We start from the raw sequence: 113,251 nt of genomic DNA, 5'->3' as shown, positions 1-113,251 counted from the left end.
AGCGGCAGCAGCGCAGGGCCGCGTCCGATGCCGCGTCCGCCGCGGCTGACGCGGCGCCCTCCGGCGATGCGGAGCCGTTGCCGCGTGACGCCGGTTCCCGCTTCGGCGCGTTCCACCGCGGGCGGCGGTCGGCCGGGAGCGACGTGCCCGGATCGCCCGCGGAGCCCGACCGTCCCACCGAGTCACGGCCGCCGTACGGCGAGTAGACCGAAGCCTCCCGCACGGCGCCCGGGATCTGGCGCCCCCTTCCCCCGCTCAAGATCGTGAGATTGGAGGCACGGGCCGGTGACCGGACACACCCGGCACATCTCGCCCCACCTACCATGCAGACCACTGACAACAGCCTGACCTGGCTCCTGCAGAGCCTTCTGAAGCGCACGCCCGGTACACGGCACGCTCTGGTGCTCTCCAGGGACGGCCTGAAGCTGTGCTGGAGCGAGCATCTGACGCTCGACCAGGCCGACCAGCTGTCGGCGATCTGTTCCGGCATCCAGGCCCTTGCCCAGGGCGCCTCCGTGGAGTTCGGCGACGGAACCGGCGGTGTCCGGCACTCCATGACCGAATTCCACGGCGGGCTGCTCTTCATCGTCGAGGCGGGCGAGGGAGCCCACCTGGCGGTCGTGGCGGACGAGAACGCCGACCCCGGAGTGGTGGGCCATCAGATGACCGAACTGGTCGAGCAGATCGGGGAGCACTTGCGCGCCGAGCCGCGCGATCAGGACCAGGGCAGCGGCTCCTCGTGACGCCGCGCAAACCTGTGGACATCGGTGACCCCGACCGGCTCTACACGGTCACCGGCGGCCGCAGCCGCGCCGACGACGATTCGTTCGACCTGGTCACGCTGGTGGTGAGCGAGTGCGAGCCGACTGCGGGGATGCAGTCGGAGCACGTACGCATCCTCGAAATGTGCCGGCATCCGACGGCCGTGGTGGAGATCGCCGCCGAGATGAAGCTGCCGATCACGGTGGTGCGGATTCTGCTCGGCGACCTGCTCGCGATGAGCCGGATCACCGCCCGCCATCCCCGCGCGACCGGCTCGGCCGCGTCGATCCCCGATTCCGACCTTCTCAAGGAGGTGCTCCATGGGCTCCGCAATCTCTGAGCTGCCTTCCCGTACGCCCCTGTCCGACACTGCCGAGACCGGCTTGAAGATCGTCGTCGTGGGCGGATTCGGGGTCGGCAAGACCACCCTTGTCCGGTCGGTCAGCGAGATTCGTCCGCTGAACACCGAAGAGGTGATGACGCAGGCCGGCGTCGGCGTCGACGAGACGGCCGACGTGGCCGCCAAGACCACCACGACGGTGGCGTTCGACTTCGGCCGGATCAGTCTCAACGAGCGCGTGGTGCTCTATCTGTTCGGCGCACCCGGCCAGGAACGCTTCTGGTTCCTGTGGGACCGGCTCTTCTCCGGCACGCTCGGCGCGGTCGTCCTGGTCGACACGCGGCGCATGGACGACTCCTGGTACGCCATCGACCGGCTCGAGCACCACAAGACGCCCTTCGTGGTGGCGGTCAACCGGTTCGACGACGACACGTCCGCGCACTCGCTCGATGAGATCCGGCAGGCGCTCGCGCTGCCCGGCCATGTGCCCCTGATCGACTGCGACGCCCGGGTGAGATCGTCGGGCAAGGACGTCCTGATCACCCTCGTGGACCACCTCTACGAACTGGCCCTGGCCCAGGAGATGACACAGTGACCGAGCAGACCGGATCCCCTTCCGAGCAGAGCGCCCCGCCTCCGGGGTGCCCCGCACGCGTGGACGGCGTACGCCTGGGCGGTCTGGAGTACCAGCAGACGCCCGCCCAGCTCTACCGCAGCCTGCGCAGTGAGCACGGTGCGGTCGCGCCGGTCCTCCTCGACGGGGACGTGCCGGCGTGGCTGGTCCTCGGCTACTCCGAAGTCAGCTATGTGACCGGCCACGACGAGCTGTTCGCCCGTGACTCGCGCCGCTGGAACCAGTGGGAGAACATTCCCGCCGACTGGCCGCTGATGCCCTTCGTCGGCTACCAGCCTTCGGTCCTGTTCACCGAGGGCGCGGAGCACCAGCGGCGGGCCGGGGTGATCACGGAGGCCCTCGAGGGGGTCGACCAGTTCGAACTCGCCAGGGACAGCGGCCGTATCGCCGACCGGCTGATCGCCGAGTTCGCGGGCAGCGGCCAGGCGGAGCTGATGAGCGCGTTCGCGCACGCGCTGCCCATGCGGGCCGCGGTGCAGATGTGCGGTATGCCGCACACGGGTGAGGATACGCAGCACCTCGTGGACGACCTGCGGATCTCGCTCGACGCGGCGGAGGGCGACGACCCGGTGGCGGCGTACACGCGCGTCGGGGAGCGCATCCAGCTCCTGGTCAAGGAGAAGCGGGAGAAGCCCGGAGCGGACGTCACCTCACGCATGTTGCAGCATCCGGCGGGCCTCACCGACGAGGAGATCGTCCAGGACCTGATCTCCATCATCGCCGCCGCCCAGCAGCCGACGGCCAACTGGATCTGCAACACCCTGCGGCTGATGCTGACCGACGAGCGGTTCGCGCTGAACGTCTCCGGCGGACGGCTGAGCGTGGGCGAGGCGCTCAACGAGGTGCTGTGGCTCGACACCCCGACGCAGAACTTCATCGGTCGCTGGGCGGTGCGCGACACCCAGCTCGGCGGGCGGCAGATCCGGGCGGGCGACTGTCTGGTGCTCGGCCTCGCCGCGGCCAACACCGACCCGCAGATCTGGCCCGAGTCGCACGTCGGCCCGGAGAACTCCGCGCATCTGTCGTTCAGTCACGGCGAGCACCGCTGCCCCTACCCCGCGCCCCTCCTTGCCGATGTCATCGCGAGGACCGCGGTCGAGACGCTCCTGGAGCGGCTGCCCGACCTCGTCCTCGCGGTGGAGCCGCAGGAGTTGACCTGGCGTCCGTCCATCTGGATGCGCGGTCTCTCGGCACTGCCGGTGGAGTTCACACCCGCGTCGCACTGACCCGACCGGGGCGCCGCCCTGGGGCGGCGCCCCGGTCGGGTCAGGCGGTGACGGGAGTGAATTCCACCGGCAAGGACCGCGGCCCCCGGGTGAACACCCCCTGCTCGACGGGCTCGAAGCCCTCCGCGAGCCGCGCGTCGGGCATCGCGTCGAGGAGCTGGCCGACGCCGATCTCCACTTCGGCCTTGGCGAGCAGCGCGCCCACGCAGAAGTGCCTGCCGAGCGCGAAGGAGAGATGGTCGGCGGCGGCGGAGAACGCGGTGGTCGTGGTCAGGTCGTCCCGGAAGATGTCGAAGCGGTCCGGCTCCGCGTAGCGCTGCTCGTCGCGGTTGGCCGAGCCGATCAGGCAGGTGACGGTGGCGCCGGCGGGGACGGTGCCACCGGTGAGCTCCACCTCGGTCGCCGTCTGCCGCATGATCATGTGGACGGGCGGCGTGCAGCGCAGGGTCTCGGCGAAGGCACGGGCGATCAGGCTGCGGTCCTGCCGGACGGCCTCGAGCTGCTCGGGATGCGTCAGAAGATTGGCGAAGATGCTGGCGATCGCCTTGTCGGTGGTCTCGCCGCCCGCCGCGAGCAGCAGGCTGCAGAAGGCCTTGATGTCCTCGTCACTCATGCGTACGCCGTCGACCTCGGCGGCGCACAGCGTGGACAGCAGGTCGTCTCCGAGGTGGTCGCGGCGCTCCTGGATGATCGGGATCATGTATTCGGCGAACTCCACCCGGGTCCGTTCACCGGCCGCGGCGATCTCGGCGTCGGCCTCGAGGTTGCCGAGGAAGGCTATGACGGTGGTGTACCAGCCGTGGAAACGCGCGTGCTCGGCCTTGTCCAGGCCGAGCATGTCGGCGATCACGTTGACGGGGAAGCGGGTGGCGTAGCCCCCGACCAGGTCCACGGCACCGGTGTGCCGGAAGGTGTCGATGAGCTCACGGGAGTTGCGCTCGATGACCGGCAGGAACTTCTCCTGGAGATCGCTGCCGCGGAAGGCGGGCGCGACGAGCGCGCGCCGCACGGCGTGCTCACGGCCGCTGAGCTGGAGAATCGTCTTGCCGTGTACGGGCTCGATCTGCCAGTCGTAGTTGTCGGTGGTGAACTGCGAGCTCTTGTCCTTGAATACGCGCTCCACGTCCTCGTACCGCGAGATGATCCAGCTCTGCGTCGCCTCGTGCCAGAAGAGCGGGGCGCTCTCCCGCATCACCTGGTAGGCCGGGTAGGGGTTCTCGGCGAACTCGGGCGAGAGGATGTCGGGGACGTGCTGCGCAGTGGACATATGGCTCCTTGGTCGGTCACAGGCAATGTGTCCCAGGCTATTGATCACCACCTGGCCCAACCAGCCCCTCCTGGTCGACGGTTGAGCGCTGCACTAACCTTGGCCGAAAATCGCCCGCTGTCTCGCCTGCTCCGTGCAGGCGAGACAGCGGGCGAGGCAGCGGGTGACGACGAGGCAGGGCCGCCTCAGCAGCTGAGCTTGTCGCCTGTGGGGACGCCGAGGATCTCGGTGAACTGGGTGTAGTTGTTGATCCGGCTCTGCACCTGCTCAGGGTTCTTCCCGTCGCATTCCAGGCTTCCGTTGATGCTGCGGATCGTCTCGCCGAACCCCGCGCTGTTGACCATGGCGTTGTGCGGCGTCATGGTCCCCGGGCCGTTCTGGGTGTTCCAGTACCAGAGGCCGGTCTTCCACGCCACGGCGGCATCGTTCTGCACGAGGTCCGGGTTGTTCAGGAGGTCGATCGACAGGGCGTCGCCCGCCGCCTTGTAGTTGAAGTTCCAGCTGAGCTGGATCGGGCCGCGGCCGTAGTACTTGTCGTTGCCCGCCGGGCAGCCGTAGGGCTGGGAACTGTCGCAGTAGTGCGGGTAGTTGGCCGTGTTCTGCTCGACCACATGGACCAGGCCGCCGGTCTCGTGGCTGACGTTCGCCAGGAAGGCCGCGGCCTCCTGCTTCTGCACGGTGTCGCTGCCCGTCTCACTGAACTCGGGGTAGGCGCTGAGTGCGTCGGTGAGGCCGCTGTAGGTGTAGAAGGAGTTCCGGTTCGGGAACATCTGGTTGAACTGGGCCTCGCTGACGATGAATTCAGCCGCGGCATCCGCCTTGTCCGCCTTCTCGGCGGAGGCGTTGGGCGCGAGGGTCAGGAGGGCGAGTGCGGCGGCGGACGCGGTCGCGGTCAGCGCGGCGAGGACACGAGGACGCATGGGATCACTCCTTCGGCGGGCCGACGCGTGCGCGTGCACGGCCGCCCGTCGCGTGGTGGGGGGAGGGTACGAGGAGTCGCCTCTTGGACGTGCAGGGGTGCAGAGGGGTGCAGGGGTACAGAGGGGTGCCGACGTGCAGGAGTAAGAGGCGCGCAGGAACGCGAGGAAGTGCGCGGAAGTGCTAGGAAGCGCGAGCGAGACGAAACGCGAAGAATGACGCGGCAGAATCCGTCGGCGTGCACACCGACGCACCGGAGCTGCAGCTATCCGGAATGACTCCTGCCGTTGGACTAGACCATACCGAGTGACGCGTCCGCGTCAATAGGCTTCGGGGTATCCGCCGCAGCGCCTCGGGGCATCCGCGGCGCTGGAGAGGATCCGTTCCGTCGGCGTCGGACCCGCGCGGCCTTACACTGAAGCCGTGTCGGGCAGGTCCCTGCTCCGCCCGGCCACCTGTCTGCGGCCCTCCACGGCCCATCCGGTTCTGTGCAACCGGCCGTGCGGCGCACAGGTAGCGTTCCTCGGCCGTCCTGGCCCTTCGGCCCGCACGCAGATATCCCCCTGCGGGGCCCGCTCGCCCATACGCGTATCACCGCGGATTCCGGTGTGCCGTCGCCCTTGCCTGCCAGGCCGGGCGTACGCGGTATGCCGCAAGCCGCCTTCGAGGGGACTGTTGTGAAGCTCAGCGCACTGCTCGACGGACACGACCACCACGTTCTGCACGGTGACCCGGAAGTCCCGGTCACCACGGGCATCTTCTTCGACGCCGGGCAAGTGACATCCGGATCGCTGTACGTCGCCGTACCCGGCCAAGAGGAGGGCGGGCCCGGCGGCATCGGGCGGGCACTGGAACGGGGGGCGGGGGCTGTCATCGTCGAGGACGGCGCGCCGCCGGCCACGGTATCCGCCGGGCAGGTGTGCGTGGTGCGGGTGGCCGACGCACGAGCGGCCGCCTCGCTCGCCGCCTCCCGGTACTACGGCGAGCCAGGACGCGCGATGGACATCGTGGCGGTCACGGGCACGAACGGCAAGACCTCCGTCTCGTACATGATCGAGTCCGCTCTCCGGCTGGCGGACGGCACGAAGGCGGGGGTGATCGGCACCTCGGGGAGCCGGATAGGCACGGAGCCGATCCCGATGCCGAGATCGGTCCTGAGCACCCCTGAGTCGCCGGACCTCCAGTACCTCCTCGGCCACATGCGCGACCGGGACACGAGCAGCGTGGTGCTCGAAGCCACGTCCATGGGCCTGTTGCAGCGCCGCCTCGACCATGTCCCTGTCGCCATCGGCGTGTTCACCAATCTCACCCAGGACCACCTGGACGACCACGGGACCATGGAGCACTACAAGGACGCCAAACTGCGCCTGTTCGGTGGGCTCTGCGACCGCGCGGTGGTCAACGCGGACGATCCCGTCAGCGCCGAGATCCTGGCCCTGATGCCGGGTGCGGTGACCACGTACGGCCTGGACGCACCCGCCGACTACCGGGCGAGCGACCTGGTCGTGGACGCGGCGGGCACCCGCTTCACGCTCCACCACGACGGCCGCAAGTATCCTGCCGCAATCCCGATACCGGGACGCTTCTCGGTGTCCAACGCCCTTGCCACCCTCGCGGCCTGCCATCTGCTCGGCCATGAACTCCCCGCGCTCGTCGAGGCCTTGGACCGGATGCCGCCGACTCCGGGCCGGCTCGAGCGCTTCACCACCGCGCGGGGTGTCGACGTGATCGTCGACTACGCGCACTCCCCCGACTCCCTGGAGAAGGTCCTCGCCACGATCCGCGGTTTCGCGGCAGCGGCGGTGATCACCGTGTTCGGCTGCGGTGGCGACCGTGACACCACCAAGCGCGCCCTGATGGGCGAGATCGCGGGACGCCACTCCGATCTGTGCGTCCTCACGTCGGACAACCCGCGCGGCGAGGACCCCGAGAGGATCCTGGACCAGACCGTTCCCGGTCTCGCCGCCACCGGAACGCCCTTCCACCGGGAGGCCGACCGCCGCGCTGCGATCTCGTACGCACTGTCCGCCGCACAGCCGGGCGACATCGTGCTGGTCGCCGGAAGGGGCAGCGAGCCCCACCAGATCATCGGCGAACTGCTCCTCCCCTTCGACGACATGACGGTGGTCCGCGAACTCGACCTCGACGCGCCGTAGGGGCCACTTCCGCGGGCGGCTGTGCGGGCCGGTGCGCGAGAGGGTGTGCGATGCATCCATCGCGTCGCCGCGGGCAGTGCGAATCGGACCGTAGACGCCGTGGGTCCCGCGGCGTCTACGGTCCCTCATGATGCTCGGGTACGTCACCCGGCGCGGCTGGTACGACCCCGAGGCGCTGCAAGTCTTCACCCGCAGGCAGCACGGCGGGCGCTACTGGTTCGCGCGCGGCTGGAACTGGCGGGGCATGTCGGCTTGGTGGACGGGCGCGCGCTCCGATCATCGGTCCCGGGACTGGTGCTCCCGCCCGTTCTCGAACTCCTGCTTGAGGTTCCGCAGCGTCTTGTCGATGTTGCGGACCTGGAAGGCGGCGAAGGTGTGACCGCCGGTGGCCACCCGGTCGAAGGTGTTGGCCACGAAGGTGGGCCAGGAACGCCGGTCGTCCGTCCAGGTCTCGGTCACCTCGGTCGCACCGTCGCTGTCCTCGAACCGGTACTCCCAGGTGGCGATCGGGGCCTTCATCCGGGGGCGCTTCAGCCCGATGGCGTGCACGCGGAAGGCGAAGCGGCGGCCCGGATCGGCCTCGGTCACCGTGCAGCGGGTGGTCCAGCGGAACGCGCCGCGCTTGTTGTGACCGTCGAAGACCAGGCCGACACGGGCCGGCGTTTCGCCGCCGGGGACGGTCGCCCCCAGGTTCTCGGGGCTCCAGCGTCCCATCAGGCCTGGCCTGCTGACCTGCTCGTAGACCGAAAGGGGTGACGCCTCGACCAGGATGCTCCGGGACACAGTGAACGTGCGGGTCATGACAACTCCGTTCCTCGACCCGCGACCTTACTCATGAGTAGCAAAAATGTCAGCCCTCCGCCCCGCCCGGCCGCTCGCAGGCTCCGCGGGCCTGTTCGAAGCGGGCAGCCAGCGGCGTACGTAGCCGCCGCCCGGGAGCTCGCCACCACCATGCGCCCCCGATTGTGCATCCAGCCCTCATGGCGGAGCTGCCGCATCGCGGCGTCCACGAAGGGGTAGCCGGTGCGCCCGGCACGCCAGGTGGCGGCCTCCTTCTCGTCCGAGCGCCACCGGTCACCGCGCGAGCGGTAGTCCTCGGCGGCCGCGGCCGGGCGGGGCCGCGAGGACCTGGTGGTGGAAGTCCCGCCAGGCCAGCTGCCGTACGAACGCCTCCGCCCCCGATGAGCCCTCGCGGGACGCCCTGTGGATGGCTTCGGCCGCCGACAGGGTGCCGAAGTGGAGGTGGGGCGAGAGACGCGATGTGGCTTCACGCGCGATGTCGTCGTGACCGTCCTCGTACCCCGCGACGCCGCCGGACAGCCAGGCCCGCATCCCGCGCCGCCCCGCGCTCTCGCCACCGGTGTCCACGCCCGGCGAGACGCCGGTGATCTCCGCACGCGGCAGCAGTGGTTCCGACGCCACGCCGGCGACCGGTACCGTGCGCGGAGCCGGCAGCACCTCTCGTACGCCCGCTGCCGTCCAGCGCCGGAAGTACGGGGTGAACACGGCGTAGTGGTCGCGCCCCGACGGGAGCAGCTCCCCCGGCGCGACGGCCGTGACGACGGCGTCATGGACGACGAGCTCGCATCCGGTACCGGACAGCGCGGCCCGCAACCGCTCCTCGCGCCGCAGCGCGTACCGGCTCACTCCCCCCGCGATGTGCAACCGTGCCGCCCCGGTCTCGGCCGCCACCCGGCAGGCCTGCTCGGTCACATCACCACTTCGGCCCGCCCGGCCCACGGGTAGTCACGCAGTTTGCCGGGCGAGCGGGCGAGACACCGCACCTGATGACCGGCGTCGAGCAGCTCGGGAACCAGCCGCCCCCGATGTACCCGGTGGGGCGCCTCCGCGTCGAGTGATGTGCCTCTCCGGGCTCCACCCTCTCCTTGTCGCGGCCCTTCGCGCACTTCAGGAACGCGGGTGTGCGGGCGCGGAGCTGGCGGCCGGAGCGGAGGCGTAGGCAGTAGTGGCCTGGCCGAGGAGGGCTATCGCTTCCTGTGACGGTGAGCCGGGCTCCGTGACGGCCAGGACCAGGTGCTGATCCTCCTCCGGCGGGAGGCGGAGGCTCTGCTGGGTCACGGTGAGCGTGCCGACCAAGGGGTGGCGCATCTCGTAGCTGGCGAAAGCGCACGGCTGCACCCGGTGGTCGGTCCACATGGCCGCGAACTCCGAGCTCTTGACCGTGAGTTCACCGATGAGCGAGGTCAGCAGCGTGTCGTCGGGGTAGCGTCCCGCGACCATCCGCAGATTCTCGACGACGGCCTCGGCCTTCGTCTGCCAGTCGGCGTACAGCTCGCGGGTGTGAGGGTCGAGGAAGAGCATCCTGGCCAGGTTGGGGCGCTCCGCCGCCCGCTCCGGACCGCTGGGGCTCGTATGCGCCGCGAACAGTGCGTGGCCGAGCCTGTTCCATGCGAGTACGTCGGTACGACGGCCGCTGACCAGTGCCGGAACACTCTCCAGGGTGCTCAGCAGATGGAGCGTGGAGACCCCCACCCGCTCGGGCTTCGGGCGGCGGACCGGGGTACGCCTCCTGCCCGCGTCGGCGAGGTCGTGCAGATGCCGGCGTTCCGCCTCGCCGAGGCAGAGCGCACGGGCGACGGCGTCCAGGATCTCCGGGGACGCCCCGACCGACTGGCCCTGCTCAAGCCGCGTGTAGTACGACGCGCTGACCCCGGCGAGCAGCGCGAGCTCCTCCCTGCGGAGCCCTGCCACGCGCCGCCGGTCGCCGTAGTCCTTCAGGCCGACGTCCGCGGGGCGAAGCCGGGAGCGTCGCGCGTACAGGAAGTCGCCGAGCGGGCCGCGTTCTCTCATGCCCTCAAGTCTGCATCGGCGCGTGCTCGGCAGCCTGCCCCTGTCCGGGATAGGCAGCAGCGGGGTAGGCATCGGCGGGTCTGGCTGACCTTCGCGGACACGGCGACGGTGGTGGTTGTCCGCAGCCAGCCTCCCGACCATGGAGCACCCGATGGACCAGATCGAACTCGGCGACGTCACCGTCACCCGTGTCATCGAGTACTACGGCCCTGCCGGCATGACGCCCGGCGCATTCCTCCCGACCGTCGAGGAAGACGCCTGGCGTGCCAACGCCGCCTGGCACGCCCCGGACTTCCTCGACTCGCGCACGAACATCGTCAATTCCGCGATCCAGAGCTGGGTCCTGCGCAGCGAAGGGAAGACCGTCATCGTCGACACGGGGGTCGGCAACCACAAGGAGCGCCCGTACTCCCCTGTGTGGAGCCACTTGCGCACCGACTTCCTGGCCGACCTGGCACGCGTCGGCGTCACCCCGGAGGACGTCGATGTGGTGATCAACACGCATCTGCACGTGGACCACGTCGGCTGGAACACCTACCTGGACGGCAGGGACTGGGTCCCCACCTTCCCGAACGCCACCTACTTGATACCCAAGGACGACTACGACTTCTGGAACCCGGAGAACGGCCACAAGCCCCTGCTCGGCCGCGGCAACCAGAACGTCTTCGAGGACAGCGTCGCCCCCGTCCACCGGGCGGGCCAGGTCCATCTGTGGGAGGGAGGCCACCGCATCGACGCCAACCTGCGCCTCGACCCCGCCCCCGGACACACCCCCGGATCCAGCGTCCTCACCCTCACCAGCGGCACCGACCGCGCGGTCTTCGTCGGCGACCTGCTGCACAGCCCCGTTCAGCTCGTCGATCCGGACCACAACAGCTGCTTCTGCGAGGACGCCGCGGGCGCCCGCGCCACCCGCCGACGGGTCCTCGGCTGGGCCGCCGACCACAACGCCCTTGTCGTTCCCGCACATCTGGGAGGCCACAGCGCCGCTGAGGTCGAGCGCGCGGGCGGCGCGTTCGCCATCAAGGGGTGGGCTCCTTTCACCCGGCATTCCCCTGCCACTCCGGCCGGGGACAGGTGACGGCGGCATGAGTACCGAGAACCGCACCAAGGCTCCCGAAGTGACCACCGCGCAGGGCGTGGTGGCCGGTGCCCGGCACGAGGGCGTCGCGGTCTTCCACCGCATCCCGTACGCCGAGCCCCCTATCCGCACCGGACGCTTCGCAGCACCTCGGCCGCACGCCCCGTGGAGCGGCGTCCGGGACGCGACGACGGCGGGGCCGACCGTGCCACAGGCCGAACGGAACCTGGGGGCGATCGACATGTCGCCCTACTTCGGGCCGGGTTGGGTCCGCGGGGACGACTACCTCACTCTCGACGTGTGGACCCCCGACCACGCCCTCACCCCCTCCCCCGTCCGCGAGGAAACCGCCCTGCCGGTCATGGTGTTCGTACACGGCGGAGGCTTCGTGGCGGGATCGACGAGGGCGAGCCTGTACGACGGCACCGCCTTCGCGCGCGACGGTGTCGTCCTGGTGACCCTCAACTACCGCCTCGGCATCGCGGGGTTCCTCGATCTCCCCGGATCTCCGCGCAACCGTGGACTCCTCGACGTACTCGCCGCCCTGCGCTGGGTACGGGAGAACATCGCCGCGTTCGGCGGCGACCCCGACCAGGTCACCCTCTTCGGCCAGTCCGCGGGCGCCACCCTCACAGGTGCCGTCATCGCCGCGCCGGAGAGCAGGGGTCTCGTCCGGCGCGCCATCGTCCAGAGCGGCAGCGGCCTCGGTGCCTTCTCGCCCGAACAGGCCGCGCGCGTGACGAAGGCGGCGGCAGCGGCACTGGGCATCGCGCCGCACGCCGAGGCTTTCGACGGCGTCCCCGACGCGCGTCTGGTGGAGGCCGCGTCCCGACTCGGAGGGATCGATCTGCACACCACAACCGCGTACGACCCACTGATCGGGCTCAGTCCTTTCAGCCTGGTCGCGGACCGACAGCCCGCCGACGCCATCGCCGCCGGGAGCGACATCGGCAACGACAGCGGCAGCGCCGCCGACATCGATCTCCTGATCGGCACCAACACCGAGGAGGGCAACCTCTACCTCGTCCCCTCCGGCGCGTACGCCGCCTCGACCATGGCGGACGTCAGGACCGCCGCGGAGCTCTCCCACCCCGAACCCGACCTGCTCATCGAGACCTACCGCACGGCACACCCCGGCGCCACGCCGGGCCGACTGCGCTCCGCCGTCATGGGCGACGCCCTGTTCGGCGCGGGGAGCTGGGCTCTGGCCGGGGCGCACGCCGACCGGTCATCCGGCACCACCTACAGCTACCTGTTCGACTGGCGCTCCCCCGCCCTCGACGGACAGCTCGGCGCCACGCACACGGTGGAACTCCCCTTCGTCTTCGGCCTCGGCCCCGCGCCGCTGCGCGGACCCGACGCGCTGCTCGGCCCCGGGAACCCACCCTCCAGTCTGGCACCCCGTATGCACGCCGCCTGGATCCGGTTCGCCCGCACCGGCGACCCCGGCTGGGCCCCGTACGACACCCGACGCAGGGCCACCATGGTCATCGGCAGCCGCTGGAGGGTTCGCGAAGATCCTCGTGGTGTCGTACGCAGAGCTTGGGAGCGGTGAGGTACGGCCTGCTCCGAGCGGGCTGACGAGGGCCTCGCCGGAACTCCGATCTCCCCTTGTGCCGACCTCGTACCGCATTGCTCACCCCTCCCACCGCAGTCGCGCACACCGCTCCCACTCAGCCCATCGTTCTCAGCCGGATGCTTCGAACTTTCGGACAACTCGTGCCACACACGTGGATCTACGTCCAAGCCCCCTCCCAAGCTGGGTCCGGCATGACGGGGGCTTCGATGCATGTCTTGTCATGGCTTTGCCATGACTGCAAGGCGATGTGAGGTGTGCGGTGTCCCGCGCTGTGCCCGTTTTTCGGTCGACACATTCATGAACCGGCCACCTAGGGGGAACACAGGTGAACACATCCGGCCGCAGAGCATTCCGCGTCGGTCTCACCGGCATCGCACTCGCCGTAGTGACACTCGGCCTGCCGATACAGGCGGCCAACGCGGGGGAATCCAAAGCTAGTTCAGCCGACAGCAGCACGGCCGCGTCCGCGGGGGCGGGCGCAACCGCGTCGTCCGGGTCGTCCCGGTCGTCCGGGAAGGACGCCTCGGCGTACTGGACGTCCGAGCGCATGGCGAAGGCCACCTCGGTTCCGCTCCCGAAGCTGAGCGCCGAGCAGTCCGCGCGCGTACAGGACGACGCCGCGAAGGCAGCCACCGAACAACTCGCCCCGCAGTCCGCGCCGCCCACCGCGCCGAAGACCCGGAGCGCGTCGAGTGCGCCGGGCGGCGACCTGTCCGCGATGTCACTCAACAAGGCCGAGCGCTGGGGCAAGGCAGGATCGGCGCCCGCGCTCACCACCGGACGCCTCTTCTTCGTCAACAACAACGGCGCTGACATGCAGTGCACCGCGAGCGTCATCACCGCCGACAACCACAACACCCTGTGGACCGCGGGGCATTGTGTTCACCCGGGCGGCGACGGCGCGGACGCGTACTACGACGTCAACCGGATGGCGTTCGCCCCGGACGACGACGGGGGCGCGGCGCCGCACGGCCTGTGGGAGGCCACCTACACCAACACGACCAAGGGCTGGCAGGACGACGAAGACTTCCAGAGTGACCTCGCCGCGGTGGAGGTCACCCCGCAGACGGCCAACGGAAACCTCCAGGACTTCACCGGCGCCCAGGGCTACCGCTTCGGCCACGGCCAGGACTTCAGCGATGTCACGTTCCTCGGCTACCCGGCCGCGGGCAACGGCCGTTCGTTCCCGGGCGACGAGCTGTACTACTGCCAGGGCGACACCGAGGACGCCAGCGTCTGGTTCTGGGACGAGCGGCTGCAGATGGTCTGCGACATGGGGCAGGGATCGAGCGGAGGCCCCTGGCTCGACGACATGAACAGCGGCGGCGGTGGCTACATCGTCGGCGCGATGTCCCACATCGACGACAACGACCCCAATGTGCCGGACGACCAGTGGGACGACGACCACGGCTGGTCGTCGAACCACGGCGACGGAGCGATCAACGTGTACAACGACGTGTCCAAGCACTGACCGCCGCTGACCAGCACTGACGCAGAACAGGGCACGGCGCCGTGGTTCATGGCGCCGTGCCTTCCACGTTCTCCGGTCGCTCCCGCCGGTTTCCTTCTACGGTTCCTGCGGATCGGGCATCTGCCCCGGGGACGCATGGCGCCTGCGCTCCTCCGTCCAGTACGTCGAGGCCGACCCCGGATCGTCGTCCTTCGTGGCTCCGCTCCCGGCGTCCTGCGGCCGGTCCGTCGATGCCGTCGGGGAGCCGTTCTTCGGTCCGGCCGGAGGCACGCCGTCCGTGTCGCCGCCCGAGACGGCGGACACGGTGACCACGGCAGCCACCGCCACCACCGCACAGGCGGCGGCCACCACAGCCGCCCACCTCTTCCACCTCGCCATACACCTCGCCCCCTCTGAGTCCCGTGCCTCCTGCGGTACCTCTGGGACGAGCGCGACGTCCGCGCGGTTCCGCTCACCGCCCGTCATCGGCCCCTGAAGCGGGATCAGTCGGCCGCGAGGACACGCAGCAGGCGGGACACCTCCGCCGCGACGGCGGCGCGTGCGGGACCGAGGTACTTGCGGGGGTCGGCGGTGTCGGGGTGGGCGTCGAGGTAGTCCCTGACGGCCCGGGTGAAGGTCTTGTTGAGGTGCGTGGACACGTTGACCTTGGTCATCCCGGCCGCGACCGCCTTGGTCAGATCCGCGTCTGAGACTCCGGAGGAGCCGTGCAGGACGAGCGGCACGCCGACGCCGGCCCGCAGGCGGGTGATGAGTTCGAAGTCGAGGACGGCGTCGCGGGTGAGCATCGCGTGTGAGCTGCCGACAGCGACCGCGAGAGCGTCCACGCCGGTCGCCGCGACGAACGCCGCGGCTTCGTCCGGGTCGGTGCGTACGCCAGGAGCGTGTGCGCCGTCCTTGCCGCCGACCTCGCCGAGTTCGGCCTCGACCCACACGTCCGTGCGGTGGCAGTGGTCCGTGATCTGCCGGGTGGCGGTCACGTTCTCGTCATAGGGCAGTCTGGCCGCGTCGAACATGACGGAGGTGAAGCCGAGCTCGACGGCTTCATGGACCAGGTCGGCCGATTCCGCGTGGTCGAGATGGACCGCCACCGGGACGCGGGCCGACCGGGCAAGTGCGAGGGACGCCAGCCCGATCGGTGCGAGTGCGCCGTGGTAGCGGGCGGTGTTCTCGCTGATCTGGAGGATGACGGGCAGTCCGGCGTTCTCGGCTCCGGCGACTATCGCCTCGGCGTGTTCGATCTGGACTACATTGAACGCCCCTACGCCCCCTCCGCCCCCCACGCCCGAAGCGCGGGAGTACGCCGGGCCGACGATGCCGTCAGTGCTCGAGAGAGGCATGGGCTTCTTCCACGTTGCGGCGGTCAGGCACGGTCGTCTTCGAGGATGACGGAGCGTGTGAGGTTGCGGGGCCGGTCCGGGTCGTAGCCGCGTGCTTCCGCGAGCTGGACGGCGAGCCGCTGGGCCAGGATGAGGTCGGCCAGCGGGTCCAGGTCCCCGATCGTGTCCCCGGAACCGGCGACGAAGGTGCCGCCGACCCGTGCGACGTCGTCGCCGAGGCCCTGCGGCACGGCCCCGAACACCCAGGCCACGCGGCCGGGGCCGGTGATACTGATCGGCCCGTGCCGGTACTCCATGGCGGGGTAGCCCTCCGTCCACGCTCCCGCGGCCTCGCGCATCTTCAGCCCCGCCTCGAGGGCGAGACCGTACGTCCAGCCCGTACCCAAGAAGGAGAACTGCTCAGCACCGCACACCTCCGCGCTGAGCTCGGCGGTGGTCGCCTGACGTGCGTCGGCCACCGCGTCGCCGATCGGGCGGACTCCGGCGGGGAGCGCCCCCTCCGCCTCCAGATGCGCACGCAGCAGCGCCAGGGTGGTGGTGGCGAACCGGGTCTGCACCACTGACTGTTCGTCGGCGAAGTCGAGCACGGCGACCCCATCGGCCACGCGCATGACGGGTGTCCGCGCATCCGCGGTGATCGCACCGGTGGGCGTCGAGCCCTTCAGCCGCGCGAGGAGGTCGAGGACCTCCGTCGTCGTCCCCGACCGGCTGATCGCCAGTACGCGGTCATAGGTACGCCCGTGCGGAAACTCCGAGGCGGCGAACGCGTCGGTCTCGCCGTGACCACCGCGCTCGCGCAACTCCGCGTAAGCCATGGCCATGAACCACGAGGTTCCGCAGCCGATCACCGCGACACGTTCCCCACGGCGCGGCAGGACATCGGAGAACAAGCCGACGGATTCCGCGGCTCGCGACCAGCTGTCGGGCTGTGAGGCGATCTCGACGGCCGTGCGGGACGAAGCTGTGTTGGACATGGGGAACAACTCCAGGGAATGAGATGAGAACGGATTACGGCAGCTTCGGCGTCTTCCGCTGCCGCTGCCTCTGCCGCTGCTTGGGCCGAACGCTAGGAGAATGTCTCGACGTATTCTTCCGTCGGCCCCAGTTCAGGACTGTCACGAAGTTCGACCTGGACGCCGAAGCGTGTCAGTTCAAGGACCGTGACGAGATTCTCGCCCCTGACAAGCAGCGGTGCCGGCACATAAAGCGTCTGCTGGGGGCCGATCTCCCAATAGCGCCCGAGCAGAGATCCGTTGACCCAGGCGAATCCCTTGCCGAAGCCCGGCAGGGACAAGAAAGTGTCCGCGCGGTCGTCCACGCTGAAGGTGGCGGTCGCGAATCCCGAGCCGCCTTCCGGTGCCGCGGCTGCGACAGCGACTGCTCGGCCGATATCGTCTGCCGACCATTCGTCGAGGGGCAGCCGGTACATGCTCCAGCCGTGCACAAGCCGTCGTTCGAGCCGTACGCCACCGAGAATCCCTTTTCCCTGTCCGAGCAAGGGACCGTAATTGATGCGGCCCTGGTTCTCGACCAGGATGTCGAGCCTGATGCGCTCCCCCGCGCCCTTCAGGCCGAGCGAACCCGATTCCCGGTCGATCACTCCGGCCGGCGTCCCGTCGACGAACACCTGGGCACGATCGTGCAGTCCGGAGATCGTCAGCTCGATCGGCCCATGGGGCAGCAGCGGGTGCGCCCGGTACAGGACCAGGCCCGAGGCCTGCCCCAACTCGCCGAAACTCAGTGGATCGGCGGCCGGAACCGCCTCGGTCGTCGTGACGAGCGCGTCCAGCAGGCCCGAGCCTCGCGTGACCGGAAGCACCTGCGGCTTCAGCAGCTTCGGGTCGGGAGGCAGGGGCCGCTCCAGGACGGCCGCATCGGAGACGGAGCGCAAGCAGTCCCGCAGTGCGAAGAACTTCGGCGTCAGCTCGCCGTGCTCCGCGATGGGCGCGTGCGAGTCGTAGCTGGTGACGGTCGGTTGGAGGGCGCCTTCGCTGTGGTTCGCGCCGGCCCACAGGCCGAAGTTGGTGCCGCCGTGTGCCGGGTACAGGCTGACCGAGCCGTCGTGGTCGATGATGTCGGCGAGGGTCTCGGCCGCGCTCGTGGCCGACCGTGTGTGGTGCTTCTCGCCCCAGTGGTCGAACCAGCCGTTCCAGAACTCGGCGCAGATGAACGGCTCCCGCTCTCTCCGTGAGCGCAGCAGGCCGGCCGCCTGGTCGGCGCGCGCGCCGAAGGTGGCGGTGGCGAGGACACCGGGGAGCGTACCGCCGTCGAGCATCAACTCGGTGGGGCCGTCCGCGGTGTAGAGCAGTTCGGTGATGCCGCGGGATGTCAGCCCTTCGTGGATCCAGCGGACGTACGCGTGATCGTCTCCATAACTGCCGTACTCGTTCTCCACCTGGACGGCGACGACAGGCCCGCCGTGGACCGCCTGCAGCGCCGCGATTTTCGGCACGAGTACGTCGAACCAGCGGGCGACCTCAGCGAGATAGGGCGCGTACGACGAGCGCAACCGCATACCGGGGCGATCGGTGAGCCAGGCGGGCAGGCCGCCGTTGTCCCACTCGGCACAGATGTAGGGGCCGGGGCGGACGATCACGTCGAGTCCCGTCCGGCCCGCGAGGCGGATGAAGCGCTCGATGTCGCGCCGACCCTCGAAGTCCGGCTCGCCCTGGTGCCGCTCGTGGAAGTTCCAGGCGACATAGGTGTCCACGGTGTTGAGCCCCATGCTCGCCAGGCGTTCCAGGCGATCGCGCCACTGGTCGGGGTGGACGCGGAAGTAGTGCAGGGTGCCGGCGAGTATGCGGTGCGGCGTGCCGTCGCGCAGCAGAGCGCCGTCCGGATACGTCAGCAGGGAATCGGGGGCGGTGCGGTTCACTTGACTGCTCCGGCGGTCATGCCCGTGCGCCAGAAGCGTTGCAGGGCGAGGAAGGCGATGATCAGCGGGACCACGGACACGAGGGATCCGATGACGACGAGGGAGGCCGGGACGGCCACCCCGTGGCTGGCGTTCCAGCCGACGAGCCCGACCGTCACGGGCTGGAGCCGGTCGTCGCCCAGGACCATGGCGGGCAGCAGGTAGTTGTTCCAGATCTCGACGAACTGGAAGAGGAAGATCGTCACCAGGGCGGGGAGCATCATCGGCAGGGCGACGGTGCGGAAGACCCGGAACTCGCTCGCCCCGTCGAGCCGCCCGGCCTCGATCACCTCGTCCGGCACGGATTGAGCCGCGAAGATGCGCGCCAGGTACACGCCGAACGGGCTGACGATGCTGGGGAGCAGCACGGCGAGCGGGTTGTTGATCAGGCCGACCTCGGAGAACATCAGATACAGCGGCAGCGTGAAGAGGATCTTCGGTACGAGTACGGCGGCGAGGACAGCCCCGAACAGGGCGCCCTTGCCCCGGAATTCGTACTTGGCGAGCAGATAGCCGGCCATGGCGGAAAGCAGCGTTCCTGCCAGGGCGCCGATCCCGCAGTACAGCACGCTGTTGAGCATCCAGCGCCAGAAGATCCCGTCGCTCTGCGCGGTCAGCCTGCTGAGATTGTCCAGGAGCCCGAAGCCGTCGAACCAGAGGCCATTGCCGCTGAACTGCTTTCCGAAGGGCTTGGTGACGGAGACAAGGAGCCACCAGAGGGGGAAGAGGAAGTAGACAGTGGAGATCAGCAGCAGCGAGAGGACGACGGCCCGGCTCGCGGTGGTGGTCTCCCGCTTGGCTCCGGCCGCGCTCGCGCCGCGGGTCAGGACGCTCATGCCTTGTCACCTCTGTTGGTCAGCTTGAAGAAGGTGAAGGACAGCGCCCCGACGGCGAGGGCCAGGATGACCGACTGGGCCGCCGCGTAGTGGTAGTTGCCCGCCGCCACCGCGGACTGCGCGGACATGATCGGCGTGAACATCGAGGAGATGGAGCCGCCGGAGATGGGCTGGAGCACGGTGGGTTCGTTGTACAGCTGCGCCGATCCGATGATGGAGAACACGGAGGTCAGGACGAGGGAGCTGCGTACGGCGGGGATCTTGATGTGCCAGGCGATCCGCAGGGCGGACGCCCCGTCCATCTTCGCGGCCTCGAGCACCTCGCCGGGGATCGTCTGGAGTGCGCTGTAGATGATGATCATGTTGTAGCCGGTCCAGCTCCACGTGACGATGTTCGCCACGGACCACAGGACCGAGCCGCTGGAGAAGAACGGGATCTGGATGCCGAGCGGCTCGAGGAGGTGGTTGATGGGGCTGGACTCGGAGGAGTACATGAACGACCACACCAGGGCCGCGCTGACGCCGGGGATCGCATAGGGCAGGAAGGCGCCGAGGCGGAAGAAGCCCTTGCCGCGCGCGGACTTGGCGTCGATGAGCAGCGCGAGACCCAGCGCGAGACCCAGCATCAGGGGCACCTGGACCACGGCGAACAGGCCCACGCGCCCCAGCGCGGCCAGGAAGTCGTGGTCGCCGAAGGCCTGCGCGAAGTTGTGGAGGGGGTCGAACTCCTTGGTCGGCGCGGTCAGTCCGAGGCCGGAGCGCTTGACGACGAAGAGGCTGCTCCCGGCGGCGTAGACGATGGGCGCGATGTACATCGCCGCGAAGAGGACGAAGAAGGGCCCGCCGAACAGCAGCAGCGTGCGCTTGCTGAGCGCCGTCTCCCGCCTGCGCCGCCGTGGCGGTGGCGAGGTGTTCCGGGGGGTGTTCCCCGGCGGTGCGGCGGTGCCCGCCGCTCTGGCTGTCGTGGTCACGGTTCTCTTCCGGTTCGTCGTCGCCTGGGGCGGCCGGGTCCCCCTACCGGCCGCCCTGGTTGGTGCGGGGCGAGGCGCCGACCGGCGGAGTGTCGACGGTCGGCACCTGAGGCATCCGGCCTGCCGCCCTACTCGGTCACCTTCAGGCCCTGGTTCTTGAGTTCGCCCACCGTCTTGTCCTGGGTGGTGCGCAGGGCGTCCTTCAACGTGCCCTTGCCCGCCCAGGCCGTGCTGAGCGCGTCGTCCAGGTCGGCGGAGGTCTTGGTCATGACAGGGCCCCAGGTCCAGTCGGAGTTGACCTCGGGGGCCGCCTTCGCGAAGACGTCGTAGATCTTCTGACCGCCGAAGTACTCGTCCTTCGCCTTGAGTTGGGGCAGGTCGAGCAGGGCGGTGGCCGCCGGGTAGAGGGACGCCTTGTCGACCAGTCCCGCGTAGGCCTTGCGGTCGGTGCTGAGCCAGTGGGCGAAGGTCCACGCGGCCTTGCTGGACTTGCAGCCCTTGAGGACGGCAGTGGCCGAGCCGCCCGCGTTGCCGACCGCGGTGTCGCCCGCCTTCCACTGCGGCATCGGCGCCACCGCCCAGTCGCCCGAGCCGTCCTTGGCGCCGCCCTTGATGACACCGGCCTGCCAGACGGCGCCCACGACGGACGCGATGTTACCGCTGCCAATTCCGGTGTACCAGGACTGGTCGTACATGGGGGCCTTGCTGATCAGGCCGTCATCGACCAGGCCCTGCCAGTAACCCGCGACCTTCTGGTTGGCCGCGGAGCCGAGCCCCACCTTCCACGCGTCGCCGTCGATGCCGAACCAGCTGGCGCCCGCCTGCCAGGACAGGCCCGCGTAGTCGTAGTTCAGATAGGGCGACGAGACATAGCGCTTGGGGTCGGAGGCGTGGATCTTCTTGGCCTGGGACTTGTACTCGTCCCAGGTCTTCGGCGGCTTGAGGTGCAGCTCGTCGTAGACCTTCTTGTTGTAGAACAGGGCCATCGGCCCGGTGTCCACGGGTGATCCGTAGACCGCGTCGCCCAGCGAGACCGAGCTCCAGGCCGCCTTCTGGAAGTCGCCCTTGTCGCCGTTCGCGAACTTCGACACGTCCGTCAAGGCACCCTGCGCGGCGAAGCTCGGCAGGGTCTCGTAGCCGACCTGAGCCAGACAGGGGGCGTTGCCCGCCTGCACCGCGTTGAGCATCTTCTGGTAGCCGCCCTTGGCGCCGGGCTGCACTTCCTGGTACTCGACCTTGATATCGGGGTGCGCCTTGTTGAACGCCTTGACCGCGTCCGCGTACCCGGGCGACCAGCCCCAGAACTTCAGCGACCCTGTTCCGTCACCGTCACCGCCGCCACCGGCGGACTCCGAACCGGACGATGAGCATCCGCCGAGCACCAGCGTGAGTGTGACGGCTCCGGCTGCTACCGCCGTGCGCGTACGGGTCCTCTTCACGGCCACTCCTTGTGTACGTGGGCAGGGTCAGACCCTGACGCCGAGGGGCGGGGCCTGCTGCGAGATCGAAGGTGCGGTGCTACGAGATCGAAGACGCGGGCGGGCCGTCCCAGGCCCCGCCCCTCGCACCGATGGCCGAAACTATGGCAGAGAATGTTAGCGATGCCAATAGCCGCCTTGAGGGCTCCGCCTTGGGGGCCACTCACCCTCACGTCATGGGCTTGAGGCCGATATCATCCGGCGGAGAAAACGTGAGAGAGGCCCACATGGAGACAGAGAACAGTGGCGAGAGCGCCGCTCGGCCGCCCGGCATGGCTGACGTCGCCCGAGTCGCGGGGGTTTCCGCCCAGACGGTCTCCCGCGTACTGTCCGCTCATCCCAACGTGCGGGAGAAGACGCGCGCCAAGGTGCTCGCCGCGGTCGACCAGCTCGACTACCGCATGAACGCCGCCGCGCAGCGGCTTTCGTCGGGGCGGAGCAGGACGATCGGCGTCGTCACCCTGCAGACGACGTTCTACTCACGTACGACCGTCACATTCGGCATCGAGACGGCGGCGCGTGCCGCCGGATACACCGTGAGCACCGCCTCCACCGCCTCTCTGGACACACAGTCCGTGGAGGACGCGCTGTCCCGTCTCGCGGACCAGGGCGTGGAAGGGGTCATCCTGGCCATCCCCCTCATCCATGTGAGCCGGAAGATGGAGCAGCTCACGCGCTCGCTCCCCACCATCACCATCGACGGCTCCCGTACGTCGGCTTCCGAGGTCGTCGCGGTGGATCAGGCGCAGGCGGCGCGCCTCGCCACGAACCACCTGCTCGAGCTCGGACACGAGACGGTCTGGCATGTCGCGGGACCCGGCGAATGGCTCGACGCGGCAAGCCGCTTGCGGGGCTGGCGCGAGACCCTCGAGGCGGCGGGCAGAGACGTCCCGCCCGTCCTGAAGGGCGATTGGTCGCCCGCGTCGGGCTATCGCAACGGCCTGATCCTGGGCCGGATCCCAGAGGTGACCGCGGTGTTCGTCGCGAGCGACGAGATGGCTTTCGGGGTGATCAGGGCACTGCACGAACTGGGCAGGCGCGTGCCCGACGACATCTCCGTCGTCGGCGTCGACGACATCGCGCTGTCCGAGTACTGCTCGCCGTCACTCACGACCGTGGCCCAGTCGTTCGCCGACATGGGGGCCCTGGCCGTGTCCCACCTGATGCGCCACATCGCCGACCCGGACGCCGCACCCGAGCCCGAGTCCGTGGAACCGCGGCTCGTCGTACGCGCGAGCACCGCGCCCGCACCGGCGGTACCGCCGGTGGAACGGGACAAGTAGGCGGCGGGGTCAGGTTTCTCCGAAGGTCCGCCGGTAGGCGCCGGGTGTAGTGCCCAGGTGCGCGGCGGAAACGGCGGCGCAGGTCGACCGCCGATGCGAGTCCGACCCGGGTGGCGACGGCCTCCACCGGCAGGTCGGTCCGTTCGAGGAGGACCCGTGCCGCGTCGATGCGCCGGCTCAGGCGGGACACATCCCCACGGAGAACGCCCCGGGCCGGATCGCCCGCGCGCTCGGCGACTTCTTCACGGCGTAGTGAACGGGCCGTCAGGAGCGAAGGCCAGGGCCGCGAAGCGTTCACCGATACGGCGGTGGGTGGCGGCGTCCGGATGGATCTGGTCGGGCAGCGGCAACTCGGCGAAGTCGGTCTCTCCGTAGAGCTCACGGCCGTCCAGGTAGTACAGGTTCGGGTCGTCGGCAGCCCGCTGCGCCACGATCCGGGCCAGCTCGTCCCGGATGACATTGAGCGTCAGCTTCCCGCTCGCGCGTTCCGCCGGATCGCCCGCGGCCAGGAACTGGAGCTTGCCTTCGCCGACGAGACTGAAATCCGGGACGGCCGGGCCAGGGGTGTCCTCGTGGATCAGGCAGAAGGTGGGCGAGACGACAAGGAGCGGCGTGGCCGGGTGGCCCTCGCGGATCGTGTCGAGGAAGCCGTGCACCGCCGGGCCGAAGGCGCGCAGGCGCATCAGATCGGCGTTGACCAGGTTGATGCCGATCTTGACGCTGATCAGATCCGCGGGTGTGTCCCGCATGGTCCTGGCCGTGAACGGGTCGAGCAGGGCGCTGCCCCCGAAGCCCAGGTTGACCAGTTCCACGCCGCCCAGGGAGGCGGCGAGCGCGGGCCAGGTGGTCGTGGGGCTTGCGGCGTCGGAGCCGTGGCTGATCGAACTGCCGTGGTGCAGCCACACCTTGCGGCCCTGGTCCGGCACCGGTTCGACGGGGGCGTCGGTGCGCAGGGCGACGAGTTCGGTGGTCTCGTTGTGCGGCAGCCAGATCTCGACGTCCTTGATGTCGTCGGGCAGATCGGTGAAGCGGACGGTGCCTGCCGGGCCCGACCGGGTCTCCGCGGTCCCCGCGGTCATGTCGATGGTCAGGGTGTTGCCACCGGTCACTCGCGCTTGGTCGGCCAGGCGTCCGTCGACGAGCAGGTCGTACACGCCGTCGGGGCGGGGCGGGGCACCTGCATAGACCCGCTTGGTGGGCAGCGTGTCCAGTTCAAGGACGGTGGCCCGCGTACGGAGGACGAGCCGTACGCCGGAGGGCTGGGACTCCGCCATGGCCAGTTGCCCGTCGGCACACTGTGCGCGGGCCCAGGACGGCAGCCGGTGCGGCAATATGCCGTGCTCGGTGTGCTCGAGTTCGAGGGCGCCGCGCAGGAGGTCCTCGGTGATGGGTGTGGTGATCCAGTCGTGCTCGGTGTGCATGGACTCAACCTTGCGATGGGTGGATGGGGGTGGGGGCTTCATGGAGCGGGCCAGTTCCGCAGGAGGGCGTCCAGGGCGTCCAGGGTTCGTGTCCAGGTTTCCTGCGTGTCGGGCGCGCTGTGGCTGAAGCCGCCGCCCAGCTCCAGGCTGATGTAGCCGTGAAAGACGCTGCCCAGGAGTCGAACGGCATGGGTCTGGTCGGGCTCGGTCAGGTCATAGCCACGCAGGATCGCCCGCGTCATCTGCGCGTGTCTGCCGCCCGCGCTGGCTGCTGCCGTCTCCGGGTCGAGCCTCAGCTGGGCGGCGGCATAGCGGCCGGGGTGCTCCCTGGCGTAGTCGCGGTAGACGTTCGCGAAGGCGGTCAGGGCATCCTTCCCGGCCCGCCCGGCCAGGGCGGCGGAGCCCCGGTCGGCGAGTTCCGCCAGGGCAAGCAGGGCGATCTTGGTCTTGAGGTCGTGGGAGTTCTTGACGTGCGAGTACAGGCTCGCGACCTTGACGTCGAACCGCCTCGCGAGCTCCGAGACGGTCACCTGGTCGAAGCCGACTTCATCGGCCAGCTCGGCGCCCGACCGGGTCAGGCGTTCCGTGGTCAGTCCTACGCGTGCCATACCCTCCCCCAGATTCGCTAGAGACCATTAAGCATTTGCCTAAACCTATTAGGCAAATACAGACTACGTGTGAACCTGGTGGTCGAGCAAGCGCGAGAAGGGCCGAGGTCCACCGGCACCTGTTCGCCGTGAGCTCGGGATGCCGGTGCGCACGGACGCGTCTGACTACTCGCCCGTTGGGGGCACTGCGCGCGGCTTCGGGTCGTGTCGCCGACCGGCACAACATGCCGGAGCGCACGTTAGTGTCATGAACCCATTTTCCAGCAGACGCTTCGGCCACGCGCTCAACCGAGGGCGCGGTGCGGGCCTCTCCCTAGCGCTCCTGGGGGCCATGGCCCCGGCCCTGGTGGTGGGCGCGGGTGCGCCCGCGCACGCCGACCCCCTCCCGGGTGGCCTTGGCCCGTGTGTCCCCGGCGACTGCCCTGAGCCGTATCCCGCCATCGACAACGGCGACTACGCGGGCCGCGACAACGGCATCAACGTCTTCGTGGGTGACGATTTCCTGGTGCGCGGCAGGGCCGCCGAGGCGGAGGGGCGGGTCGTCGCTCTCGACCGGTTCGACCAGGACAAGGAGGAGGGGGCCAGCGCGGTCTACAACGTCGGGATCGCCGGTGTCGGCTCCCGTGTGCCGCCCGAGGACGGGGCGGACTTCCTGACCGCCGGCGGCGACATCGGCGTCGCCTCCGGCGAGCGGCTGTTGGCCGAGGGCGGCGTAGTGCGGCACGCGGGCAGCGTCAGCGGCACCATCGAGGGCACCGTGACCGAGGATGCCGACGCCGTCGCCCCGTATCGCCCGCTGCGCGACCAGCTCACCGCCGCCAGCCAGTGCTACGCCCGCGTCGACGGCACCCAGCGGCCGGCCACCGGCACCGCCGTGTACACACCCGACCAGACCACCTTCACCGGGGACGGCACCTCGGCGCTGCAGGTGTTCAACGTCGACTTCGACCTCGTCGGGAACAGCAAGGATGTCCAGCAAGGGCTCAACTTCGAGAACATCCCCGACGACGCCACGATCCTGGTCAACATCGTCGGGGCCAACCGCACCATCAACACCTACAGCGGCGGCATCAGCGACAGCGACGCACTCAACGCCTACCGCGACCGGCTGCTGTGGAACTTCCCCGACGCCACCACCGTGGACCTGCGGGGCACCGGCCAGTTCCAGGGCAGCGTTCTGGTCGGCGAGCAGAGCTCGATGACCACGGCGTCCATGACCGGCATCAACGGCCGCCTCTTCACGACCGGTTCGCTCACCCACACCAGCGCCGCCGGAACCGGCGGGGGCCAGGAGATCCACGCCTACCCCTTCAACGGCGATCTGCCCGCCTGCGGCAAGCCCAACTCGGTCACCGGCGAAGTGCGGGTGCGCAAGACCGACAGCGTCACCGGTGCCGCGCTGCCCGGCGCCCAGTTCGAACTGTGGCGCGAGGCCAACGGCACCGCGGGACTGCAGACCGGCGGCGCGACGCCGGACGAGAAGGTCGGCGCCGACTGCACGACCGGGGCCACTGGCCGGTGTCGGCGCGAGGTCGACCTCGGCACGTACTACTGGCGCGAGACGGGTGCCCCCGACGGATACGTCCTGCCCGACCCGAACGTCTTCGGGCCGCTGAGCCTGACCGCTGCCAACGCCTCCAAGGGCGTCGAGCTGACAGCGCGTAACACCGCCGAACCGGGGGCGACCGGTTCGATCCGCGTCAAGAAGACCGATGCCAAGACCCACAAGCCGCTTGCGGGCGCCGTGTTCGAGCTGTGGCGCGAGACCAACCGCGTCCGCGGGCTGCAGACCTCGGGCACGAGCCACGACACCCGCGTCGGCGCGGGCTGCTCCACCGACGACCGGGGCGCCTGCGTGTACGACGACCTGCCGCTCGGCGCGTACTACCTGCGCGAGACGGCCGTGCCCGAGGGCTACGCGGCTCCGGCCAAGCCGGTGACCGGGCCGTACGTCCTCACCAAGAAGAACGCCGACAACGGCGTCACCGTCAGCCTCACCAACCGACGCGGTGAACCGGGCAAGGGCGGGAAGTAGCCGCCACGGTCGCCGTCACTGGTTCGGCCGCTCCCCACGAGCGGCCGGGCCGGTGGCTCGCTCATGCTGGCCGGGCCGCTCCGATCGTGCGCCGTTCCCGGGAGAGCCCATGCGCGTCCTGCTGACCCTGGCCTGTCTGACCGCCCTGCTGCCCGCCGGTGCCGCCGTGGCAGAGGCCGCTCCTGCCCCCTGCACCGCGCCCACCGGCCCCTACCAACGTCCTCTGGAACAAGCCCTGAAGCGCCCCGTCGACGGCGTCCAGTCCCCGGCCGACTGCGACGCCATCCGCGCCTTCCAGGCCAAGCAGGGCCTCCGTCCGGCCGACGGGTACGCGAACCTCGCCACGTACCGCACCTTGGTCGCCGTACAGGCCCGCCCGAACCCGAACGCCGCAGGGCACTGTCCGGTCCGCTCCTTCCGCGTGACCTGTGTCGACCTGACCCGGCAGCTGCTCTGGGTCCAGGTGAACAAGGCGGTCCGCTTCGGTCCCATACCCATCCGCAGTGGACGTGACAGCCAGGAGACCCGCAACGGCTGGCACCGCATCTACTGGCGTCACATCGACCACAAATCCACGCTCTACGACAACGCGCCCATGCCCTACGCCCAGTTCTTCGACGGGGGCCAGGCCCTCCACGGCCGCTACGAGCCCCTCTTCGACGGCGGCGGCTCCGCGGGCTGCATAAACCTCGCACTGCGAGACGCGAAGGCGCTGTGGGACCTGCTGCGTGTCGGGGACCAGGTGTACGTGTGGGGGACCAAGGCGGGCACTGCCGGGTGACGGGGGCGAGTACGCCCACCCCTGGCGGACGGAGCATCAACACGGTGTCGTTCTCGGTCAGTTGGCCCCTGGTCCGCGCAGACGGCGGAAGAACTTCATAGCCGAACAGTTCGACCGCAGCCCGCGCCACCTGGCGCCGTTCGCTCGATAATGACCTCACCTGGCTTGACCCGCAAAGACACAGCCCAGAGGCTTACTGTCAATCTCACCAGGAGGTATCCATGAAGATGTTGATCAACGTGGCGGAGACAGTCGTCGCGGACGCGTTGCGGGGCATGGCGGCCGCGCATCCCGAGTTGACGGTCGACGTGGAGAATCGCGTGATCGTACGCAGCGACGCGCCCGTCGCCGGGAAGGTCGCCCTCGTCTCCGGTGGTGGGTCCGGGCATGAGCCGCTGCACGGTGGGTTCGTGGGGCCGGGGATGCTGTCGGCCGCCTGTCCCGGTGAGGTGTTCACCTCGCCCGTGCCGGATCAGATGGTGCGGGCCGCCGCCGCGGTCGACAGTGGGGCGGGGGTGCTGTTCGTCGTGAAGAACTACACGGGGGACGTCCTCAACTTCGACATGGCCGCCGAACTCGCCGAGGACGAGGGCATCCAGGTCGCCAAGGTGCTCGTCAACGACGATGTGGCCGTCACCGACAGTCTGTACACGGCCGGGCGGCGCGGCACCGGCGCGACGCTCTACGTCGAGAAGATCGCGGGCGCGGCGGCCGACGAGGGGATGCCCCTTGAGCGGGTCGAGTCGATCGCGCGGCAGGTGAATGAGAACGCGCGGAGCTTCGGGGTCGCCCTGAGCGCCTGTTCCACTCCTGCCAAGGGCAGCCCCACCTTTGATCTGCCGCCCGGCGAGCTGGAGTTGGGCGTCGGTATCCATGGCGAGCCCGGACGTGAGCGGCGCCCGATGATGACGTCCAGTGAGATCGCGGACTACGCCGTGGACGTCGTACTCGAGGATCTACAGCCGCGTAATCCCGTCCTCGTGCTGGTCAACGGGATGGGCGCCACGCCGCTGCTTGAGCTGTACGGCTTCAATGCCGAGGTGCAGCGCGTCCTCGCCGAGCGCGGCATCGTCGTGGCGCACACCCTGGTCGGCAACTACGTGACCTCGCTCGACATGGCCGGGGCCTCCGTGACCCTGTGTCAGGTCGACGAGGAGCTGCTTCGACTCTGGAACGCCCCGGTGCGTACGGCCGGGCTCCGCTGGGGCGTCTGATCCCCTCCCCCTCCGTCTGTCTCTGCCCGCCGTCACGACGTACGACGTCGTCTCGCTCGTGCCCAATTGTTCTACCGCGCAAGGAGTTTCCGTGCTCGACGCCGCATTCTTCCGACAGTGGCTGACCTCGACCGCCGCGCTCGTCGACCGGGAGGCGGAGCGGCTCACCGAGCTGGACTCGCCGATCGGTGACGCCGACCACGGCAGCAATCTGCAGCGTGGCTTCGCCGCCGTGGCGGGCGTGCTGGAGAAGGAAGCGCCTGCTACGCCGGGGGCCGTACTCACCCTGGCCGGGCGGCAGTTGATCTCCACCGTGGGGGGTGCGTCGGGGCCGCTGTACGGGACGTTGCTCCGGCGTACCGGCAAGGCCCTCGGTGACGCCACCGAAGTCGGTCAGCAGGAGTTCGCCGACGCACTGCGCACGGGCGTCGACGCGGTCAGCGCCCTCGGTGGCGCCGTGCCCGGCGACAAGACCATGCTGGACGCCCTCGTCCCCGCGGTCGACGCGCTCGGGGGTTCGTTCGGTGCGGCGCGTGACGCCGCGAACGAAGGTGCCCTCGCCACGATTCCCCTGCAAGCGCGCAAGGGGCGGGCCAGCTATCTGGGCGAGCGCAGCATCGGGCATCAGGATCCCGGCGCGACCTCGTCGGCTCTCCTCTTCGACGCGCTAGTCCAGACCGCAGAGGCACGGACCGGGGACGCACCGACCGGGGATGCCCAGACTCCGGAGGCCGGTCGTGAGTGACGAGAAGCTGGTCGGCATCGTCCTCGTCTCGCACAGCGGGCCCGTCGCCGAAGCCGTAGCCGCGCTGGCCAGAGGACTCGCGGGCGGCGGGGAGACCGCGCCCGTGGCCCCCGCCGGCGGCACCGATGACGGCGGCCTCGGCACCAGCTCGGACCTCATCGCGGCGGCTGCCGCGCAGGTGGACCGCGGCATGGGTGTCGTGATCCTCACCGATCTGGGCAGCGCGGTCCTCACCGTGAAGGCGCTGCTCGCCGAGGGCGACGAGCTCCCGGACGGCGCCCGCCTGGTGGACGCCCCGTTCGTGGAGGGCGCGGTCGCGGCCCTGGTGACCGCCTCGACGGGCGCCGATCTCGACGCGGTGGAGGCCGCGGCAGTGGAGGCGTACTCCTACCGGAAGGTGTGAAGCCAGACGGTCAGTTCTGGCGGAGGAACTGCCGGGCCAGCGCGTCGCCACGGGCGACCGCGGCCCGGTGGCTCTCGATGGGCGATGCCGCGGGGCCCTTGAAGACGACATAGGTGACACCGTCGTCGGTGCCACCCGTTCTGGGATCGGCGCGGATGCCGAGCGCCTTCGCGGCCGCGTACGACGCCTCACCGATGAGGTCGGTCGGGCCGGTGTCGCCGACGACGGCGTACAGGACCTTGTCCCGGTGGATCACAGCGGCGACCGAGCCGGCCTTGATGCCGTGTGCCGCGTGGTTCCATCGGCGGCTCGCGCCCGGCACGACGATGTACGGGAGCCGCTCCGCGCTCAGCTCGCGGCCGTCGGACTGCTGGAACGCGGTGGCGTGGAAGAACAGCGGGTCCGTGCGGCGGTTGCAGGCCTTGCTCACCTGGCCGTCGCAGTCGATGTCCATGTCCGCCTTCCAGAGGACGGCTCCGCGCTTGCCGCAGACGGGGATGTTCGCGCGGGCCCCGTCGTCGGTGCGGTACTTGCCGCGGGAGATCTGCCGGCAGGAACCGGCCTTGGCGAGGAGGTCGGCGGCGCGCACCGAACCCTCCATCGATGACCGGGACCATCCTTCGCGCGCGGCCGGACTCCCCTTCGCCATCAGCGATTCGGGGTGTGCCTCACGCAGCTGAGGGAGCGCCACTGCGGGCAGTGTCACGGGGGCGAGCAGGGCGGCTCCGGCTGTCACGGCGAGCGCCGCCGTTCTGGTACGCACGAGAAAAGGCCTTCCCCAGGGAGGAACTGACGGACAGACATCCCAATCTGTCCCGGCTCGTACGCCCCGGCCACCGCTCGGGGTCCGGACGGTGCACACCCCCCTCTTGATGTGCACCCGACACCCGTGTCAAATAGGTCCGGACCAATGCCGCCCGAGTGGAAGGCACGACCGTGCGACGGACCCCCCACGCCCTCCTGGCCGTCACCGCCGCCGCCTGCACCCTCACCGCCTGCGCCTGGAGCGGCGGCCAGGACGCGAAGGATGTGCAGCCCCCGGCCGCCCCCAGAGGCGTCACCGTCCAAGCGGGCAGCGCCACCACCGCCCACGTCATGTGGAACCAGGCCACGGACGACACCGGAGTCACCGGATACGACGTGTACCGGGGCGCCGCCAAGGTCGAGCACCTGCCGGGTGACAAGCACATGGTGGACGTCGTCGGCCTGAAGCCGTCCACGGCCTACACCTTCACCGTCAAGGCGCGCGACGCCGAGGGGAACGTCAGCCCGGCGAGTAAGAAGCTGACGGTGACCACGCCCGCCGCGACCGCCGCGGACCGCAAGCCGCCGTCCCGCCCCGGAAAGCCGAGCGGCAGCGCCGAGGGGAGCCGGGCGGCGACGCTGTCCTGGGGTGCGTCGTCGGACGACCAGGGCGTGGCCTCGTACGAGATCTACCAGGGCACCTCGAAGATCCACAGCGTGGCCGGGAGCGAGCGCCGGACCCTCGTCACGGGGTTGCGGCCGGGCACCGCCTATCGCTTCACCGTCAAGGCGCTCGACGCGGCCGACAACGCGTCGCCCGCGAGCCGCGCCGTCCGCATCACCACGGTGGCAGGCCGGGACGACGGGCGCGGCACGGCACCGACGGACTTCCGCGCGCGGACCCACCACGCCGACGGGGCGTACTACATCGACCTGGCGTGGACGCCTCCGCACACCGGCGGCGCGGTGTCGGAGTACCAGATCCACCTCGACGGCAGGACCGCCACCTCGCTGGTGTTCGGCGGTACGGCGCCCCGGAAGAAGGCCACGCACAGCTTCTATGTGGGCAAGAAGCCCGGCGACACACACCGCGTGAAGCTGCGTGCCAAGCTTCCTGACGGGACGTGGGGCGGCTACTCCCGCGAACGGAAGGTCACCACCGGCTGACTCCCATGACGCCGGGTCAGGTGTCGGCCGTACGAAGGATTCCGTCACCTGCCCGGTGGCTGTCCACATGCGGCTTCGGCGAATGGCACGTTGGCTCGTCGTCAGGTAGCACGGGCGCTCCCCGACCCCCGGCGGCGCATGGGATGTACCGCCTCCCGTGTCACCGGAGGGCAGACTCATGCGTACTACTCGGATATTCGTCCGCTCCGGCCTGACCATCGCCGCCGCGGCTGCGCTTCCGCTGGCACTGACAGCTCCGGCGTCCGCGGGTGGCGGCATCACGGTGACCGCCACCGGATCGACCGTCACGGCCACCACGACGGCCTGCCCCAACGGAGGCAATGCCGCGCTGATGAGCGACGGCAATGCCAGCTTCGCCCAGGGGCGGCAAGTGCCGCTGACCGGCGGCAGCGCCTCCTGGCAGAACGTCAGTACCGGCGTCCATACGGTGGCGGTGGTCTGCCAGGACGGCTCGTCCGCCGGTTCCCGGACCGTCACCGTCGGCGCCCCGTCGACCATCTCATCGACGTCCGCGCCCGCGCGGGGTGTCCAAGGTGGTCTCGGGGGCGGCAGCGAGGATCGGGGCACTCAGACCCTCGTCGCGGGCGGGGCCCTCGTGGCCTTGGCCGCGGGCGGTGGCGGTGCCTGGTACCTGCGTCGCCGCAACGTGCGGCACCGGCTCTGATCCAGGGCCGATCACGAAGAGAGCGGCTGCCGCCGGCCTGACACGAGTCGGGACCGGCGGCAGCCGTCGTTCACGGGCCCCTCCGTCAGCGGGCGTCCGGCGCCCCGAGCTCCTCAAGCGTCCGCTCCAGCCACTGCGTCCAGAACGTCTCCAGATCGATCCCGGCCCGCAGCACCACATGCCGCAGCCGGTCCTCCACCGCGTCCTTGCCCGGCGGGAAGTCCCGCTTCTCGATCTCCTCATACTCCGCCAACTGCTGCCGGTGCAGGGCGAGATGGCGGCGCAGATCCGCCTCGATGCCGTCCGTGCCGACGACCGCCGCCGCCCGCAGGCGCAGCAGTAGCGTGTCCCGCAGCGGCTTGGGGTCCTGGCTCGCGGCCGTCCAGCGGGCCAGCTCTGCGCGGCCCGCGGGCAGGACCTCGTACTCCTTCTTCTGCCCGCGGGTCGCCTGCTGCCGCTCAAGCGCGCGGATGGCCCCGTCCCGCTCCAGTTTGCCCAGCTCCCGGTAGATCTGCTGGTGCGTCGCCGACCAGAAGTAGCCGATCGACTTGTCGAACCTGCGGGTCAGTTCGAGCCCCGACGAAGGCTTCTCCAGGAGGGCGGTGAGGATCGCGTGCGGGAGTGACATGGCGGCCATCCTAAGTACGGCCGCCCGGAACGGGCGGCGCCCACCTCACAGTGCCGCGGCCAGCTCCGTGCCCTGTTTGATGGCACGCTTGGCGTCCAGCTCGGCCGCCACGTCGGCGCCCCCGATGAGGTGCGCGCTGTGCCCGCCGGCAAGCAGCTCCTCGTACAGGTCGCGGCGCGGGTCCTGGCCGGAGCAGAGGACGACCGTGTCGACGGGGATGACCGTGGACCGGCCGTCGACCGTGACATGCAGGCCCGCGTCGTCGATCAGGTCGTAGCTCGCGCCCGCGACCATCGTGACGCCGCGATGGCGCAGCTCGGTGCGGTGGATCCAGCCCGTGGTCTTGCCGAGGCCCTGGCCGACTTTGGACGTCTTGCGCTGCAGGAGGTGCACGGAGCGCGGCGGGGCCGGTCGGTCGGGCGTGGTCAGGCCGCCGCGGTCCTTGTAGTCCATGTCGACTCCCCACTGACGGAAGTACGTCGCCGGGTCGAGGCTCGCCTTGTCGCCGCTGTCGGTGAGGTACTCGGCGACGTCGAAGCCGATGCCGCCCGCGCCGATGATGGCGACGCGCTCCCCCACGGGCGCGCTGTCGCGCAGCACGTCGAGGTAGCCGACCACGCTGGGGTGGTCGATGCCGGGGATCTCGGGGGTGCGGGGCGTGACTCCGGTGGCGACGACCACTTCGTCGTACGTGGCCTTCGCCAGCCCCTCCGCGGTGGCGCGGGTGTTCAACTGGACGTCCACGCCGTGCAGTTCGAGCTGGGTGCGGTAGTAGCGCAGTGTCTCGTCGAACTCTTCCTTGCCCGGGATCTTGCGGGCCACGTTGAGCTGGCCGCCGATCTCGGACGCCGCGTCGATGAGCGTGACGTCGTGGCCGCGCTCGGCGGCCGACACCGCGAAGGCGAGTCCGGCCGGGCCCGCGCCGACGACGGCGACGCGCTTCTTGGTGCGGGTCGGCGCGAGGACGAGCTCCGTCTCGTGGCAGGCGCGCGGGTTCACCAGGCAGGAGGTGATCTTCAGGTTGAAGGTGTGGTCGAGGCAGGCCTGGTTGCAGCCGATGCAGGTGTTGATGGCGTCGGACTGCTCGGCCTGCGCCTTGGCGACGAAGTCCGGGTCGGCGAGCAGCGGCCGTGCAAGGGACACCATGTCGGCGGCACCGTCGGCGAGCAACTGCTCGGCGATCTCAGGGGTGTTGATGCGGTTGGTGGTGACGAGGGGGACGGAGACCTCGCCCATGACCTTCTTGGTGGCGAAGGCGTACGCGCCGCGTGGCACCGACGTCGCGATGGTGGGGATGCGCGCCTCGTGCCAGCCGATGCCGGTGTTGATGATCGTGGCACCGGCGGCCTCGATCTCCTTGGCCAGGTGGACGACCTCTTCGAGGGTCGAGCCGCCGGGGATCAGGTCCAGCATGGAGAGCCGGTAGATGATGATGAAGTCCGCGCCGACGCGCTCGCGTATGCGCCGGACGATCTCGACGGGGAAGCGGATGCGGTTCTCGTAGGAGCCGCCCCAGCGGTCGTCGCGCTGGTTGGTGGGAGCCGCGATGAACTCGTTGATCAAGTAGCCCTCGGAGCCCATGACTTCGACTCCGTCGTAGCCCGCGAGCTTGGCGAGCTCGGCGGCACGCACGAAGTCCTCGATGGTCTGCTCGACCTCGTCGTCCTCGAGAGCTCGGGGGACGAAGGGGCTGATCGGCGCCTTGATCGCGCTCGGCGCGACGAGGCCCTCGTGGTAGGCGTAACGCCCGAAGTGCAGGATCTGCATGGCGATCTTGCCACCGGCGGCGTGCACCGCCGCCGTGACGCCCGCGTGCTTCTCGGCCTCCGCCTCGGTGGTGAGCTTGGCGCCACCGTCCCAGGGGCGGCCGAGCTCGTTCGGGGCGATGCCACCGGTGACGATGAGGCCTACACCGCCGCGCGCACGGGTCGCGTAGAACTCGGCCATCCGCTCGAAACCGTTCGGCGCCTCTTCCAGGCCCACGTGCATGGATCCCATGAGGACCCGGTTGGGCAGGGTGGTGAAGCCGAGGTCCAGCGGGTTCAGCAGGTTCGGGTAGCGGCTCATGCGGGCCCTCCGTACGCGGTGTGTCGTCGGGACATTTCTAGAGGACGCCCGCGCATTGTGCAACTAGTTGCATAACGATGTGTCGGGCACCACCTCGGACTCCACCTCGGCACATCGCACCGTGTGCGCAGGGTCGCGGGCTCCAGCTCCTGGCCGTGACACCCGCATGAGCGCCACGTCCGAATCCCGCCAGCCGTGCGCCCCCGCACCCCGCAGACTTGAGGGCGTCACCTGGGAAAAGTGGGAAAAGGGAGCATCTGATGAGCAAGGTCAAGGCCAAGGCCGTCTACACGACCGTCGACAGCCCGCTGGGCGAGCTGCTGCTGGTCGGTGAGGAGTCGGCCACCGCGCACGGCGGCACCGCGCTCGCCTCGCTGTCCACGCCGGAACAGAAGGGCGGCGCCGTCGTCCAGGACGGCTGGGTGCGCGACGACGAGGCCTTCGCCGTGATCGCCGCGCAGCTGCGCGCGTACTTCGACGGGACGCGTCAGCACTTCGACATCGAGTACGTGAGCGGCGTCGGCACCGACTTCCAGCAGCGGGTCTGGCACGCCCTCGACACTCTCCCGTACGGCACGACGACGACGTACGGGAAGCTCGCCGAGCAGCTCGGCCTCTCGCGCGCCGCGGTCCGCGCCCTGGGCACGGCGATCGGGCGCAACCCCCTGCTCGTCGTCCGCCCCTGCCACCGGGTCATCGGCGCCGACGGCTCGCTGACCGGCTACGCCGGCGGCCTTGAGCGCAAGCAGCGGCTTCTCGACCTGGAGTCGACGATCTAGCGTCGGTGGCCCAGGCGCTCCGAGAGGTCGCCCGCGCCCTTGGCGGCAAGCTCGGCGAGTTCGATCTCGCGCTGCTCCGTCCAGCGGATCATCGGCACGGAGATGGAGAGCGCCGCGACGACGCGGCCGCTGCTGTCGCGCACCGGAGCTGCCACACAGCTCACGTCCGGGTTGGACTCGCGATGCTCGGCCGCGATCCCGCGCTCCCGGACGTCGGCGAGCGCGGCGAGCAGCTCGGCCGGCTTCGTGATGCTGTTCTCGGTCATCGCCACAAGATCCCGTCCCCCCAGGCGCGCCTCGAGCTCGGCCGGAGCCAGCGACGCGAGCAGCATCTTGCCGACCGAGGTGCAGTGGGCCGGGAGTTTGCGGCCCGCGGCGGAGACCATGCGGACGGCGTGCGTGGAGTCCACCTTGGCGATGTAGATGACGTCCGTGTCCTCAAGGACCGCCACATGGACGGTCTCGTCGCAGGTCTCCGCGACCTCCCGTGCCACCTGCTGGCCCTCGGCGGCCAGGTCGAGCTGTTCGGCGTACCTGCTGCCGAGCTGGTAGGCACGTACGCCGAGGCGGTAGCGGCCCGTCTGGTCCGGAATCTGGACAAGGTACGAGCGGGCGGCAAGGGTGGTGAGCAGTTCGTGCACGGTGGTGCGGGGCAGCTGGAGTCTGCGGGTGACGTCGGGGGCGGACAGTGTCCCGTCGCCCTCCAGGAACAGCTCCAGTATGTCCAGCGCTCGCGTCACCGCAGGTACCAGTCGTCCCATGGTCGGCCTCCCACCCCGTGCGTCCGAAACGCTTCGGAAACTGCGTCCGAAACTTCGGTCAACGATCGATATGACGAACACAGGCTAGACACAGCTACGTTCGGTGCGCAACGGCCCCGGGTCATCCGAAGGCCCAAGACCATTTCGTGAGACCCATTGACACCCCACCGCCTGCGTGATTACCGTCACGCCAACATTTCGAACGTGTGACGAAATACCGAACAACCAAGGGGCAACTGCCTTGCGTATTACGGGAATCAGCACGCACGTGGTGGGGACGCCCTGGCGCAATCTCACCTACGTCCAGGTCCACACCGACGAAGGCCTCACCGGCGTCGGCGAGACCCGCATGCTCGGCCGCACCGACGCACTCCTCGGCTACCTCCAGGAGGCGGCGGCCAACCACATTGTGGGGTCCGACCCGTTCGCGGTCGAGGATCTCGTGCGGAGGATGAAGTACGGCGACTACGGCCGGGCCGGCGAGATCGTCATGTCGGGCATCGCCTGCGTGGAGATGGCCTGCTGGGACATCAAGGGCAAGGCCCTCGGCGTGCCCGTCTGGCAGCTGCTCGGGGGGAAGGTGACCGACAAGGTCAAGGCGTACGCGAACGGCTGGTACACCACCGAGCGCACCCCGGAGGCGTACCACAAGGCCGCGCAGGCCGTCGTCGAGCGGGGCTACCGCGCCCTGAAGATAGACCCGTTCGGCACAGGTCACTTCGAGCTCGACCAGGCGGGCACGTCGTACGCGGTCTCGCTCATCGAGGCCGTCCGGGACGCGATCGGGCCCGACGCCGAGCTGATGCTGGAGATGCACGGCCGGTTCAGCCCGTCCACCGCGGTGCGGCTGGCGAAGGAACTCGCGCCGTTCAAGCCTGCCTGGCTCGAGGAGCCGGTGCCGCCGGAGAACCTCAAGGCGCTCGAAAAGGTTGCCGCCAAGGTGGACATGCCCATCGCCACCGGTGAGCGCATCCACGACCGGATCGAGTTCCGCGAGCTCTTCGAGTCCCAGGCCGCCGACATCATCCAGCCGGACCTCGGCCACATCGGCGGCATCCTGGAGACCCGCAAGCTGGCGGCGACCGCGGAGACGCACTACACGCTCATCGCGCCGCACAATGTCGGCGGCTCGGTGCTCACCGCGGCCTCGCTCCAACTCGCCGCCTGCACGCCCAACTTCAAGATCCTGGAGCACTTCAACGACTTCGCGGACGCGGAGATCAAGAAGGTGGTCAAGGGAGCGCCCCAGGTGGATCCCGAGACAGGCTGCTTCGAGGTGTCCCACGCGCCCGGCCTCGGCGTCGAGCTCGACACGGACGCGGCGGCCGAGTTCCCGCAGCAGCAGGCGCGGTTCGACCTGTGGGCCGAGGGCTGGGAGAAGCGCGCCCCCAAGGCGGCCGGGAAGTGAGCAGCGACTCGTCCTCGCGCGCGATCGTCGTCGACCGTCCCGGCTCGCACCGGCTCACCGTCGGGGCACGGCCCGAGGCGGGGCCCGACGAGGTCCTGGTCCGGGTGTCCGCCGCCGGGATCTGTATGAGCGACCGCGAGGTGTACGACGGTCACCGGGACGCCGCTTATGTGCGCTACCCGGTGACTCCCGGGCACGAGTGGTCGGGCACGGTCGAGGCCACCGGGGACGGTGTCGACCCGGCGCTCACCGGGCGGAAGGTCGTCGCCGAGGGGTTCCGCGCCTGCGGGACCTGCGAGCAGTGCCGGTGCGGGGAGACGAGCCTGTGCGGCGGCGGGTACGCGGAGACCGGGTTCACCGAGCCCGGCGCCTTCGCCGACCATGTGGCCGTCCCTGCCCGCCTCTTGCACCTCCTGCGCCCGGACGCGGACCTCGCGGCCGCCGCCCTCATCGAACCCGCCGCGGTCATCGCGGGCGCGGTGCGGACGGGGCGGCCGAGCCCCGGCGAGCGGATCGCGGTGGTCGGCGCGGGCACCCTCGGGATGCTCGCGGTGCAGCTGCTCGCCGCCTCGTCGCCCGGTGAGCTCGTCGTGATCGACCCACGGACCGAACGCGGCGGGCAGGCCCTCGAGTTCGGGGCGAGCGAGAGCCTGACGCCCGCCGACGCGGAGGCGTACCACGGCCGTTTCGACCTGGTCGTGGAGACCGCGGGGGCGCCGGGCACGGCCGCTTCCTCGTGTCTGCTTGCACGAAGGGGCGGCCGGGTGGTGCTCACCGGCATGTTCACTCCCGGCGCCGTCGGCATCGATCCGGTGCATCTCTCGCTGAGCCAGCTGGAGGTGCGCAGCGTCTTCGGCGCGCCGTCATCCGCCTGGTCGTACGCGGTCCGGGCGTTCGGGCTCGGGCTCATCGACCCGGCACCGCTCATCACGCACGAATTCCCCCTGGAGCGCTTCGGCGAGGCTCTCGCGCTGGTCGGCGGCGGTGACCCGAAGACCGGGAAGGTGCTGCTTCGTCCTTGAGATGGACCCGAGATGCCCCCGAGACGTACGGCGGTACGTGGTGACCATCGCCCGCACACCCCTCGTACCGCCGTACACCCACTGAACCGACCGGCGTACGAAATACCGAACACGGCCCGACCGAACACGGCCCGACCGAACACAGCCCATGGGAGCCCCGTGACCAGCCCGTCAGAACCTCGCCGCCCCGGCGTCGACGCCCTCGCCCGCATCGGGCACCCCGTGCCCGCCATCGATCCGGCCGACGCGTCACCGCACACGTTCCCCGACGGCGGCACCTGGCGCACCGAGATTCCTTCCGTGGAGGGACCTGAGGCGCTCGCCGTCGTACTCAAGGAGAGCTCGCGGCTCGATGTGCCGATCCACCGGATCAGCCAGGGCAGCGGCATCTGGATGCTCACCGACGACGAGATCACCGAGATGGTGGAGGCCTGCGCCGAACGGGACATCGAGCTCTGCCTCTTCACCGGGCCGCGCGGCACCTGGGACATCGGCGCCGCGACCCGCACCGACTCCGGCGGCGGCGGCCTTCGCTCGCGCGGCCATGACGCGCTCGCCGGATGCGTCGAGGACGCCGTGCGCGCCACCGAGTTGGGGGTGCGCTGCCTGCTCGTCGCCGACGAGGGCGTGCTGTGGACACTGCACCGGCTGCGGGTGGCCGGCGTGCTGCCCGCCGACACCACGTTCAAGGTGTCGGCGCTCATCGGCCCGGTCAACTCGGCCTCGTACGCGGTCTACGAGCGGCTCGGCGCCGACTCGCTCAACATCCCCTCCGACCTCACCCTGGACCACCTCACAGAGATCCGCCGGGCGAGCCGCGCCCCGATGGACCTGTACGTCGAGGCGCCCGACGACCTCGGCGGCTACGTCCGGATGTACGAGGCGGCCGAGCTGATCCGGCGCGGCGCCCCGCTCTACCTCAAGTTCGGCCTGAGCAAGTCCCCAGGCATCTATCCCTACGGTGCCCATCTGCGCGACCAGACCCTGGACACCGCTCGCGAGCGGGTGCGCCGCGGCCGTCTCGCCCTCGACCTGCTCGCCCGGCACGGAGCGGACGGCGGGATGTCGCCGCTCGGCTCCCGCCTGCCGGGTGAACTCCAGCGCTTCCCCGTCCCGGAAGGGGACTGACCCATGAGCACCCGCATATCCATATCCAGAAAAGTACGTCTCACCGCCGCCGTGGCCACCGTCGTGCTGCTCGGCTCGCTGACCGCCTGTGGCCAGGAGGCCAAGGGCGGCAGCCGCTACCAGCCGGACGAGGGCAAGGGCAGCACCATCGGCCTCGCGATGCCCACCAAGGCCTCCGAGCGGTGGATAGCCGACGGCAACAACATGGCCAAGCAGTTCAAGAAGGCCGGATACAAAACCGATCTGCAGTACGGCGACAACAAGGTCGAGAACCAGATCGCCCAGCTGGAGAACATGATCACCAAGGGGCGCAGCCTCCTGGTGGTGGCCGCGATCGACGGTTCCGCGCTGTCCGAGGTCCTGCAGCGCGCGGCCGACGCGGGCATCCCCGTGATCTCGTACGACCGCCTCATCCTCGGCACCGAGAACGTCGACTACTACGCGTCGTTCGACAACGAGCGCGTCGGCCGCCTGCAAGCCCAGTACATCGTCAAGAAGCTGAAGCTGGGCAAGCCCGAGAAGGGCGGCGACACGAAGAACATCGAGCTGTTCGCGGGTTCGCCGAACGACAACAACACGAAGTACTTCTGGAACGGCGCCATGAAGGTGCTCGAGCCGTATTTCAAGAGCGGTCAGCTGACGGTCCGTAGCAAGCAGACGAAGATGAACCAGGCCACCACTCTGGACTGGGACGGCGGCACCGCGCAGAAGCGCATGGACGACCTGATCAGCAAGAACTACGGTTCCGCGAAGGTCGACGCGGTCCTTTCGCCGTACGACGGGATCTCGATCGGGATCATCTCCGCGCTGAAGAGCGCCGGTTACGGTTCCAAGAGCGATCCTCTGCCGGTGATCACGGGGCAGGACGCGGAGCTCGCGTCGGTGAAGTCCATCATCCGCGGCGAGCAGACGCAGACGGTGTTCAAGGACACCCGCAAGCTGGCCGCTCAGGCGGTGTCCATGGGCGACGCGGTCCTGAACGACAAGAAGCCGAAGGTCAACAACACCAAGGACTACAACAACGGCAAGAAGACCGTGCCGTCCTTCCTCCTCGACCCGGTCAGCGTCGACAAGTCCAACACCCAACTCCTGGTCGACGAGGGTTACTTCAACGCTGGGCAGCTCAAGTGAGCGCGCCCATACTGGAGATGCGCGGCATCACCAAGACGTTCCCCGGCGTCAAGGCGCTCTCCGATGTGAATCTGACCGTGGGCCCCGGGGAGATCCACGCGATCTGCGGCGAGAACGGCGCGGGCAAGTCGACGCTGATGAAGGTCCTCAGCGGCGTTCACGAGCACGGCAGTTACGACGGCGAGATCCACTTCGAGGGCGAGCGAATGGCCTTCAAGGACATCCGCGCCAGCGAGAAGCACGGCATCGTGATCATCCATCAGGAGCTGGCGCTCGTCCCGTATCTGTCCATCGCCGAGAACATCTTCCTGGGCAACGAACAGAGCAGCCGTGGCTTCATCGACTGGAACGACACGCTGCGCAGAGCGAGCGCGCTGCTCAAGCGGGTCGGTCTGAGCGAGAAGCCGCAGACTCCGGTGGCCGACATCGGCGTGGGCAAGCAGCAGCTCGTGGAGATCGCCAAGGCTCTGTCGAAGGAGGTGAAGCTGCTCATCCTGGACGAGCCGACGGCCGCCCTCAACGACGGGGACAGCGCCAAGCTCCTCGACCTCATCCTGGAGCTGCGCGATCAGGGCATCGCCTGCATCATCATCTCGCACAAGCTGAACGAGATCCGGGCCATCACCGACTCGGTGACGATCCTGCGCGACGGGCAGACCATCGAAACCCTGACGGTCCGTGAAACCCCGCAGTCCGAACCGCAGGTGGCGGAGGACCGCATCATCCGCGGCATGGTCGGCCGCGATCTCGACCACCGCTTCCCCGACCGCACGACCTATGAGGGCGAGGACGCGGGGTCACTCGCGTTGTCCGTGCAGGGCTGGACGGTGCGGCACCCGGTCGACCACCAGCGCAAGGTCGTCGACGACGTGTCGCTGACCGTGCGGCGCGGCGAGATCGTCGGCATCGCGGGCCTGATGGGCGCGGGGCGCACGGAGCTCGCGATGTCCGTCTTCGGGCGTTCGTACGGTCAGTACGTATCCGGCACGGTGGCCGTCGGCGGGCGCGAGGTGATGACGAAGACCGTGCCCGCGGCGGTCGACGCCGGGATCGCGTACGTCACCGAGGACCGCAAGCAGTACGGCCTGAACCTCATCGACAACATCAACCGCAACATCTCGCTGGCCTCGCTGCCGGGGATGCGGCGCAAGGACGGCTTCGTCGACGAGCACCAGGAACGCTCCGTCTCCGAGCGCTACCGCAAGTCGATGAACATCAAGGCCCCCACCGTCTTCGAGCAGGTGGGGCGGCTCTCCGGCGGCAATCAGCAGAAGGTCGTCCTGAGCAAGTGGATCCACGCCGATCCCGAGGTCCTGATCCTCGACGAGCCGACGCGCGGCATCGACATCGGCGCCAAGTCCGAGATCTACACCGTCATCGACAAGCTGGCGGCCTCGGGCAAGGCGGTGCTCTTCATCTCCTCCGAACTGCCCGAGCTGCTCGGGATGTGCGACCGGATCTACACGATGGCCGAAGGCAGGCTGACCGGCGAGGTCGACCGCGCGGACGCCACCCAGGAACTCCTGATGCGCCACATGACCAAGAACAGAAGCTGAGGCAGCCGCCATGACCACCACGACCACGCCACCACGTGACACCTCGTCCACGCCGTCCGCCAAGGAGTCAGCGCGTGATCTGCTCCTGCAGAGCGTGCGCTCCAACATGCGCCAGTACGGCATGCTCGTCGCCCTGGCCTTCATCGTCATCCTGTTCCAGATCTGGACCGACGGCACGCTGCTCCTGCCGAACAACGTGTCCAACCTGATCCAGCAGAACGGCTACATCCTCATCCTGGCCATCGGCATGATGATCGTCATCATCGCCGGTCATATCGACCTGTCCGTCGGCTCGTTGGTCGCCTTCGTCGGCGCCATGTCGGCGGTGATGATGGTCAAACATGACATGCCCTGGGTGCTCGCACTCGTCCTCTCGCTCCTCATCGGCGCGGTCGCGGGAGCGTGGCAGGGCTTCTTCATCGCGTACGTCGGCATCCCGTCGTTCATCGTGACCCTTGCCGGGATGCTGCTCTTCCGCGGTCTCACACAGATCGTCCTCGAGGGCCAGTCGCTCTCGCCGTTCCCCGAGGGCTTCCAGAACATCGCCAAGGGGTTCATCCCCGAGGTGGGCCCGTACACGCAGTACCACAACCCGACCCTTGTGCTCGGTCTGGTGACGGTCGTGTTCCTGCTCTTCCGCGAGTGGCGCAGCCGCAAGCAGCAGCTTGCGTACGACCTCGACGTGACGCCGACGGGCCTGTGGGTGGCCAAGCTGGTGGCGATCTCCGCCGCGGTCGTCGCCTTCACCCTGACCCTCGCGAGCTTCCACGGCGTACCCGTGGTGCTGCTCATCATGTGCGGCCTGCTCATCGCCCTCGGCTATGTGATGCGCAACGCGGTCGTCGGACGCCACGTCTACGCCCTCGGCGGCAACAAGGCGGCGGCGAAGCTGTCCGGCGTCAAGGACAAGCGCGTCACCTTCCTGATCTTCGTCAACATGGGCGTCCTTGCCGCCCTCGCGGGCTGTGTGTACGCGGCGCGCCTGAACGCGGGCACTCCGCAGGCGGGCCTGAACTTCGAACTCGAGGCGATTGCGGCCTCGTTCATCGGCGGCGCGTCGATGAGCGGCGGCGTCGGCACGGTGATGGGGGCCGTGATCGGCGGCCTGGTGCTCGGCGTCCTCAACAACGGCATGTCCCTGGTCAACATCGGCACCGACTACCAGCAGGTCATCAAGGGGCTGGTGCTGCTCGCGGCGGTCGGGTTCGACGTATGGAACAAGCGGAAGGTCGGCCGTTAGGCGACCGCGACCGCAGGAAGCACGGTGATCAAACCGCAGGCCGTGGGGGGCTGATCGCGCAGTTCCCCGCGCCCCTGCCGGGGTCCGACCCGTCCCAATCCACAACTGCCTTTGGAGCCGCAAATGGAAACGAGCAGACGTACCGTCCTGGCCTCCGCTGCCGCCGTCGGCCTCACCGCTGCCGGCACCGGCACCTCGTACGCGTCGCCGAGTCCCGGCAGGACGCCCACCAAGGAACTCTTCGGCAAGCTGGCCGACGGCACCAAGGTGTACCGCTGGTCCCTGGCCAACGGCGGCACCCGGATGAAGGTGCTTTCGTACGGCGGCATCGTGCAGTCCCTCGAACTACCCGACCGGCACGGCCGGTACACCAACGTCTCCCTCGGCTACGACACCATCGAGGCTTACGTCGCAGGAACCACGTTCTTCGGCGCGCTCATCGGCCGCTACGGCAACCGCATCGCCAAGGGCCGCTTCACCCTCGACGGCAAGACCCACCAGCTCTCCGTGAACGACGGCGAGAACAGCCTGCACGGCGGGGCCAAGGGCTTCAACACGCGAGTGTGGGACGTGGAGCCGTTCGCCGGCTCCACGGGCGTCGGCCTCGTCCTGCGATATGTGAGCGTCGACGGCGAGATGGGCTATCCCGGCACGCTTCGAGTGAAGGTGACGTACACCCTCACCGCACGTGGCGACTGGCGCATCGACTACGCGGCGACCACGGACAAGGCCACCGTGGTGAACCTGACGAACCACACGTACTACAACCTCGGGGGCGAGGGCAGCGGCGGCATCTACGACCACGAACTCACCCTGGCAGCGGCCCGGTTCACGCCCACGGACTCCGGTCTCATCCCGACGGGCGAACTGGCGAAGGTGGCGGGCACGCCCTTCGACTTCCGGCGCGCGAAGACGGTCGGCGAGGACATCCGTGTCTCGCACGAGCAGCTGGTGACCGCCAAGGGCTTCGACCACAACTGGGTCCTGGACAAGGGCATCACGAACCGCCCCGAGTCCTTCGCGACGCTGCGGGACCCGGATTCGGGGCGCACCCTGAGGATCGCCACGACCGAGCCGGGTGTGCAGTTCTACTCCGGGAACTTCCTGGACGGCACCCTCACCGGGCCTTCGCGGCGCACCTACCGGCAGGGCGACGGTCTGTGCCTGGAGACGCAGCACTTCCCGGACTCCCCCAACCAGCCGAAGTTCCCCTCGACGGTACTGCGGCCCGGCGAGACCTACCGGTCGAGCACGGTGCACAGCTTCTCGGCGCACTGAGCCGCGCCGTGGCCCTGAGAGGACACACCTTGCGCACCTCACGTACCTCGCGCATCTCGAAGCTCGGCTCCGGCACGGTCTCGGCCGCCAACAACTGGGACAGCGGTGTCGCGACCCCCGCCTTCCGGTCCAAGGACGCCACCACGGTGTACGGCGCCCGCCAGGTGAGCTGCGCCCTGCCATCGACAACGTTCCTGACGACCGGAAGCACCGCCATCGGCTCGACCATGGACTGACCATGGACTGAATGCCGATGGCATCATGCCTGGTCACCGGGGTTGCGCGAGGTTCACCGGGGGGTTCGGTTGGCGGCCGGGGACAGGGCAATGACAGGATGAGGACCATGACAATCAAGGCTTATTTCGACATCACCATCGACGGCCAGCCGGAAGGCCGCATCACGTTCAACCTCTTCGACGACGTCGTGCCGAAGACCGCGGAGAACTTCCGCGCGCTCGCCACCGGCGAGCAGGGCTTCGGTTACGCGGGCTCGAAGTTCCACCGCGTCATCCCGGGCTTCATGCTCCAGGGCGGCGACTTCACCGCCGGCAACGGCACGGGCGGCAAGAGCATCTACGGTCCCAAGTTCCCCGACGAGAACTTCCAGCTCAAGCACACCAAGGAGGGCCTGCTCTCGATGGCCAACGCGGGCCCGAACTCCAACGGCTCGCAGTTCTTCATCACCACGGCCGTCACGAGCTGGCTCGACGGCAAGCACGTGGTCTTCGGTGAGGTCGCGGACGCGGAGAGCCTGGCGCTCGTCAAGAAGATCGAGGGCTTCGGCTCGCAGTCCGGCGCCACCAAGGCCGAGGTCGCCATCTCTGCCTCCGGCGTCCTCTAGCACCTGGCATGAGCCCCCGCCGCACTGGGCGGGGGCTCACCCATGCCCGCTTCAGGCCTCCGCCTTCCGCCTTCCGCCGAGCCCGGTCACATACCGCAGACCGCCCAGGAGGTGGGCGCGGAAGTCCGGGTCCGCGTAGGCCTCGTCGGCGTGGCCGAGCGCCGTGTAGAACATCGGGCCGCCGCCGTGTTCGTGGCACCACACCATCGGGTGATCTGTACCCATTCCGCCCCCTTCGTACGAGGACTCGTCGGCGGATGCCAGGACCCGCACCGCACCGCGCGGTGATGCCCGGAAGTCGTACCACTCGTCGGTGAACTCCCAGGCGGCGGCGAGGTGTTCGGTGGCGGGGTGCGCGTGGTCCTCGACCGTCAGGCGGCCGTGCTGGTAGGCGGGGTGGCGGGCGAAGCGCGCGCCGACGAGCTCGCCGTAGTACGGCCAGTCGTACTCGGTGCAGGCGGCGGCGTGGACACCCATGAAACCGCCGCCCGCCGACCGGTGTGCCCGCAGCGCCGCCCGCCCGGCAGGGGTGAGGACGTCACCGCTGGTGGAGAGGAAGACGATCGCCGCATAGCCGGAGAGGTCCTGCTCGAAGGCGGCCGGATCCTCGGTCGCGACGGCGGAGCAGCCGCCCCCGGCGGCGAGCTCGCACAGGGCGGCGACTCCTGCCGGGATCGACGCGTGGCGGTAGGCGGTCGTCCGGCTGTAGATCAACAGGCGCGGGCTCATGGACCTGATCGTAGAAGCCATCCCCCGGGCCCGCCGGGCGGCACCTCACCCACCACTCAAGCCCCACCGGTTGAGCAAGCCCGCCCCCGCGTACGTATGAACGAGAGACACCACCTCCCCCACCCGGAGGCCTCCCATGGCAGACGCGGGCAACGTCACCGCCCTCTTCCGCGCGTCCACCGCGCACACTCCCTCGTACTCCGCGCTGAACAGGGCGGCGGCGGACAGCGGACGGCCGCTCGTCGACTTCTGCATCCCGTGCAATCCGTACTTCCCGACCCCTGAGATGTACGAGGAGCTCGGCGGGCGGCTGCGGGACATCCTCACCTACTACCCGAGCGGCGCGGACACCATCGCGGCCGAGCTCAGCGCCGTGCTCGGGCTCAATCCGCAGACGGTCGTCATGGGCAACGGATCGACCGAGCTCATCACCTGGATCGACCACCTGCTCGTGCGCGACGCGCTCGCCGTGCCCGTGCCGACGTTCGGGCGGTGGACCGATCAGCCCAGGGAGACGGGCAAGCGGGTCGACATGTTCCTGCTTCCGGAGGCTGACGGATTCGCGCTCGATCCGGCGGCGTACGTCGACTTCATCCGCGCCCGCGGCTCCCGCACGGCTGTCATCTGCAACCCCAACAACCCGGACGGAGGCCTGCTTCCGCGCCGTTCCGTACTCGCACTCCTCGACGCGTTGCAGGATCTCGACCTGGTCGTCGTCGACGAGTCGTTCCTCGAATTCGCCGACGCCGGACCGGAGTCGAGCGTCGCCGACGAGGCGGTTCTGCGCCCCAATGTCATCGTGCTGCGCAGCCTCGGCAAGAACTTCGGGCTGCACGGTGTGCGCTTCGGCTATCTCGTCGCCAATCCCGGCCTGGCTGGCAAGGTACGTGCCGCGCTGCCGAAGTGGAACCTCAACTCCTTCGCGGAGACAGTGGTGTTCATGCTGAAGCAGCACCGCCACGCCTATGAACTGAGCCTGCGTCAGGTGCGGCACGACCGACAGGAGATGATCTGGCACCTCGGCCGGCTCCCCGGCCTGGCCAGCTATCCCTCGCAGGGCAACTTCGTGTACGTGCGGCTGCCCGACGGCGTCGACGGCACTTCCCTGCGGGACCGGCTCCTCACGGAGCACGGCATCCTCGTCCGCGAGTGCGGCAACAAGATCGGCAGCTCCAGCAGGTTCGTACGGCTCGTGGTCCGTCCCGCGACCGACGTACAGCGCCTGGTGAGCGGCCTCGAACAAGTGCTGTACGCGGACCGGGGCGGCACGGGGCTGCTGCCGGTCCCCTACGGCTCGGGCAACCCCGCGGTGGACCGCCTTGTGATGCGGGCCTGACATGCGAAAGCAGCCGGGTTCGACGTTCGTGATTTCGAACGTCATCTGATACTCCGAACGTCGAAACGGTAAGGGGGTGTTGAGGCAAGGTCAACGGCTGCGCCGAGATACGCCTGCGGGCTGCCGCTCAGCGCGTCGGTGAGCTCCTGTTCAGCCCGTCGGTGAGCTCCCGCTCAGCCCGTCCGCGAACCCCTGGTCCGCCCGCCCGAGCGCCTCCCCGCACGCCTTGATGTACGCGCTCACCAGCGGGCGGCTGCCGTCGCCCGTACGCCAGGCCAGGACGAACCGGCTCGGCGTGATGCCGCGGACCGCGCGCGTGACGACGCCGCCCAGTGTGATCAGGGGTGCGTTGCCCGCGGCCACCAGGCAGACGCCACGGCCGTCCACCAGCGCCTCGTACGTCTCGTCGGTGCTCGCGATCTCCGCACCGATGCGCGGCGGACGGTGACCCGCGCGGGCGTCCAGGGCAAGCCAGTAGTCCCGCAGCGCGCCCGCGCTCTCCGGCAGGGCGAGGAAGGGTTCGTCGATGAGATCCGCGAAGTCGACCTCGTCCAGGGCCGCGAGGCGGTGCCCCTCGGGCAGGGCGACATGACGCGCCTCCTCGGCGACCACCACCCACTCGTAGCGCTCCAGGTCGGGAAGCGGCAGCCAGATGAAGGCCACGTCCGCCGTGCCGTCCGCGAGTCCTGCGCTAGCGTCCTCCCAACTCACCTGCCGCAGCCGGATCGTGGCGGCCGGATGCGCCTCGCCGAAGCGGGACCGTACCGCCGGAAGCAGTCCGCCACGAGCCGGTCGCGTACTCATGCCCACAGCGAGCGTGGACCGCTCCTCGGTCTTCACGCGCTCCACCGACTCCACCCCCGCCTGCCAGCCGGAGATGACCTGTCGGGCGTACGGCAGGAGCACCCCACCCACGGCGGTGAGCCGCACGCCGCGGTGGTCCCGGACGAAAAGATCCGCGCCCAGCTGCCGTTCCAGCGCCCGTATCTGCTTGCTCAGCGCGGGCTGCGAGACGAAGAGCCGCTCGGCCGCCCGCGTGAAGTGCAACTCCTCTGCCACCGCGACGAAGTAGCGAAGATCCCTGCTGTGTACGTCCCTGCCGTGTAGGTCCATAACCATCAGCTATCACGTCAGGTCTTGGACGGGCCACCCGATTCGGCCGCAGGCTGATCCACATAGCCGGGAGCGGATGAACCGGCCCACACCTCAAGGGAGTTCGTGATGACGAAGGTATGGCTCGTGACGGGCGCGACCAGCGGCTTCGGCCGGGCGATCACCGAGGCGGCCGTCGCCGCGGGCGGCGTGGTCGTGGCCACCGCACGCGACGCCGCGTCCCTGGACGACCTGGTCGCCGCCCACCCCGACCAGGTAGAGGCGCTCACCCTGGACGTGACCGACACGGCTGGCATCGATGCCGCCGTGTGTGACATCACCGACCGGCACGGCCGCATCGACGTCCTGGTGAACAACGCGGGCCGCAGCCACGTAGGCGCCCTGGAGGAGGACTCGGACGCCGACCTGCGCGCCTTGTTCGACGTGCACGTCTTCGGCCCGGCCTCGCTGACCCGCGCCGTCCTTCCGCACATGCGGGCACGGCGCTCGGGAGCGATCGTGCAGATGAGCAGCATGGGCGGGCAGCTGTCCTTCGCGGGGTTCTCGGCGTACAGCGGCACGAAGTTCGCCCTTGAGGGGATGTCTGAGGCGCTGGCCCAGGAGGTGGGGCCGCTCGGCATCAAGGTCCTGGTGGTGGAGCCCGGCGCGTTCCGGACGAGCCTGTTCGGCAACACCAGCGCCGGCTCCGTCGAGATCCCGGACTACGCGGAGACGGCGGGCGTCACCCGCACGATGGTCGCGGGCGGCGACGGCGACCAGCCCGGCGACCCGGCGAAGGCCGCCACCGCGATCATCACCGCGCTCGACGCCGACGACACCCCGCTGCGGCTTCCGCTGGGTGACGACGCGGTGGACGCGGTCGTCGGCCACCTCGACGCGGTCCGCGCGGAGATCGGAACGTGGGAGAAGGTGACGCGGGCGACGGCCTTCGACGCCTGAGGCTTTGAGAGCTCTCAGAGCTGCTGAGTGACTCCTGATGCGGTGTCAGCGGTTGCGCTTGACCGCCCGCAGGACCACGAACTTCGGGTCACTGGCCACGACTTGGGAGTTGCCGAAGAGTTTGCGCAGCTTCACGTGATAGTCGAGGTGGCGGTTGCCGACGACCCACAGCTCGCCGCCGGGACGCAATGCGGCGCGTGCTCCGCTGAACATCCGCCAGGCGGTCGCACCGGAGGTCGCCTGGTGGGTGTGGAAGGGCGGGTTGTTGAGGACGAGGTCCACCGACCCCGCGGGGACGGTCGCCAGCGCGTCACCCGCGATGAATTCCGCCCGGGTGGAGTCGGCGGCGTTGGCACGGAAGGTGGCCTCCGCCGAGGCGACGGCGGGGTACGACTCGTCGATGAAGGTGACCGTGGCCTCGGGGTCAGCGACGGCGACGGCGGTGCCGACCACGCCGTTGCCGCAGCCCAGGTCCACGATGTGTGCGGGGCCCCTGCCGGTCGGCAGATGGCGCAGGAAGAAGCGGGTGCCGATGTCGAGGCGGTCGGCGCAGAACACACCCGCGTGGTTGACGACGGTAAGACCGGCGCCCACGCCGGAGTCGGCGTCGAGGACGTAACTGCGCGGCCAGGGGCTCGAGCCGGTTCCGCGCTCCGGATCCGGCGTGCTGAAGATGAGCCGCGCCTTCTGCCGGGCGAGCGACGTCCGCGTAGGGCCGATGATCCGCTCGAACAGGTCGAGCGTCGAGGTGTGGATCTCGGTGACCATGCCGGTACCGACGACGACCGTGCCCGCGTGCAGGGCGGGCGCGAGCCGGTGCAGCTGGTCCTCCAGGAGCGCGAGGCTCTTCGGTACGCGGACCAGGAGTACGTCGATACGGCTCGGCGGGGCGTCGCCTGTCGTCGAGAGCCGCACCGCGTCCGGCGCGAAACCGGCGCGCGCCACATTGGCCCGCGTCGCCTCACGCGCGAGGAACGAGTCGGTGATCAGCGTGGGCCCGTGCTGGGCGAGCGCGGTGGTCAGCGCGCCCCAGCGGTCGCCCACGACGGCCACGGTGCCGGAGAGATCGACGGGCTTCGCCTCGCCCTCCGCCTCGCCCGTGGGCTGCGCCTCGCCCGCGAGATGCCGCAGGAGGTAGGCGTCGGCGGCGGACCAGGCGCGCAGCGGGTCGCGAGGGTCCTCGGGGAATCGTGTGAGGTCGTACGCGCCCCATGACGTGATCAGCTGGTTCATCGTGCCTTCAGGCTAACGGAGTGGCGCCGCTGCCCCGATCAGCGGCTCTTGTGGTGCGCGCGCGGCCCGTGCTCCTTAGCGTCCCTCGTGGAGCACCCGCGCACCCCATCCTCGAGGAGCCGTCATGCCTGAGCTGTTCATCGGCGGAAAATGGACCGCTGCCGTGGACGGGCAGGTGCGGGAGATCCGCTGCCCAGCGGACAACACCCTGGTCGCGACCGTCGACGAGGCCGGGCCGAAGGACGCGGCAGCGGCGATCGCCGCGGCGCGTGAGGCCTTCGACCGCGGCCCCTGGCCCGGCACCCCGGCGGCCGAACGCGGCCGGCTGCTGCTCCGCGTGGCCGATCTGCTCGAACGCGACAAGGACGCACTCGCCCGCGCCGAATCCCTGGACACCGGGAAGCGGCTCGTCGAGAGCGAGTACGACATGGACGACATCGCGAACTGTTTCCGCTACTTCGGCAACCTGACGGCGGCGGGCGGCACCGACCGGATCGTCGACGCAGGCAGCCCTGAGGTGGACAGCCGGGTGGTGCACGAGCCGGTCGGGGTCTGCGCGCTGATCACTCCGTGGAACTATCCGCTGCTTCAGACCGCCTGGAAGGTCGCCCCGGCGATCGGCGCGGGCAACACCTTCGTACTCAAACCGAGCGAGCTGACCCCGCACACCGCCATCATCCTGATGCGACTGCTCACCGAGGCCGGGCTCCCGGCCGGGGCCGCCAACCTGATCCTCGGCGCGGGCCCCACCGCGGGCGCGCCGCTCAGCGAGGACCCGCGGGTCGACATGGTGTCGTTCACCGGCGGTCTCGTCACCGGACGGCGCATCATGGCCGCCGCGGCTCCCACGGTGAAGAAGGTCGCCCTGGAGCTCGGCGGCAAGAACCCCAACATCGTCTTCGCCGACGCCGACTTCGAGGCCGCGGTCGACTATGCCCTGATGGCGATCTTCCTGCACTCGGGCCAGGTCTGTTCGGCCGGTGCGCGGCTGCTCGTCGAGGACGGACTGCACGACAGGTTCGTCGACGAAGTGGTCGAGCGCGCGCAGCAGATCCGGCTCGGCGGGCCCTTCGACGACAACGCACGCACCGGGCCCTTGATCTCCGCCGCGCACCGCGACAAGGTCGAGGCGTACGTGGCGGCGGGCATCGCCGAGGGCGCGGTTCTTCGCTGCGGCGGCGCACGCCCCGACGACGCGGCGCTGCGCGACGGCTACTACTACCCGCCGACCGTGCTCGACGAGTGCACCCCCGGCATGTCGGTGGTCACCGACGAGTCATTCGGCCCGGTGCTCACCGTCGAGCGGTTCCGGAGCGAGGAGGAAGCGATCTCGCTGGCCAACGACACCGTCTACGGACTCGCCGGAGCCGTCTGGTCGCAGGACTCGGGCAAGGCCCACCGCGTGGCGGCCCGGATGCGTGCCGGAACGGTCTGGATCAACGACTTCCACCCTTACGTACCGCAGGCGGAGTGGGGCGGCATGAAGCAGTCAGGCTTCGGCCGCGAACTGGGGCCCGCGGGCCTCGCCGAGTACCAAGAGGCCAAGCACATCTGGCGCAACATCTCACCGACGCCGCAGAGGTGGTTCGAATGAGCAAGGATTCGGGCAAGGGCTCCGAGGCCGCCGACGCCGCCCATCAGCAGAGCCACGACGACGACGCCGCGCTCGGCGAACTCGGCTACCGCCCCGAACTCAAGCGCACCCTCGGCAACTTCCACACCTTCGCCGCCGGGATCAGCTACATCTCGATCCTGACCGGCACCTTCCAGCTCTTCTACTTCGGTGTCAGCTTCGGCGGTCCCGCCTATTGGTGGTCCTGGCCGATGGTCTTCGTCGGCCAGCTGATGGTGGCCCTCTGCTTCTGTGAGCTGGCCGCCCGCTTCCCCATCGCCGGGTCGGTCTACAACTGGGCCAAGCAACTCGGCGGCCCGCACGTCGGCTGGCTCGGCGGCTGGATGATGCTGACGGCCACCATGGTGTCCCTGGCGGCGGTCGCCCTCGCGTACCAGATCACGCTGCCGCAGATCTCCGACACGTTCCAGTTCATCGGGGACGGCAGCGGGACGACCGACGCGGCCGCGAACGCCGTGCTGCTGGGCGCCGTGCTGATCCTGTTCACCACTCTGGTCAACGCGTTCGGCGTCAAGCTGATGGCCCAGATCAACTCCGCGGGCGTGATGATCGAGCTGATCGCGGCCGTCGCCCTGATCGTGATGCTCGCCGCCCACATCACGCGCGGCCCCAGCGCCATCACGGAGACCGGCGGCCTGGGCCACGGTCAGAACCTCGGATACTTCGGGGCGTTCCTGACCGCGTCGCTCGCCTCGGCGTATGTGATGTACGGCTTCGACACCGCGTCCTCGCTGGGCGAGGAGTCCCTCGACCCGAGCCGCAACGCCCCGCGGGCCATCCTGCGGGCGCTCGTCTTCTCGTTCCTCCTCGGCGGGCTCATCCTGCTGTTCGCGCTCCTCGCCGTGCCGGATCTGCACGCGAAGGAACTGTCCGTGGACGGCCTGCAGTACGTGGTCCTGAGCACGCTCGGCTCCACGATCGGCGAGATCGTGCTGTGGTGCGTGGTCGTCGCCATCACCGTCTGCGCACTCGCGGTGCAGGCCGCGGGCATCCGCCTCGCGTTCGCCATGGCCCGCGACAACTGTCTGCCCGCGGCTTCGCTGCTCGCCAAGGTCAGCCCGCGCTTCAAGACCCCCGTGCTGCCCGCGATCATCATCGGGCTCGTCGGCGTCGGCATCCTGGTGATCAACATCAATCAGCCGCAGATCTTCTCGGTGATCACCAGCATCGCGATCATCATGATCTACGTGGCCTATCTGCTGGTCACCACGCCGATGCTGATCAGGCGTCTGCGCGGCCAGTGGCAGCCCGCCGAGGGCAAGTTCTCGCTCGGCAAGTTCGGGCTTCCCATCAACATCCTCGCCGTGCTCTGGGGCGCGGCCATGTCCCTCAACCTGGCCTGGCCCCGCGCGGAGGTCTACAACGCGACCGGAGCCCAGCACTGGTATCTGCGCTGGGGCGCGTTCGTCTTCATCGGCATCGTAGCCTGCGGCGGCTTCGCCTACTACTGGTTCGTGCAGCGGCACAAGGCGGGCGTACTCGCCGAGCACCGCTTCGAAGCCCCGGACCCCACGTCTCCCCCGTCGCCGCCCGCCTCCTGAAACCCCTCTGAGCTGGAGACGCCATGCCCGCAGAGAGTCCCCTGTCCGAGTTCGACTACGTGGTGGTCGGCGGCGGTACGGCAGGCGCCGTCGTCGCCGCACGGCTGACCGAGGACCCGGACGTCAGCGTCTGCGTCCTCGAAGCGGGCCCTTCGGACGTCGGCGACGACAGCATCCTCCAACTGACCCGGTGGATGGCCCTGTTGGAGTCCGGCTACGACTGGGACTACCCGGTGGAGCCGCAGGAGAACGGCAACAGCTTCATGCGCCACGCCCGAGCCAAGGTGCTCGGCGGCTGCTCATCGCACAACTCGTGCATCGCCTTCTGGGCCCCGGCCGAGGACCTCGACGAGTGGGGCGCCCTCGGCTGCACCGGCTGGAGCGCGGCGGACTGCTTCCCGCTCTATCAGCGCCTGGAGACCAACGACGCCCCCGGCGACCACCACGGCCGCTCGGGCCCGGTGAACATCATGAGCGTCCCGCCGAACGACCCGTGCGGATCAGCCGTCCTCGAGGCCTGCGCGGCGGCGGGCATCCCCACCACCCCGTTCAACACCGGAAAGACGGTGGTGCGCGGCGCCCACTGGTTCCAGATCAACTCCCGCCCTGACGGCACCCGTTCGTCCGCGTCGGTGTCGTATCTGCATCCGATCCTCGGCAAGCGGCCGAACCTCGAAGTACGCACGGGCCTGCAGGCCAAGCGGCTGCTCTTCGACGAGGACCGGCGCTGCACGGGCGTCGAGTATCTGGAGCCCGACACCGTTCACAGCGGTACGGTGACGGCGCGCCGCGAGGTGATCGTCTCCTGCGGGGCCATCGACTCGCCGAAGCTCCTGATGCTCTCGGGTATCGGTCCCGCCGAGCATCTGCGGGAATCCGGGGTCGAGGTACGGGTGGACTCCCCCGGTGTCGGCTCGCACCTCCAGGACCACCCCGAGGGCGTGATCATGTGGGAGGCGAAGCAGCCGATGGTCGACACCTCCACGCAGTGGTGGGAGATCGGCATCTTCGTGGACACCGAACCGGGCCTCGACCGCCCGGACCTGATGTTCCACTACGGCTCCGTGCCCTTCGACCTGAACACCTACCGGCGCGGCTATCCCACCACCGACAACGCCTTCTGCCTCACCCCGAACGTCACCCGGGCCCGCTCCATGGGCACGGTCCGTCTTCGCACCCGTGACTTCCGGGACAAGCCGATGGTCGACCCGCGCTACTTCACGGACGAGCACGACATCCGTGTGATGACGTACGGGCTCCGGCTCGCCCGCGAGATCGCCGCCCAGGCCCCGCTGGCCGACTGGGCGGGCACGGAACTCGCGCCGGGCCGGAAGGCCACGACCGACGACGAGCTCTTCGACTACATCCGCGAGACCCACAACACCGTCTATCACCCGGCGGGCACCGTGCGGATGGGCGCGACGAGTGACGCCGATTCGCCGCTCGATCCCGAACTGCGCGTCAAGGGCGTCACCGGCCTGCGGGTGGCGGACGCGTCGGTCATGCCGTTCCTGCCCGCGGTCAACCCGTGCATCACCACGATGATGATCGGCGAGAAGTGCGCGGATATGATCAAGTCGAGTTGATCAAGTCGGGCTGAGCGGCGGGATCACTGCCGGTCGAACCACGTCGGCTGCTCCTCCGCCATGGCCTGCTTGATCCTGAAGACCCCGAACTCGTGCAGCTCGTCGGGCAGTGCGTCGAGCGCGAACCAGCCCACGTCGAGCGACTCGTCGTCGTTGACCCGGGCCTCGCCGCCGACGGCACGGCAGCGCAGGGTGATGTCCATGAACTGGCAGGTGTCGCCGTTCGGGTACGTCACGGGCTCCAGGGCCTCGACGAGCACCACGCGCTCGGGCACGCAGTGCACCGCGGTCTCCTCGAACACCTCGCGCACGGCACACGCGGCGGGCTGCTCCCCCGGCTCCGGGATGCCGCCGATGACCGACCACTTGCCGTTGTCGGAACGCCGTCCGAGGAGCACTCTGCCGTCGTCGTCGAAGACGATGGCGGTGACCCCGGGAAGCCACAACAGCTGATGCCCTGCGTCGGCGCGGATCGAGCGGATGAAGTCAGGAGTAGCCATGCCCTCGACCCTAGCGGGCTCGCTTGGCCCGCACCGCGGCCGTCACGGCCCAGCCGAGACCACCGGCGGCGATCAGTACGAGGATGCCCTCGGGCAGGACGCCGGACCGGGTGGCCGGGGTCTGCGACGAGCGCAGCGGCACCTCCGCGACGAGTGAGTCGGCGGTGAACCACTTCGTCTTCTGGGAGACCCGGCCGTCCGGCATGATGATCGCGCTGACACCGCTGGTGACCGGGACGGTGACCGTGCGGCTGTGCTCGACGGCGCGGATCCGCGACATGGCGAGCTGCTGGTACGTCATCTCGCTGCGGTCGAACGTCGCGTTGTTGCTGGGCACCGAGATGAGCTGCGCGCCATGCGTGACGGTGTCGCGCACCGCCCAGTCGAAGGCCGCTTCGTAGCAGGTGGCGATGCCGACCTTCGTGCCCGCCATGTCGAAGACACCGGGCTTCGTGCCGCGGCTGAAGTCCTGGCGCACCATGCCGACGTCGCTGCTGAAGAAGCCGACGACGCCGCGCAGCGGGATGTACTCGCCGAAGGGCTGGATCTGCCGCTTGTCGTAGGTGTCCGTGGGCCCCTTCTCCGGGTCCCACAGGATCTGCTCGTTGAAGAGCTCGCCGTCCTTGCTCTCGACGACTCCGCCCACGGAGATGGGGGCGCCGATCGCCCTGACCGCGCGCTCGATCGCCTCGCGGGCGTCGGGGTTGGTGAACGGGTCGATGTCGGAGGAGTTCTCCGGCCACAGGACGAAGTCCGGCTGCTTCGCCTTGCCCGCTTTCACTCGGTCCGCGAGCCGCTCCGTCTCCCGCACATGGTGGTCGAGCACGGCGCGACGCTGGGCGTTGAAGGCGAGTCCGGCCTGCGGGACGTTGCCCTGGATGGCCGCGACGGTCGCCGTGCCGTCCTCGGCGTCGTCGCTGACGAGCGGGCGCGCGGCGAAGGCTCCGGCGACCGGGACGAGCACGCTGAGCAGGGCCGCTGCCGCCGCACCTCGGCGTACGGAGCGGGTGCCGTGTACGTTGCGGGCGTCGCGTACGTCGCGCACCTGGCGGACGATCTCGTACAGGCCGAATCCGCAGAGGACCACCGCGAACCCGAGGACCGGGGTACCGCCGAGCGCTGCGAGCGGCAGGAAGACGCCGTCCGCCTGCCCGAAGGCGATCTTCCCCCAGGGGAATCCGCTGAACGGCACGCGCGCCCGTGCCGCTTCACCGGCGATCCAGAGGGCCGCCGCCCAGAGCGGATAGCCCGGCAGCCGGGAGACGGCGGCGATGCCCGCTCCCACAAGGGCGACGAACATCGCCTCGATGGCGGCAAGAGCCAGCCAGGGGCCAGGGCCGACCTCCACTCCGGTCCACACCAGGAGGGGCAACAGGAAGCCGAGGCCGAAGAGGTAGCCGAGCCCGAGGCCCGCCTTCCAGCCGCGGCCGTGCAGGAGCCAGGCGAACACCGCGAAGGCCGGCAGGGCCAGCCACCACAGGGTGCGTGGCGGAAAGCTGACGTACAGCAGCACTCCGGAGAGGGCCGCCGCGGCGGCCGGGGCGAGCGCGCGCAGGACGCGGGCCTTGCGCGATTCGGGCGCGGACTGCGGTCCGAGCTGCTCCGACTCGTCTACGGAGGTGGTGGTGGCGGTCACTCGGGGAGTGTACGGCGCGTCCCTTGGACACGGACAGGATGGTCGTGCCCGGCCACGGCCGATGGCTGCCGGTGGTCAGGCCCGGCCGCGGCCGGTGGGTGGGTTCGTATGTTGGCTGGAACGTTCCTGCGCAAGACATCCACATCTCACGGTTCCAGCGGCTACGGTGTGCCCGAGTCCCTGACCTGCGGCCAGATCAAGCCACAGCAATCGGGGCCCGTCTCACAGCGGGGGGCGACGGGGTGGGGGCAACGGGGATGGCCGCGACGACCGGTCAAACAGGGGTGTACGAGCGGCGCAGCGCGTCCGACGCGACGGGGGTCGCCCTGCTCGGCGCGTGCGCGGCCTGGGCCTTGATCACCGCGGGGGTGCACGGCGGACAGCCGGAGGGTGTGCTCCTCGCGGTGCTCGCCGTGGCCGCGGGATACGCGGGCGGGCGGATCTGCGGGGCACTGCTCCCGGTCGCCGCGCCCTGCCTGGGGGCGCTCGCCGGGATCGGCCTCGCGGTCGCTGCCCCGCGGCTCGCGCCGGGGCACGTCAGCGCGGCACCGCTGGGTCACACCGGTGCCACGGCCGCCCTCCTGATCCTGGCGTCGGGGGCGGCCTGTTGTGCGGCGTGGGCGGCTCGGCGGCCATCGGCGCGGCTCGCGCTGCGGCTGCTCGCCGTGGGGATCGCGGTGTCGGCCGTGGCACTCGGTTCCATCGCCGGGCTCGCCGCGTGTGCCGGGATCCTGCTCTGTTCCCTCGCGGCAGCGGCCCTCACGCGCCACCGGGGGCTCGGCCTCGTCGGCCTCGCCCTGGCGACAGCCGCGGCGACGAGTCTGACCTGGGCGGTCGCCGATGACGTACTCCCGGAAGGGCTGAGCGTGTCCCTGAAGGGTCAGCTCGACGGGCACCGGATTCCGCTCTGGCAGGACGCGCTCGCCCTGGCGGGCCGGGAACCGGCGCTCGGGGTGGGTCCGGGGCGGTTCGGCGACTCCAGTGCCACGGTGGCCGAGAATCTCCTGCCGGACGGCAAGCCGCACTCGGCGCCCTTGCAGCAGGCGGCGGAGCAGGGCCTGGTGGGCGTGGTCCTGCTCGCGGCGGTCTTCTGCTGGCTTCTGTACGCCCTGTACCGCTCACCGCGCTCCACCCAGGTCGTCCTGTCGGCGGGCGCGGCCCTCACGGCGCTCGCCGCGATGGCCTCGGTCGGCAACGCGCTCAGCGTCACGGCGGTGACCACGGGCGCGGGATATCTGGCGGGGATCGCCACCGCGCGGCCCCTGGGCGACGAGCAGGCGCAGGTCAGGCCGCCGGGCTCCGCGTCAGGGACAGCCGGTCACGGATGATCCGGACGGCCGCTTCCGCGTCGTCGACGGTGACCGTGAAAGTGCGGCCGTCTCCCAGGCTGAGCACCAGGCCTTCACCGCGCCTGACCACGACGGCTGTGCCCATGTCGGGGCGTGAGCGGTAACCCCAGCCGCCCCACTGCCTGGGGCTGACCGCCTGTGCGAAGTCGGCGCCCACCACATGGGAGAGGAGGATGCGGCGGCGCGGCAGGCCCATGTGGCCGCAGCGCACTTCGAGGGACTCCTTGTCGACCTTCACGGCGACATGCACGAAGGCGAGGGTGCCGAACAGCATCAGCAGCCCGGCGGCGATGCACCCCACGACGGACATGGCAAGGGCGGCGATCCCGGACGTCCACATGCTGTCGACGGCCAGCTCGATGCCGAGTGCCAGGCAGGCGGCACCGGCGAGCGCCAGCAGCCACTGCACGCGGTTGGTCGCGCTACCGGTCCAGACGTCCGGCGGGGCGTCGGCTGTGCCGCCCCGCTCGCCGTGAGTGTGGTCCCTCATGCACCTGAGACTACTCACGTTCCGGAGGGAAGGCACCGCATCGCAGAGCGTTACTCCTGTACGGGGATTCAGCGGGCGGGTGGACGAGGTTTCAGCGGGCGGGGCTGACCGCTGCGAGCAGCCTGCCTTCGGCATAGGTGTGGGCGGCGACGGGCAGCTCCGAGGGGCGACCGCTGAGGATCACCGTCAGGCCGCCGTCGGCGCCGGTGCCCGCGCCGGGGAGCGCTCCGGTCCTGCGCAGCGCCTGGGCGACGACTGCTTCGGCGGAGCCGTGCAGGACCAGGGGCGGCAGATCCGGCTGCTGAAGGGCCGCCCGGATACGCTCCGCGACCAGCTCGTAATGGGTGCAGCCCAGGACGACGGCCCTTACATCGCGTGGGGTGCGGGCCGCCGCGGCGGCGACCGCCTTGTCGATGGCCGCCTCGTCGGCGTACTGCACGGCGTCCGCGAGGCCGGGGCAGGGCACTTCGGTGACGGTGGCGCCGCCGCCGAACTCGGCGATGAGGTCCCGCTGGTAGGGGCTTCCGGTGGTAGCCGGGGTGGCCCAGATGGCGACGGGGCCGCCGGCCGCCGCAGCCGGTTTGATCGCCGGTACGGTCCCGATGATGGGCAGGTCCGGCTCGAACCGGGCGCGCAGCGCGGGAAGGGCGTGCACGGATGAGGTGTTGCAGGCCACGATCAGGGCTTCGGGGTGGTGCGCGGCCGCGGCTTCGGCGATGGCGAGCGACCGCTGGGTGACGTCCTCGGCGGAGCGCGGCCCCCAGGGCAGTCCGTCGGGGTCCGACGAGAGGATGAGATCGGCGTCCGGCCGCAGGCGGCGTACCGCGGCTGCGGCGGGGAGCAGTCCGATACCGGAGTCAATAAGCGCGATCTTCACCCGGTCACCATAGTCGATCGGCCTCCGACGCCCGGTGCCGTGGGGCAGACTTCGTCGGATGAGCGCCGTTGTGTGGATCTCCGCCGGATCGCTTGTCGCCTGGCTGTGGCTGCTTTTGGGGCAGGGCTTCTTCTGGCGTACGGACCTGCGTCTGCCACCGCGCCGCGAACCGGACACCTGGCCATCGGTGTGCATCGTCGTCCCCGCCCGCGACGAGGCGGCCGTCCTGCCCGACAGTCTCCCCTCGCTCCTCGCCCAGGACTATCCCGGGCGGGCCGAGATCTTCCTTGTCGACGACGGGAGTTCCGACGGTACGGGCGGCCTTGCCCGCGCACTGGCCGACCGGCACGGCGGCCTCGCGCTGACCGTCGGTTCGCCGGGTGAGCCGCCGCCCGGCTGGACGGGCAAGCTGTGGGCCGTACGTCATGGAATGGGCCTGGCACGCGCGCGTGCCCCTCGCTATCTGCTGCTCACCGACGCGGACATCGCTCATGAGCCGGACAACCTGCGGGAGTTGGTCGCGGCGGCGGAGACGTCGGGGTGTGAGCTCGTCTCGCAGATGGCGCGGCTGCGCGTGGAGAGCGGGTGGGAACGGCTCGTGGTCCCGGCGTTCGTGTACTTCTTCGCGCAGCTCTATCCGTTCCGCTGGATCGCCCGCAGGGGCTCGCGCACGGCCGCGGCTGCGGGTGGATGCGTCCTGGTGAGCTCGGAGGCCGCCGAGCGCGCGGGGATCCCGGACAGCATCCGGCACGCCGTGATCGACGACGTGTCGCTTGCCAGGGCGGTGAAGCGCTCGGGCGGCCATATCTGGCTGGGGCTCGCGGACCGCGTCGACAGCGTGCGCCCTTATCCCGGGCTCGGGAGCCTGTGGCGGATGGTCTCGCGCAGCGCTTACGCCCAGCTGCGGCACAGCCCCTTGCTCCTGCTCGGTACGGTCCTGGGGCTCGCCCTGGTGTATCTGGTGCCGCCGGTCGCGCTCCTGTCCGGTCTGGCCACCGGCCACGCGGTGCCCGCCGTGCTCGGCGGGCTCGCGTGGCTCGTGATGACGGCGACGTACGTCCCGATGCTGCGCTACTACGGGCTGCCTCTGAGGCTCGCTCCCCTGCTGCCGTTCACCGCGTTCCTTTATCTCCTCATGACGGTGGATTCCGCGGTGCAGCACTACAGGGGGCGCGGTGCGGCGTGGAAGGGGCGGACCTATGCCCGCCCCGATCCCACTCCGGATCAGAACTGAATCAGCCGCCGGGCGGGAGTCACTTCCTGCCGGGCGTCCAGTTCATGCCCCACCCGTAGGCGTAGTCGATGGTGCGCTGCGGGCTGACACCGCGCTCGGGGACCAGATAGCGGGCCTCGCGCTGGACGAAGAGGTCGCCGTTGTTGTTCGTGAGCAGCGCGAGCGCGCACACCGTGGAGGGCACCGTGCACTCGTCGAGCGAGAAGTCGATGGACGCGCCGTGCTGCGGCTTCAGCGTGACCGTGGCGTTCAGGTCGGCGAAGCTGCGCGCGCCTTCATAGATCGTCACGAAGATGACGATGCGCTTGAAGTCCTTGATGTGGTCGAGGTTCACGGTGAGGTTCTCGCCGCTGGCCACGGCGCCGGTGCGGTCGTCGCCGTCGAGCAGGAGATACGGGGGCTGGTTCAGCGCTCCGAAGGCGTTGCCGAGCGCCTGGACGACTCCCTTGCGGCCGTCGGCCAGTTCGTACAGGGCGCAGAGGTCGAGGTCGAGGTCCGCGTGCGTCGCCACGGCCCGGCCGAGCTTGCTGGCCCAGCCCTTGAACTGCTTGCGCACCTCCCAGTTGAGGTTCACGCGCATCGCACCGGACGTGCCGCCCTGCTTGGTCAGCGAGACGGTCGGCGCCTCCTTGGTGAGCGTGACCTTGGTGAGGCGCACGGGCTGGGCGGCGGCGGGCGCGGGTGCCTGGGCGGGCGGCGGCGGTGCCTGGACGGGGGCGGGGGCGACGGGAGCCACCGGGGCCGGGGGCGCCACGGGAGCCTGCGCCGGGGCCGCGGCGGGCGGCGGCGTCTGCTGCGGCTCGTCCACCGAGATCCCGTAGTCCGTGGCGAGACCCTCGAGCCCGCTGCCGTATCCCTGCCCGACGGCACGGAACTTCCACGCGCCCTGACGGCGGTAGAGCTCGCCGAGGACGAACGCCGTCTCCACGGTCGCGTCCTCGCTGTCGTAGCGCGCGATCTCGGCGCCGTTCGCCGCGTCGACGACCCGGATGTAGAGGCCGGGGACCTGTCCGAAGGTGCCGCCGTCCGTCGAGGCGGCGAGCACCACGGTCTCGATGGCGGGCTCCACGCGCGCGAGGTCCACCACGAGTGCGTCGGTCACCCGGCCGCCGTCGGTCTTCTTTCCCTCGTGCCGTACCGCCCCCGAGGAGTGGACCGCTTGGTTGTAAAAGATGAAGTCGTCGTCCGAGCGGACCTTTCCCGAAGCGGCGAGCAACAGCGCCGACGCATCGGTGTCCGGAACCCCGGCTCCTGAAGCCCACCCCAATTCGACGCGCACGGCAGGTGCCGGCACAGGAACATTCGAACCTTTAGGCATTGTCATGTCCGCCCCCATCGCAAGTCGTCACGTCCGGCCAGGCCGCCGTCCCGTTCATGACCAACCTATTACCCGGACCCCCGAGAGGCCCATGTCCACCGCCGACACCCCACCGCACGGCCTTCACGTCAACCGGGCGCCAACCGTCGGTAACCCGCACGGAGCTCGGCTTTTACACGATCCATACTCCGCTGCGCGACCGATTTTTCCTAAGTTCGCTCGCATTGGGGATGCCCAGTCACTACCGACACGTAAAACAACCCTCTTATCGGTCTCCCCAACCAGCACATCAAGGGCTTAACTTATGTGTCATGACCTCCCCCCGCTCCACCTATGGCGGCGGTTACTACTCCGCGCCGTCCTTCCCGGACACTCCGATCTACGACTCCCTTGTCGCCGAGCGGGGTACTCCTCAGATCGCCCCGATCCGGGTCCCCTCCGCGTACGACACGGGCAGTCACCTGCCCGCGCTGCCGGTAGCAGCCCTGCCCGCTCTGCCGGCGGCCCCGTCCCACCACAACCCCGCGTACGGCTACGGTCAGCAGCACGCGCCGATGCAGCAGATGCAACAGGCGCCCGCGCCGTACATCCCGCAGCAGCCTTCGGCGCCGCGCGGCTACCCGGGCCCCCAGCAACAGCAGCGGCCCCCGGCGGGAACGGGTTACGAGGCCATGCGCCCCGCGTCTCCCCGCCCCGCCCCCGCGACGTACGAGGATCCGTACAACCGCCCCTACCGCGGCTACTGATCCGGCCGCATACGTTCCTGTCAGTGGCTCCTGTCAGGATGTCCGTATGCCGAATCCAGCGCTGCACTCGATCCACTACTACCCGCTCAAGGCGGTCGGGGGACACGCTCCGCGTGAGGCCGTCGTCGAGCCCTGGGGGCTCGCGGGTGACCGACGGTGGGTACTGATCGACAGCGCCGGACGCATCATCACGCAACGGCCGCATCCGCGGCTCGCGTTGGCCGCCGCCGAGCTCCTGCCCGGCGGCGGCATACGCGTGTCCGCGCCCGGTCAGGAGCCGTTGACGGTCGCCGTGCCGCCGTCCGGCGAGTCCGTCACGGTGGAGATCTGGAAGGACAAGGTCGATGCGGTGCCCGCGGCCGACGCGGCGGCGCATGCCTGGTTCAGCGCCTATCTGGACACGGACGTCCGGATCGCCCATCTCCCCGACCCCGCGACCCGGCGCCCCATCGATCCTGCGTACGGCAAGGAGGGCGAGACCGTCTCCTTCGCCGACGGCTATCCGCTGCTGCTGACCACGCTCTCCTCACTCGACGCCCTGAACTCGCTGATCGCGCAGGGCGATCACTCCGACGAGGGGCCGCTCCCCATGAACCGTTTCCGGCCGAATGTGGTCGTGGACGGGACGGCGCCCTGGGCCGAGGACGACTGGTCGCGTATCGCGATCGGTGAGGTCACCTTCCGGGTGGCCAAGAAGTGCGGGCGCTGCGTCGTGACCACCACCGATCAGCGGAGCGCGGAGCGCGGCAAGGAGCCGTTGCGGACGCTCGCCAAGCACCGGCGCTTCGGTGACCAGCTGGTCTTCGGCCAGAATCTGGTGCCAGAATCGACCGGTTCGGTCCGGATCGGCGACCCTTTCACCCTTCTTGAATGAAGGGCCTCGCGCGGGGAACTCGGAGGCGAGGCGCGGTCGTTGAGAGTGGGTGAGAAGGGTGATTTGCCTCTCTCTTGTCCCCACCGACGCGTGGGCCGTGCCGTTCGAGGTTAAGACGGACGCGGAAGGGGGTGCAGGACTGTGCGAGCACTCGTCGGACTCTGGCGCTGGCGGCTCAATCCACTGTGCCGCAAGACCGACCTCGTCGAAGCCTGGGTGGCCTTCGCTGCCGTGCTGCTCATCGCCGTCGCGGCGCCGCTGGTCGGCCTCGCGGTCGGAAACCTCACGCGGGGCTCCCTGCTGCAATCCGTGCGGGAGCAGCGCGAGGTGCGTCACGAGGTCCCCGCCACAGTGATCAGGAAAGTCTCGAGACCTCCGATCGACCCCGATCCCGAGACGGCGTCCGCGCGCGACAAGCACTACCGCGTGCTCGCCCACTGGACGGCTCCGGACGGCACGGTCCGCTCCGGCACCGTGCTGGCCGACCTCCGGTCCCCCGACCCCGGCGACCAGTTCCGGCTCTGGACGGACGAGCGCGGCCAGGTCGTCGGCCGCCCGCTGGACGACATGACCGCGAGCACGCATGCGGCACTGGCCGGGCTTGGGGCCTCGGTGGCGGTCGTCGGGCTCGTCGAGGGGGCCAGGCGGCTCGTCGTCTGGCGGCTCGTGCGACGGCGTTACGACCGCTGGGACCAGGCCTGGGACAAGGCGGGCCCTGACTGGGGACGGACCGGAACCGGCTCCTGAGCCGGTGAGAGACCGGCGATGACCAGGTGAGAGCCTGGCGATCGGGTCAACTCGCCCTCGCCCCGCGCGCTACGGTGGACCGGCCGAACTCTTCGGCTCCTCGCGCGAAGTCGTGAGGTCCCGCGTACGACAAGGTGGGGGCAGAGCAACTCCATGGCACAGGGCACGGTCCAGGTGACGCACACCGGCACCTCGCGGTGGCGGCGCCGCACGGGTGAGTACGCATCGCTCGCTGCCGCCTTGGAAGCCGCGAGCGACGGGGACGTCCTCACCATCACCCCCGGCACCTACCGCGAGAACCTCGTCATCCAGCGGGCGGTGACGCTGCGCGGCCCCGAGGGCTCCCCCGGCTCCGTCCGCATCGCGCCGTCGGACGGCGTACCGCTCACCGTCCGGTCGTCCGCCGTGGTGCAGGACCTCCATGTCGAGGGGCAGGACTCGGCCGCGCCCGCGCTGCTCGTCGAGGACGGAGCGCCCGAACTCATCGACGTACGCGTGGTGACGCGTTCCGCGACCGGCATCGAGGTCCGCGGCGGTGCGCGCCCGACCGTTCGGCGCTGCACGGTCGACAACCCCGGCGGCATCGGCATCGCCGTGCTCGACGGCGGGGGCGGTGTCTTCGAGGAGTGCGAGGTCGTCTCGGCGGGGCAGTCGGGCGTCGCGGTGCGCGGCGGCGCGCACCCCCGTCTGGAGCGCTGCCGGGTGCATCACGCGTCGGGCGCCGGGCTCTCGGTGACCGGTGAGCACTCGGGGCTCGAGGCGATCGGCTGCGAGGTGTACGAGGTCAAGGGCTCGGGTGTGCAGATCACCGGGCGGGCCGCGGCGCATCTCACGGACTGCGACGTGCACCGCACGACGTCGGACGGCGTCACGCTCGACACGGACGCGGTGCTCACGCTCGCCGACTGCCGCATCCATGACATCCCGGAGAACGCGATCGATCTGCGTTCCCGCTCGGTTCTGACCCTGACGCGTTCCACCGTGCGGCAGTTCGGGCGCAACGGCCTGTCCGTGTGGGACCCGGGCACGCGCGTGGACGCCAACCAGTGCGAGATCCACGACAGTACGGGCGACTACCCCGCGGTGTGGGTCAGCGACGGCGCGACCGCCGTCCTGGAGTCCTGCCGGGTGCACGACGTGCCGGACGCGGTGTTCGTCCTGGACCGCGGCTCGCGCGCCGACGTCGTCGACAGCGACCTCTCCCAAGTCCGCAACACGGCGGTGTCCGTGAGCGACGGCGCGACGGCTCAGCTGGACGACTGCCGCATCCGCGACGCGGCCACCGGCGCGTGGTTCCGCGACCACGGCAGCGGCGGCACCCTGGCCAACTGCACGGTCGAAGGCGTCCAGACGGGCGTGATCGTCACGAAGGGCGCCGATCCCACCATCGAGCGCTGCACGGTCACCTCACCCGCCGAGGCGGGCTTCTACGTATCGGCGGGCGGCCGGGGCAGCCTGCACGGCTGCCGGGTGACCGACAGCGGCGGGTACGGCTTCCACGTCATCGACGGATGTCGTACGACGCTGAAGAAGTGCCGCACGGAGCGGTGCGCGCGCGGCGGCTTCGAGTTCGCCGAGGACGGACCGCTCGTCGAGGACTGCACCAGCGACGAGACCGGTGGCGCACGGACCACGGCGACCACGGCGCAGGACCACGCACCGCAGACGGCCACGCAGTCCATGGGCCTGCTCGGCGCGATCCCCGGGCAGCGCACCACGGAGCAGGCACCCGAGAAGGACACCCCCGACGAGCCGTCCCGCTCGTCGAAGGACGTGCTCGGTGAACTCGACACGCTGGTGGGCCTCGACAGCGTCAAGCGCGAGGTGCGCGCCCTCACGGACATGATCGAGGTCGGGCGGCGCAGGCAGCTCGCGGGCCTCAAGGCCGCCTCCATCCGTCGGCACTTGGTGTTCACCGGCTCCCCCGGCACCGGCAAGACGACCGTGGCGCGGCTCTACGGCGAGATCCTGGCGTCGCTCGGCGTCCTGAAGAGCGGGCATCTCGTGGAGGTGTCGCGGGTCGACCTGGTGGGTGAGCACATCGGGTCGACGGCGATCCGCACCCAGGAGGCGTTCGACCGGGCGCGCGGCGGTGTCCTGTTCATCGACGAGGCGTACGCGCTCTCGCCCGAGGACTCCGGGCGCGACTTCGGCCGGGAGGCCATCGACACGCTGGTGAAGCTTATGGAGGACCACCGGGAGGCGGTGGTGGTGATCGTCGCGGGCTACACGGCCGAGATGAAGCGCTTCCTTTCCGTCAACCCCGGTGTGGCGTCCCGCTTCTCACGGACCATCACCTTCAGCGACTACGCCCCCGAGGAACTGCTCCGGATCGTCGAGCAGCAGGCCGACGATCATGAGTACAGCCTCGACACGGGGACGGGCGAGGCTCTCCTGAAGTACTTCACCGCACTTCCGAAGGGCCCCGCGTTCGGCAACGGCCGTACGGCGCGGCAGACGTTTGAGGCGATGGTGGAGCGGCACGCGGGGCGGGTCGCCCAGTTCGACGAGCCGAGCAAGGACGACCTCACTCTGCTGTACCCGGAGGATCTGCCGGAGCTGCCGTGACCGTCGTCTCGGGCCGCGGCGGGGATGCCTCGGGCCGCGGGGACGGGACGCCGGACTTGAGCCGGGCGAGCAGGCGTGCGCGTTCCTCGGCGAAGGCTGGGTCTGCCTGGTAGTCGGAGTGGCCCAGGATCGGTGCGGGTAGCGGGTGTTCCTCGGTGCGTCCGTACGCCAGGGGGTCCTTGAGGGCGTCGCGGTCGACCTGCGGTCCTTCGCCCTCGGGGTGCACGCGGACGGGGCCGCCGATCGGGTCGGTGGTGCGGTGCAGGTTGCGCCAGCAGTCGACTTCCCGGTGCAGGGAGCTGAGGGCGGCGGGGCCGAAGTGGGCGGGGAACCAGCGGCCGTAGAGGCGCTCCAGGGGTGAGCCGTAGGTGAGGAGGGCGACCCTCTTGCGTACGGAGGGCCACAGCTGCCAGGCCGCCGCGGCGGCAAGGACGCTGCCCTGCGAGTGGCCGGAGATGACGAGCCTGCCTCCCGTGGCGCGCGTCGCGCGGGTCCAGGTGTGCATGCGCCAGGTGAGGTCGGGTACGGCGCGCTCGGCGTAGCAGGGGGGCGCGAAGGGGTGGGCGGCGCGCGGCCAGAAGGTGCCGACGTCCCACAGGATGCCGATGGTGCGGCGGGCGGAGGGGTCGCGGTAGGCGCGGCGGCCCCAGGTGACGAAGAGTATGAAGCCGAAGCCGATCAGCCAGGAGCCGAGCGCCTGTGAGGTCTCGGCGGCCCCTTCGAAGAAGAGGGGCAGTCCCTGTGCGGCCTCGCTGGGCACCTGCTCGCTCACCCAGGCGCCGACCAGCGCACCCGTGCCCAGGAGCAGCGTTACCGATGAGGTGATGCCCACCAGCAGCGGTGCGCGGTCGGTGAGGGCGGCACGCGCGCGGGTGCCCGCGATACGGCGGGTGCGTGCGGTGTCCTTGGGCTCGCCCGGGTAGTCGAGCGGCACATTGGGCTGGTCTTGGCGGGCCCGCTGCCAGGTGCGGAAGCCGAGCCAGCCGCAGAGCGCGGCGACGACGACAAGGAGGGGCGGGATGACGGACGCCTGCCAGGTCAGCAGGACGGGCGGGCCGTCGATAGTGCCGCCGGATCCGGGCTGCCCCGATCCGTCGAGCCAGTCGGCCACGCGCTGGGCGCCGCCGCCGGACATCACACCGCCCAGTGCGCAGGACAGCATGGCCACGGCCGGACCGCCGAAGCCGCGGATCGCGGTGCGGCGGTCGGGAGCCGTGCGGTAGAGGACGCGGGCGACCACGGCGAGGGCGACGACCAGGAGCCCCTGGACCAGGGCGATGCCGCCGAAGGTCGCGTTGCCCGGCAGCCTGCCCTGGGAGGTCCAGCCGGGGCGGGACCATCCCGCGTACACGAGGGTCGAGGCGAGCAGCACCAGTGCGCCCAGCGGCAGCCAGCGGACCAGCTTCTCGTCCAGGTGCCGGTCGAGCCTGTTCTCGCTGCGGCCCCTGCGGCACACCACCCAGACCACGAAGCCCGACGCCAGGACCAGCGTCACGTCGAGGATCCAGCCGAAGGCATCGAGCAGCGCGGAGCCGCCGCCCCGCCGGTCCTGGCGGGCGGCCGACGCGCCGACCGCGGCGGCCACGGTGAGGAAACCCGCGGCCGTGTGCGCGGCACGCAGGCGGGCCACCAGCCTGCGCCCGTACCAGAACCCGGGCCTGGCCAGCGCGGTGCGCCCGGTCTCCTCCTCCGGGTCGTCCTGGTGAGGCAGCGGCGTCTGGGACTCGTACGCGCTCCAGGTCCGCTGGGACAGATACCAGAGCAGCCCGGTCAGCGCGGCCGGCACAAGACCGGCGAGCGCCAGACGGCGTCCCGGCTGACTCCACCAGCCGCCGTGCCCCGTGGCGTCGGTGGCGAGGAATCCGAGCCAGGAGCGGTCGGCCGCGCACTGGGGCGTGCCCGCGCACTGCCAGGCCGCCAGGTCGATCGCGACCTCGCAGGCCGCAGCCACGAGCAGGACGGTGAGGGTGAGTCCGACCAGGCGCACCAGGAGCCCGTAAGTGCGGACCGTCTTCTTCATGCGCCGCGACCTGGGCCGCATCCAGTGCGCGAGGTTGACCACCATGAAGGGCAGCAGCAGGAGCCACAGCGCCCGTGAGCCGTTGCCTGAGGTCAGGTTGCACCAGACGTACGCCTCCGGAACCGGCTTGCCCCGGTAGTCGTCGGGGCGCTGTTCGGCGTCGGCGTCCTCGGCACGGCGGAAGACGGCCGCCGTCTCGTCACCGGAGACACGCACGGTCCTTGGATCGCCCAGCATCTCTTCCGGTGTCGTGCCCCCTACTCCATGGACGAGGAGTTCGAGCGCCGTCTCTTCCCTGTGGTCATCTGCCACTGTTCCGCTTCCCCCGATGTGCGTGTGGTCAGGCAACAAGGATCTCCATTTACGGCCCCGTCCACACCCGCCATCACGTAATCTCCCCGTTCCGAGATCTCCCCGTTCCGAGTGAGCGCTCCGGTCGCGGGCGGTGGGCTGTCTGTCGGTGGCTCATGCGAGGATGAGTCAGTGCGATGGACGGGCGCGATGGACAGGCGCGACGAGCGTGACGAGGCGAAAGGGCCGGGACTGACGTGAGTGAGAATCAGAACCTCCTCGCGGAGCAGCGCCGCGCCTTGATCCTCGATGAGGTACGCCGTCGGGGCGGGGTCCGCGTCAATGAACTCACCCGCAAGCTGGGTGTGTCGGACATGACGGTGCGCCGCGATCTCGACGCGCTGGCCCGCCAGGGCGTCCTGGAGAAGGTGCACGGCGGCGCGGTCCCGGTGGTCGAGGCGAGCACGCACGAGCCGGGGTTCGAGGCCAAGTCGGGCCTCGAGCTGACCGCCAAGGAGGACATCGCGCGCACCGCGGCCTCCCTGGTGGCGCCGGGCACGGCGATCGCGCTCTCCGGGGGCACGACGACGTACGCCCTCGCCCATCACCTCCTGGACGTGCCGGACCTGACGGTGGTGACGAACTCGGTGCGGGTCGCGGATGTCTTCCACTCCGCGCAGCGCAGCTCCGGCCAGCGCCAGGGTGCGGCCACCGTGGTCCTCACGGGCGGTGTGCGCACCCCGTCGGACTCCCTTGTCGGTCCGGTCGCCGACCAGGCGATCGGCGCGCTGCACTTCGACGTGCTCTTTCTGGGTGTGCACGGCATATCGGCGGAGGCCGGTCTCTCCACACCGAACCTCGCGGAGGCGGAGACCAACCGGCGTCTGGTGCAGTCGGCGCGGCGCGTCATCGTGGTCGCCGATCACACCAAGTGGGGCACGGTGGGCCTCAGTTCGTTCGCCACCCTTGAGCAGGTCGACACCCTCGTGACGGATCCCGGCCTGCCCGCTCAGGCGCGGACGGAGATCTCCGAGCATCTGCGGCGCCTGGTGGTCACGGGTGAGCCCGAGGAGTCCGACGGTCCCGCGAACTCCGAGGACGCCGCAGACATCTGACGGCCCGCCAGCTATGGTGACAGTGCCCGGTCAACCACCCGATGCCGCTTGGGGGCCTAGTTCGATGACACGCCGACTGAGGCCCGTGGGGCTCGAGTTCGTCGACTCCGCCCCGTTGCGTCTGGTCTTCGCCCGTGAGGTGAGCGCGACACCCGAGACGGTGTACCGCGCCCTCGCCGACGACATGACGGGCTGGCCCGAGTGGTTCACGGCGGTCACGCTCTGTCGGCCTACGGACGGCGGCAAGGGCCGCGAGGTCCGCCTCAAGGGTGGCACGCGCTTCCAGGAGACGATCATCGCGACCGACGAGGCGGAGCGGTACGCCTACCGCGTCGACGAGACGAACGCGCCGGGCCTGCGCGCTCTCGTCGAGGAGTGGCGGCTCACCCCGGCCGGGACCGGCACCCGCGTGCAGTGGACGTTCGCCGCGGACGGCGCCGCACCCTTCCGCTTCACCCTCAAGCTCGGCAGGGCGGGGATGGGCCGCGCCTTCCGTGACGCCGTCACGGCCCTCGACCGGCGCCTCGCGGCGGCCAACGCCTGAGTCCCACACGACAGTTGAGGCGTACGCGGGCCTACTCGGTCCAGGACCCCGTAGCCAGCAACGACTCGATCGCGGCCGCGTACGGCCTGATGTCCATACCCTGTTCGGCCAGCCACGCGTCCGAGTAGTACTTGTCCAGATAGCGGTCGCCCGGGTCGCAGAGGAGCGTGACGACGCTGCCCGTGCGGCCCGCGGCCACCATCTCGGCGACGATCTTCAGGGAACTCCACAGGCCGGTGCCGGTCGAGCCGCCCGCCTTGCGGCCGATCGCCTGCTCCAGGGCGCGCACGGCGGCGACGCTCGCCGCGTCCGGGACCTTCATCATGCGGTCGATCGCGCCGGGCACGAAGCTGGGCTCCATGCGGGGCCTGCCGATGCCTTCGATGCGGGAGCCGCAGTCGCTGGTGGCGTCCGGGTCGTGGTTCGTCCAGCCGTCGAAGAAGCAGGAGTTCTCAGGGTCGGCTACGCAGAGCTTGGTGTCGTGCTGCATGTAGTGGACGTAGCGGGCGATGGTCGCCGACGTACCGCCCGTGCCCGCCGTGGCGACGATCCACGCGGGCTCGGGGTAGCGCTCAAGACGCATCTGCTGGTAGATCGACTCGGCGATGTTGTTGTTGCCGCGCCAGTCCGTGGCCCGTTCCGCGTAGGTGAACTGGTCCATGTAGTGGCCGCCGGTCTCGACGGCGAGGGCAGCCGACTCGGCGTACATCATGCGCGAGTCGTCCACGAAATGGCACTGGCCGCCGTGGAACTCGATCAGTCGGCACTTCTCGGCGCTGGTCGTGCGGGGCATCACCGCGATGAAGGGCACCCCGATCAGCTTCGCGAAGTACGCCTCGGATACGGCTGTCGACCCGCTGGAGGCCTCGATGACCGGACAGCCCGGCCTGATCCAGCCGTTACAGAGGCCGTAGAGGAAGAGCGAGCGGGCGAGGCGGTGCTTGAGGCTGCCGGTCGGGTGGGTCGACTCGTCCTTGAGGTAGAGGTCGATGCCCCAGTGTTCCGGCAGCGGAAAGCGCAACAGGTGCGTGTCGGCGGAGCGGTTGGCGTCGGCCTGGACTTTACGTACGGCCTCTTTGAGCCACGACCGGTACTCCGCGTCGCTGCGGTCCACGTCAAGGGTGGTCATCGGCCTGTCGGCTCGATCCTGCTGTGCGGTGCTCATCGCGGGGCTCCTCGCCGTCAAGCCGGCCACGCTCGGAGCGGGCCGGACGCCTCGATCATAAGCACCTTCCGCACGCTTCTCACCTGCATAAACACACCTTTGAGCACCTCAAAGGCACACCTGGCACAGCCGAATGGCAGCCGGGTGTCAGCCGGGCACGGCACACTGGTGACGGGACACTGCCTTCCTGTGCCGACCTCCACATACGCACTGGTGCTCGACGCCAGGTGCGTGCAGACTGCACCGCACGGGACGGCGGTCTCGTACGGAACGACATACCGAAGCGCTCAAGGGGGCGAAACGTCATGGCGGAGCCGGAGTTCACGGCCACAGGCGTGCGGATCGGACGGCGGCTGCGCTCCCTCACGCGGGCGGGTCAAGTCCGCATCAGCGACGGCAGGTTCGAGTTGCTGACGAGTTACGGCAGCGAGATCGACAGCGCGCCGGTGCAAACGGTGCGGGCGGGCAAACCCTGGTTCGCTTCCGATGACCGGGCCCTTGCCGAACTGAACGGCACGCGCTATCGACTCACCCTCGCCGATCATGATCCGGCGCCCGGCGAATCCGGGCCGCCCACAGTCCGCAAGTTCATCGACGCGGTGCGCAGGGCAGCAGGCCGTCTGCCACAGGGCTGAGGGGTCCACGCACCCCTCGCGGGATCGCTGCGAGTTGCACGCCCGCACCCCCTGAGTCACTCTGGTCTCACATCACTCTGGGTTCACCGGCGATGACGCTGCGAACCAGCCGTCGGCCATACAGCAGGCGGCAGACCCCGCGGCCGCTGCTGGATCCGATCGTCGTCTTCTTCCGGACCGCAATTCGGGGAGTCGCAGCCGTGATCAGCCAGCCAAGCAGGTATTGCACCGTGGAGCTTCAGGCTCTGCCGTCGCGGATCGGCCAGGTCCGCAGAATCGTATCGGCGCAGTTGCGCTACTGGCATCTCGATCCCTTGATAGACAAGGCCGCGCTCGGTGTGACCGAGCTCCTGACCAACGTGCACCGGCACGCACAGCCGGACAAGGTGTGCACCGTGGAGATCGAGCTGCTGCTCGACCGCCTCACGGTCTCCGTGCACGACCACGATCCCCGCCTTCCCGAGGTGCGCGACGCGGAGGCGTTCGCGACCTGCGGACGTGGCCTCGCGATGGTCGCCGCCGTCAGCGAGAGCTGGGGGGTACGCCCCCACGGTGACACGGGCAAGGTCGTCTGGTTCACCCTCCCGGCCCCGGCCCCTGCCCCCGCGCTCGCTCCGCCGCCCTCGTTCCCGGTGTACGGCGCGACCACGGCCGGTCCCTTCGCGGACCTGACTGCCGGGGCGCCGGAGCCCGTCGCCGACGGGCACGTACCCGGACACGCTCCCGCCCGGTCGGCCGTTGTCGGCTGACCGGGCGGTGACAGGCTCCGCGCAGCGGGCGTCCTACGTCGCCCGCTGGCGATGCGTCACTCGGTGGCGATGGCACGCAGCACGTCGAGGCGTGCGGCCCGCCGTGCCGGACGCAGACCCGCGAGGGCTCCCGCCGCCAGGCCCACCAGGGCGACCACCACGAGCTGCGCCGGCGGCACCGCGAACGCGAAGGCACTGCTCGTCGCACCGTCCGACGCCTTGACGAGCACCCAGCCGAGGAAGCCGCCGAGCGCCAGGCCGCCGGCCGTGCCGAAGGCGGCGACAAGCACCGACTCCCAGCGCACCATGGCCCGCAGCTGCGCCCTGGTCTGTCCGACGGCGCGCAACAGGCCGAGCTCGCGGGTACGTTCGTGGATCGCGAGGGTCAGTGTGTTGGCGATGCCGAGCAGCGCGATCAGGACGGCGAGCGCGAGCAGGGCGTAGACCAGCGTGAGCATCATGTCGATGCCGCTCGCCGCGGACTGCGCGTACTCGCCACGGGTCTGCACATCCGGATTGCCGTACTCCTGCGCGGTCTTGGAGACCGCGGCCCTGCCGTCGTCCGCGCTCACACCGTCCTTGAAGCTGACGGAGACGAGACTGTCGGCGTCCTGTGCGCGGTGCGGTGCCCAGGCCTCGCGGGTGATGACGTAGTCCCCCGCCAGCTCCGACTGGCCGTACAGCGCCCGGACGGTGAAGGTGGCCTTCTTGCCGTCGGCGAAGGCGAGTTCGGCCCTGTCGCCGACCGTCAGATCCCGCTTCTCGGCCTCCGAACGGGTGATCGCGATGCCGTTCGTACCGAGGCCGTCGAGCGATCCTTCGACCTTGCCTAGGTCGAAGGACTTGGCGAAGGGAACGGGATCGGTGACGGTCAGGGCGCGCCCTTCCCCGTTGACCTCCGCCGCGCCCTTGCCGAGGCCGACCGCGGTCTCGACCTCCGGCCGCTCGGCGAGAGCGGGGGCCAGCTTGGGGCTGAGTCCGCTGCCGCCCGCGCCGAAGCCGGGGGTGCTGATGGCGAGGTCGCCGGCGAAGGAACGGTTCACCGTCTGGTCCATGGTCGCCTTGAGCGAGGCGCCGAAGACCGTGAAGAGCGAGACGACGGCGACGCCGATCATCAGCGCGCTCGCGGTGGCGGCAGTCCGCTTGGGACTGCGCAGGGCGTTGCGCCGGGCGAGCCCGCCCGTGACACCGCGCAGCCGGTCGAGGGGCCCGCCGATGATGCGTACCGCCCTCGATGAAGCGACAGGGCCGAGCACCACGAACGCGGCGAGCGCGAGCACCGCTCCGGCCCCGGCCAGCCACACGGACGGACTGACCAGGACGCCGACGAGGGAGAGTCCTACGGCGATGAGCGCGAGGCCCGTGCCGACGACGGCGCGGTTGCGCGAAGCACCGGAGTGGTCGACCGCGGTCTCGCGGAGTGCGGCCAGGGGTGCGGTGCGCCCGGCCCGTACGGCGGGCAGCAGCGCGGAGCCGAGGCAGACCACGATGCCGACGGCAAGGGGCAGCAGCATCGACAGGCCGCTGATCACCAAGTCACCTTCGGGGAAGGGGAATCCGATGGCCGGGAAGAGTGCCTGGAGCCCGGCCGCGATCCCGATGCCGCCCGCGAGACCGGCGGCGGACGCCGCGACGGCGACCACGCCCGCCTCGACGAGGGTAGATGCGGTGACCTGCCGCCGCGAGGCTCCGAGCGCACGCAGGAGTGCGTTCTCGCGAGTGCGCTGGGCGACGACGATCGCGAAGGTGTTGTGGATGCTGAAGGTCGCGACGAGAAGGGCGATACCGGAGAAGACGAGCAGGAAGCTGGTGAAGAGCGTCAGGAACTGGCCGGAGATGTTGTCGGTGTTCTCCGCCGCCGACGCCTCACCGGTGATGGCCTCAACTCCCTTGGGCAGTACGGGACTCAGCGCGTCGACCAGTTCTTGCTCGGTCACGCCGGGCCCGGCCCGCACCTGGATGGAGGCGGCCTCGCCGGGCTTCGGCGTGAGGTACTTCTCGGCGTCGGCCTGTGTCATGCCGGTGAAGGTGGTCTGCGCCATGCCGTCCTCGCCACCGAAGGTCGCGAGGCCCACGATCGTCACCTTGACGGGGTCGGGGGTGCGCAGCGTGGTCGTGTCGCCAATCTTCAGGTCGCCGGTCTCGGCGGCACCGCGGTTGACGACGACCTCGCCGGACTTGGCGGGGACGCGGCCTTGTGCCAGCTGGTAGGCGTTCAGCTCGCTGTCGCCGATCCAGTTGCCCGCGAGGGTGGGCGGGCCTTGGCCGCCGATGGGCTCCCTGTCCTTGCCGAGGAGCTGGCCCGCGCCCTGGATGCTGGGCGCTGCGGCGGCGACGCCGTCGGTCCGCTCGATCTTCTGGACGAGCGAGGTTCTGACGGGCTGCCGGGTGCCCTGGCTGTCGTCAGGGGTGGTGATGGTGCCGGCGCTGCGGACGACGGCGTCGGTGCCGCTGGTCGCGTTGCCGAACATGGTGTCGAAGCTGCCGCGCAGGGTGTCGCCCATGACGAGCGTGCCCGCCAGGAAGGCGACACCGAGCATGACCGCGAGGAACGTACCCGCGAAGCGGCGCTTGTGGCCGCGCAGCGAGGACAGGCTGATGCGCGCGGACGCGCTCAGGGAACTCATGATGGTGCCCCCTCGGTACCGGATGTGGTGGTACCGGATGTGGTGGTACCGGATGTGGTGGTACCGGACGTGGCCGCGGCCTTCGTGTCGAAGGCCTTGAGCCGGTCGAGGACCTTGTCGGCGGTCGGGTCTTGCATCCGGTCCACGAGGCGGCCGTCGGCCAGGAAGACGACCTCGTCGGCGTGGGCGGCGGCCACCGGGTCATGGGTGACCATGACGACGGTGCGGTCCATCTGGCGCACCGCGCGGCCCAGGAGGCGCAGCACCTCCTCGCCGGAACGGGAGTCCAGGTTGCCGGTCGGTTCGTCGGCGAAGACGACGTCCGGCCGGCCCGCGAACGCCCTTGCCACGGCGACGCGTTGCTGCTGCCCGCCGGAGAGCTCGGTGGGCCGGTGATGGAGTCGGTCGCGCAGCCCCACCACGTCGATGAGGGCGTCGATCCACTCCCGGTCGCCCTGGTTGCCGCCCCGCTTGCCCGCGAGGTCCATCGGGAGCGTGATGTTCTCGGCGACGGTCAGCGTCGGCACCAGATTGAAGGCCTGGAAGACGAAGCCGATACGGTCGCGGCGCAGGAGCGTCAGCCGCCGGTCGTCGAGCGTGCCGAGCTCGGTGCCGCCGATGTGGGCGGCCCCCGATGTGAGGGTGTCGAGGCCCGCGGCACAGTGCATCAGGGTGGACTTGCCGGAGCCCGACGGGCCCATGATCGCGGTGAAGCGTCCGGCCGGGAAGCCGACGCTCACCCCGTCCAGGGCCCGCACCGCGGTGTCGCCACTGCCGTAGACCTTGACGGCGTCCGTGACGCGGGCCGCGTCGAGAGTGGCGGTGCCGCGCCGCCCGGTCACGGTGGTCATGCCGCACCGCCCTTGGTGTTACGCCCGAACTCCTCATTCAGGACGGACAGGCGCCGCCAGTACTCGTCCTCGTCGATCTCCCCGGAAGCGAATCGACGGCCGAGCACGGCGATGGGCGATTTCTCATCGATGCGTACGTTCCCCTCGACGCCGCCCCGCTGCCACGGCGCACGGCGGCCCCGCCACACGGTGCGGCGCAGGAGGGTGATGCCGCCGATCACTACGGCCGCCCAGATGAGCGGGAAGAACAGGATCCACGGGCCGGGTCCGCCGTCGAACTGAGCCAGGGTGTTCATGGTGTCCATCTCCTCGGAAGCGATTGCCGCGGGGTTGTCTGACACCTCGAGACTCGCTCTCCGAGGGGGTCCGAGTCGTCGTACGGCTAGCTGCTGTGCGCGTACCACGCGGGGAGTACGTGGGAGGTGCGGGGCTGCTCCCTGGGGTTGTACCTACTAGTATGTACAGTAGGTACATGAGCAGTCCGGAGCGTCTGATCGAGTCCACCCGCGAACTGCTGTGGGAGCGCGGTTACGTCGGCACGAGCCCCAAGGCGATCCAGCAGCTCGCGGGTGCCGGGCAGGGCAGCATGTACCACCACTTCGCCGGAAAATCAGACCTCGCACTCGCCGCGATCCGGCGCACGGCCGACGAGTGGCGCGCCACGGCCGAGGACGTACTCGGCGGCACCGGATCGGCGTACGAGCGGATCGAGGCTTATCTGCTGCGCGAGCGCGACGTGCTGCGAGGATGCCCCGTCGGGCGGCTGACGATGGACCCTGACGTGATCGCGAGCGACGAGCTGCGCGCACCCGTCACCGAGACCCTCGACTGGCTGCGGGGCCGGATCGCCCGGATCGTCGAAGAGGGCCAGGAGCGGGGCGAGTTCGCGGCGTCGCTCGATCCGCGGGCGATCGCGGCGACGGTCGTCGCGACGGTCCAGGGCGGCTACGTACTGGCCAGGGCCTCGGGATCTCCCGCCACCTTCGACTTCGGCGTACGCGGACTGCTCGCCCTGCTGTTCGCCGCCACCCACCCTCCCGCGTAAAGGATCTGACGCCTCGTGCGTATCCCCCACAACCACCCCGACGATCACCCCGGCTGCCTGAGGAGCGCATGACCATGCACGCGATGCAGTACGAGATCACGCTTCCGGCGGACTACGACATGGGCATCATCCGCAACCGGGTGGCGGCCAAGGGGCATCTCCTGGACAACTACCCGGGCCTCGGAGCCAAGGCGTATCTGATCCGTGAGCGCGGTGTCGCCGAATCCCCGGTGAACCAGTACGCGCCGTTCTATCTGTGGAACACCCCCGAGGGGATGAACTCCTTCCTCTGGGGCCCTGGATTCCAGGGCATCATCGACGACTTCGGGCGTCCGGAGGTACAGCACTGGACGGGTCTTGCGTTCGCGGAAGGGGCGGCGAGGTCCACCATGCCTGCCAAGTCGGCCGCGCCGGCCATGCCGGCGGCTTCCGCGATACGGCGCCGTACTCCCATACCGGCCCGCGCCCGCCTGGGGGATCTTGCCACCGAACTAGTCCACGACACAGAGCAGTTGGCGCTCGAGGACGGCGTGATATACGCGGCGGCAGCCATCGACCCGCGAACCTGGGAAGCGCTGCTCTTCTCCGTCTGGGACCGCGAATCGCCCAAGGGGCAGGGTGACGTTTTCCAGGTGCTGCACCTGTCCACTCCGGAGCGGGCCCTGCTTCCGGAGGGGCAGCAGTGGTGAGCACGCCGGGTACGACCACCCCTGCCACCCCTGCCACCCCCACCGCCCACACCGTCCGCACCGTCCGTACCGTTCTCGGAGACATCGCCCCCGAGGCGCTCGGGATCTGCGACGCCCACGACCACCTATTCCTGACCAGCCCTCAACTACCTGGCCAGGAGCTGGACTCGGCAGATTCGGCAGCTCAGGAGCTTGTCGCCTTCCGGACAGCGGGCGGCGAGAGCCTGATCCAGTGGACGCCGCACGGGATGGGGCGTCACGCGGGGGAGCTACCGGAGCTCTCCCGGACGACGGGCGTACGCATCGTCGCCGCGACGGGCCTGCATCAAGCGGCCCACTATCCAACGGAGTTGCTGGACGGCCTACGCACCGAAGGGCTCGCCGACCTCTTCGTACGGGAACTGACCAAGGGCATCGCCGACACCGGCGTACGAGCCGGACTGATCAAGGTCGCTGGTGGCTTCCACGGCCTGGACGCGCACGCCCGCTGGACGATGGCCGCCGCGGCCGAGGCCCACCGCGTGACGGGCGCGCCCATCGCCGTCCACCTGGAGCTCGGCACCGGCGCTCTGGACGTACTGGACCTGCTGTGCGGGGAGTTGGACGTGCCGCCCGCGAAGGTCATCCTCGGCCATCTGAACCGCTCCCCCGACCTCGCGGTCCACCGGCAGGCGGCCGAAGCCGGCGCCTACCTGGCCTTCGACGGCCCTTCGCGCGCCCACCACGCCACGGACTGGCGGATGCCGGATGCCGTACGGGCCCTTGCCGAGGCCGGTTTCGCGGACCAGCTGCTCCTGGGCGGCGACACGACAACGGCCGGGGCACGTTCGGTGAACGGTGGCCCCGGCCTGCCGTATCTGCTGCGCAGGGTGCGTCCGCGGCTCGGGCTCGCCGTGGGGGACGGCCTGGTGGAGCGGATGTTGACGGGAAATCCCGGGCGGGCCTTCGCTGTGGCGTGGGCGTAGCTGCCGGTAGCTGCCGGTAGCTGCCGCTCGACGCGGTCAGTGGATCTTCCACTGGCCGGTGTCGTCCGCGAAGCCCGAGTCCGGCGTCCACTGCTTCACCAGTAACCCAGCAATGCCCTCGCACCGCACCCACCATCTCCCGTATTGCACTGTCCGTTCCAAAACCTGTACCGTACCGACATGGCCCGACCGAGAACCTTCGACGAGGAACGGGCCCTGGACGCGGCGATGCGCGCCTTCTGGGCGAATGGCTACGAGGCCACCTCGACCCAGGTTCTATGCGACGCCACCGGCCTGGGCCGCAGCAGTATCTACAACACCTTCAGCAGCAAGCACGAGCTGTTCCAGCGAGCCCTGGCCCGCTACATGGACTCCATGACCTCCAGTCAGGTCGAGATCCTGGAGGACGCGGAAAGCTCCCCCACGGAGCGTCTTCGCGCCCTCTTCACGCGGGTCGTCGACTCCGAATTCGAGTGCCGCGAAGACGGGCACAGCATCGGCTGCCTGACCGTCAACACGACCGTCGAGCTCGCCGGACGCGACCCCGAGGCCGCCGAGATGCTCGCGCGCGATCTCGCCGTGCGCCTGAGCGCGATCGGCGCTGTCATCCGCTCCGGACAGAGCAGCGGGGACATCACCTCCACGCGGGACCCGGGCGACCTGGCCCGCTTCCTGAACGCCGTCATCGGCGGTATGCGGATCTCGGCGCAGGGCGGCGCCGACCGCGCCACCCTGGAGGCCATCACCGGGACCGCCCTGGACGCGCTGACCGGCTAGCGAACCAGCACCCCCATCCCCCCAGGCCCGGCCATCGAGGCGGCCTGAGCCAAACCCGCGCGTCCTAGTTTTGCACTGATCAGTCCATAACTCTCCGACGCCAGACCAGCTGAAACCAACCCCCCGACAGGAGCAAGCACCGTGCCCCGCGCCGTATACCTCTTGGCCCTCGGTATTTTCGCCATGGTGACCAGCGAGTTCGTGGTCGCCGGTCTGATGCCGCAGATGGCCGACGGACTCGACGCCACAATTCCGGAGATCGGCTACCTCATCACCGCGTTCGCCGCCGCGATGGCCTTCGGCGGCCCCTTCCTCACCGTCGCCCTCCTGAAGATGCGTCAGAAGTCCGCTCTGCTAGTCCTGTTCGCCATCTTCCTCGCGGGCAACGTCCTCGCCGCCCTCGCTCCGGACTACCGCACCATGCTGGTGGCCCGCGTCATCACCGGTGTCGCGTCACAGGCGTTCTTCGGTGTCTCGATCTCGATGTGCTCGCAGCTCGCCCGGCCCGAAGTACGGGGCAGGGCCATCGCGGTGGCGCTCAACGGGCTGATGCTGGGTACGCTCCTCGGCCTGCCGCTCTCCACCGTCATCGGTGAACACCTGGGCTGGCGCGCCGCGTTCTGGGCCATCACCGGACTGACCGTCCTGGCCGCGCTCGCCACCCTCGCCGGTGTGCCGCGCGTGGAGCGTACGGACGACGACGGCGGCAGCCTGCGCCAGGAGCTCGGCGCCTTCCGCAGCCCCCGGCTCTGGCTGACCCTCACCACAAGCACCTTCGTCATCGGCGCGACGTTCTCCGCCTTCAGCTACCTCAACCCGATCCTCACCGAGGTCACCGGCTTCTCCACCGGCACTGTTCCGCTGCTGCTCATCGCGTACGGCGCGGCCACCGTCGTCGGCAACACGGTCGTCGGCCGCTTCGCGGACAAGCACGCCGTCCCGGTCCTGCTCACCGGGCTTCTGCTCAATCTGGCGTTCCTTGTCGGGTTCGCCGTCTTCGCCCAACTCGGCGTTCCTGCCGTGGTGTTGATGATGGGCATCGGCCTTGTCGGCGTCACCATGAACCCGGCTCTGGTGACCCGCGTGCAGCGCACCGGCAACGCCCGGCCGCTGGTCAACACCGTCCACTCCTCGTTCATCACGCTCGGCATCATCATCGCGACGTCCGTCGGAGGGCCCGCCATCGATACGTTCGGCCTGCGGGCGCCACTCTGGATCGGTGCCGCCCTCGCCGTACTCGGGGTCATATCGCTGCTGCCTGACCTGAGGAGGCTTCGCGACGGGCGAACTGCCCCTTCCACACCCTCAGTCGAGACCGATGGCAGTCCGGCCGCCAAGGAGACCGCCCGCGTCTAACCCAGCGCCCCCAGGGGGTCGTCGAGCACCGGCTGCCAAGCCAACTCGGCGGCTCCCACCAGGCTGTTGTGGTCCAGCGTGCAGGCCAGGATCGGTACGCCCCCGCTGCGCCCCCACAGACTCCGGTCGGCGACGACCGCGCGCAGCCGCTCGGGGTCGGCCTCGAGCAGCGCACGGTGCAGGCCGCCCAGGATGATGCGGTCCGGGTTGAGGATGTTCACCAGGCCCGCGAGTCCGAGGCCGAGGCGGTCGATCAGCTCCTCGACCGCCGCGCGGACCGAGGGGTCACCGGCCGCGTCCCGGAGCAGTTCGCGGGCCTGTTGCAGAAGCCCCTCGGGGCCGGGCTCGCGGCCCGCCGCCGTGAGGAAGGCCAGCGGGTCCGTCTCGACGTCCAGGCAGCCCCGGCTGCCGCAGTAGCAGGGGCGGCCCTCCGGATTCACCGTGAGGTGACCGACCTCGAGCGCGAGGCCCGAACTGCCCGTGTGCAACCGCCCGTCGAGGACGAGCGCACCGCCGACCCCCCGGTGCCCGGTCGCGACGCACAGCAGGTCGCGGGCGCCGCGCCCCGCTCCGTGCCGGTGCTCGGCGAGCGCGGCGAGGTTGACGTCGTTCGCGGCGAACGCCGGTCCCGCGATCCCCGCGTCCCGTACGCAGTCGGCGAAGATCTGCCGGACCTGCGAGCCCGCGGGCCACGCCAGGTGCAGCGGATTGAGCGCGGTGCCCTCCGGTTCGGCGACCGCCGACGGCACCGCGAGGCCCGCGCCCACGCACCGCCTGCCGGTTTCCCGCAGCAGCTGCGCACCCGCGTCGATGACCGAGCCGAGCACCTGTGCCGGGTCGGCGTCGATGGTCTCGCAGCCGGGCGCGGTGGCGACGATCCGGCCGCCGAGCCCGACGAGCGCGGCCCGGAATCCGTCCGAGTGCACCTGCGCGGCGAGCGCCACAGGGCCGTCGTCCGCGATGGACAGACCGTGCGAAGGACGGCCCTGCGAGCCGGCGGGCGCACTCGGCCGCGCGTCGATCCTGATCAGGCCGAGCGCCTCGAGCTCGGCGGCGACGGCCCCCGCCGTGGCGCGCGTGACGCCGAGTTCGGCGGTGAGCACGGCTCGGGTCGGGGCGCGTCCGGTGTGGACGAGCTCGAGGGCGGGGCCGAGCGCGCCGCGCCCTCGCTCCAGACGCGTACGCGTGGACAGATCCCCCTCCGCACGGGGGGCAGCCTTGCCGTTCATGAGGGCGAGTCTCCCATGATCCGTACACGGCCTTGCCGTTCAGTCGTCATCTGCTCGTGCACCACCCTTCCGCCGCCCGTCCCCTGCCGCCTCACGTTCCGCTTCACCTTCCCCCGCACATTCCGCCGCACATTCCGCCGCACATTCCGCCTCACGAGAACCTTCCGTCCATCGGTGAACCCGCCCCCTCCCACGAGGTGACCGCCACCTCACAGGAACTGTCTTGTACGCGGCCGGGGCGCACCCCTACTCTGACTTTGTGCCGCTACTAAACAAAACCACGTCCGCAGCGTCGCGGGCCACTCCCCCGGGCCTGGTCCGGCTCCGTGTCGCACTCACCGTCTTCTTCGCGCTCGACGGCTTCATCTTCGCCGGATGGGTCGTCCGCATCCCCGCCATCAAGGAACAGACCGGCGCGTCGGCGAGCGACCTCGGGCTCGCGCTGCTCGGGGTCTCCGCCGGTGCGGTGGTCACGATGACGCTCACCGGACGGCTCTGCCGCCGCTTCGGCAGCCATCCGGTGACCGTGGCCTGCGGGATCCTGATGCCGCTGAGCATCGCGCTGCCGCCGCTGACGCATTCGGCGCTCTCGCTCGGGCTCGTACTCCTGGTGTTCGGAGCCGCGTACGGCGGCATCAACGTGGCGATGAACAGCGCCGCCGTCGATCTGGTCGCCGCGCTGCGGCGGCCCGTGATGCCCAGCTTCCACGCGGCGTTCAGCCTGGGCGGCATGGTCGGCGCCGGGCTCGGCGGCCTGGTCGCGGGGCACCTCTCGCCCACCCGCCACCTGCTCGCGCTGACAGTGATCGGGCTGATCGTCACCGCGGTCACGGCGCCGACACTGCTGCGGCACGACGCTCCGAAGGCACCGGACACGCAGCCTCCTGCCGATGCCCCCAAGTCCCCCAAGTCCGCAGCCCCGCCCGGCCTCGACAACCGCACGCGCACACTCGTCATCGTCTTCGGCCTCATAGCGCTCTGCACGGCGTACGGAGAAGGGGCGCTCGCCGACTGGGGCGCCCTGCACCTGGAACAGGACCTGGCCGCGCACCCGGGCATCGCCGCCGCGGGCTACTCCTGCTTCGCGTTCGCCATGACCATCGGGCGGCTCTCCGGCACCACGCTCCTTGAGCGGCTCGGCCGGACCCGTACCGTCGTCGGCGGCGGGGCGACGGCCACGGTCGGCATGTTGCTCGGCGCGCTCGCCCCGTCCGTGCCGGTCGCTCTCATCGGCTTCGCCGTCACCGGACTCGGCCTGGCCAACATCTTCCCCGTGGCGATCGAACGCGCCGGCGCGCTCGCCGGACCGAGCGGAGTCGCCGCCGCCTCTACGCTCGGCTACGGCGGGATGCTCCTCGGACCACCGGCGATCGGGTTCATGGCGGACTGGTTCTCGCTGCCGACGGCGCTGACCAGCGTCGCCGTGCTCGCCGCCGTCGCAGCCCTCATCGGGTACGCGACACGCGGCGCGGCCAGTCATACCTGACCACGCGGCTCCAGAGCGCGACCGCGCGACCGCTCCAGTGATCGAATACTCCCGTGCTCGTGCGCGCTCCATCCGGCACAATCCCCCGCATGGAGATTGCCGAACACCTTCAAGTTCTTGATACGGAAGGCCGGTTGCTGGCCCGTGCCGCCGAGACGGCCGGGACGGACGCCAAAGTGGCCACCTGCCCCGGCTGGACCGTGCGCGATCTGCTGCGGCACACGGGGGCGGTGCACCGCTGGGCCGCGTCGTTCCCCGCCGAGGGGCATGTCTCACCGCGGCCCATGGGTGACCCGCCGGACCTGGACGGCGACGCCCTGATCGACTGGTACCGACAGGCACACGCCGACCTGGTCGCCACGCTTCGTGCCGCCCCGTCCGACGTACAGTGCTGGGCGTTCCTGCCCGCGCCGTCGCCGCTCGCGTTCTGGGCGCGGCGGCAGGCGAACGAGACGACGATCCACCGCGTGGACGCCGAGTCCGCACGCGGGGGCACGCCGTCCCCGATCGGCGCCGAGTTCGCCGCGGACGGGATCGATGAGCTGCTCCGGGGGTTCCACGCGCGCTCGCGCAGCAGGGTGCGGACCGACCGGCCCCGCGTCCTGCGCGTGCGGGCAACGGACACGGGCACAGGTACGGACACGGATACGGGCACGTACGCAGATGCGGACGCGGACGCCGTGTGGACCGTACGCCTCTCGCAGGAGCCGCCCGCCACGGAGCGGGGCGACACCGGGGACGCCGAGTGCGAGCTGTCGGGTCCGGCCGCTGACCTCTACTTGTCGCTGTGGAACCGCGGGCCCATTCCACACGTCACCGGCGACACCGAGCTGAGCACGCTGTGGCGGGAGACGTCAGGCGTGTGAGACGCCAGGCACGGGAGACGCCAGGCATGGAAGGCGTCGGGCGCGTGAGGCGCCCGGCGTCCGAGACCCGGGTTACTTGGAGCTGGGTTACTTGGAGCTGGGCTACTTGAAGCCGGGCTACTTGAAGCCGGGCTCCGCCAGCATCCTGCCGAGAACCTCGCGCTGCAGCGGACGTACCTCCGCATACAGTGCGCGCCCCTTGTCGGTGAGCACGACCCGCACCCCGCGCCGGTCCTCGCTGCACATCGCGCGCTCGACCAGACCGTCCTTCTCCAGACGGCCGATGAGCCGGGACAGCGCGCTCTGGCTCAGATGCACCCGGCCCGCGATGTCCTGCACGCGGTAGGCGCACTCGCCGTCCTCCGCGACGCCCTCGGACAGCACTTCGAGTACTTCGAAGTCGCTCGCCCCGAGGCCGTGCTCATGCAGGGCGCGGTCGAGTTCGCACAAAGTGCGTGCGTGCACCGCGAGGATGTCGCGCCATTGGTCCACGAGCCCTTGCTCGGCCTTCTTCGCCGCCATGACATCGCACGTTAGCAGAAAGTACCCCTTTATTGCATCGGAATTAAATGCACTTGCACTCAATGCACGCGCATGTACTGTACTCCGCATGACTTCTCCGCTCACAGCTGACTCCGCGTCCCCGGAGCGCTGGTCCCCGCGTCTGTGGGGCACTCTCCTCGTGCTCTGCGCCGCGATGTTCCTCGACGCCCTCGACGTGTCGATGGTCGGCGTCGCCCTGCCCTCCATCGGCTCCGAACTGAACCTCTCCACCTCGACCCTCCAGTGGGTCGTCAGCGGCTACATCCTGGGCTACGGCGGTCTCCTGCTCCTTGGCGGCCGAGCGGCCGACCTGCTCGGGCGGCGCCGCGTCTTCCTGATCGCACTCGCCGTCTTCGCACTCGCCTCGCTGCTCGGCGGGTTCGTCGACTCGGGTCCGCTCTTGATCGCGAGCCGCTTCATCAAGGGACTGAGCGCCGCGTTCACGGCGCCCGCAGGCCTTTCCATCATCACCACGACATTCGCCGAGGGCCCGGTCCGCAACCGCGCGCTGACCATCTACACCACCTGCGCCGCCACCGGCTTCTCCATGGGCCTCGTCCTCTCCGGCCTGCTCACCGAGGCCAGCTGGCGCCTGACGATGCTGCTGCCCGCACCCATCGCCGTCATCGCGCTGGTCGCCGGACTCAAGCTGATCCCGCGCAGCGCCCGCGAGAAGAACACCGGCGGCTACGACGTGCCGGGCGCCGTCACCGGCACGGCGGCGATGCTGCTGCTCGTCTTCACCGTCGTCGAGGCACCGGAGGCGGGCTGGGCATCGGCCCGCACCCTCCTGTCGTTCCTCGTCGCGGCCGTGCTGCTCGCCGTCTTCGTACGCATCGAACTGCGCACCGCGAGCCCGCTGATCCGGCTCGGCGTGCTGCGCTCAGGGCCCCAACTCCGGGCACAGATCGGCGCGATGACGTTCTTCGGCGGCTATGTCTCCTTCCAGTTCCTCGCCACGCAGTACTTCCAGACGCTGCTCGGCTGGTCGGCCCTGGAGACCGCGCTCGCCTTCCTGCCCGCGGGTGCCCTGGTCGCACTGTCGTCGACGAAGGTCGGTTCGGTGATCGACCGGTTCGGCACGCCCCGGGTCATCGTGGCGGGCTTCGTCCTGCTCGTCGCCTCGTACGCGCTGTTCCTGCGCGTCAGCCTGACCCCGTCGTACGCCTCGATGGTCCTGCCGTCCATGATCCTGCTCGGCTTCGCGTGCGCTCTGGTCTTTCCCTCGCTCAACATCCAGGCCACCAACGGCGTGGACGACCATGAGCAGGGCATGGTGTCGGGCCTCCTGAACACTTCGATCCAGGTGGGCGGCGCGATCTTCCTCGCCGTCGTCACCGCCGTGATCACCGCGGCGGGCGACGGTGCGGGCTCCTCGCCGCAGGCGGTGCTCGACAGTTACCGCCCCGGCCTGATCGTGGTCACGGCGATCGCCGGCGTCGGGCTCCTGATCACCCTCACCGGGCTGCGGACACGGCCTGCGCGACGTACGCAGGAGACGATCACGGTCGTGAAGTCCGTACAGCGCGAGGACGATCCGGAGCCTGTGGCCGCAGGCCGCGACTGATCCCGGCCGTCCGCGACCGATCCTCAACACCCGTCCCCCGGCAGGCAGTTCCTTGCCTGCCGGGGGCGCACCCCTGACAATCGGGACATGGGGCGAAGGACGCAGGCCCAGCGGGACGCGGCCACCGTGGAGATCGGCTTCGCGCTGTTCGTCGCGACGAGCCTCGCGGGGGCCGCCTTTCTGGCCGTGACGGCGGCGAACCACCTCTTCGGTGGGTCCTCACCCTCGCAGCACACGATGCACCGGATCGGCGCGGTCGTCGCCGCCACGGTCTTCGTGGTGTCCGTGGTGACGATCCTCGTACGGCACCGGCGGTCGCGTCAGCCCAGCCAGCCGGGGCGTACCAAGCCCGACTCATAGGCCAGGACGACCAGTTGGGCGCGGTCGCGGGCGCCGAGCTTCACCATGGTCCGGCTGACGTGTGTCTTCGCGGTGAGCGGGCTGACGACGAGACGGCGGGCGATCTCCTCGTTCGACAGGCCGATACCGACGAGAGCCATCACCTCACGCTCCCGCTCGGTGAGTTCGCCCAGCGACTCGACGACCGCGGGCTCCTTGGAGCGGGCGGCGAACTCCGCGATGAGGCGGCGCGTCACGCCGGGCGAGAGCAGCGCGTCGCCGTCGACAACCGCCCTTACGGCGCGCAGCAGTTCCTCCGGTTCGGTGTCCTTGACGAGGAAGCCCGAAGCCCCGGAGCGGATCGCCTCGAAGACGTACTCGTCCAGCTCGAAGGTGGTGAGCATGACCACCTTGACGTCGTTCAGGTCCGGCTCGTCGGTGATGCGCCGGGTCGCGGCGAGCCCGTCGAGCAGGGGCATACGGATGTCCATCAGGACGACATCCGGGCGCAGTTCACGCACCATGCGCACCGCCTCCTCACCGTCCGCCGCCTCCCCCGCGACCTCGATGTCCTCCTGTGCACCGAGCAGTGCCTTGAAACCGGCCCTGACCAACGACTGGTCGTCGGCGAGCAGTACGCGGATCACTGGTCCTCCTGAGGTGCCGTGCGGGTGGGCAGTACGGCGGTGACCCGGAAACCGCCGTCCGGGCGCGGGCCCGCCTCGATCGTGCCATCGAGGGCGGCGGCACGCTCCCGCATCCCGGCAAGTCCATTGCCGCTGCCTCCCGCGTCGGCCCCGGTGGAGGGGCCGTCGTCGTCCACGCGCAGGGTGAGCGCCGCCGCCTCGTAGCGGACCAGCACGCGCGCGTGGCGCGATCCGGAGTGCCGTACGACGTTCGTCAGGGCCTCTTGGACGATGCGGAAGGCGGCGAGGTCGACGCCGGGCGCCAGTTTCTTGCCCGCCCCCTGGGTGTCGACCGCGACCGTGAGTCCCGTACTGGCCGCCTGCTGCACGAGCTCGGGCAGCCGGTCGAGCCCCGGAGCCGGGGCGCGGGGCGCGTCTCCCGGCGTGCGCAGGGTGTCGAGCACCTGACGGACCTCCCCCAAGGCCTCCTTGCTCGCGGCCTTGATGGTGGTCAGGGCGGTGCGGGCCTGCTCGGGATCGGAGTCGAGCAGGGCGAGGCCGACGCCTGCCTGGACATTGATGACGGAGATGCTGTGCGCGAGCACGTCGTGCAGCTCGCGCGCCATGCGCAAGCGCTCCTCGTCGGCCCGCCGCTTGGCCGCCTGGGCGCGCTCGGCACGCTCCTTCATCCATTGCTCGCGGCGTACGCGGGCCAGCTCGGACACGGCGATGATCGCGACGACAAAGACAGCGACGACGGTCTCCTGGCCCCAGGTCCGTGCGTCGTCCCCATCGGGCGGCAGCCACCGGTAGAGCCAGTGCGCGACCAGGAGATGCCCCGCCCACAGCATCCCTACGGCGCCCCACGCCGCGCGCCGGTGCCCGGCGACGACCGCGGCGAAGCAGCCGACGGCCACCGTCAGCAGGACCGGGCCGTAGGCGTACCCGGCCCCCAGGTAGACCAGCGCCGTCCCGGCCGTGACGTACGCGACCGGGACGGGATAGCGGTGGCGCAGGAGGAGCGCGGCCGTACCCGCGAGCAGGAGGAGCCGGGCGAGGACGCCGAGCGACTCCCGGTCGGGCTGGCCGTGCGCGGCGAATCCGGAGCCGACCTGCACGAACACGGTGATCGCCAGTGTCGTCAGCCACGGCAGCCTGCTGACGTTCCCCGCCTCGTCCCGCTGGTTCCACCAGGGCGGCCCCTGCCGCCACATCGGCGGTCCACCCCAGGGCAGGGGCGGACCGCCGCGCCTGTGTTCGCGCTGCTCATCCATGTCGGCAACGCTAGACCGCGGGGCGGCCGGGGGGCGTCAGCCGGGCGTGGCGATCACGTGTACTCCCGCTGGAGTACGCCGGGGGGCTTGGAGCGGTCCGAGCCCCCCGAGCCGTCCGGGCCGTCCGGGCCGTCCGGGCCTTCGTGGAGGCCGAAGCGCCGGTGCAATCGGCGCAGCGGACCCGGCGCCCACCAGTTGGCGCGGCCCGCGAGCCGCATGGCGACGGGCAGCAGGACGACACGGATGAGGGTGGCGTCGACGAGGATCGTCAGGGCCGTTCCCACCCCGAGTTCCTTGAGGAAGACGACGCCCCCGGTGGCGTACGTGAGGAAGGAGAAGGCGAGGATCCCGGCCGCCGCGGTGATCAGTGGCGCACTCTGCCGGATCCCGGTGGCGACCGCCTTCGCCGTGTCGCCGACCCGGTCGTGCTCCTCCTTGATCCGGGCCAGCATGAACACCTCGTAGTCCATCGACAGGCCGTAGGCGACGCAGAACATCAGCACCGGAATGCTCGGTTCGATGGACCCGGTGGGCGTGAAGCCGAGGAGCCCCGACAGATGCCCCTCCTGGAAGACCCACACCAGGCAGCCGAACATCACCGACAGGCTGAGCAGATTGAGCACGGTCGCCTTGGCGGGCAGCAGCAGGCTTCCGGTCATCAGGAAGAGGATGACGAAGGTGGCGACGAGGATCAGTCCGACGGCATACGGCAGCCGGTCCAGGAGGGTGGCGCGGAAGTCGGTGGTCTCGGCCGGGTAGCCGCCGACCAGGGCGGGCGCGGGGGCCGGGGCGTCCCGGATGGCGTCGACGAAGGCGGGCACGTCGCCGTACAGCGCCGCTTGGGTCGGGACGACGGCGATGCGGGAGCCGTCGTCTCGTCCAGGGGATCCAGAGGTTCCAGGGGTTCCAGGGGTGATCGTCGACGGCCCGGTGCGGCGGCCGTCCTGGTAGCGACCGGTGGGCGCGTCGACCTGGAACACCCCTTGCACACGGGAGAGTTCGGCGGCGTACCGCTGCGTTTCCCGCGTGCTCACCGCCGCCCGGAGCACGACATGGACGGTGTCGGTCGGCTCGGCGGAGAACTCCTTGTGGATCGTCTCGGAGGTGGTGCGTGACGACGCGCCCGAGGGCAGGGTCCGTTCGTCCGGCAGCCCGAAGCGCAGGCCGAGCAGGGGTGACGCGGCGAGCAGCAGTACGCCGACCACGGCCGCACCCGCGGCGAGCGGTCGGCGCATCGCGGCGAGCGCGATGCGCTGCCAGATGCCGCTCGCCTCGCTCCGCGGGCGCTCCACGCGGTGGCCCCAGCGGGCGAGTGCGGCGGGCAGCAGAAGCAGCGCCCCGGCCACCGCGGTGACGACGACGAGGACACCCGCGTACGCGAATGAGCTCAGGAAGAAGAACGGGAACACCAGGAGCGCGCAGAGCGAGACCGCCACGGTGACCCCGCTGAAGATCACGGTGCGTCCGGCGGCGGAGGTCGCCCGGACCACGGCGTCCTCCTGAGCGTGCCCCGCGTGCCGTTCCTCGCGGTAGCGGTTGATGACGAAGAGGCTGTAGTCGATGCCAAGACCCAGACCCAGGACGAGCGCGAGATTCGCCGCGAACGTCGACACTTCGGTGAACTGCGCGATCGCCCGCAGACCGGCGAGCGTCCCGACGACCGAGAGCAGCCCGACACCGATGGTGAGCAACGCCGCTGCCGTGCGCCGGTAGACGAGGATCAGCAGGAGCAACACAGCGGGCAGGGCAAGCATTTCGGCGCGCAGGAAGTCCGCGCGGGCCTGCTCGCCGACCTGCCGGGAGATCTCCTCCTGACCACCGACGGTTACCTTCAACTCCGTGGTGGTGCGTGCCAGTTCGGGTGAGAGCGTGGCGAGCCGCTCGCGGGTGTCGGTGGCATTGCCCTCCAGGCGGGCGAGGATCAGGGCGCGGTCGCCGCTGGAGGCACGCAGGGCGGGGTTCTTGCCCATACCGGCCCAGTAGGCGCTGACGTCCGTGACGCCGGGTATGTCCCGTACCTCGGCGGCCAGTCGGTGGGCGGCGGCCGTCGTACGCGGCGAGTCGACGTCGCCGTCGCGGGCTGTGACGAGGAGCGCGAGGTTGGGATTGCCCGTGCGGTACTCCTCGCGCAAGATCTCCGCCACCCGCACGGATTCCGTGCCGGGCGCGTCCCAGCGCGCGAGGTCCAGGTCGGTCTGGGCGCCCGCTCCGTAGGCGCCCAGGCCCAGGAAGGCCAGTACCACGCCGATCAGCACGGCGCGGCTGCGCCGCACCACGAAACGGCCGAGCCGGGTCAGCATCGCTGTCTGCCTCTCTTCCGGGATCCCCGTGCGGGAGCCGCGGTGCCGCCACGGTCACAGGCCCCGCTGGAATGCCCGCTGGAAGAACCGCTGGAAGATCCACCGGAGCTTGGGTGCGCGGGGGCCGGGTTACGCTCGCCCCATGAGTGCTGTGGGGATGGCTATGGGGATGTCCGAGGCGCCCGAGGGGATGCGCTCGATGTGCTCGATGCGCTTCGAACTTCTGGGACCGCTGCGGGCGTTGCACGGCAGCGAGGAGGTTCCGCTCGGGCCGCCGAAGCAGCGGGCGGTGCTTGCGGTGCTGCTGCTCCAGGAGGGGCGCCCGATCTCGTACGAGGGCCTGGTCGAGGCCGTGTGGGGCGACGAGCCGCCCGCCCATGTGCGCAACCTCGTGCAGAAGTACGTCTCCGGGGTGCGGCGCGCCTTCGCGTGCGCGGGCGAGGCGGGGCCCGCGCTGACGTGGACGGGCAGTGGTTACCGGCTGTCCGGTGGGGTGGCCGACGATCTGCGGGAGCGGCGACGGCTGGTCGACGCAGCGCTCGCCGCACGTGACGCGGGACAGTTGCGGCACGCGGGTGAACTCATCGACCGTGCCGAAGCGTTGTGGCGCGGCGAATTCGCGGAGGGCCTCAACGCGCCGCACCTGACGGCGGAACGGCTCCGCTGGCGCGAGAAACGGCTCACCGTCCTGGAGGCCAAGATCGCCGGGGAGATCGAACTCGGCCGCTCCTTCGAGTACGTCCACGAACTCATCCGGCTTGTCGCGGCCCACCCGCTGCGCGAACGCCTGGTCGAGCTCCTGATGAACGCCCTGTACCGCACCGGCCGTTCCTCCGATGCCCTCATCGCCTTCGAGGCCGCCCGGCACCGGATCGCGGACACGATGGGCGCCGATCCGGGGCCCGCGCTGCGATCCCTGCACGAGCGGATGCTGCGACAGGACCCGGAGCTCCTCGCGACGCGGGCGGCGGCTACTCCTACTGCTACTGCTACTGCTCCAACAGCCCCACACCATGGGCGAGTTGAGCAGCCGCGTGTGAGAAGAACGCCGAACGGTCCTCAACGACTCGATTGAACTGCCCGAACACCTCGAAGCCCACCATCCCGAACAGCTGGGCCCACGCCGCGACGACTGCCGTGATCACCGCCGGAGGCAGATCGGGCGCGATGTCCGCCGCGATCCGCTCACCCTCGGGACGCAGCGCACCCGGCAACGGCTTGGCGGCGACGCCTCGCCCCTGATGTGCGTCGCGCACGATCCCGATGAGCAACCGCCCGACGCGCGCGGCGGCTTCGACGGTGGAGGCGGGCGCGCTGTAGCCCGGCACGGGCGAACCGTAGATGAGGGTGTACTCATGCGGATGCGCAAGCGCCCAGGACCGCACCGCCTCACACACAACCGTCCACCGCCGCACGGGCTCGGCCGACGCGACCTCGGCGTGCGCGGCTTCGGCGGCCGCGCCGAGGGAGTTGTAGGCGTCGATGATGAGCGCGGTCAGGAGCTCGTCGCGGCTGGGGAAGTAGCGGTAGAGCGCGGAGGACACCATGCCGAGCTCACGGGCCACAGCACGCAACGAGAGCTTGGCGGCCCCTTCGGCAGCCAGCTGTCTGCGCGCCTCGTCCTTGATGGCCGCGGTGACTTCGGCTCGGGCGCGGGCCCTGGCTCCACTGGTAGCGGTACTCATAGAGGCAGTGTGCCACGGGTTCGGAGCAGTGCGCTGAAACAGGAGCAGTGCACTCGAATTGGAGCGGTGCGCTGAAACGGGAGTGGCGCATATTTTCGAGAGCACTGCTCTTGAAATGGGGCACCAGTCTCGTGCACACTGCTCTCAAGCGAGAGCACCGCTCTCGGAACCTCGCCCTGGTCCTCCCGACCCTCCCAGCTCGCCCAACCCACTCCCACCTTGGCGGTCACCATGTCCCCGGCATCCCCTTCCCCTTACTACCTCAAGGGCAGCCCGCTCACCGTGCGGCTCAACGGCGTGATCGGCTGGCTGGCGCGGCACGGCATCAGCCTGATGGGGTCGGCCGAGCTCTCCGTGCGGGGTCGCAAGAGCGGGCAGTTGCAGCGCATCCCGGTGAACCCGTTCACGTACGGAGGCGCCCAATACCTGGTGTCGGCCCGTGGGCACTCCCAGTGGGTGCGCAATATGCGCGTGGCCGGCGGCGGCGAGCTGCGCGTCGGGCGCAAGGTGCGCTCGTTCACGGTCGAGGAAATCCCGGACGCCGAGAAGCTGCCGCTGCTGCGCGGCTATCTGGAGAAGTGGGGCTGGGAGGTCAACCAGTACTTCAAGGGCGTCACCGCCAAGTCGACGGACGCGGAGATCGAGGCGGCCGCGGGTGACCACCCCGTCTTCCGCGTCACCATCACGAAGACGAAGTAGAAGAAGCAGAAGAGAAGAAGCAGGAAGTGTTGCCGGACGCCTACCGGTCGAGCTTGCTCAGCGCCCGTCCCGCCACCGGATGGTTCCGCACCAGCTCGCCGAGTGTCGTCGAGCCCCGGGTGATCCTCGCGAACGCGTTCCACATGGGCCGGAAGCCGGTGATCGCCGCATGCAGCGCGCCGGGGCGCCGCTCGAAGAGGGTGAGCATACGGCGCCCGACGCTCATCTCCACACCGAGCCCCGCCTTGACGGCGAAGGCGTAGTTCAGCGCCTGGCGGCGGGCGTCGACCGCGTCGTGCGCCTCACCGATCCGCACCGCCCACTCCCCCGCGAGACGGCCCGAGCGCAGCGCGAAGGAGATGCCCTCGCGGGTCCACGGCTCCAGGAGCCCCGCCGCGTCACCGCACACCACGACCCGGCCTCGGGAGAGCGGCGAGTCATCGCTGCGGCAGCGCGTCAGATGGCCGGAGGAGATGCTCGGCTCGAAGCCCGCGAGGCCGAGACGGGCGATGAAGTCCTCCAAGTACCGCTTGGTGGCGGCGCCTTCGCCGCGCGCGGAGATCACGCCGACCGTGAGCGTGTCCCCCTTGGGGAACACCCAGCCATAACTGCCGGGCAGCGGGCCCCAGTCGATCAGCGCCCGGCCCGCCCAGTCCTCGGCGACGCTCTGCGGCACCGGGATCTCGGCCTCCAGGCCGAGATCCACCACGTCGAGCTTCACGCCGACATGTGCTCCTATGCGGCTGGCGCTGCCGTCCGCGCCGACGACCGCACGGGCGAGCACCGTCTCGTCGCTCTGCAGGACGACGGCGACCGTCCGCCGGTCGGGCACCGCGGAGCCGTGCTGCTCCACGCGCGCGACGGTGGCACCTGTGCGCAGCTCGGCGCCCGCCTTCTGAGCGTGCTCGACCAGTTGCTGGTCGAACTCGGGGCGGTTGATGAGCCCGAAGAGCATCTGCTTCGAGCGGCGGGTGCGCGCGAACTTGCCGTCCAAGGTGAACGTCACCGCGCGCACGCGGTCTCTGAAGGGCAGTTCGAAACCGGGCGGGAGCGCATCTCGCGAGGGGCCGATGATGCCGCCGCCACATGTCTTGTACCGGGGTAGTTCGGCCTTCTCCAGGATGAGGACGCTGCGTCCCGCGACGGCTGCCGCATAGGCCGCAGAAGCCCCAGCGGGCCCTGCTCCCACCACGACGACGTCCCACACGTACTGAGCGTCGTCCGCTGAGTTCTCGCTGCTCACGTTGGTCTACCGCTCCCGATCCAGCTGTTGGCCGCGCTTTCCAAGGCATCCTACGGCGGACACCCCTGGCACCCTCCTGTGGGAGGATCACCCACACCCACACCCACACACGTACAACGTCGCACCCATGAGGAGCGTGCCCATGTCGCCGGATCCGATCGCCGAGACCATCGCCTCACTGATGCCGAAGGCGAAGGCGGAGCTCACCGAACTGGTGGCCTTCAAGTCGGTGGCGGACTTCGATCAGTTCCCCAGGAGCGAGAGCGAGGCCGCCGCGAACTGGGTGGCGGACGCGTTGCGCGCCGAGGGGTTCCAGGACGTGGCGCTGCTCGACACCCCGGACGGCACGCAGTCGGTGTACGGCCTGCTGCCCGGCCCCGAGGGTGCGCCCACCGTTCTGCTCTACGCGCACTACGACGTGCAGCCGCCACTCGACGAGGAGGCGTGGACCAGTCCGCCGTTCGAGCTGACGGAGCGCGAAGGACGCTGGTACGGCCGCGGCAGCGCCGACTGCAAGGGCGGGGTCCTCATGCACCTGCTCGCGCTGCGTGCTCTGAAGGCGAACGGCGGTGTCCCGGTGAGCGTCAAGGTGATCGCCGAGGGTTCCGAGGAGCAGGGCACCGGCGGCCTCGAGCGATATGCCGAGGAGCACCCGGACCTGCTGACGGCGGACACGATCGTCATCGGTGACGCGGGCAACTTCCGGGTCGGCCTGCCGACGGTCACCGCGACGCTCCGTGGCATGACCCTCGTACGCGTCCGTGTGGACACTCTTGAGGGCAATCTGCACTCGGGACAGTTCGGCGGCGCGGCCCCCGACGCGCTCGCGGCGCTGGTGCGCGTGCTCGACTCGCTGCGCGCGGAGGACGGCTCGACGACGGTCGACGGGCTCACGGGCGACGAGGTGTGGGACGGGCTTCAGTACGAAGAGGCCAACTTCCGCAAGGACGCCAAGGTTCTCGACGGTGTCCGTCTTGTCGGCAAGGGCACGGTCGCCGACCGCATCTGGGCGCGTCCCGCGGTCACGGTGCTCGGCATCGACTGCCCGCCGGTGGTCGGCGCGACGCCGTCCGTGCAGGCGGGCGCACGGGCTCTGATCAGCCTGCGGGTGCCGCCGGGCGTGGACGCGGCCGAGGCCACCAAGCTCCTCCAGGCACACGTTGAAGCGCACACTCCGTGGGGTGCGCAGGTGACCACCGAGCAGATCGGGCAGGGCCAGCCGTTCCGCGCGGACACCACGAGCCCCGCGTACGCGGCGATGGCGGAGGCGATGGGCGAGGCGTACCCCGGCGAGGAGATGCAGTACGCGGGGCAGGGCGGCTCGATCCCGCTGTGCAACACCCTCGCCGCGCTGTACCCCCGGGCGGAGATCCTGCTGATCGGCCTGAGCGAGCCCGAGGCGCAGATCCACGCGGTCGACGAGAGCGTGTCACCCCAGGAGTTGGAGCGGCTCTCGGTCGCGGAGGCACTGTTCCTCCAGAAGTACGCGGCGAGCTGAGCCAAGAGGGTTACTGACCGCCCACAGGAACGCCCGCCTCAAGGTACAGGGCGACTCCGCGTTCCCGCGCCCGCAGCGCCCAGCGCAGCCGTTCGTAGCGCACGGGGGGCAGCAGCTTGGCCGCCTCCTCCTCGGTGACGAAACGGCAGTCGCGGAGTTCGGGGCCCGGAAGCAGCATCCCCCGGGCCGCACCGCTGTCGAGGTGCCCGCCGTCGAAGAGGAACCGCATACCTCCGTAGCCGGGCGGTGTGGGCGGCTCCCAGTCGACGACGACGAGCCGGGGCGCTTCGGCGAGCCGGATGCCGGTCTCCTCGGTGACTTCGCGCATACCCGCGCGCGCGGGTGCCTCGCCCCGTTCGACGACGCCGCCGGGGAACTCCCAGCCGGCCTTGTACGTCGGGTCGACGAGCAGGACCCGGTCGAGATCGTCGAACAGCAGGACGCCGGCGGCGACCGTCTCCGCGGTGGGCTCCGGGGTCTGCACGATGTCGCAGACGGCCGCGGCCCCGGTGCGCAGGGCGTCGACGATGTGCTCGGCGGTCTCGCAGGGGGTGAGTGCCCCGGTGTCGATGCTGTGGGCGTCGGCACCGAGCCAGCCCGCGAGTGCGGCCCGGTACGGCTCGATGTGGTCGAGGGACCACTGCCGCACACGCATCTCGCCGTCCGGGAGGTCCGCCGGTACGGGGCGGCCGGATATTCGTTCCCGCAGGATCGTTTCCTCGGGGGCCAGGACGACGTGTCGTACGGCGATTCTGCGCGCGGCGAGGCCGCCGAAGATCTCGTCGCGGTAGTCCTGTCGCAGCAGGGTCATGGGCACCACGAGGACGCCGCCGACCTCGGCGAGCAGGGCCGCCGCGGTGTCCACCACGAGCCGTCGCCAGATCGGCAGATCCTGGTAGTCGCTCACCTCGGCGAGGCTCTTGGACGGCAGCAGATGGGGCAGTGCACCGCCGATGACCTCGGGGTCGAAGAGTGTGCTGTTCGGGATCAGCTCGATCAGTTCCCGTGCGGTGCTGGTCTTGCCCGCACCGAACGCACCGTTGATCCAGACGATCACGGTTCCCCCCTCTTCTGTTGGCCCCCTGTGGCTTGCCCGCAACACCCTGCCATGGAAACCAGGCCCTGATGAGATGGCCACCGCCCAGGCCGAAAGGCGCCATAGTGTGTCAAGTGATTCGCATTCACTTCACTCCATCGAGTGGCAGTCTCGCTGCATGAATCGTTCCCTCACCACAGGGCGCACTGTCCCCCGCTAGCGTGATCCGTCTGGCGCCCCAGCCCCTGGTGACCTCCTGAATCCGGCTCTTCCGACGCCCCCTTCTCTCCCGAGGAACCGGTCGGCGTCGACACTGGGGGACACGTGCAGCTCGACGCACTGAACGAATTCGCCTTCGAGGACTCCGAACCGCCACCCCGTGTATACGGCCTCGATGGCGCGGTCGTGATCGAACTGCACGGCGAGATCGACCTGTTGGCCTACCACCGCATGGCCCCGCTCCTCGACCCCATCACCGGGGGACCCGCGGCAACAGTGATCATCGACTTGAGCGGGACCACGTTCTTCGACTGCTCGGGCATCTCCCTGCTGGTCCGCGCACACCGCCGTACGACAGCACGGGACGCCCGCCTGGCCGTGGTCTGCACCCACCCCCTGACGCTGCGCATCCTGCGCATCACGGGCCTCATGCCGATGCTGTTACCTGTGGCCACGCTGCGGGAGGCGTTGGCGACGGAGTAGGAGCACGCCGCCCGGAGCCATCAGCCCTTGCTGGAGCCCAGCGTCAGCCCCGCGATGAAGTGCCGTTGCAGCAGCAGGAAGACAAGCACGGTGGGCAGGGCCACCAGGACCGAGCCCGCAGCCAGCAAGTTGTAGTCAGTAAAAAACTGGCCCCTCAGGTTGTTCAGGGATGACGTGATCGGGAGTTTGTCGGGGTTGGAGATGAAGATGAGGGCCCACAGGAAGTCGTTGTAGATCCAGGTGAATTCGAGTGTGCCGAGGGCCGCGAGTGCGGGACGGCACAGCGGAAGCGTGATGCGCCAGAACTGCGTCCATACGCCCGCGCCGTCCACGATCGCCGCCTCCAGGATTTCCTGTGGCAGCGTCCGCATGAAATTGGAGAGTACGAAGACGCAGAAGCCGACCTGGAAACCGATGTTGACGATGATCACCGCCCAGTACGAGTCGTACAGGGTCAGCGAGTCGGACATCCACCACGGGAGTGGGATCTTCAGGAAGAGGACGTACAGCGGGGTGACAAGGACCTGCGGAGGCAGCAGATTGCCCGCAGTGAAGAACATCAGCAGGATCATGCCCCCGCGAATGCGCAGGCGGGACACGGCGAATGCCACGAACGCCGCGAGGAAGAGCGTGATGAGGACCGCGGGTACCGCGATGAGCAGAGTGTTGGAGAAGTACTTGCCCATGCCGGAATCGCTGTAGGCCTGGCGGTAGTAGTCGAAGGACAGGTGCTTGGGGAAGGAGAAATAGCCGTGCTGCGCCGTTTCCTCGTACGGGCGCAGTGAGGCGTAGACGGCCAGGAGAAGCGGCGCGAGGAAGCCCAGGGACACCGCCATCAGGAAGATGTGCACCCCGAAACGACCGGGGCGGTGTCTGCGGCCTGTGGGCTTCTCGGCGGGCGGGTCCGGGGCGTCCGGGCGCGGCGTGGTGTGGATGTCGGCGGTCATCGGTCGCGCGCACCTCGCAGCTCTTGGACCAGGAACGTCACGATGAATCCGAGCGAGACGGTCAGGAGTACGACCGCGATGGCGGAGCCGAATCCGATGCGGCTCGCCTCGCCGATGATGTTGTCGGTGATGAGTACGGAGAGCAGCTCCAGGCCATTGCGGCCCTTGTTGACCGCGTAGACGATGTCGAAGGCACGCAAGGCCTCGATGACCGTGATGACGCCGACGATGACATTCACGGGGCGGAGTGTCGGGAAGACGACGCGGAAGAACGTCTGACGGGCGTTCGCGCCGTCTATCTGCGCCGCTTCCTTGAGCACGGGGTCGACCGATTTCAGTCCGGCCAGGTAGAGGATCATGACGTATCCCGTGTGCCGCCAGCTCGCCGCGAGCATCATCATCCAGAGGTTGATGTCGGAATTGCCGAGCCAGTCGATCGGGTCGTTCTGGTTGTTGAGGATGGTGTTGACCACGCCCTGGTCGGTGCCGAGTATCAGCTGGGCCATGAAGCCGACGACGGCCAGCGAGAGCACCACCGGCATATAGAGCACCGACTGGTAGAAGCGGCTGAAGCGCACTCCGCGGTCGATGACGACCGCGAGGAGAAGTCCGAACGGGGTGGCGACGAAGCCCAGGAAGGCTATCCACAGCACGTTGTGGCGGACGGCGGGCCAGAATGCCGGATAGTTGTCGACCAGGTTCTTGTAGTTCTTTCCCCCGACCCACTGGATGTCTCCTATGCCGTCCCAGGAGGTGAAGGACAGGCCGATGGAGGCCAGGGTCGGGCCCCAGATGATGAAGATGTCGAGAAGGACGGGAATTCCCAGAAGCACACCGAGGACGGCGATGTCACGGCGCGTGAAGCGCCGTGGTCCCCGCCGCCCGGCTCGCCGAGCGGTTTTCTGCAGCACGGAAGGCGACCTCCGCCAGTCAGCTGATGTCCGAGGAGAAGATGTCCTTCTTCTGCCGTTCGATACTGTTGACCAGGCCGTCGACGTCCTTCGGATTGTCGATGAAGTCCTGCAAGGCCTTGATCATGACGGTCTGCGCGAAGTCGGGCCGGGTGTCCCGGTCCAGGAACTGCGAGATCTGTTTGGCCCCGGCGACGAGCTCGGCCGATTTCTTCTGCAGCGGGCTGTACTTACTGGTGTCGGCGCCGTCGTTGACCGCGACATTGTTCGGGTCACCGGCCAGATAGATGTCCTCGGCCTTCGGTGTCCCGAGCCACTTCAGGAGTTCCTTGGCGCCGTCGACGTTCTTCGACTTCTTGGCCACGAGGAATCCGTCGATCGGCGCCTCCACGGCGTCCTGACCGTACGCAGGATCGATCTCGGGGAAGGCGAAGAAGTCGATGTCGTCGCGTTCCTTCGGCGGGAACTGCTGGCCCGGGTGCGGCATTCCGAAGACGGCCATGCCCGTCTTGCGCTGCTGCAGGCCCTGACCCGCCTCTTCCCAGGTACGGCCGAGCGCGCCCTTCTGGTAGTACGGCATGAGTTCGCGCCACAGGTCGAAGACCTTCTTGACCTTGGTGTCGGTCCAGGCTTCCTCGCCGGCCATCAGGTTCTTGTGGAACTCGTATCCGTTCATGCGCATGTTGATGTAGTCGAAGGTGCCCATGGCGGGCCAGCCGTCCTTGTCGCAGAAGGCGACCGGTATGCCGTCCTTGCTCATCTTCTTGGCGAGCGCGATGAACTCGTCCCAGGTCTTGGCCTGTTCGTAGCCCTGCTTCTCAAAGAGACTCTTGCGGTGGAAGACAGCCCATGGGTAGTAGTAGTACGGCACGAAGTACTGCTTGCCCTCGTGTGTGGACTGCTCCCGCAGCGCGTCGGAGAAGCCCTTGAAGCCCTTCCATACGTCGCTGATGTCGATCAGCAGGCCCTTCTCCGCGAAGTACTGCATGCGGTAGCCGGCGAACCACATGAAGACGTTGTCGGGCGTGCCCTGAAGATAGCGCGTGATGTTCTGCTGGAACTCGTTGTGCTCTGTGGTGTTGACCTTGACGGTCTTCCCGGACTTCTTCTCATAGGCGTCGAAGGCGGCGGCGAACGCTTTCTTGGGCACCGCGTCCGAGGAATTGGACCCCATCGTGACTTCGTCCTTGTTGCCGCCAGGACCGTCACCACAGGCTGTGAGCAGGGCCGGAAGGGTGACCGCCCCGGCGCCGACGGCCGCACCACGCAGGACATTCCGTCGGGACATCCGATGTCCTGACATGCTTCGAGGCGTGGCAGGCCCCATGAACGATGACTGTGCCATGTCCCCCTCCTCGGGGTGCAAACGAACACAACCGAACGCGAGGGTTGCGATCCCACTCCCAAGTGCCACGTCAGTCAAGGGGTTTGGCGTCCGGATGCTCGAACCGTTACCGCTCCTCTTTCAACAGAGTCCAACACGGCCTACCGTAAGCGCGCATCTCTGACATGTACATGCAGCCGCGAACTTCTGCGAGTACGGAGGAATGTAACGATGCGTCACCTCTCACCCCGCACAACCCATCGAAGAGTCGTCGGGTCGCTGGTGGCCGCCCTGCTGTGTGCTGCGAGCCTCGCGGCACCAGCGGCGGCACTGGACTCCGGCGGTACCGGCGCCACCGGCGACGCGAGTGGCGCGAGTGGCGTCAGCGGACGGAGCACTGCCGAAAGGGCCTCCACCGCCGAGGCGAATCTCCCCGGCGATCTCGCCCTCACCCCGCCCATGGGCTTCAACAACTGGAACTCCACCCACTGCAGGGCCGAGTTCGACGAAGCCATGGTCAAAGGGATCACGGACATCTTCGTCGAGAAGGGCCTCAAGGACGCCGGGTATCAGTACGTCAACCTCGACGACTGCTGGGCGCTGCCCGCGCGGGACGCCGACGGCAAGCTGGTTCCCGACCCCAAGCGATTCCCCCATGGAATCAAGGCAGTTGCCGACTATGTGCACTCCAAGGGCCTGAAGCTCGGCATCTACACCAGCGCGGGCACCAAGACCTGCAGCGACATCGGCTTCCCCGGCGCACTCGGCCATGAGGCCAGCGACGCACGGCAGTTCGCCGACTGGGGCGTCGACTACCTCAAGTACGACAACTGCAACAACCAAGGCGTCGACGCCAAGAAGCGGTACATCGCGATGCGCGACGCGCTGAAGGCCACCGGCCGCCCCATCGTCTACAGCCTCTGCGAGTGGGGCGAGAACAAGCCCTGGGAGTGGGCCGCCGACGTAGGCCATCTCTGGCGCACCACCGGCGACATCAGCGACAACTGGAGCTCGATGCTGTCGATCATGAAGCGGAACCTGCCGCTCGCCGAGCACGCGGGCCCTGGCCACTGGAACGACCCGGACATGCTGGAGGTCGGCAACGGCGGCATGGCGGACACCGAGTACCGCACGCACTTCTCGATGTGGTCCATCATGGCCTCGCCCCTGCTCATCGGCTCCGACCTGCGCAAGGCCACACCCGAGACCTTCGCGATCATCGGCAACAAGGAAGTCATCGCCGTCGACCAGGACCCGCTGGGCAAGCAGGGCGCGGTCCTTTCGTCGGAAGGCGGTCGCTGGGTCGTCGCCAAGGAGATGAAGGACGGCAGCCGGACGGTAGCGCTCTTCAACGAGACGGGTACCGCCCAGCCGATCGCCACGTCGGCGAAGGCCGTCGGCCTTCCGAACGCCGACGGGTACACCCTGCGGGATCTGTGGCAGCACAAGAGCTACAACACGGCGGGCAAGATCGCCGCGACCGTCCCCGCGCACGGCACCGCACTGCTGCGCGTCTCGGCGGACGGCAAGTGGGCCAAGAACCCGCCCGCCGTCGAACTAGGCCTGGATGGCGACCCGTTGGTGGAGGCCGGTGAGCCGGCGAAGCTGACGTCGAAGGTCACCAACCTCGGCCGCACGCCCGCGCAGCAGGTGTCCGCCGCCTTCACAGGACCCTCCGGCTGGCAGATCAAGGCGACGTCACCCTCGACCGCGAGCTCCCTGCGTACGGGCAAGTCGCTGAGTACGTCGTGGTCGGTGACCGCACCGCCGGGCACGGCCCCGGGATCGTACGACCTGACGCTCAAGACCGCCTACCGCTCCCCCAGCGGCACTCGCGCCGAGAGCGTGCTGCCACTGGCAGCCCGTGTCGTAGTGGCGCCGCCCGCAGGGAATTCGGCGGTCAGTGATCTGCCGTGGATGTCAACGGCCAACGGCTGGGGCCCTGTTGAGAAGGACACCAGCAACGGCGAGAGCGCGGCGGGCGACGGCAACCCGATCACCATCGGCGGGGTCGTCCACGCCAAGGGACTCGGAGTGCACGCCGCGAGCACGGTCGAGTACTACACCGGCGGATCCTGCGAGAAGGTCAGCGCACAGGTGGGCGTCGACGACGAGAAGGGCCTCAAGGGGTCCGTCGCCTTCGAGATCTGGGCGGACGGCAAGAAGGCCGCGTCGACCGGCGTCCTCACCAACGCCGATGCGGCGCAGGCGATTTCGGCCGAAGTGACCGGCGCCCGGACCGTACGCCTCGTCGTCACGGACGGCGGCGACGGCACGGACTCCGACCACGCGGACTGGGCGGAGCCGGTTCTCAGCTGCTGAGTCGCGCGAACGGTTGACCGCGGGCCGGGCTGACATCGTTCAGCCCGGCCCGCGTGAAGGTCAACTCCCCACAGCAGGACGCAAGTCCACCGCGCTGACCTCCTGGCTGAGCGCGGCCGCCGCGGCTCCCACGAGACCCGCGTCCGTCCCCATCAAGGCCGGGCCCACGGTCAGATGACGTACGAACGAGAGCGTGGCGTAGTCCCGCAGGGACCGGCGCAGCGGATCGAAGAGGACGTTCCCCGCCTTCGCCACGCCGCCCCCGATCACGGCGATGTCGATCTCGACCAGCGTCGCCGTCGCCGCGATCCCCGCGGCGAGCGCCTGGGCCGCACGCTCGAAGGAGGCGACGGCCACCGGATCCCCGGCACGCGCGGCGAGCGCCACCGCGGCGGCGGACGTATCGCCGTCGGGCCCCGGCCGCCACCCGCCCTCCACCGCGCGCCGTGCGATGTTCGGACCACTGGCGATGCGCTCGACGCACCCACGCGCGCCACACGGGCAGGGGTCGCCGTCGAGATCCACGCTGATGTGTCCGATGTGACCCGCGTTCCCGGTGGGGCCGGGATGCAGCTTTCCGCCGAGGATCAGGCCGCCGCCGACCCCGGTGGACACCACCATGCAGAGCGCGTTGTCGTGGCCGCGGGCAGCTCCCTGCCAGTGCTCGGCCGCCGTCATCGCGACGCCGTCGCCGACGAGCTCGACCGGCAGACCGCCGGTGGCCGCGCGCACCCGCTCGACCAGTGGATAGCCGCGCCATCCGGGGACGTTGACCGGGCTGACCGTGCCCGCCGATGCGTCCACGGGGCCGGCGCTGCCGATGCCGACGGCGCGGGCGCCGCCCCACAGCGGGGAACGCGTGAGCTCGCCGATGACCTCTTCGACCGCCCGCATCACGGTGTCGCCGTCCTCGCGCGCGGGCGTGGGCCGCTGGGAGCGCAGCAGGATCCGGCCGCGGCCGTCGACCAGGGCTCCGGCGATCTTGGTGCCGCCGATGTCGAGTGCGGCGACGAGGTCCGTGTGCATCAGTGTCAGATCTCCTGGTGAAAGGGCAGGCCGCTCTCCTGGCGAGAGGGCAGGCCGGAGAATGCGATGGACAGTCTCTCTTGCATCTGACAACGTTGTCCAGGTTCTATGCTCGACGCCACATCACTTACGCACCACTTTCAGTTCACCATCGTCGATGACAGGACAGCGCACCGTGGCCGAGACCGCCCGCCGACCCGAGCGACCCGAACCCCGCTACGGCAACCGTCCGACCATGAAAGACGTCGCGGCCCGCGCCGGAGTCGGCCTCAAGACGGTCTCCCGCGTCGTGAACGGCGAGCCGGGTGTCACCCCGGACACCGAGCGCCGCGTCCAGGAGGCCATCGAGGCCCTCGGCTTCCGCCGCAACGACAGCGCGCGGGTCCTGCGCAAGGGCCGCACGGCCAGCATCGGCCTCGTGCTCGAAGACCTCGCCGACCCCTTCTACGGCCCGCTCAGCCGTGCCGTGGAGGAGGTGGCCCGTGCCCACGGCGCTCTCCTCATCAACGGTTCGAGTGCCGAGGACCCGGACCGCGAGCAGGAGTTGGTGCTCGCGCTGTGCGCACGCCGGGTCGACGGGCTCGTCATCATCCCGGCCGGTGACGACCACCGCTATCTGGAGCCGGAGATCGCCGCCGGTGTCGCCACGGTCTTCGTCGACCGCCCCGCCGGGAAGATCGACGCCGATGTCGTGCTCTCCGACAGCTTCGGCGGCGCGCGTGACGGCGTCGCCCATCTCATCGCCCACGGCCACCGCCGCATCGGCTTCATCGGCGACCAGCCGCGCATCCACACCGCCATAGAGCGCCTGCGGGGCTACCGCGCCGCCATGGAGGACGCGGGCATCCCCGTGGCCGAGGAGTGGATGTCACTCGGCGCCACGGACCCGGACCGCGTCGGGCAGGCCACGAAGACCATGCTGAGCGGCCCCGACCCCGTGACGGCGATCTTCGCGGGCAACAACCGTGTGACGGTGACGGTCGTCCGCGTGCTGGCGGGACGCTCCCGTCCCGTGGCGCTCGTCGGCTTCGACGACATCGAACTCGCGGATCTCCTGCAGCCGGGCGTGACCGTCGTCGCCCAGGACGCGGCACAGCTGGGCAGGACCGCCGCCGAGCGGCTCTTCCGGCAGCTGGACGGTGCGTCCGACGCTCCGGAGCGGATCGAGCTGCCGACCCGGCTCATCACGCGCGGCTCGGGTGAACTACCGCCCGCGGGGTGACAGTTGGAGACACAGCGGTCATGGGAGACACGATGGTCAGCAGACGGGCAGGCCCGGCAGCGGTTTGTCGTTGTCGCCGCCCTTGAGGTAGACGTCGCTGACGAAGACGTCTCTGTTGCCGCTGTCGTCGTCCGTCTTGGCCCACCAGACGTTCGTCCACTCGCCGTACGTCTCCCGGCGGCCGAGATTCTGCTGGCAGAAGAAATAGTTCGTGCCCGCGTTCAGTACGCCCGCTTCGGCGCCCGACCCGGTGTACGACTTCGCCGTGCGCCAGACCGCGCAGTCGTATTTGCCTCCTCCCGCGGCGTGGCAGGCGGGGTCGGGGGCCGGGTCGCCACCGCCGCCCGATGTGCCACCGGAGCCACCGGAGCCGCCGCCTGTCGTGCTGTCGCCCTCGGTCGGCTTGGAGGAGGGCCCCGGCCGTGTCGTCGGCTTGGCCGTGGACTTGGGGTCGTCCCTGTCGGAGTCGGACGAAGGCTTCGTGTCCGGCTTCCGGGTCTTCTCGTCGCCCTGCTTCGAGGGGTCGGGGCCGCGTGTGCCGTCCAGCGTGCCGCGGCTGTTGCCCGCATCCGGCTCGGCCGTGTCACCGGGGGAAGCGGCGCGCTCTGCCTGACTGCCGCTGTCCCCTTGGTTGTTGACGAGGGCGACCGTGACGCCGGCCGCCGCCAGGACCACGACGACAGCGACCGCGGCGAGCAGGGCCCGGCCACCGCGGGGGCGTCGCGCGAGGGGTGGCGTGGCTGCCGGTCCGGCGGGAGCCCCGGAGAGCGGCGGTCCGAACCCAGGCGGCGGCCCGCTCGGAATGCTCCGCTCCGTCGTCTCCCGAGGCCGTGGCGCGGGCTCACGCAGCGCGGTCGTCACCGCGCTTCCGGCCGCGTCGGCGAGGAGCAGTCCCGCCTGGTCCGCGTCCGGCCGTGCCCGCGGGTCCTTGTGCATCAGCTGCCGCAGTACGGGGATCAGGGGCCCCGCGCGCTGCGGCTCGGGCAGCGGGTCGCTGACGATCGCGGTGAGCGTGGACCACGTCGACGTACGACGGAACGGGGACGCGCCCTCGACCGCCGCGTACAGCGTGGCGCCCAGGGCCCATACGTCGGAGGCGGGGCCCGGGTCCTGGCCCTGGGCGCGCTCGGGCGCCAAGTAGTCCAGGGAGCCGACGAGTTCGCCGCTGCGGGTGAGATGGGTTGCGGAGCCGTCGCCAGGGTCGTCCACCGTGGCGATGCCGAAGTCGGTCAGGACGACGCGGCCACCCGTCGCCAGGAGGATGTTGCCCGGCTTGACGTCGCGGTGCAGGACTCCGGCGCGGTGGGCCGCGGCGAGCGCTTCCATCACCTTGGCGCCGATGGCCGCGGCCTCGCGGGGATCGAGCGTGCCGCGATCACGCAGGACGTCGTCCAGGGAGGGTCCTTCGATGAGCTCCATGACGATGAGGGGCCGCCCGTCGACCTCCGCCACGTCGTGCACGGCGACCACTCCGGGGTGGCGGATGCGGGCGGCCGCACGGGCCTCGCGCTGCATCCGCACGCGCAGGTCGGCCAGCTCGGGCCCGGCCGCGTCCGTGAACGTACGCAGTTCCTTGACGGCGACCTCGCGGCCGAGCACCTCGTCGACCGCACGCCAGACGACGCCCATGCCGCCGCGCCCGAGCCGCGCCACGACGCGATAGCGCCCGGCAAGGAGTCGGCCGACCCCGCCTGTCTGTTCCTGGTCCCCCGAAGTCACCGCTGCCCCGTTCCTGTGACACCACTTTTCGTGGGCCACAGACTACGGGGCAGGGGTGACAGCGCGTGCCGGGAGTTACTTGCCGTGGGGCGTGAGGTCGCCGCGCCGCGGGCCCGAGAAGCTCTGCAGGCGGGCCAGGGTCAGGCCGGTGAGGCGCGTGACCTCGCCCGCGTCCAGGGCACCGCAGTCCAGGCCACGGAGCAGGTATCCGGCCAGGGCCTTGGCCGACGCGGGCTCGTCCGCCACATCGCCGCCCTCGCGGTGGGCGGCGTACGCGGAAAGGCGCGCGGCGGCCTGCTCGAAGCCCTCGCGGTAGAACGCGAACACGGCGGCGTAGCGCGTCGGGATGTGGCCGGGGTGCATGTCCCAGCCCTGGTAGTAGGCGCGGGCCAGGGCGCGGCGCGTGAGGCCGTAGTGCAGCCGCCAGGCGTCGTGCACCTTCTCGGTCGTGCCGATGGGCAGGACGTTGGTGGAGCCGTCCGAGACGCGTACGCCGGTGCCCGCCGCCGCGACCTGCATGACGGCCTTCGCGTAGTCGGCGGCCGGGTGGTCGCTGGTCTGGTAGGCGGCGCTGACACCGAGGCAGGCGCTGTAGTCGAACGTGCCGTAGTGCAGTCCTGTGGCGCGGCCCTCGGCGGCGCCGATCATGCGGGCCACGGCCGCGGTGCCGTCGGTGGCGAGGATGGACTGGCTGGTCTCGATCTGGATCTCGAAGCCGATCCGTCCCGCCTCGAGGCCGTGCGTCTTCTCGAACTCCTCCAGGAGGCGCACCATCGCGGTGACCTGCTCGGCGTACGTCACCTTCGGCAGCGTAAGGACGAGGCCGTCCGGCAGGCCGCCCGCCTCCATGAGGCCGGAAAGGAAGATGTCGAGGGTGCGGATGGCGCGGTCGCGCACCGCCTCCTCCATGCACTTCATACGGATGCCCATGTACGGGGCCGCGGTGCCGTTCTTGTAGGCCTCCGCGACGAGACGGGCCGCGCGGGCGGCGTCCTGGTCCTCGTCGGCGCCCTTGTAGCCGTCCTCGAAGTCGATGCGCAGGTCCTCGATGGGCTCGCGCTCCAGCTTGGCGCGCACGCGGTCGTAGACCGGCTGGGCCAGGTCGTCGGCGAGGCCGAGGACGGCCGCGAAGGAGGCCGCGTCCGGGGCGTGCTCGTCGAGGGCCTTCAGTGCCTGGTCGCCCCAGGTACGGATGGTGTCGGCGCCGAAGAGCTCACCGGGGACGTACACGGTGTGGACGGGCTGGCGGGTGCCCGGGTCTCCGGGATAGCGGCGCTCGAGCTCCGCGTCCACCGGGGCGAGGGAAGCGCTGATGCCCTCGCTGACCGCGCCCGCGAGACTCGTTGCCACCTTCTCTTGCTGACCCATTCCTGCACCCTCCACACGCTCAGGACCACACACTCAGGACCGCTCAGAACTCTTACACATTTCCGCTTCACGGAATCAACAATCCGCATGGCGAAGTTATCTGTCGACCTTCCCGCTGGTCAACACCCTCTCGTCTGCCGGACCCCGGCTGTGACCCCGGCTGTTCACCCGTGTCTCAGATCCTGCTTCCAGACTCGCCCGCCCGCACCTCATCCTGACCTGTACCAACTGAAGGAGACCGCGTGCCGAACGACACCCGAGTTACGCGCCGCCTCGGCCTGCAGACCGCGCTCGCCGCGGTGGCAGTGCCCTTGTTCACCACCGCGCTGGCCGCCTCACCCGCGCGCGCGGTGGAGCGCGCGGGGCGCCGCCTGGAGGTCATGTCGTTCAACCTCCGCTACGCGAGCACCACCCCACCCAACACCTGGGCCGACCGCCGCCCGGTGACCCGGGAGCTCCTGCGCCGCGCGCGCCCGCATGTCATCGGCACCCAGGAAGGCCTCTACCAGCAGGTACGGGACATCGCCGAGGACCTGGGTCCGCACTACGACTGGATCGGCACCGGCCGGGCGGGCGGCAGCCGTGATGAGTTCATGACCATCTTCTACGACACCCGCAGGCTCGCCCCGATCGAGTACGACCACTACTGGCTCTCCGACACCCCGAACGTCGTCGGATCGAACACCTGGGGCGGCGGCTCCATCCGCATGGTCACCTGGGTCCGCTTCCACGACCTGCGCACGGACACCGACCTGTATGCCATCAACACCCACCTCGACAACGCGAGTCAGTTCGCACGCACGCGTGCCGCCCGTCTGATCACCGAACGGATCGCCACGCTCGACCCGTCCCTGCCGGTCCTGGTCACGGGTGACTTCAACGTCGCGGCTCATAAGAATCCGGTCTACGACACGATGCTGGGCGCCGGTCTCGTCGACACGTGGGACGCGGCGGAGGAGCGCAGCAAGGCGTACGCCACCTTCCACGGCTATAAGCCGCTGGTGCCGGACGGCGACCGGATCGACTGGATCCTGACGAAGCCGGGAGCGCGGGTGCACTCGGCGGCCATCAACACCTTCTCGGAGGGCGGGCAGTTCCCCAGCGACCACCTGCCAGTGCAGGCCTCGCTGACCCTGTGACGCGAAAGCCCCCGTGACGCACCGAGGCCTTCGCCACCGCGGCTTGCGGTGGCGAAGGCCTCGGACTTGCGTCGCACTTGCCTCGTACTGCCTGAAGCAGGTCAGCCCTTGCGGGTGTTGACCTCTTCGGTGAGCTGGGGGACGACGTCGAAGAGGTCGCCGACCACTCCGTAGTCGACGAGGTCGAAGATCGGGG

The 113,251-nt window shown here is 69.9% G+C and carries 101 protein-coding genes and 3 pseudogenes (1 of these 104 cut by a window edge); 59 read left to right on the top strand and 45 right to left on the bottom strand.

Annotation, left to right across the window (positions count from 1 at the left end; translation table 11 throughout):
* The 5 genes from ACGFSB_RS23035 to ACGFSB_RS23015 form a co-directional block, all read left to right on the top strand.
* Window positions 1-206: the 3' portion of a sensor histidine kinase gene (locus ACGFSB_RS23035; protein ID WP_393402264.1), read on the top strand. The gene continues 1,633 nt to the left of window position 1, outside the view; 206 of the gene's 1,839 nt are visible here — the last part of the coding sequence; the start codon falls outside the window, past its left edge; its stop codon occupies window positions 204-206.
* A 117-nt stretch (window positions 207-323) separates the two neighbouring features.
* A complete protein-coding gene (locus ACGFSB_RS23030; RefSeq protein WP_393402261.1) occupies window positions 324-743 on the top strand; it encodes a roadblock/LC7 domain-containing protein in 420 nt (139 codons plus the stop codon).
* Window positions 740-1,102 (top strand): DUF742 domain-containing protein, encoded by a 363-nt coding sequence (locus tag ACGFSB_RS23025; protein ID WP_393402259.1) that lies wholly within the window; start codon window positions 740-742, stop codon window positions 1,100-1,102. The genes ACGFSB_RS23030 and ACGFSB_RS23025 overlap by 4 nt, the downstream gene beginning before the upstream one ends.
* Entirely contained in the window at window positions 1,083-1,697 is a 615-nt protein-coding gene (locus ACGFSB_RS23020; RefSeq protein ID WP_393402257.1) for an ATP/GTP-binding protein, read from the top strand. The genes ACGFSB_RS23025 and ACGFSB_RS23020 overlap by 20 nt, the downstream gene beginning before the upstream one ends.
* Window positions 1,694-2,962: a cytochrome P450 gene (locus ACGFSB_RS23015; RefSeq protein ID WP_393402255.1), complete on the top strand. Its 1,269-nt coding sequence runs from the start codon at window positions 1,694-1,696 to the stop codon at window positions 2,960-2,962. Before ACGFSB_RS23020 ends, ACGFSB_RS23015 begins: the two co-directional genes overlap by 4 nt.
* Before the next feature lie 40 nt (window positions 2,963-3,002).
* Here the strand turns inward: ACGFSB_RS23015 and ACGFSB_RS23010 are convergent, their stop codons facing one another.
* Entirely contained in the window at window positions 3,003-4,229 is a 1,227-nt protein-coding gene (locus tag ACGFSB_RS23010; protein WP_393402252.1) for a cytochrome P450, read from the bottom strand.
* 185 nt (window positions 4,230-4,414) lie between these two features.
* A complete protein-coding gene (locus tag ACGFSB_RS23005; protein ID WP_393402249.1) occupies window positions 4,415-5,149 on the bottom strand; it encodes a chitinase in 735 nt (244 codons plus the stop codon).
* A gap of 675 nt (window positions 5,150-5,824) precedes the next feature.
* Between ACGFSB_RS23005 and ACGFSB_RS23000 the strand changes: the two genes are divergently transcribed.
* On the top strand, window positions 5,825-7,303 hold the full coding sequence (locus ACGFSB_RS23000) for a UDP-N-acetylmuramoyl-L-alanyl-D-glutamate--2,6-diaminopimelate ligase (protein ID WP_393402246.1): 1,479 nt from the start codon (window positions 5,825-5,827) through the stop codon (window positions 7,301-7,303).
* 276 nt (window positions 7,304-7,579) lie between these two features.
* On the opposite strand, the gene ACGFSB_RS22995 is transcribed toward ACGFSB_RS23000, so the two are convergent.
* From ACGFSB_RS22995 to ACGFSB_RS22985, 3 genes and pseudogenes are all read right to left on the bottom strand, one after another.
* Window positions 7,580-8,104 carry an SRPBCC family protein gene (locus tag ACGFSB_RS22995; protein WP_393402244.1) on the bottom strand — a complete coding sequence of 175 codons (525 nt, stop codon included), beginning with the start codon at window positions 8,102-8,104 and terminating at the stop codon, window positions 7,580-7,582.
* 116 nt (window positions 8,105-8,220) lie between these two features.
* Window positions 8,221-9,028 (bottom strand): annotated as a pseudogene (locus ACGFSB_RS22990) (FAD-binding domain-containing protein); the annotation flags it as partial.
* A 183-nt stretch (window positions 9,029-9,211) separates the two neighbouring features.
* Window positions 9,212-10,114, bottom strand: a complete 903-nt coding sequence (locus ACGFSB_RS22985; protein WP_393402242.1) for a helix-turn-helix transcriptional regulator — start codon at window positions 10,112-10,114, stop codon at window positions 9,212-9,214.
* A gap of 151 nt (window positions 10,115-10,265) precedes the next feature.
* Between ACGFSB_RS22985 and ACGFSB_RS22980 the strand changes: the two genes are divergently transcribed.
* From ACGFSB_RS22980 to ACGFSB_RS22970, 3 genes are all read left to right on the top strand, one after another.
* A complete protein-coding gene (locus ACGFSB_RS22980) occupies window positions 10,266-11,195 on the top strand; it encodes an MBL fold metallo-hydrolase (protein WP_393402764.1) in 930 nt (309 codons plus the stop codon).
* 7 nt (window positions 11,196-11,202) lie between these two features.
* Window positions 11,203-12,750, top strand: a complete 1,548-nt coding sequence (locus ACGFSB_RS22975; RefSeq protein WP_393402240.1) for a carboxylesterase/lipase family protein — start codon at window positions 11,203-11,205, stop codon at window positions 12,748-12,750.
* 349 nt (window positions 12,751-13,099) lie between these two features.
* Complete coding sequence (locus ACGFSB_RS22970; RefSeq protein ID WP_393402238.1) at window positions 13,100-14,245, top strand: trypsin-like serine peptidase; 1,146 nt, start codon at window positions 13,100-13,102, stop codon at window positions 14,243-14,245.
* 96 nt (window positions 14,246-14,341) lie between these two features.
* Here the strand turns inward: ACGFSB_RS22970 and ACGFSB_RS22965 are convergent, their stop codons facing one another.
* The 7 genes from ACGFSB_RS22965 to ACGFSB_RS22935 form a co-directional block, all read right to left on the bottom strand.
* Window positions 14,342-14,623, bottom strand: coding sequence for a hypothetical protein (locus ACGFSB_RS22965; RefSeq protein ID WP_393402236.1), 282 nt, complete (start codon window positions 14,621-14,623; stop codon window positions 14,342-14,344).
* A 104-nt stretch (window positions 14,624-14,727) separates the two neighbouring features.
* A complete protein-coding gene (locus ACGFSB_RS22960) occupies window positions 14,728-15,582 on the bottom strand; it encodes a ketose-bisphosphate aldolase (protein ID WP_393402233.1) in 855 nt (284 codons plus the stop codon).
* A gap of 23 nt (window positions 15,583-15,605) precedes the next feature.
* A complete protein-coding gene (locus tag ACGFSB_RS22955; protein WP_393402231.1) occupies window positions 15,606-16,556 on the bottom strand; it encodes an SIS domain-containing protein in 951 nt (316 codons plus the stop codon).
* 92 nt (window positions 16,557-16,648) lie between these two features.
* Window positions 16,649-18,457: a glycoside hydrolase family 35 protein gene (locus tag ACGFSB_RS22950; protein WP_393402229.1), complete on the bottom strand. Its 1,809-nt coding sequence runs from the start codon at window positions 18,455-18,457 to the stop codon at window positions 16,649-16,651.
* Window positions 18,454-19,332 (bottom strand): carbohydrate ABC transporter permease, encoded by an 879-nt coding sequence (locus tag ACGFSB_RS22945; protein ID WP_393402226.1) that lies wholly within the window; start codon window positions 19,330-19,332, stop codon window positions 18,454-18,456. The genes ACGFSB_RS22950 and ACGFSB_RS22945 overlap by 4 nt, the downstream gene beginning before the upstream one ends.
* Window positions 19,329-20,303 (bottom strand): carbohydrate ABC transporter permease, encoded by a 975-nt coding sequence (locus ACGFSB_RS22940; protein ID WP_393402224.1) that lies wholly within the window; start codon window positions 20,301-20,303, stop codon window positions 19,329-19,331. Before ACGFSB_RS22940 ends, ACGFSB_RS22945 begins: the two co-directional genes overlap by 4 nt.
* 128 nt (window positions 20,304-20,431) lie before the next feature.
* A complete protein-coding gene (locus tag ACGFSB_RS22935; protein ID WP_393402222.1) occupies window positions 20,432-21,742 on the bottom strand; it encodes an ABC transporter substrate-binding protein in 1,311 nt (436 codons plus the stop codon).
* A 266-nt stretch (window positions 21,743-22,008) separates the two neighbouring features.
* Between ACGFSB_RS22935 and ACGFSB_RS22930 the strand changes: the two genes are divergently transcribed.
* Together ACGFSB_RS22930 and ACGFSB_RS22925 are read left to right on the top strand one after the other, a co-directional pair.
* Window positions 22,009-23,064, top strand: a complete 1,056-nt coding sequence (locus ACGFSB_RS22930; RefSeq protein ID WP_393402220.1) for a LacI family DNA-binding transcriptional regulator — start codon at window positions 22,009-22,011, stop codon at window positions 23,062-23,064.
* Window positions 23,065-23,113: 49 nt separating this feature from the next.
* Entirely contained in the window at window positions 23,114-23,317 is a 204-nt protein-coding gene (locus ACGFSB_RS22925) for a hypothetical protein (RefSeq protein WP_393402218.1), read from the top strand.
* Here ACGFSB_RS22925 and ACGFSB_RS22920 read toward each other — a convergent pair.
* A complete protein-coding gene (locus ACGFSB_RS22920; RefSeq protein ID WP_393402216.1) occupies window positions 23,307-24,485 on the bottom strand; it encodes a GDSL-type esterase/lipase family protein in 1,179 nt (392 codons plus the stop codon). The two genes, ACGFSB_RS22925 and ACGFSB_RS22920, sit on opposite strands and share 11 nt — an antisense overlap.
* Before the next feature lie 38 nt (window positions 24,486-24,523).
* Window positions 24,524-25,093: a TetR/AcrR family transcriptional regulator gene (locus ACGFSB_RS22915; protein WP_393402213.1), complete on the bottom strand. Its 570-nt coding sequence runs from the start codon at window positions 25,091-25,093 to the stop codon at window positions 24,524-24,526.
* Window positions 25,094-25,340: 247 nt separating this feature from the next.
* Between ACGFSB_RS22915 and ACGFSB_RS22910 the strand changes: the two genes are divergently transcribed.
* The 5 genes from ACGFSB_RS22910 to ACGFSB_RS22890 all read left to right on the top strand — a co-directional run bounded on the left by ACGFSB_RS22910 (window position 25,341) and on the right by ACGFSB_RS22890 (window position 30,271).
* Complete coding sequence (locus ACGFSB_RS22910) at window positions 25,341-27,128, top strand: choice-of-anchor A family protein (RefSeq protein WP_393402210.1); 1,788 nt, start codon at window positions 25,341-25,343, stop codon at window positions 27,126-27,128.
* Between the two features lie 109 nt (window positions 27,129-27,237).
* On the top strand, window positions 27,238-27,909 hold the full coding sequence (locus ACGFSB_RS22905; protein ID WP_393402207.1) for a L,D-transpeptidase family protein: 672 nt from the start codon (window positions 27,238-27,240) through the stop codon (window positions 27,907-27,909).
* Window positions 27,910-28,130: 221 nt separating this feature from the next.
* The gene (gene dhaK / locus ACGFSB_RS22900) at window positions 28,131-29,123 is read left to right on the top strand and encodes a dihydroxyacetone kinase subunit DhaK (protein ID WP_393402204.1); all 993 of its coding nucleotides are present in this window, start codon (window positions 28,131-28,133) and stop codon (window positions 29,121-29,123) included.
* A 91-nt stretch (window positions 29,124-29,214) separates the two neighbouring features.
* Window positions 29,215-29,868, top strand: a complete 654-nt coding sequence (dhaL, locus tag ACGFSB_RS22895) for a dihydroxyacetone kinase subunit DhaL (protein ID WP_393402201.1) — start codon at window positions 29,215-29,217, stop codon at window positions 29,866-29,868.
* Window positions 29,861-30,271 (top strand): PTS-dependent dihydroxyacetone kinase phosphotransferase subunit DhaM, encoded by a 411-nt coding sequence (locus ACGFSB_RS22890; RefSeq protein ID WP_393402198.1) that lies wholly within the window; start codon window positions 29,861-29,863, stop codon window positions 30,269-30,271. The genes dhaL and ACGFSB_RS22890 overlap by 8 nt, the downstream gene beginning before the upstream one ends.
* 10 nt (window positions 30,272-30,281) lie before the next feature.
* On the opposite strand, the gene ACGFSB_RS22885 is transcribed toward ACGFSB_RS22890, so the two are convergent.
* Window positions 30,282-31,034 carry a glycoside hydrolase family 75 protein gene (locus ACGFSB_RS22885; protein WP_393402196.1) on the bottom strand — a complete coding sequence of 251 codons (753 nt, stop codon included), beginning with the start codon at window positions 31,032-31,034 and terminating at the stop codon, window positions 30,282-30,284.
* Between the two features lie 173 nt (window positions 31,035-31,207).
* Here ACGFSB_RS22885 and ACGFSB_RS22880 point away from each other — a divergent pair, with 173 nt between their 5' ends.
* Entirely contained in the window at window positions 31,208-32,182 is a 975-nt protein-coding gene (locus tag ACGFSB_RS22880) for a fibronectin type III domain-containing protein (protein ID WP_393402193.1), read from the top strand.
* Window positions 32,183-32,360: 178 nt separating this feature from the next.
* Window positions 32,361-32,867, top strand: a complete 507-nt coding sequence (locus ACGFSB_RS22875) for a hypothetical protein (RefSeq protein WP_393402190.1) — start codon at window positions 32,361-32,363, stop codon at window positions 32,865-32,867.
* Between the two features lie 85 nt (window positions 32,868-32,952).
* Here ACGFSB_RS22875 and ACGFSB_RS22870 read toward each other — a convergent pair whose 3' ends face one another.
* Window positions 32,953-33,495 (bottom strand): PadR family transcriptional regulator, encoded by a 543-nt coding sequence (locus ACGFSB_RS22870; protein ID WP_393402187.1) that lies wholly within the window; start codon window positions 33,493-33,495, stop codon window positions 32,953-32,955.
* A gap of 45 nt (window positions 33,496-33,540) precedes the next feature.
* Window positions 33,541-35,562 carry an FAD-dependent oxidoreductase gene (locus ACGFSB_RS22865; protein WP_393402184.1) on the bottom strand — a complete coding sequence of 674 codons (2,022 nt, stop codon included), beginning with the start codon at window positions 35,560-35,562 and terminating at the stop codon, window positions 33,541-33,543.
* A 260-nt stretch (window positions 35,563-35,822) separates the two neighbouring features.
* On the opposite strand from ACGFSB_RS22865, the gene ACGFSB_RS22860 reads away from it, so the two are divergent.
* The gene (locus ACGFSB_RS22860) at window positions 35,823-36,341 is read left to right on the top strand and encodes a methylated-DNA--[protein]-cysteine S-methyltransferase (RefSeq protein WP_393402182.1); all 519 of its coding nucleotides are present in this window, start codon (window positions 35,823-35,825) and stop codon (window positions 36,339-36,341) included.
* Here the strand turns inward: ACGFSB_RS22860 and ACGFSB_RS22855 are convergent.
* The gene (locus tag ACGFSB_RS22855) at window positions 36,338-37,102 is read right to left on the bottom strand and encodes an IclR family transcriptional regulator (protein WP_393402179.1); all 765 of its coding nucleotides are present in this window, start codon (window positions 37,100-37,102) and stop codon (window positions 36,338-36,340) included. The genes ACGFSB_RS22860 and ACGFSB_RS22855 overlap by 4 nt on opposite strands.
* A 241-nt stretch (window positions 37,103-37,343) precedes the next feature.
* Between ACGFSB_RS22855 and ACGFSB_RS22850 the strand changes: the two genes are divergently transcribed.
* The 9 genes and pseudogenes from ACGFSB_RS22850 to ACGFSB_RS22810 all read left to right on the top strand — a co-directional run bounded on the left by ACGFSB_RS22850 (window position 37,344) and on the right by ACGFSB_RS22810 (window position 46,706).
* Window positions 37,344-38,510, top strand: a complete 1,167-nt coding sequence (locus ACGFSB_RS22850) for a mandelate racemase/muconate lactonizing enzyme family protein (protein WP_393402177.1) — start codon at window positions 37,344-37,346, stop codon at window positions 38,508-38,510.
* The gene (locus tag ACGFSB_RS22845; RefSeq protein ID WP_393402175.1) at window positions 38,507-39,532 is read left to right on the top strand and encodes a zinc-binding dehydrogenase; all 1,026 of its coding nucleotides are present in this window, start codon (window positions 38,507-38,509) and stop codon (window positions 39,530-39,532) included. Before ACGFSB_RS22850 ends, ACGFSB_RS22845 begins: the two co-directional genes overlap by 4 nt.
* Before the next feature lie 159 nt (window positions 39,533-39,691).
* Entirely contained in the window at window positions 39,692-40,660 is a 969-nt protein-coding gene (locus tag ACGFSB_RS22840; RefSeq protein ID WP_393402173.1) for a hypothetical protein, read from the top strand.
* A 3-nt stretch (window positions 40,661-40,663) separates the two neighbouring features.
* Entirely contained in the window at window positions 40,664-41,791 is a 1,128-nt protein-coding gene (gene chvE, locus ACGFSB_RS22835) for a multiple monosaccharide ABC transporter substrate-binding protein (protein ID WP_393402171.1), read from the top strand.
* A gap of 17 nt (window positions 41,792-41,808) precedes the next feature.
* Complete coding sequence (gene mmsA, locus ACGFSB_RS22830; protein WP_393402762.1) at window positions 41,809-43,347, top strand: multiple monosaccharide ABC transporter ATP-binding protein; 1,539 nt, start codon at window positions 41,809-41,811, stop codon at window positions 43,345-43,347.
* Window positions 43,348-43,357: 10 nt separating this feature from the next.
* Complete coding sequence (gene mmsB, locus ACGFSB_RS22825) at window positions 43,358-44,587, top strand: multiple monosaccharide ABC transporter permease (protein WP_393402169.1); 1,230 nt, start codon at window positions 43,358-43,360, stop codon at window positions 44,585-44,587.
* Between the two features lie 123 nt (window positions 44,588-44,710).
* The gene (locus tag ACGFSB_RS22820; protein ID WP_393402167.1) at window positions 44,711-45,865 is read left to right on the top strand and encodes an aldose epimerase family protein; all 1,155 of its coding nucleotides are present in this window, start codon (window positions 44,711-44,713) and stop codon (window positions 45,863-45,865) included.
* Window positions 45,866-45,921: 56 nt separating this feature from the next.
* A pseudogene (locus ACGFSB_RS22815) lies at window positions 45,922-46,101 on the top strand (pectate lyase); the annotation flags it as partial.
* A gap of 107 nt (window positions 46,102-46,208) precedes the next feature.
* Entirely contained in the window at window positions 46,209-46,706 is a 498-nt protein-coding gene (locus tag ACGFSB_RS22810) for a peptidylprolyl isomerase (protein ID WP_393402164.1), read from the top strand.
* A 51-nt stretch (window positions 46,707-46,757) separates the two neighbouring features.
* Here ACGFSB_RS22810 and ACGFSB_RS22805 read toward each other — a convergent pair whose 3' ends face one another.
* Entirely contained in the window at window positions 46,758-47,435 is a 678-nt protein-coding gene (locus ACGFSB_RS22805; protein WP_393402162.1) for a ThuA domain-containing protein, read from the bottom strand.
* A 136-nt stretch (window positions 47,436-47,571) separates the two neighbouring features.
* Between ACGFSB_RS22805 and ACGFSB_RS22800 the strand changes: the two are divergent.
* Window positions 47,572-48,759, top strand: a pseudogene (locus ACGFSB_RS22800) (pyridoxal phosphate-dependent aminotransferase); the annotation flags it as partial.
* A 162-nt stretch (window positions 48,760-48,921) separates the two neighbouring features.
* On the opposite strand, the gene ACGFSB_RS22795 reads toward ACGFSB_RS22800, so the two are convergent.
* A complete protein-coding gene (locus ACGFSB_RS22795; protein ID WP_393402160.1) occupies window positions 48,922-49,890 on the bottom strand; it encodes a LysR family transcriptional regulator in 969 nt (322 codons plus the stop codon).
* 102 nt (window positions 49,891-49,992) lie between these two features.
* Between ACGFSB_RS22795 and ACGFSB_RS22790 the strand changes: the two genes are divergently transcribed.
* On the top strand, window positions 49,993-50,823 hold the full coding sequence (locus tag ACGFSB_RS22790; RefSeq protein ID WP_393402157.1) for an oxidoreductase: 831 nt from the start codon (window positions 49,993-49,995) through the stop codon (window positions 50,821-50,823).
* 45 nt (window positions 50,824-50,868) lie between these two features.
* Here ACGFSB_RS22790 and ACGFSB_RS22785 read toward each other — a convergent pair whose 3' ends face one another.
* Complete coding sequence (locus ACGFSB_RS22785) at window positions 50,869-52,056, bottom strand: methyltransferase (RefSeq protein WP_393402155.1); 1,188 nt, start codon at window positions 52,054-52,056, stop codon at window positions 50,869-50,871.
* Window positions 52,057-52,180: 124 nt separating this feature from the next.
* On the opposite strand from ACGFSB_RS22785, the gene ACGFSB_RS22780 reads away from it, so the two are divergent.
* Genes ACGFSB_RS22780 through ACGFSB_RS22770 form a run of 3 tightly spaced genes read left to right on the top strand, consistent with a single transcriptional unit; the run spans window position 52,181 to window position 56,816 of the window.
* Window positions 52,181-53,650: an aldehyde dehydrogenase family protein gene (locus ACGFSB_RS22780; RefSeq protein WP_393402152.1), complete on the top strand. Its 1,470-nt coding sequence runs from the start codon at window positions 52,181-52,183 to the stop codon at window positions 53,648-53,650.
* Complete coding sequence (locus tag ACGFSB_RS22775; RefSeq protein WP_393402148.1) at window positions 53,647-55,230, top strand: APC family permease; 1,584 nt, start codon at window positions 53,647-53,649, stop codon at window positions 55,228-55,230. Before ACGFSB_RS22780 ends, ACGFSB_RS22775 begins: the two co-directional genes overlap by 4 nt.
* Before the next feature lie 23 nt (window positions 55,231-55,253).
* Window positions 55,254-56,816, top strand: coding sequence for a GMC family oxidoreductase (locus ACGFSB_RS22770; protein ID WP_393402147.1), 1,563 nt, complete (start codon window positions 55,254-55,256; stop codon window positions 56,814-56,816).
* A 23-nt stretch (window positions 56,817-56,839) separates the two neighbouring features.
* On the opposite strand, the gene ACGFSB_RS22765 is transcribed toward ACGFSB_RS22770, so the two are convergent.
* Window positions 56,840-57,316, bottom strand: coding sequence for an NUDIX domain-containing protein (locus ACGFSB_RS22765; protein ID WP_393402144.1), 477 nt, complete (start codon window positions 57,314-57,316; stop codon window positions 56,840-56,842).
* 10 nt (window positions 57,317-57,326) lie between these two features.
* On the bottom strand, window positions 57,327-58,952 hold the full coding sequence (gene lnt / locus ACGFSB_RS22760) for an apolipoprotein N-acyltransferase (protein ID WP_393402141.1): 1,626 nt from the start codon (window positions 58,950-58,952) through the stop codon (window positions 57,327-57,329).
* 257 nt (window positions 58,953-59,209) lie between these two features.
* Here lnt and ACGFSB_RS22755 point away from each other — a divergent pair, with 257 nt between their 5' ends.
* The gene (locus tag ACGFSB_RS22755) at window positions 59,210-60,280 is read left to right on the top strand and encodes an O-antigen ligase family protein (protein ID WP_393402138.1); all 1,071 of its coding nucleotides are present in this window, start codon (window positions 59,210-59,212) and stop codon (window positions 60,278-60,280) included.
* On the opposite strand, the gene ACGFSB_RS22750 is transcribed toward ACGFSB_RS22755, so the two are convergent.
* Window positions 60,237-60,791, bottom strand: coding sequence for a hypothetical protein (locus ACGFSB_RS22750; protein WP_393402135.1), 555 nt, complete (start codon window positions 60,789-60,791; stop codon window positions 60,237-60,239). The genes ACGFSB_RS22755 and ACGFSB_RS22750 overlap by 44 nt on opposite strands.
* 91 nt (window positions 60,792-60,882) lie before the next feature.
* Window positions 60,883-61,668 (bottom strand): glutamate racemase, encoded by a 786-nt coding sequence (locus tag ACGFSB_RS22745; RefSeq protein ID WP_393402132.1) that lies wholly within the window; start codon window positions 61,666-61,668, stop codon window positions 60,883-60,885.
* A gap of 58 nt (window positions 61,669-61,726) precedes the next feature.
* On the opposite strand from ACGFSB_RS22745, the gene ACGFSB_RS22740 reads away from it, so the two are divergent.
* The gene (locus tag ACGFSB_RS22740; protein ID WP_393402130.1) at window positions 61,727-62,902 is read left to right on the top strand and encodes a glycosyltransferase; all 1,176 of its coding nucleotides are present in this window, start codon (window positions 61,727-61,729) and stop codon (window positions 62,900-62,902) included.
* Window positions 62,903-62,921: 19 nt separating this feature from the next.
* Here ACGFSB_RS22740 and ACGFSB_RS22735 read toward each other — a convergent pair whose 3' ends face one another.
* A complete protein-coding gene (locus ACGFSB_RS22735) occupies window positions 62,922-64,226 on the bottom strand; it encodes a TerD family protein (RefSeq protein WP_393402127.1) in 1,305 nt (434 codons plus the stop codon).
* Window positions 64,227-64,531: 305 nt separating this feature from the next.
* Between ACGFSB_RS22735 and ACGFSB_RS22730 the strand changes: the two genes are divergently transcribed.
* From ACGFSB_RS22730 to ACGFSB_RS22715, 4 genes are all read left to right on the top strand, one after another.
* Window positions 64,532-64,966 (top strand): DUF6643 family protein, encoded by a 435-nt coding sequence (locus ACGFSB_RS22730; protein ID WP_393402125.1) that lies wholly within the window; start codon window positions 64,532-64,534, stop codon window positions 64,964-64,966.
* Between the two features lie 46 nt (window positions 64,967-65,012).
* Complete coding sequence (locus tag ACGFSB_RS22725; protein ID WP_393402122.1) at window positions 65,013-65,840, top strand: MOSC domain-containing protein; 828 nt, start codon at window positions 65,013-65,015, stop codon at window positions 65,838-65,840.
* Window positions 65,841-65,981: 141 nt separating this feature from the next.
* The gene (locus ACGFSB_RS22720; RefSeq protein WP_393402120.1) at window positions 65,982-66,587 is read left to right on the top strand and encodes a hypothetical protein; all 606 of its coding nucleotides are present in this window, start codon (window positions 65,982-65,984) and stop codon (window positions 66,585-66,587) included.
* A 153-nt stretch (window positions 66,588-66,740) separates the two neighbouring features.
* Window positions 66,741-69,155 (top strand): right-handed parallel beta-helix repeat-containing protein, encoded by a 2,415-nt coding sequence (locus ACGFSB_RS22715; RefSeq protein WP_393402118.1) that lies wholly within the window; start codon window positions 66,741-66,743, stop codon window positions 69,153-69,155.
* Here the strand turns inward: ACGFSB_RS22715 and ACGFSB_RS22710 are convergent.
* Window positions 69,115-71,412, bottom strand: a complete 2,298-nt coding sequence (locus ACGFSB_RS22710) for a hypothetical protein (protein ID WP_393402760.1) — start codon at window positions 71,410-71,412, stop codon at window positions 69,115-69,117. The two genes, ACGFSB_RS22715 and ACGFSB_RS22710, sit on opposite strands and share 41 nt — an antisense overlap.
* Window positions 71,413-71,723: 311 nt before the next feature.
* Here ACGFSB_RS22710 and ACGFSB_RS22705 point away from each other — a divergent pair, with 311 nt between their 5' ends.
* Both ACGFSB_RS22705 and ACGFSB_RS22700 read left to right on the top strand, forming a co-directional pair.
* Window positions 71,724-72,581, top strand: coding sequence for a DeoR/GlpR family DNA-binding transcription regulator (locus ACGFSB_RS22705; protein WP_393402115.1), 858 nt, complete (start codon window positions 71,724-71,726; stop codon window positions 72,579-72,581).
* Window positions 72,582-72,645: 64 nt separating this feature from the next.
* Window positions 72,646-73,125 (top strand): SRPBCC family protein, encoded by a 480-nt coding sequence (locus ACGFSB_RS22700; RefSeq protein WP_393402113.1) that lies wholly within the window; start codon window positions 72,646-72,648, stop codon window positions 73,123-73,125.
* A gap of 31 nt (window positions 73,126-73,156) precedes the next feature.
* Here ACGFSB_RS22700 and ACGFSB_RS22695 read toward each other — a convergent pair whose 3' ends face one another.
* Entirely contained in the window at window positions 73,157-74,290 is a 1,134-nt protein-coding gene (locus ACGFSB_RS22695; RefSeq protein WP_393402110.1) for a PLP-dependent cysteine synthase family protein, read from the bottom strand.
* Window positions 74,291-74,595: 305 nt separating this feature from the next.
* Here ACGFSB_RS22695 and ACGFSB_RS22690 point away from each other — a divergent pair, with 305 nt between their 5' ends.
* Together ACGFSB_RS22690 and ACGFSB_RS22685 are read left to right on the top strand one after the other, a co-directional pair.
* Entirely contained in the window at window positions 74,596-74,925 is a 330-nt protein-coding gene (locus tag ACGFSB_RS22690) for a hypothetical protein (RefSeq protein WP_393402108.1), read from the top strand.
* Between the two features lie 200 nt (window positions 74,926-75,125).
* Entirely contained in the window at window positions 75,126-75,674 is a 549-nt protein-coding gene (locus tag ACGFSB_RS22685) for an ATP-binding protein (protein WP_393402106.1), read from the top strand.
* Between the two features lie 56 nt (window positions 75,675-75,730).
* Here ACGFSB_RS22685 and ACGFSB_RS22680 read toward each other — a convergent pair whose 3' ends face one another.
* Genes ACGFSB_RS22680 through ACGFSB_RS22670 form a run of 3 tightly spaced genes read right to left on the bottom strand, consistent with a single transcriptional unit; the run spans window position 75,731 to window position 79,448 of the window.
* Window positions 75,731-78,292 (bottom strand): ABC transporter permease, encoded by a 2,562-nt coding sequence (locus tag ACGFSB_RS22680; RefSeq protein WP_393402758.1) that lies wholly within the window; start codon window positions 78,290-78,292, stop codon window positions 75,731-75,733.
* Between the two features lie 5 nt (window positions 78,293-78,297).
* Window positions 78,298-79,152 carry an ABC transporter ATP-binding protein gene (locus tag ACGFSB_RS22675; RefSeq protein WP_393402104.1) on the bottom strand — a complete coding sequence of 285 codons (855 nt, stop codon included), beginning with the start codon at window positions 79,150-79,152 and terminating at the stop codon, window positions 78,298-78,300.
* Window positions 79,149-79,448 carry an SHOCT domain-containing protein gene (locus ACGFSB_RS22670; RefSeq protein WP_393402101.1) on the bottom strand — a complete coding sequence of 100 codons (300 nt, stop codon included), beginning with the start codon at window positions 79,446-79,448 and terminating at the stop codon, window positions 79,149-79,151. The genes ACGFSB_RS22675 and ACGFSB_RS22670 overlap by 4 nt, the downstream gene beginning before the upstream one ends.
* A 161-nt stretch (window positions 79,449-79,609) precedes the next feature.
* On the opposite strand from ACGFSB_RS22670, the gene ACGFSB_RS22665 reads away from it, so the two are divergent.
* The 5 genes from ACGFSB_RS22665 (at window position 79,610) to ACGFSB_RS22645 (ending at window position 83,984) form a co-directional block, all read left to right on the top strand.
* Window positions 79,610-80,197: a TetR/AcrR family transcriptional regulator gene (locus ACGFSB_RS22665; protein ID WP_393402099.1), complete on the top strand. Its 588-nt coding sequence runs from the start codon at window positions 79,610-79,612 to the stop codon at window positions 80,195-80,197.
* 74 nt (window positions 80,198-80,271) lie between these two features.
* Complete coding sequence (locus ACGFSB_RS22660; RefSeq protein ID WP_393402097.1) at window positions 80,272-80,886, top strand: DUF4865 family protein; 615 nt, start codon at window positions 80,272-80,274, stop codon at window positions 80,884-80,886.
* Window positions 80,887-80,969: 83 nt separating this feature from the next.
* Window positions 80,970-81,851 (top strand): phosphotriesterase, encoded by an 882-nt coding sequence (locus ACGFSB_RS22655; protein ID WP_393402755.1) that lies wholly within the window; start codon window positions 80,970-80,972, stop codon window positions 81,849-81,851.
* Window positions 81,852-82,031: 180 nt separating this feature from the next.
* Entirely contained in the window at window positions 82,032-82,628 is a 597-nt protein-coding gene (locus ACGFSB_RS22650) for a TetR/AcrR family transcriptional regulator (protein ID WP_393402094.1), read from the top strand.
* A gap of 141 nt (window positions 82,629-82,769) precedes the next feature.
* A complete protein-coding gene (locus ACGFSB_RS22645; RefSeq protein ID WP_393402091.1) occupies window positions 82,770-83,984 on the top strand; it encodes an MFS transporter in 1,215 nt (404 codons plus the stop codon).
* Here ACGFSB_RS22645 and ACGFSB_RS22640 read toward each other — a convergent pair.
* Window positions 83,981-85,213, bottom strand: coding sequence for an ROK family protein (locus ACGFSB_RS22640; RefSeq protein WP_393402089.1), 1,233 nt, complete (start codon window positions 85,211-85,213; stop codon window positions 83,981-83,983). The genes ACGFSB_RS22645 and ACGFSB_RS22640 overlap by 4 nt on opposite strands.
* 259 nt (window positions 85,214-85,472) lie before the next feature.
* Here ACGFSB_RS22640 and ACGFSB_RS22635 point away from each other — a divergent pair, with 259 nt between their 5' ends.
* Window positions 85,473-86,699 carry an MFS transporter gene (locus ACGFSB_RS22635; RefSeq protein WP_393402086.1) on the top strand — a complete coding sequence of 409 codons (1,227 nt, stop codon included), beginning with the start codon at window positions 85,473-85,475 and terminating at the stop codon, window positions 86,697-86,699.
* An 89-nt stretch (window positions 86,700-86,788) separates the two neighbouring features.
* Window positions 86,789-87,565 (top strand): maleylpyruvate isomerase family mycothiol-dependent enzyme, encoded by a 777-nt coding sequence (locus ACGFSB_RS22630; RefSeq protein WP_393402084.1) that lies wholly within the window; start codon window positions 86,789-86,791, stop codon window positions 87,563-87,565.
* A gap of 117 nt (window positions 87,566-87,682) precedes the next feature.
* Here the strand turns inward: ACGFSB_RS22630 and ACGFSB_RS22625 are convergent, their stop codons facing one another.
* On the bottom strand, window positions 87,683-88,087 hold the full coding sequence (locus ACGFSB_RS22625) for a MarR family winged helix-turn-helix transcriptional regulator (RefSeq protein ID WP_393402081.1): 405 nt from the start codon (window positions 88,085-88,087) through the stop codon (window positions 87,683-87,685).
* An 88-nt stretch (window positions 88,088-88,175) separates the two neighbouring features.
* Here ACGFSB_RS22625 and ACGFSB_RS22620 point away from each other — a divergent pair, with 88 nt between their 5' ends.
* Together ACGFSB_RS22620 and ACGFSB_RS22615 are read left to right on the top strand one after the other, a co-directional pair.
* Entirely contained in the window at window positions 88,176-89,675 is a 1,500-nt protein-coding gene (locus ACGFSB_RS22620; RefSeq protein ID WP_393402078.1) for an MFS transporter, read from the top strand.
* Between the two features lie 87 nt (window positions 89,676-89,762).
* Entirely contained in the window at window positions 89,763-90,035 is a 273-nt protein-coding gene (locus ACGFSB_RS22615; protein ID WP_393402076.1) for a DUF6332 family protein, read from the top strand.
* Here the strand turns inward: ACGFSB_RS22615 and ACGFSB_RS22610 are convergent.
* The 3 genes from ACGFSB_RS22610 to ACGFSB_RS22600 are packed head-to-tail and all read right to left on the bottom strand — an operon-like array spanning window position 89,996 to window position 94,214.
* On the bottom strand, window positions 89,996-90,661 hold the full coding sequence (locus tag ACGFSB_RS22610; protein ID WP_393402073.1) for a response regulator: 666 nt from the start codon (window positions 90,659-90,661) through the stop codon (window positions 89,996-89,998). The two genes, ACGFSB_RS22615 and ACGFSB_RS22610, sit on opposite strands and share 40 nt — an antisense overlap.
* A complete protein-coding gene (locus ACGFSB_RS22605) occupies window positions 90,658-91,914 on the bottom strand; it encodes a sensor histidine kinase (protein WP_393402070.1) in 1,257 nt (418 codons plus the stop codon). The genes ACGFSB_RS22610 and ACGFSB_RS22605 overlap by 4 nt, the downstream gene beginning before the upstream one ends.
* Window positions 91,915-91,967: 53 nt before the next feature.
* Entirely contained in the window at window positions 91,968-94,214 is a 2,247-nt protein-coding gene (locus ACGFSB_RS22600) for an MMPL family transporter (protein ID WP_393402067.1), read from the bottom strand.
* 142 nt (window positions 94,215-94,356) lie between these two features.
* Here ACGFSB_RS22600 and ACGFSB_RS22595 point away from each other — a divergent pair, with 142 nt between their 5' ends.
* The gene (locus tag ACGFSB_RS22595) at window positions 94,357-95,289 is read left to right on the top strand and encodes a BTAD domain-containing putative transcriptional regulator (RefSeq protein ID WP_393402064.1); all 933 of its coding nucleotides are present in this window, start codon (window positions 94,357-94,359) and stop codon (window positions 95,287-95,289) included.
* Here ACGFSB_RS22595 and ACGFSB_RS22590 read toward each other — a convergent pair.
* A complete protein-coding gene (locus ACGFSB_RS22590) occupies window positions 95,204-95,899 on the bottom strand; it encodes a TetR/AcrR family transcriptional regulator (RefSeq protein WP_393402062.1) in 696 nt (231 codons plus the stop codon). The genes ACGFSB_RS22595 and ACGFSB_RS22590 overlap by 86 nt on opposite strands.
* A gap of 231 nt (window positions 95,900-96,130) precedes the next feature.
* On the opposite strand from ACGFSB_RS22590, the gene ACGFSB_RS22585 reads away from it, so the two are divergent.
* Window positions 96,131-96,598, top strand: coding sequence for a nitroreductase family deazaflavin-dependent oxidoreductase (locus ACGFSB_RS22585; RefSeq protein ID WP_393402059.1), 468 nt, complete (start codon window positions 96,131-96,133; stop codon window positions 96,596-96,598).
* A gap of 40 nt (window positions 96,599-96,638) precedes the next feature.
* Here the strand turns inward: ACGFSB_RS22585 and ACGFSB_RS22580 are convergent, their stop codons facing one another.
* Window positions 96,639-97,841 (bottom strand): geranylgeranyl reductase family protein, encoded by a 1,203-nt coding sequence (locus ACGFSB_RS22580; protein WP_393402056.1) that lies wholly within the window; start codon window positions 97,839-97,841, stop codon window positions 96,639-96,641.
* Between the two features lie 142 nt (window positions 97,842-97,983).
* Here ACGFSB_RS22580 and ACGFSB_RS22575 point away from each other — a divergent pair, with 142 nt between their 5' ends.
* Window positions 97,984-99,339 carry a dipeptidase gene (locus ACGFSB_RS22575; RefSeq protein ID WP_393402053.1) on the top strand — a complete coding sequence of 452 codons (1,356 nt, stop codon included), beginning with the start codon at window positions 97,984-97,986 and terminating at the stop codon, window positions 99,337-99,339.
* Between the two features lie 10 nt (window positions 99,340-99,349).
* Here ACGFSB_RS22575 and ACGFSB_RS22570 read toward each other — a convergent pair whose 3' ends face one another.
* Window positions 99,350-100,396, bottom strand: coding sequence for an NUDIX domain-containing protein (locus ACGFSB_RS22570; protein ID WP_393402050.1), 1,047 nt, complete (start codon window positions 100,394-100,396; stop codon window positions 99,350-99,352).
* Between the two features lie 303 nt (window positions 100,397-100,699).
* Between ACGFSB_RS22570 and ACGFSB_RS22565 the strand changes: the two genes are divergently transcribed.
* Window positions 100,700-101,077, top strand: a complete 378-nt coding sequence (locus ACGFSB_RS22565) for an STAS domain-containing protein (RefSeq protein WP_393402048.1) — start codon at window positions 100,700-100,702, stop codon at window positions 101,075-101,077.
* Between the two features lie 20 nt (window positions 101,078-101,097).
* Here the strand turns inward: ACGFSB_RS22565 and ACGFSB_RS22560 are convergent, their stop codons facing one another.
* Genes ACGFSB_RS22560 through ACGFSB_RS22550 form a run of 3 tightly spaced genes read right to left on the bottom strand, consistent with a single transcriptional unit; the run spans window position 101,098 to window position 104,223 of the window.
* The gene (locus ACGFSB_RS22560) at window positions 101,098-102,024 is read right to left on the bottom strand and encodes a carbohydrate ABC transporter permease (protein WP_393402046.1); all 927 of its coding nucleotides are present in this window, start codon (window positions 102,022-102,024) and stop codon (window positions 101,098-101,100) included.
* Window positions 102,021-102,935, bottom strand: a complete 915-nt coding sequence (locus ACGFSB_RS22555) for a carbohydrate ABC transporter permease (protein WP_393402044.1) — start codon at window positions 102,933-102,935, stop codon at window positions 102,021-102,023. The genes ACGFSB_RS22560 and ACGFSB_RS22555 overlap by 4 nt, the downstream gene beginning before the upstream one ends.
* A 19-nt stretch (window positions 102,936-102,954) precedes the next feature.
* Entirely contained in the window at window positions 102,955-104,223 is a 1,269-nt protein-coding gene (locus tag ACGFSB_RS22550; RefSeq protein ID WP_393402042.1) for an ABC transporter substrate-binding protein, read from the bottom strand.
* Between the two features lie 267 nt (window positions 104,224-104,490).
* Here ACGFSB_RS22550 and ACGFSB_RS22545 point away from each other — a divergent pair, with 267 nt between their 5' ends.
* Window positions 104,491-106,581 (top strand): NPCBM/NEW2 domain-containing protein, encoded by a 2,091-nt coding sequence (locus ACGFSB_RS22545; RefSeq protein ID WP_393402040.1) that lies wholly within the window; start codon window positions 104,491-104,493, stop codon window positions 106,579-106,581.
* 60 nt (window positions 106,582-106,641) lie between these two features.
* On the opposite strand, the gene ACGFSB_RS22540 is transcribed toward ACGFSB_RS22545, so the two are convergent.
* On the bottom strand, window positions 106,642-107,607 hold the full coding sequence (locus ACGFSB_RS22540) for an ROK family protein (protein ID WP_393402038.1): 966 nt from the start codon (window positions 107,605-107,607) through the stop codon (window positions 106,642-106,644).
* A 157-nt stretch (window positions 107,608-107,764) separates the two neighbouring features.
* On the opposite strand from ACGFSB_RS22540, the gene ACGFSB_RS22535 reads away from it, so the two are divergent.
* The gene (locus tag ACGFSB_RS22535; protein WP_393402036.1) at window positions 107,765-108,829 is read left to right on the top strand and encodes a LacI family DNA-binding transcriptional regulator; all 1,065 of its coding nucleotides are present in this window, start codon (window positions 107,765-107,767) and stop codon (window positions 108,827-108,829) included.
* 36 nt (window positions 108,830-108,865) lie between these two features.
* On the opposite strand, the gene ACGFSB_RS22530 is transcribed toward ACGFSB_RS22535, so the two are convergent.
* Window positions 108,866-110,548 (bottom strand): serine/threonine-protein kinase, encoded by a 1,683-nt coding sequence (locus ACGFSB_RS22530; protein WP_393402033.1) that lies wholly within the window; start codon window positions 110,546-110,548, stop codon window positions 108,866-108,868.
* Between the two features lie 75 nt (window positions 110,549-110,623).
* The gene (locus tag ACGFSB_RS22525; protein ID WP_393402031.1) at window positions 110,624-111,916 is read right to left on the bottom strand and encodes a DUF6986 family protein; all 1,293 of its coding nucleotides are present in this window, start codon (window positions 111,914-111,916) and stop codon (window positions 110,624-110,626) included.
* Window positions 111,917-112,158: 242 nt separating this feature from the next.
* Here ACGFSB_RS22525 and ACGFSB_RS22520 point away from each other — a divergent pair, with 242 nt between their 5' ends.
* A complete protein-coding gene (locus ACGFSB_RS22520; protein ID WP_393402029.1) occupies window positions 112,159-113,055 on the top strand; it encodes an endonuclease/exonuclease/phosphatase family protein in 897 nt (298 codons plus the stop codon).
* Window positions 113,056-113,251 lie beyond the last annotated feature (196 nt).

Source organism: Streptomyces sp. NPDC048441, assembly GCF_043200235.1.
GTDB lineage: Bacteria > Actinomycetota > Actinomycetes > Streptomycetales > Streptomycetaceae > Streptomyces.
The sequence above is the reverse complement of the archived record's forward strand: the minus strand, read 5'-3'. Positions and strand labels throughout refer to the sequence as shown.

Bases quoted from the DNA above. Each gene is read 5' to 3' on its own strand.
- mmsB (WP_393402169.1), top strand. From the start codon at position 43,358: ATGACCACCACGACCACGCCACCACGTGACACCTCGTCCACGCCGTCC.
- ACGFSB_RS22955 (WP_393402231.1), bottom strand. From the start codon at position 16,556: ATGTCCAACACAGCTTCGTCCCGCACGGCCGTCGAGATCGCCTCACAG.
- ACGFSB_RS22750 (WP_393402135.1), bottom strand. From the start codon at position 60,791: ATGAGGGACCACACTCACGGCGAGCGGGGCGGCACAGCCGACGCCCCG.
- ACGFSB_RS22675 (WP_393402104.1), bottom strand. From the start codon at position 79,152: ATGACCACCGTGACCGGGCGGCGCGGCACCGCCACTCTCGACGCGGCC.
- ACGFSB_RS22985 (WP_393402242.1), bottom strand. From the start codon at position 10,114: ATGAGAGAACGCGGCCCGCTCGGCGACTTCCTGTACGCGCGACGCTCC.
- ACGFSB_RS22670 (WP_393402101.1), bottom strand. From the start codon at position 79,448: ATGAACACCCTGGCTCAGTTCGACGGCGGACCCGGCCCGTGGATCCTG.
- ACGFSB_RS22725 (WP_393402122.1), top strand. From the start codon at position 65,013: ATGCCGAATCCAGCGCTGCACTCGATCCACTACTACCCGCTCAAGGCG.
- ACGFSB_RS22620 (WP_393402078.1), top strand. From the start codon at position 88,176: ATGACTTCTCCGCTCACAGCTGACTCCGCGTCCCCGGAGCGCTGGTCC.
- ACGFSB_RS22660 (WP_393402097.1), top strand. From the start codon at position 80,272: ATGCACGCGATGCAGTACGAGATCACGCTTCCGGCGGACTACGACATG.
- ACGFSB_RS22715 (WP_393402118.1), top strand. From the start codon at position 66,741: ATGGCACAGGGCACGGTCCAGGTGACGCACACCGGCACCTCGCGGTGG.
- ACGFSB_RS22640 (WP_393402089.1), bottom strand. From the start codon at position 85,213: ATGAACGGCAAGGCTGCCCCCCGTGCGGAGGGGGATCTGTCCACGCGT.
- chvE (WP_393402171.1), top strand. From the start codon at position 40,664: ATGAGCACCCGCATATCCATATCCAGAAAAGTACGTCTCACCGCCGCC.
- ACGFSB_RS23010 (WP_393402252.1), bottom strand. From the start codon at position 4,229: ATGTCCACTGCGCAGCACGTCCCCGACATCCTCTCGCCCGAGTTCGCC.
- ACGFSB_RS22665 (WP_393402099.1), top strand. From the start codon at position 79,610: ATGTACAGTAGGTACATGAGCAGTCCGGAGCGTCTGATCGAGTCCACC.
- ACGFSB_RS22695 (WP_393402110.1), bottom strand. From the start codon at position 74,290: ATGAGCACCGCACAGCAGGATCGAGCCGACAGGCCGATGACCACCCTT.
- ACGFSB_RS22615 (WP_393402076.1), top strand. From the start codon at position 89,763: ATGGGGCGAAGGACGCAGGCCCAGCGGGACGCGGCCACCGTGGAGATC.
- ACGFSB_RS22960 (WP_393402233.1), bottom strand. From the start codon at position 15,582: ATGCCTCTCTCGAGCACTGACGGCATCGTCGGCCCGGCGTACTCCCGC.
- ACGFSB_RS22795 (WP_393402160.1), bottom strand. From the start codon at position 49,890: ATGGTTATGGACCTACACGGCAGGGACGTACACAGCAGGGATCTTCGC.
- ACGFSB_RS23020 (WP_393402257.1), top strand. From the start codon at position 1,083: ATGGGCTCCGCAATCTCTGAGCTGCCTTCCCGTACGCCCCTGTCCGAC.
- ACGFSB_RS22875 (WP_393402190.1), top strand. From the start codon at position 32,361: ATGCGTACTACTCGGATATTCGTCCGCTCCGGCCTGACCATCGCCGCC.
- ACGFSB_RS22965 (WP_393402236.1), bottom strand. From the start codon at position 14,623: ATGGCGAGGTGGAAGAGGTGGGCGGCTGTGGTGGCCGCCGCCTGTGCG.
- ACGFSB_RS22690 (WP_393402108.1), top strand. From the start codon at position 74,596: ATGGCGGAGCCGGAGTTCACGGCCACAGGCGTGCGGATCGGACGGCGG.
- ACGFSB_RS22625 (WP_393402081.1), bottom strand. From the start codon at position 88,087: ATGGCGGCGAAGAAGGCCGAGCAAGGGCTCGTGGACCAATGGCGCGAC.
- ACGFSB_RS22585 (WP_393402059.1), top strand. From the start codon at position 96,131: ATGTCCCCGGCATCCCCTTCCCCTTACTACCTCAAGGGCAGCCCGCTC.
- ACGFSB_RS22920 (WP_393402216.1), bottom strand. From the start codon at position 24,485: ATGCACACCGAGCACGACTGGATCACCACACCCATCACCGAGGACCTC.
- ACGFSB_RS22865 (WP_393402184.1), bottom strand. From the start codon at position 35,562: ATGAGCCGCTACCCGAACCTGCTGAACCCGCTGGACCTCGGCTTCACC.
- ACGFSB_RS23005 (WP_393402249.1), bottom strand. From the start codon at position 5,149: ATGCGTCCTCGTGTCCTCGCCGCGCTGACCGCGACCGCGTCCGCCGCC.
- ACGFSB_RS22770 (WP_393402147.1), top strand. From the start codon at position 55,254: ATGCCCGCAGAGAGTCCCCTGTCCGAGTTCGACTACGTGGTGGTCGGC.
- dhaK (WP_393402204.1), top strand. From the start codon at position 28,131: ATGAAGATGTTGATCAACGTGGCGGAGACAGTCGTCGCGGACGCGTTG.
- ACGFSB_RS22605 (WP_393402070.1), bottom strand. From the start codon at position 91,914: ATGGATGAGCAGCGCGAACACAGGCGCGGCGGTCCGCCCCTGCCCTGG.
- ACGFSB_RS22995 (WP_393402244.1), bottom strand. From the start codon at position 8,104: ATGACCCGCACGTTCACTGTGTCCCGGAGCATCCTGGTCGAGGCGTCA.
- ACGFSB_RS22595 (WP_393402064.1), top strand. From the start codon at position 94,357: ATGAGTGCTGTGGGGATGGCTATGGGGATGTCCGAGGCGCCCGAGGGG.
- ACGFSB_RS23030 (WP_393402261.1), top strand. From the start codon at position 324: ATGCAGACCACTGACAACAGCCTGACCTGGCTCCTGCAGAGCCTTCTG.
- ACGFSB_RS22545 (WP_393402040.1), top strand. From the start codon at position 104,491: ATGCGTCACCTCTCACCCCGCACAACCCATCGAAGAGTCGTCGGGTCG.
- ACGFSB_RS22910 (WP_393402210.1), top strand. From the start codon at position 25,341: ATGAACCCATTTTCCAGCAGACGCTTCGGCCACGCGCTCAACCGAGGG.
- ACGFSB_RS22710 (WP_393402760.1), bottom strand. From the start codon at position 71,412: ATGCTGGGCGATCCAAGGACCGTGCGTGTCTCCGGTGACGAGACGGCG.
- ACGFSB_RS22810 (WP_393402164.1), top strand. From the start codon at position 46,209: ATGACAATCAAGGCTTATTTCGACATCACCATCGACGGCCAGCCGGAA.
- ACGFSB_RS22820 (WP_393402167.1), top strand. From the start codon at position 44,711: ATGGAAACGAGCAGACGTACCGTCCTGGCCTCCGCTGCCGCCGTCGGC.
- ACGFSB_RS22700 (WP_393402113.1), top strand. From the start codon at position 72,646: ATGACACGCCGACTGAGGCCCGTGGGGCTCGAGTTCGTCGACTCCGCC.
- ACGFSB_RS22980 (WP_393402764.1), top strand. From the start codon at position 10,266: ATGGACCAGATCGAACTCGGCGACGTCACCGTCACCCGTGTCATCGAG.
- ACGFSB_RS22600 (WP_393402067.1), bottom strand. From the start codon at position 94,214: ATGCTGACCCGGCTCGGCCGTTTCGTGGTGCGGCGCAGCCGCGCCGTG.
- ACGFSB_RS22560 (WP_393402046.1), bottom strand. From the start codon at position 102,024: ATGACCGCCGACATCCACACCACGCCGCGCCCGGACGCCCCGGACCCG.
- ACGFSB_RS22535 (WP_393402036.1), top strand. From the start codon at position 107,765: ATGACAGGACAGCGCACCGTGGCCGAGACCGCCCGCCGACCCGAGCGA.
- ACGFSB_RS22550 (WP_393402042.1), bottom strand. From the start codon at position 104,223: ATGTCCCGACGGAATGTCCTGCGTGGTGCGGCCGTCGGCGCCGGGGCG.
- ACGFSB_RS22790 (WP_393402157.1), top strand. From the start codon at position 49,993: ATGACGAAGGTATGGCTCGTGACGGGCGCGACCAGCGGCTTCGGCCGG.
- ACGFSB_RS22975 (WP_393402240.1), top strand. From the start codon at position 11,203: ATGAGTACCGAGAACCGCACCAAGGCTCCCGAAGTGACCACCGCGCAG.
- ACGFSB_RS22860 (WP_393402182.1), top strand. From the start codon at position 35,823: ATGAGCAAGGTCAAGGCCAAGGCCGTCTACACGACCGTCGACAGCCCG.
- ACGFSB_RS22730 (WP_393402125.1), top strand. From the start codon at position 64,532: ATGACCTCCCCCCGCTCCACCTATGGCGGCGGTTACTACTCCGCGCCG.
- ACGFSB_RS22855 (WP_393402179.1), bottom strand. From the start codon at position 37,102: ATGGGACGACTGGTACCTGCGGTGACGCGAGCGCTGGACATACTGGAG.
- ACGFSB_RS22575 (WP_393402053.1), top strand. From the start codon at position 97,984: ATGTCGCCGGATCCGATCGCCGAGACCATCGCCTCACTGATGCCGAAG.
- ACGFSB_RS22780 (WP_393402152.1), top strand. From the start codon at position 52,181: ATGCCTGAGCTGTTCATCGGCGGAAAATGGACCGCTGCCGTGGACGGG.
- ACGFSB_RS22930 (WP_393402220.1), top strand. From the start codon at position 22,009: ATGGAGACAGAGAACAGTGGCGAGAGCGCCGCTCGGCCGCCCGGCATG.
- ACGFSB_RS22775 (WP_393402148.1), top strand. From the start codon at position 53,647: ATGAGCAAGGATTCGGGCAAGGGCTCCGAGGCCGCCGACGCCGCCCAT.
- ACGFSB_RS22905 (WP_393402207.1), top strand. From the start codon at position 27,238: ATGCGCGTCCTGCTGACCCTGGCCTGTCTGACCGCCCTGCTGCCCGCC.
- ACGFSB_RS22870 (WP_393402187.1), bottom strand. From the start codon at position 33,495: ATGTCACTCCCGCACGCGATCCTCACCGCCCTCCTGGAGAAGCCTTCG.
- ACGFSB_RS22805 (WP_393402162.1), bottom strand. From the start codon at position 47,435: ATGAGCCCGCGCCTGTTGATCTACAGCCGGACGACCGCCTACCGCCAC.
- ACGFSB_RS22785 (WP_393402155.1), bottom strand. From the start codon at position 52,056: ATGAACCAGCTGATCACGTCATGGGGCGCGTACGACCTCACACGATTC.
- ACGFSB_RS22755 (WP_393402138.1), top strand. From the start codon at position 59,210: ATGGCCGCGACGACCGGTCAAACAGGGGTGTACGAGCGGCGCAGCGCG.
- ACGFSB_RS22915 (WP_393402213.1), bottom strand. From the start codon at position 25,093: ATGGCACGCGTAGGACTGACCACGGAACGCCTGACCCGGTCGGGCGCC.
- ACGFSB_RS22590 (WP_393402062.1), bottom strand. From the start codon at position 95,899: ATGAGTACCGCTACCAGTGGAGCCAGGGCCCGCGCCCGAGCCGAAGTC.
- ACGFSB_RS22650 (WP_393402094.1), top strand. From the start codon at position 82,032: ATGGCCCGACCGAGAACCTTCGACGAGGAACGGGCCCTGGACGCGGCG.
- ACGFSB_RS22945 (WP_393402226.1), bottom strand. From the start codon at position 19,332: ATGAGCGTCCTGACCCGCGGCGCGAGCGCGGCCGGAGCCAAGCGGGAG.
- mmsA (WP_393402762.1), top strand. From the start codon at position 41,809: ATGCGCGGCATCACCAAGACGTTCCCCGGCGTCAAGGCGCTCTCCGAT.
- ACGFSB_RS22765 (WP_393402144.1), bottom strand. From the start codon at position 57,316: ATGGCTACTCCTGACTTCATCCGCTCGATCCGCGCCGACGCAGGGCAT.
- ACGFSB_RS22740 (WP_393402130.1), top strand. From the start codon at position 61,727: ATGAGCGCCGTTGTGTGGATCTCCGCCGGATCGCTTGTCGCCTGGCTG.
- ACGFSB_RS22540 (WP_393402038.1), bottom strand. From the start codon at position 107,607: ATGCACACGGACCTCGTCGCCGCACTCGACATCGGCGGCACCAAGATC.
- ACGFSB_RS22630 (WP_393402084.1), top strand. From the start codon at position 86,789: ATGGAGATTGCCGAACACCTTCAAGTTCTTGATACGGAAGGCCGGTTG.
- ACGFSB_RS22525 (WP_393402031.1), bottom strand. From the start codon at position 111,916: ATGGGTCAGCAAGAGAAGGTGGCAACGAGTCTCGCGGGCGCGGTCAGC.
- ACGFSB_RS22735 (WP_393402127.1), bottom strand. From the start codon at position 64,226: ATGACAATGCCTAAAGGTTCGAATGTTCCTGTGCCGGCACCTGCCGTG.